The 114,389-nt window shown below is 69.1% G+C and carries 105 protein-coding genes, 1 tRNA gene and 4 pseudogenes; 58 read left to right on the top strand and 52 right to left on the bottom strand.

Features of this window, described 5'->3' with window-relative positions; all coding sequences use genetic code 11:
- The first annotated feature begins 47 nt into the window (after positions 1-47).
- The 4 genes from FN821_RS00540 to FN821_RS00525 all read left to right on the top strand — a co-directional run bounded on the left by FN821_RS00540 (position 48) and on the right by FN821_RS00525 (position 5,097).
- A tRNA-Ala gene (locus tag FN821_RS00540) sits at positions 48-123 on the top strand.
- 138 nt (positions 124-261) lie between these two features.
- Positions 262-879 (top strand): N-6 DNA methylase, encoded by a 618-nt coding sequence (locus tag FN821_RS00535; protein ID WP_241660035.1) that lies wholly within the window; start codon positions 262-264, stop codon positions 877-879.
- A 104-nt stretch (positions 880-983) separates the two neighbouring features.
- Entirely contained in the window at positions 984-2,537 is a 1,554-nt protein-coding gene (locus tag FN821_RS00530) for an Eco57I restriction-modification methylase domain-containing protein (protein ID WP_241660034.1), read from the top strand.
- Complete coding sequence (locus tag FN821_RS00525) at positions 2,530-5,097, top strand: GIY-YIG nuclease family protein (RefSeq protein ID WP_131170605.1); 2,568 nt, start codon at positions 2,530-2,532, stop codon at positions 5,095-5,097. The genes FN821_RS00530 and FN821_RS00525 overlap by 8 nt, the downstream gene beginning before the upstream one ends.
- Positions 5,098-5,128: 31 nt before the next feature.
- Here FN821_RS00525 and FN821_RS00520 read toward each other — a convergent pair whose 3' ends face one another.
- Positions 5,129-5,914, bottom strand: coding sequence for a maleylpyruvate isomerase family mycothiol-dependent enzyme (locus tag FN821_RS00520; protein WP_131170604.1), 786 nt, complete (start codon positions 5,912-5,914; stop codon positions 5,129-5,131).
- A 60-nt stretch (positions 5,915-5,974) separates the two neighbouring features.
- Complete coding sequence (locus FN821_RS00515; RefSeq protein WP_131170603.1) at positions 5,975-6,154, bottom strand: hypothetical protein; 180 nt, start codon at positions 6,152-6,154, stop codon at positions 5,975-5,977.
- Positions 6,155-6,235: 81 nt separating this feature from the next.
- Between FN821_RS00515 and FN821_RS00510 the strand changes: the two genes are divergently transcribed.
- Positions 6,236-6,976 (top strand): DUF2461 domain-containing protein, encoded by a 741-nt coding sequence (locus FN821_RS00510; protein WP_131170602.1) that lies wholly within the window; start codon positions 6,236-6,238, stop codon positions 6,974-6,976.
- 180 nt (positions 6,977-7,156) lie between these two features.
- Here the strand turns inward: FN821_RS00510 and FN821_RS00505 are convergent, their stop codons facing one another.
- Together FN821_RS00505 and FN821_RS00500 are read right to left on the bottom strand one after the other, a co-directional pair.
- On the bottom strand, positions 7,157-7,816 hold the full coding sequence (locus FN821_RS00505; protein ID WP_131170601.1) for a class II aldolase/adducin family protein: 660 nt from the start codon (positions 7,814-7,816) through the stop codon (positions 7,157-7,159).
- A gap of 18 nt (positions 7,817-7,834) precedes the next feature.
- Complete coding sequence (locus FN821_RS00500; protein ID WP_131170600.1) at positions 7,835-8,617, bottom strand: GntR family transcriptional regulator; 783 nt, start codon at positions 8,615-8,617, stop codon at positions 7,835-7,837.
- Between the two features lie 189 nt (positions 8,618-8,806).
- On the opposite strand from FN821_RS00500, the gene mtnA reads away from it, so the two are divergent.
- Positions 8,807-9,841 carry an S-methyl-5-thioribose-1-phosphate isomerase gene (gene mtnA, locus FN821_RS00495; protein WP_131170599.1) on the top strand — a complete coding sequence of 345 codons (1,035 nt, stop codon included), beginning with the start codon at positions 8,807-8,809 and terminating at the stop codon, positions 9,839-9,841.
- Between the two features lie 17 nt (positions 9,842-9,858).
- Here mtnA and FN821_RS00490 read toward each other — a convergent pair whose 3' ends face one another.
- The 8 genes from FN821_RS00490 to FN821_RS00455 all read right to left on the bottom strand — a co-directional run bounded on the left by FN821_RS00490 (position 9,859) and on the right by FN821_RS00455 (position 19,485).
- Positions 9,859-11,130, bottom strand: a complete 1,272-nt coding sequence (locus FN821_RS00490; protein ID WP_241660033.1) for a sialidase family protein — start codon at positions 11,128-11,130, stop codon at positions 9,859-9,861.
- A 1-nt stretch (position 11,131) separates the two neighbouring features.
- Positions 11,132-11,809: an N-acetylmannosamine-6-phosphate 2-epimerase gene (locus tag FN821_RS00485; protein WP_131170850.1), complete on the bottom strand. Its 678-nt coding sequence runs from the start codon at positions 11,807-11,809 to the stop codon at positions 11,132-11,134.
- Positions 11,810-11,884: 75 nt separating this feature from the next.
- The gene (locus FN821_RS00480) at positions 11,885-12,919 is read right to left on the bottom strand and encodes an ROK family protein (RefSeq protein ID WP_131170598.1); all 1,035 of its coding nucleotides are present in this window, start codon (positions 12,917-12,919) and stop codon (positions 11,885-11,887) included.
- Positions 12,916-13,830 carry a dihydrodipicolinate synthase family protein gene (locus FN821_RS00475; protein ID WP_131170597.1) on the bottom strand — a complete coding sequence of 305 codons (915 nt, stop codon included), beginning with the start codon at positions 13,828-13,830 and terminating at the stop codon, positions 12,916-12,918. Before FN821_RS00475 ends, FN821_RS00480 begins: the two co-directional genes overlap by 4 nt.
- Positions 13,831-13,861: 31 nt before the next feature.
- On the bottom strand, positions 13,862-14,686 hold the full coding sequence (locus FN821_RS00470; protein ID WP_131170596.1) for an ATP-binding cassette domain-containing protein: 825 nt from the start codon (positions 14,684-14,686) through the stop codon (positions 13,862-13,864).
- Between the two features lies 1 nt (position 14,687).
- The gene (locus tag FN821_RS00465) at positions 14,688-16,649 is read right to left on the bottom strand and encodes a dipeptide/oligopeptide/nickel ABC transporter permease/ATP-binding protein (protein WP_131170595.1); all 1,962 of its coding nucleotides are present in this window, start codon (positions 16,647-16,649) and stop codon (positions 14,688-14,690) included.
- Position 16,650: 1 nt separating this feature from the next.
- Positions 16,651-17,616 (bottom strand): ABC transporter permease, encoded by a 966-nt coding sequence (locus FN821_RS00460; protein WP_131170594.1) that lies wholly within the window; start codon positions 17,614-17,616, stop codon positions 16,651-16,653.
- Positions 17,617-17,880: 264 nt separating this feature from the next.
- On the bottom strand, positions 17,881-19,485 hold the full coding sequence (locus FN821_RS00455; RefSeq protein WP_131170593.1) for an ABC transporter substrate-binding protein: 1,605 nt from the start codon (positions 19,483-19,485) through the stop codon (positions 17,881-17,883).
- A gap of 109 nt (positions 19,486-19,594) precedes the next feature.
- Between FN821_RS00455 and FN821_RS00450 the strand changes: the two genes are divergently transcribed.
- The 4 genes from FN821_RS00450 to FN821_RS00435 are packed head-to-tail and all read left to right on the top strand — an operon-like array spanning position 19,595 to position 22,477.
- On the top strand, positions 19,595-20,302 hold the full coding sequence (locus tag FN821_RS00450; protein WP_131170592.1) for a FadR/GntR family transcriptional regulator: 708 nt from the start codon (positions 19,595-19,597) through the stop codon (positions 20,300-20,302).
- 36 nt (positions 20,303-20,338) lie between these two features.
- Positions 20,339-21,130, top strand: a complete 792-nt coding sequence (gene nagB / locus FN821_RS00445; RefSeq protein WP_131170591.1) for a glucosamine-6-phosphate deaminase — start codon at positions 20,339-20,341, stop codon at positions 21,128-21,130.
- Positions 21,127-22,239: an N-acetylglucosamine-6-phosphate deacetylase gene (gene nagA, locus FN821_RS00440; protein ID WP_131170590.1), complete on the top strand. Its 1,113-nt coding sequence runs from the start codon at positions 21,127-21,129 to the stop codon at positions 22,237-22,239. Before nagB ends, nagA begins: the two co-directional genes overlap by 4 nt.
- Before the next feature lie 52 nt (positions 22,240-22,291).
- Positions 22,292-22,477, top strand: a complete 186-nt coding sequence (locus FN821_RS00435; RefSeq protein ID WP_131170589.1) for a hypothetical protein — start codon at positions 22,292-22,294, stop codon at positions 22,475-22,477.
- 78 nt (positions 22,478-22,555) lie between these two features.
- On the opposite strand, the gene FN821_RS14830 is transcribed toward FN821_RS00435, so the two are convergent.
- The gene (locus FN821_RS14830; RefSeq protein WP_277751001.1) at positions 22,556-22,678 is read right to left on the bottom strand and encodes a hypothetical protein; all 123 of its coding nucleotides are present in this window, start codon (positions 22,676-22,678) and stop codon (positions 22,556-22,558) included.
- 159 nt (positions 22,679-22,837) lie between these two features.
- On the opposite strand from FN821_RS14830, the gene FN821_RS00430 reads away from it, so the two are divergent.
- The 4 genes from FN821_RS00430 (at position 22,838) to FN821_RS00420 (ending at position 25,934) form a co-directional block, all read left to right on the top strand.
- The gene (locus FN821_RS00430) at positions 22,838-23,515 is read left to right on the top strand and encodes a hypothetical protein (RefSeq protein WP_131170588.1); all 678 of its coding nucleotides are present in this window, start codon (positions 22,838-22,840) and stop codon (positions 23,513-23,515) included.
- 199 nt (positions 23,516-23,714) lie between these two features.
- Positions 23,715-23,876 carry a hypothetical protein gene (locus FN821_RS14080; protein ID WP_165489162.1) on the top strand — a complete coding sequence of 54 codons (162 nt, stop codon included), beginning with the start codon at positions 23,715-23,717 and terminating at the stop codon, positions 23,874-23,876.
- A 169-nt stretch (positions 23,877-24,045) separates the two neighbouring features.
- Positions 24,046-25,281, top strand: a complete 1,236-nt coding sequence (locus tag FN821_RS00425; protein WP_131170587.1) for a sensor histidine kinase — start codon at positions 24,046-24,048, stop codon at positions 25,279-25,281.
- Complete coding sequence (locus FN821_RS00420) at positions 25,278-25,934, top strand: response regulator (protein ID WP_131170586.1); 657 nt, start codon at positions 25,278-25,280, stop codon at positions 25,932-25,934. Before FN821_RS00425 ends, FN821_RS00420 begins: the two co-directional genes overlap by 4 nt.
- A 135-nt stretch (positions 25,935-26,069) precedes the next feature.
- On the opposite strand, the gene FN821_RS00415 is transcribed toward FN821_RS00420, so the two are convergent.
- Positions 26,070-26,474: a hypothetical protein gene (locus FN821_RS00415; RefSeq protein WP_131170585.1), complete on the bottom strand. Its 405-nt coding sequence runs from the start codon at positions 26,472-26,474 to the stop codon at positions 26,070-26,072.
- A gap of 436 nt (positions 26,475-26,910) precedes the next feature.
- Here FN821_RS00415 and FN821_RS00410 point away from each other — a divergent pair, with 436 nt between their 5' ends.
- Positions 26,911-27,903, top strand: a complete 993-nt coding sequence (locus FN821_RS00410; RefSeq protein WP_131170584.1) for an adenosine deaminase — start codon at positions 26,911-26,913, stop codon at positions 27,901-27,903.
- A 7-nt stretch (positions 27,904-27,910) separates the two neighbouring features.
- On the opposite strand, the gene FN821_RS00405 is transcribed toward FN821_RS00410, so the two are convergent.
- On the bottom strand, positions 27,911-28,942 hold the full coding sequence (locus FN821_RS00405) for a polysaccharide deacetylase family protein (protein WP_131170583.1): 1,032 nt from the start codon (positions 28,940-28,942) through the stop codon (positions 27,911-27,913).
- A 202-nt stretch (positions 28,943-29,144) separates the two neighbouring features.
- Positions 29,145-30,818: a phosphoenolpyruvate--protein phosphotransferase gene (gene ptsP, locus FN821_RS00400; protein WP_131170582.1), complete on the bottom strand. Its 1,674-nt coding sequence runs from the start codon at positions 30,816-30,818 to the stop codon at positions 29,145-29,147.
- A gap of 194 nt (positions 30,819-31,012) precedes the next feature.
- Between ptsP and FN821_RS00395 the strand changes: the two genes are divergently transcribed.
- The 3 genes from FN821_RS00395 (at position 31,013) to FN821_RS00385 (ending at position 33,170) form a co-directional block, all read left to right on the top strand.
- The gene (locus FN821_RS00395; protein WP_241660032.1) at positions 31,013-31,792 is read left to right on the top strand and encodes a DeoR/GlpR family DNA-binding transcription regulator; all 780 of its coding nucleotides are present in this window, start codon (positions 31,013-31,015) and stop codon (positions 31,790-31,792) included.
- Positions 31,789-32,793, top strand: coding sequence for a 1-phosphofructokinase family hexose kinase (locus tag FN821_RS00390; RefSeq protein WP_131170580.1), 1,005 nt, complete (start codon positions 31,789-31,791; stop codon positions 32,791-32,793). Before FN821_RS00395 ends, FN821_RS00390 begins: the two co-directional genes overlap by 4 nt.
- Before the next feature lie 119 nt (positions 32,794-32,912).
- Positions 32,913-33,170 carry an HPr family phosphocarrier protein gene (locus tag FN821_RS00385; protein ID WP_131170579.1) on the top strand — a complete coding sequence of 86 codons (258 nt, stop codon included), beginning with the start codon at positions 32,913-32,915 and terminating at the stop codon, positions 33,168-33,170.
- Between the two features lie 4 nt (positions 33,171-33,174).
- Here the strand turns inward: FN821_RS00385 and FN821_RS00380 are convergent, their stop codons facing one another.
- Both FN821_RS00380 and FN821_RS00375 read right to left on the bottom strand, forming a co-directional pair.
- Positions 33,175-33,393 carry a hypothetical protein gene (locus tag FN821_RS00380; RefSeq protein ID WP_131170578.1) on the bottom strand — a complete coding sequence of 73 codons (219 nt, stop codon included), beginning with the start codon at positions 33,391-33,393 and terminating at the stop codon, positions 33,175-33,177.
- A 77-nt stretch (positions 33,394-33,470) separates the two neighbouring features.
- Positions 33,471-33,977: a hypothetical protein gene (locus FN821_RS00375; protein ID WP_131170577.1), complete on the bottom strand. Its 507-nt coding sequence runs from the start codon at positions 33,975-33,977 to the stop codon at positions 33,471-33,473.
- Between the two features lie 342 nt (positions 33,978-34,319).
- Between FN821_RS00375 and FN821_RS00370 the strand changes: the two genes are divergently transcribed.
- Positions 34,320-34,697: an ArsR/SmtB family transcription factor gene (locus FN821_RS00370; protein ID WP_131170576.1), complete on the top strand. Its 378-nt coding sequence runs from the start codon at positions 34,320-34,322 to the stop codon at positions 34,695-34,697.
- Between the two features lie 621 nt (positions 34,698-35,318).
- Here the strand turns inward: FN821_RS00370 and FN821_RS00365 are convergent.
- From FN821_RS00365 to FN821_RS00355, 3 genes are all read right to left on the bottom strand, one after another.
- A complete protein-coding gene (locus FN821_RS00365) occupies positions 35,319-35,942 on the bottom strand; it encodes a DeoR/GlpR family DNA-binding transcription regulator (protein WP_165489169.1) in 624 nt (207 codons plus the stop codon).
- Between the two features lie 141 nt (positions 35,943-36,083).
- A complete protein-coding gene (locus FN821_RS00360) occupies positions 36,084-37,718 on the bottom strand; it encodes an alcohol dehydrogenase catalytic domain-containing protein (protein ID WP_131170574.1) in 1,635 nt (544 codons plus the stop codon).
- Between the two features lie 92 nt (positions 37,719-37,810).
- Positions 37,811-38,110 carry an FGGY-family carbohydrate kinase gene (locus FN821_RS00355; protein ID WP_131170573.1) on the bottom strand — a complete coding sequence of 100 codons (300 nt, stop codon included), beginning with the start codon at positions 38,108-38,110 and terminating at the stop codon, positions 37,811-37,813.
- Positions 38,111-38,304: 194 nt separating this feature from the next.
- Here FN821_RS00355 and FN821_RS00350 point away from each other — a divergent pair, with 194 nt between their 5' ends.
- Positions 38,305-39,645, top strand: coding sequence for a M20 family metallopeptidase (locus FN821_RS00350; protein ID WP_165489168.1), 1,341 nt, complete (start codon positions 38,305-38,307; stop codon positions 39,643-39,645).
- Between the two features lie 266 nt (positions 39,646-39,911).
- Here the strand turns inward: FN821_RS00350 and fdxA are convergent, their stop codons facing one another.
- Entirely contained in the window at positions 39,912-40,229 is a 318-nt protein-coding gene (gene fdxA / locus FN821_RS00345) for a ferredoxin (RefSeq protein ID WP_131170571.1), read from the bottom strand.
- A gap of 114 nt (positions 40,230-40,343) precedes the next feature.
- Entirely contained in the window at positions 40,344-41,276 is a 933-nt protein-coding gene (arcC, locus tag FN821_RS00340; protein ID WP_131170570.1) for a carbamate kinase, read from the bottom strand.
- Between arcC and FN821_RS00335 the strand changes: the two genes are divergently transcribed.
- Positions 41,266-41,460: a hypothetical protein gene (locus tag FN821_RS00335; protein ID WP_131170569.1), complete on the top strand. Its 195-nt coding sequence runs from the start codon at positions 41,266-41,268 to the stop codon at positions 41,458-41,460. The two genes, arcC and FN821_RS00335, sit on opposite strands and share 11 nt — an antisense overlap.
- On the opposite strand, the gene FN821_RS00330 is transcribed toward FN821_RS00335, so the two are convergent.
- Together FN821_RS00330 and ygeW are read right to left on the bottom strand one after the other, a co-directional pair.
- Positions 41,421-42,659, bottom strand: a complete 1,239-nt coding sequence (locus tag FN821_RS00330; RefSeq protein WP_131170568.1) for a YgeY family selenium metabolism-linked hydrolase — start codon at positions 42,657-42,659, stop codon at positions 41,421-41,423. The two genes, FN821_RS00335 and FN821_RS00330, sit on opposite strands and share 40 nt — an antisense overlap.
- A gap of 37 nt (positions 42,660-42,696) precedes the next feature.
- Positions 42,697-43,887: a knotted carbamoyltransferase YgeW gene (ygeW, locus tag FN821_RS00325; protein ID WP_131170567.1), complete on the bottom strand. Its 1,191-nt coding sequence runs from the start codon at positions 43,885-43,887 to the stop codon at positions 42,697-42,699.
- A 172-nt stretch (positions 43,888-44,059) separates the two neighbouring features.
- On the opposite strand from ygeW, the gene FN821_RS00320 reads away from it, so the two are divergent.
- From FN821_RS00320 to FN821_RS00300, 6 genes are all read left to right on the top strand, one after another.
- Positions 44,060-44,800, top strand: coding sequence for a hypothetical protein (locus tag FN821_RS00320; protein WP_131170566.1), 741 nt, complete (start codon positions 44,060-44,062; stop codon positions 44,798-44,800).
- Positions 44,775-45,452 (top strand): nucleotidyltransferase family protein, encoded by a 678-nt coding sequence (locus FN821_RS00315; protein ID WP_131170565.1) that lies wholly within the window; start codon positions 44,775-44,777, stop codon positions 45,450-45,452. The genes FN821_RS00320 and FN821_RS00315 overlap by 26 nt, the downstream gene beginning before the upstream one ends.
- Positions 45,453-45,638: 186 nt before the next feature.
- Positions 45,639-46,190, top strand: a complete 552-nt coding sequence (locus FN821_RS00310; protein WP_131170564.1) for a hypothetical protein — start codon at positions 45,639-45,641, stop codon at positions 46,188-46,190.
- Positions 46,191-46,253: 63 nt separating this feature from the next.
- On the top strand, positions 46,254-46,385 hold the full coding sequence (locus tag FN821_RS14825) for a hypothetical protein (RefSeq protein ID WP_277751000.1): 132 nt from the start codon (positions 46,254-46,256) through the stop codon (positions 46,383-46,385).
- Between the two features lie 143 nt (positions 46,386-46,528).
- Positions 46,529-46,762, top strand: coding sequence for a FitA-like ribbon-helix-helix domain-containing protein (locus FN821_RS14955; RefSeq protein WP_131170563.1), 234 nt, complete (start codon positions 46,529-46,531; stop codon positions 46,760-46,762).
- Positions 46,759-47,157: a type II toxin-antitoxin system VapC family toxin gene (locus FN821_RS00300; protein ID WP_131170562.1), complete on the top strand. Its 399-nt coding sequence runs from the start codon at positions 46,759-46,761 to the stop codon at positions 47,155-47,157. Before FN821_RS14955 ends, FN821_RS00300 begins: the two co-directional genes overlap by 4 nt.
- 245 nt (positions 47,158-47,402) lie before the next feature.
- On the opposite strand, the gene FN821_RS00295 is transcribed toward FN821_RS00300, so the two are convergent.
- Positions 47,403-48,416 (bottom strand): dihydroorotate dehydrogenase-like protein, encoded by a 1,014-nt coding sequence (locus FN821_RS00295; RefSeq protein WP_131170561.1) that lies wholly within the window; start codon positions 48,414-48,416, stop codon positions 47,403-47,405.
- 5 nt (positions 48,417-48,421) lie between these two features.
- On the bottom strand, positions 48,422-51,997 hold the full coding sequence (gene nifJ / locus FN821_RS00290) for a pyruvate:ferredoxin (flavodoxin) oxidoreductase (RefSeq protein WP_131170560.1): 3,576 nt from the start codon (positions 51,995-51,997) through the stop codon (positions 48,422-48,424).
- Between the two features lie 418 nt (positions 51,998-52,415).
- Between nifJ and ygfK the strand changes: the two genes are divergently transcribed.
- The 3 genes from ygfK to hydA all read left to right on the top strand — a co-directional run bounded on the left by ygfK (position 52,416) and on the right by hydA (position 58,448).
- On the top strand, positions 52,416-55,460 hold the full coding sequence (gene ygfK, locus FN821_RS00285; RefSeq protein ID WP_131170559.1) for a putative selenate reductase subunit YgfK: 3,045 nt from the start codon (positions 52,416-52,418) through the stop codon (positions 55,458-55,460).
- Between the two features lie 7 nt (positions 55,461-55,467).
- The gene (gene ssnA / locus FN821_RS00280) at positions 55,468-56,790 is read left to right on the top strand and encodes a putative aminohydrolase SsnA (RefSeq protein ID WP_206661925.1); all 1,323 of its coding nucleotides are present in this window, start codon (positions 55,468-55,470) and stop codon (positions 56,788-56,790) included.
- Positions 56,791-57,026: 236 nt separating this feature from the next.
- Positions 57,027-58,448 (top strand): dihydropyrimidinase, encoded by a 1,422-nt coding sequence (gene hydA / locus FN821_RS00275; RefSeq protein WP_131170558.1) that lies wholly within the window; start codon positions 57,027-57,029, stop codon positions 58,446-58,448.
- 111 nt (positions 58,449-58,559) lie between these two features.
- Here hydA and FN821_RS00270 read toward each other — a convergent pair whose 3' ends face one another.
- Positions 58,560-59,177 carry a hypothetical protein gene (locus FN821_RS00270; protein WP_131170557.1) on the bottom strand — a complete coding sequence of 206 codons (618 nt, stop codon included), beginning with the start codon at positions 59,175-59,177 and terminating at the stop codon, positions 58,560-58,562.
- A 102-nt stretch (positions 59,178-59,279) separates the two neighbouring features.
- On the opposite strand from FN821_RS00270, the gene FN821_RS00265 reads away from it, so the two are divergent.
- The gene (locus FN821_RS00265) at positions 59,280-59,678 is read left to right on the top strand and encodes a globin domain-containing protein (RefSeq protein ID WP_131170556.1); all 399 of its coding nucleotides are present in this window, start codon (positions 59,280-59,282) and stop codon (positions 59,676-59,678) included.
- Between the two features lie 193 nt (positions 59,679-59,871).
- Here the strand turns inward: FN821_RS00265 and FN821_RS00260 are convergent, their stop codons facing one another.
- Positions 59,872-60,627, bottom strand: coding sequence for a hypothetical protein (locus tag FN821_RS00260; RefSeq protein ID WP_131170555.1), 756 nt, complete (start codon positions 60,625-60,627; stop codon positions 59,872-59,874).
- A gap of 44 nt (positions 60,628-60,671) precedes the next feature.
- Complete coding sequence (locus FN821_RS00255; protein ID WP_131170554.1) at positions 60,672-61,046, bottom strand: DnaJ family domain-containing protein; 375 nt, start codon at positions 61,044-61,046, stop codon at positions 60,672-60,674.
- 93 nt (positions 61,047-61,139) lie between these two features.
- Here FN821_RS00255 and FN821_RS00250 point away from each other — a divergent pair, with 93 nt between their 5' ends.
- The 6 genes and pseudogenes from FN821_RS00250 to FN821_RS00225 all read left to right on the top strand — a co-directional run bounded on the left by FN821_RS00250 (position 61,140) and on the right by FN821_RS00225 (position 67,777).
- Positions 61,140-62,150 carry an aldo/keto reductase family protein gene (locus FN821_RS00250; protein WP_131170553.1) on the top strand — a complete coding sequence of 337 codons (1,011 nt, stop codon included), beginning with the start codon at positions 61,140-61,142 and terminating at the stop codon, positions 62,148-62,150.
- 244 nt (positions 62,151-62,394) lie between these two features.
- Complete coding sequence (locus FN821_RS00245) at positions 62,395-64,623, top strand: S8 family serine peptidase (RefSeq protein ID WP_131170552.1); 2,229 nt, start codon at positions 62,395-62,397, stop codon at positions 64,621-64,623.
- Between the two features lie 64 nt (positions 64,624-64,687).
- Positions 64,688-64,969, top strand: a pseudogene (locus tag FN821_RS14980) (sortase domain-containing protein); the annotation flags it as partial.
- Positions 64,970-65,018: 49 nt separating this feature from the next.
- On the top strand, positions 65,019-65,189 hold the full coding sequence (locus FN821_RS14560; protein WP_131170551.1) for a sortase family protein: 171 nt from the start codon (positions 65,019-65,021) through the stop codon (positions 65,187-65,189).
- A gap of 153 nt (positions 65,190-65,342) precedes the next feature.
- Positions 65,343-67,190: a dihydroxy-acid dehydratase gene (gene ilvD, locus FN821_RS00230; RefSeq protein ID WP_131170550.1), complete on the top strand. Its 1,848-nt coding sequence runs from the start codon at positions 65,343-65,345 to the stop codon at positions 67,188-67,190.
- Between the two features lie 2 nt (positions 67,191-67,192).
- Complete coding sequence (locus tag FN821_RS00225; RefSeq protein ID WP_131170549.1) at positions 67,193-67,777, top strand: HAD-IA family hydrolase; 585 nt, start codon at positions 67,193-67,195, stop codon at positions 67,775-67,777.
- A gap of 7 nt (positions 67,778-67,784) precedes the next feature.
- Here FN821_RS00225 and FN821_RS00220 read toward each other — a convergent pair whose 3' ends face one another.
- Both FN821_RS00220 and FN821_RS00215 read right to left on the bottom strand, forming a co-directional pair.
- On the bottom strand, positions 67,785-68,048 hold the full coding sequence (locus FN821_RS00220) for a hypothetical protein (protein WP_131170548.1): 264 nt from the start codon (positions 68,046-68,048) through the stop codon (positions 67,785-67,787).
- A 117-nt stretch (positions 68,049-68,165) separates the two neighbouring features.
- Positions 68,166-69,065, bottom strand: a complete 900-nt coding sequence (locus FN821_RS00215; protein ID WP_131170547.1) for an AEC family transporter — start codon at positions 69,063-69,065, stop codon at positions 68,166-68,168.
- A gap of 507 nt (positions 69,066-69,572) precedes the next feature.
- Between FN821_RS00215 and pyrB the strand changes: the two genes are divergently transcribed.
- Positions 69,573-70,652 (top strand): aspartate carbamoyltransferase, encoded by a 1,080-nt coding sequence (gene pyrB, locus FN821_RS00210; RefSeq protein ID WP_241660031.1) that lies wholly within the window; start codon positions 69,573-69,575, stop codon positions 70,650-70,652.
- An 81-nt stretch (positions 70,653-70,733) separates the two neighbouring features.
- Here the strand turns inward: pyrB and FN821_RS00205 are convergent, their stop codons facing one another.
- Positions 70,734-72,263 (bottom strand): amino acid permease, encoded by a 1,530-nt coding sequence (locus tag FN821_RS00205; RefSeq protein ID WP_131170546.1) that lies wholly within the window; start codon positions 72,261-72,263, stop codon positions 70,734-70,736.
- A gap of 232 nt (positions 72,264-72,495) precedes the next feature.
- On the opposite strand from FN821_RS00205, the gene pknB reads away from it, so the two are divergent.
- Entirely contained in the window at positions 72,496-74,391 is a 1,896-nt protein-coding gene (pknB, locus tag FN821_RS00200) for a Stk1 family PASTA domain-containing Ser/Thr kinase (protein ID WP_131170545.1), read from the top strand.
- 96 nt (positions 74,392-74,487) lie between these two features.
- Here pknB and FN821_RS00195 read toward each other — a convergent pair.
- The 3 genes and pseudogenes from FN821_RS00195 to pdxH form a co-directional block, all read right to left on the bottom strand.
- Positions 74,488-75,243: pseudogene (locus FN821_RS00195) on the bottom strand (transposase); the annotation flags it as partial.
- Positions 75,189-75,692, bottom strand: a complete 504-nt coding sequence (locus tag FN821_RS00190) for a hypothetical protein (protein WP_131170544.1) — start codon at positions 75,690-75,692, stop codon at positions 75,189-75,191. The gene FN821_RS00190 and the pseudogene FN821_RS00195, both read right to left, overlap by 55 nt.
- Before the next feature lie 60 nt (positions 75,693-75,752).
- A complete protein-coding gene (gene pdxH, locus FN821_RS00185) occupies positions 75,753-76,385 on the bottom strand; it encodes a pyridoxamine 5'-phosphate oxidase (RefSeq protein ID WP_131170543.1) in 633 nt (210 codons plus the stop codon).
- Between the two features lie 445 nt (positions 76,386-76,830).
- Between pdxH and FN821_RS00180 the strand changes: the two genes are divergently transcribed.
- Positions 76,831-78,306 (top strand): DUF2252 domain-containing protein, encoded by a 1,476-nt coding sequence (locus FN821_RS00180; protein WP_131170542.1) that lies wholly within the window; start codon positions 76,831-76,833, stop codon positions 78,304-78,306.
- A 247-nt stretch (positions 78,307-78,553) separates the two neighbouring features.
- Here the strand turns inward: FN821_RS00180 and FN821_RS00175 are convergent, their stop codons facing one another.
- Together FN821_RS00175 and FN821_RS00170 are read right to left on the bottom strand one after the other, a co-directional pair.
- Positions 78,554-80,713, bottom strand: coding sequence for a S9 family peptidase (locus tag FN821_RS00175; protein ID WP_241660030.1), 2,160 nt, complete (start codon positions 80,711-80,713; stop codon positions 78,554-78,556).
- Between the two features lie 194 nt (positions 80,714-80,907).
- Positions 80,908-82,431 (bottom strand): pyridoxal-phosphate dependent enzyme, encoded by a 1,524-nt coding sequence (locus FN821_RS00170; protein ID WP_131170541.1) that lies wholly within the window; start codon positions 82,429-82,431, stop codon positions 80,908-80,910.
- A gap of 195 nt (positions 82,432-82,626) precedes the next feature.
- Between FN821_RS00170 and FN821_RS00165 the strand changes: the two genes are divergently transcribed.
- The 10 genes from FN821_RS00165 (at position 82,627) to FN821_RS00115 (ending at position 93,764) form a co-directional block, all read left to right on the top strand.
- Positions 82,627-83,262, top strand: a complete 636-nt coding sequence (locus FN821_RS00165) for an SAF domain-containing protein (protein ID WP_131170540.1) — start codon at positions 82,627-82,629, stop codon at positions 83,260-83,262.
- Positions 83,263-84,042 (top strand): CpaE/TadZ family protein, encoded by a 780-nt coding sequence (locus tag FN821_RS00160; RefSeq protein WP_131170539.1) that lies wholly within the window; start codon positions 83,263-83,265, stop codon positions 84,040-84,042.
- Positions 84,039-85,463, top strand: coding sequence for a TadA family conjugal transfer-associated ATPase (locus FN821_RS00155; RefSeq protein ID WP_131170538.1), 1,425 nt, complete (start codon positions 84,039-84,041; stop codon positions 85,461-85,463). Before FN821_RS00160 ends, FN821_RS00155 begins: the two co-directional genes overlap by 4 nt.
- Positions 85,460-86,326, top strand: a complete 867-nt coding sequence (locus FN821_RS00150; RefSeq protein ID WP_131170537.1) for a type II secretion system F family protein — start codon at positions 85,460-85,462, stop codon at positions 86,324-86,326. The genes FN821_RS00155 and FN821_RS00150 overlap by 4 nt, the downstream gene beginning before the upstream one ends.
- On the top strand, positions 86,323-87,198 hold the full coding sequence (locus FN821_RS00145; protein WP_131170536.1) for a hypothetical protein: 876 nt from the start codon (positions 86,323-86,325) through the stop codon (positions 87,196-87,198). Before FN821_RS00150 ends, FN821_RS00145 begins: the two co-directional genes overlap by 4 nt.
- A gap of 20 nt (positions 87,199-87,218) precedes the next feature.
- On the top strand, positions 87,219-87,404 hold the full coding sequence (locus FN821_RS00140; protein ID WP_131170535.1) for a hypothetical protein: 186 nt from the start codon (positions 87,219-87,221) through the stop codon (positions 87,402-87,404).
- Positions 87,405-87,406: 2 nt separating this feature from the next.
- A complete protein-coding gene (locus FN821_RS00135) occupies positions 87,407-87,772 on the top strand; it encodes a TadE family protein (protein ID WP_131170534.1) in 366 nt (121 codons plus the stop codon).
- Positions 87,769-88,200 carry a TadE/TadG family type IV pilus assembly protein gene (locus FN821_RS00130; protein WP_131170533.1) on the top strand — a complete coding sequence of 144 codons (432 nt, stop codon included), beginning with the start codon at positions 87,769-87,771 and terminating at the stop codon, positions 88,198-88,200. The genes FN821_RS00135 and FN821_RS00130 overlap by 4 nt, the downstream gene beginning before the upstream one ends.
- 1 nt (position 88,201) lies before the next feature.
- A complete protein-coding gene (locus FN821_RS14070; protein ID WP_165489166.1) occupies positions 88,202-91,561 on the top strand; it encodes a LysM peptidoglycan-binding domain-containing protein in 3,360 nt (1,119 codons plus the stop codon).
- A 514-nt stretch (positions 91,562-92,075) separates the two neighbouring features.
- Positions 92,076-93,764 carry a fumarate hydratase gene (locus FN821_RS00115; protein ID WP_131170532.1) on the top strand — a complete coding sequence of 563 codons (1,689 nt, stop codon included), beginning with the start codon at positions 92,076-92,078 and terminating at the stop codon, positions 93,762-93,764.
- Between the two features lie 125 nt (positions 93,765-93,889).
- Here FN821_RS00115 and FN821_RS00110 read toward each other — a convergent pair whose 3' ends face one another.
- Positions 93,890-94,399, bottom strand: a complete 510-nt coding sequence (locus FN821_RS00110; RefSeq protein WP_131170531.1) for a hypothetical protein — start codon at positions 94,397-94,399, stop codon at positions 93,890-93,892.
- A 150-nt stretch (positions 94,400-94,549) separates the two neighbouring features.
- Between FN821_RS00110 and FN821_RS00105 the strand changes: the two genes are divergently transcribed.
- Entirely contained in the window at positions 94,550-95,782 is a 1,233-nt protein-coding gene (locus FN821_RS00105; RefSeq protein ID WP_131170530.1) for a glycosyltransferase, read from the top strand.
- Between the two features lie 256 nt (positions 95,783-96,038).
- Here the strand turns inward: FN821_RS00105 and FN821_RS00100 are convergent, their stop codons facing one another.
- Positions 96,039-96,494 (bottom strand): hypothetical protein, encoded by a 456-nt coding sequence (locus FN821_RS00100; protein WP_131170529.1) that lies wholly within the window; start codon positions 96,492-96,494, stop codon positions 96,039-96,041.
- Positions 96,495-96,609: 115 nt separating this feature from the next.
- Positions 96,610-97,404, bottom strand: coding sequence for a hypothetical protein (locus FN821_RS00095; RefSeq protein WP_165489165.1), 795 nt, complete (start codon positions 97,402-97,404; stop codon positions 96,610-96,612).
- A gap of 105 nt (positions 97,405-97,509) precedes the next feature.
- Here FN821_RS00095 and FN821_RS14065 point away from each other — a divergent pair, with 105 nt between their 5' ends.
- From FN821_RS14065 to FN821_RS00085, 3 genes are read left to right on the top strand one after another with little or no spacing between them, the layout of a single operon-like run.
- Entirely contained in the window at positions 97,510-97,896 is a 387-nt protein-coding gene (locus FN821_RS14065) for a hypothetical protein (protein WP_165489164.1), read from the top strand.
- Entirely contained in the window at positions 97,893-98,708 is an 816-nt protein-coding gene (locus FN821_RS00090) for a nucleotidyltransferase family protein (RefSeq protein WP_165489163.1), read from the top strand. Before FN821_RS14065 ends, FN821_RS00090 begins: the two co-directional genes overlap by 4 nt.
- Positions 98,705-99,493, top strand: coding sequence for a hypothetical protein (locus tag FN821_RS00085; RefSeq protein ID WP_131170526.1), 789 nt, complete (start codon positions 98,705-98,707; stop codon positions 99,491-99,493). The genes FN821_RS00090 and FN821_RS00085 overlap by 4 nt, the downstream gene beginning before the upstream one ends.
- 47 nt (positions 99,494-99,540) lie before the next feature.
- Here the strand turns inward: FN821_RS00085 and FN821_RS00080 are convergent, their stop codons facing one another.
- From FN821_RS00080 to FN821_RS00070, 3 genes are all read right to left on the bottom strand, one after another.
- Positions 99,541-101,787, bottom strand: coding sequence for an MMPL family transporter (locus FN821_RS00080; protein ID WP_206661924.1), 2,247 nt, complete (start codon positions 101,785-101,787; stop codon positions 99,541-99,543).
- 138 nt (positions 101,788-101,925) lie between these two features.
- Positions 101,926-102,120 (bottom strand): hypothetical protein, encoded by a 195-nt coding sequence (locus tag FN821_RS00075; protein ID WP_131170525.1) that lies wholly within the window; start codon positions 102,118-102,120, stop codon positions 101,926-101,928.
- Positions 102,121-102,133: 13 nt separating this feature from the next.
- The gene (locus tag FN821_RS00070; RefSeq protein WP_131170524.1) at positions 102,134-102,337 is read right to left on the bottom strand and encodes a hypothetical protein; all 204 of its coding nucleotides are present in this window, start codon (positions 102,335-102,337) and stop codon (positions 102,134-102,136) included.
- A gap of 264 nt (positions 102,338-102,601) precedes the next feature.
- Here FN821_RS00070 and FN821_RS00065 point away from each other — a divergent pair, with 264 nt between their 5' ends.
- Together FN821_RS00065 and FN821_RS00060 are read left to right on the top strand one after the other, a co-directional pair.
- Positions 102,602-103,237, top strand: a complete 636-nt coding sequence (locus FN821_RS00065; RefSeq protein ID WP_241660029.1) for an NUDIX hydrolase — start codon at positions 102,602-102,604, stop codon at positions 103,235-103,237.
- Entirely contained in the window at positions 103,222-103,935 is a 714-nt protein-coding gene (locus FN821_RS00060) for a hypothetical protein (RefSeq protein ID WP_142640430.1), read from the top strand. Before FN821_RS00065 ends, FN821_RS00060 begins: the two co-directional genes overlap by 16 nt.
- A gap of 147 nt (positions 103,936-104,082) precedes the next feature.
- On the opposite strand, the gene FN821_RS14820 is transcribed toward FN821_RS00060, so the two are convergent.
- The 3 genes from FN821_RS14820 to FN821_RS00045 form a co-directional block, all read right to left on the bottom strand.
- Positions 104,083-105,192 carry a PfkB family carbohydrate kinase gene (locus tag FN821_RS14820; RefSeq protein WP_131170522.1) on the bottom strand — a complete coding sequence of 370 codons (1,110 nt, stop codon included), beginning with the start codon at positions 105,190-105,192 and terminating at the stop codon, positions 104,083-104,085.
- Between the two features lie 69 nt (positions 105,193-105,261).
- On the bottom strand, positions 105,262-105,738 hold the full coding sequence (locus FN821_RS00050; RefSeq protein WP_241660049.1) for a mannitol dehydrogenase family protein: 477 nt from the start codon (positions 105,736-105,738) through the stop codon (positions 105,262-105,264).
- Positions 105,698-106,477 carry a glucuronate isomerase gene (locus FN821_RS00045; RefSeq protein ID WP_131170520.1) on the bottom strand — a complete coding sequence of 260 codons (780 nt, stop codon included), beginning with the start codon at positions 106,475-106,477 and terminating at the stop codon, positions 105,698-105,700. Before FN821_RS00045 ends, FN821_RS00050 begins: the two co-directional genes overlap by 41 nt.
- 622 nt (positions 106,478-107,099) lie before the next feature.
- On the opposite strand from FN821_RS00045, the pseudogene gndA reads away from it, so the two are divergent.
- Positions 107,100-107,939 (top strand): annotated as a pseudogene (gene gndA / locus FN821_RS00040) (NADP-dependent phosphogluconate dehydrogenase); the annotation flags it as partial.
- Positions 107,940-108,385: 446 nt separating this feature from the next.
- Positions 108,386-108,805 carry a hypothetical protein gene (locus FN821_RS00035; protein WP_131170518.1) on the top strand — a complete coding sequence of 140 codons (420 nt, stop codon included), beginning with the start codon at positions 108,386-108,388 and terminating at the stop codon, positions 108,803-108,805.
- 215 nt (positions 108,806-109,020) lie between these two features.
- Here FN821_RS00035 and FN821_RS00025 read toward each other — a convergent pair whose 3' ends face one another.
- The 5 genes and pseudogenes from FN821_RS00025 to FN821_RS00005 all read right to left on the bottom strand — a co-directional run.
- Positions 109,021-109,413 carry a hypothetical protein gene (locus tag FN821_RS00025; RefSeq protein WP_131170517.1) on the bottom strand — a complete coding sequence of 131 codons (393 nt, stop codon included), beginning with the start codon at positions 109,411-109,413 and terminating at the stop codon, positions 109,021-109,023.
- Positions 109,410-110,615, bottom strand: a complete 1,206-nt coding sequence (locus FN821_RS00020; protein ID WP_131170516.1) for an acyltransferase family protein — start codon at positions 110,613-110,615, stop codon at positions 109,410-109,412. Before FN821_RS00020 ends, FN821_RS00025 begins: the two co-directional genes overlap by 4 nt.
- Positions 110,612-111,289 carry a hypothetical protein gene (locus tag FN821_RS00015; RefSeq protein WP_131170515.1) on the bottom strand — a complete coding sequence of 226 codons (678 nt, stop codon included), beginning with the start codon at positions 111,287-111,289 and terminating at the stop codon, positions 110,612-110,614. Before FN821_RS00015 ends, FN821_RS00020 begins: the two co-directional genes overlap by 4 nt.
- A gap of 119 nt (positions 111,290-111,408) precedes the next feature.
- Entirely contained in the window at positions 111,409-114,165 is a 2,757-nt protein-coding gene (locus FN821_RS00010; protein ID WP_131170514.1) for a winged helix-turn-helix domain-containing protein, read from the bottom strand.
- Positions 114,166-114,248: 83 nt separating this feature from the next.
- Positions 114,249-114,389, bottom strand: a pseudogene (locus tag FN821_RS00005) (IS256 family transposase); the annotation flags it as partial.

Here is a 114,389-nt window from a genome sequence, read left to right as displayed (position 1 = left end):
GGCGGTTGGTGGGACCGACGCGGGGTGGCTTACACTCTTCTTCGCTCGGGGCTATGGCGCAATTGGTAGCGCACCTGCTTTGCAAGCAGGGGGTTAGGGGTTCGAGTCCCCTTAGCTCCACCACACTCACCTGGTTCAAACCCCCGCACAGTGACAGCCAGCTCAGCTACAACTCACGCAGAGTGTCAGCGGTCACTCCTACGATCATGACGACGGGCACGGGAAGGGGAGACGATGACGCGAAGCGCAGCTAAGGGCTTGGTGAAGTCCAAGCAGCGCGTCGCGGATCACGGCGAGGTGTTTACGCCGGGGTGGATGGTCGAGGCCATGCTCGATCTCGTCAAACACGAGTCTGAGCGGATCGACTCTCGCGTGCTCGAACCCGCTTGTGGCTCGGGTAACTTCCTTGTCCCGGTCCTGGCCCGCAAGCTGGTGACCGTCCAGCTTCGCCATGGCAAGAGCGACTTCGAGAAGCGTCATTACGCGCTGTTCGCGCTGATGTGCACGTACGGCATCGAGCTCCTCGGTGACAACGCGGGGGAGTGCCGGGACAATCTCGCGGAGGTGTTCAATGCCTTCCTGGGCATCAACAACGATGACCCGTGGGCACGGGCGGCACGCGCGGTCCTAGCCGTGAACATCGTGCAGGGCGATGCCTTGACCATGACCGTGCCAAGCGGCCAGCCCATCACCTTTCCTGAGTGGGGCTACCTCGGCAAGGGGAAGTTCCAGAGGCGCGACTTCCGTTACGACGACCTCACCCAGCGCGCCTCGTACGAGGGAACCCTGTTCGGCGAGCTCGACGACGAGGATCTGTTCGTGCCCGCGCAGACCTATCCGACGATGACCGTCAATCAGATCGCCGAGGGCGCCGCGTGACCCTTGCACCTTTCACCCTCCGAGGGCACAACCCGGATGTCTTGACCTGTATCGCGAACCTCTCGAACGATGAGGTCTTCACTCCGCCAGAGTTCGCGAACCAGATGCTCGACACGCTTGCCGCCGCGTGGGCTGACGCCAACGACGGCGCGGACATCTGGGCCAATCCCGATGTCACGTTCCTCGACCCGTTCACCAAGTCCGGTGTGTTCCTCCGAGAGATCGTCCGTCGGCTCACCGACGGGTTGATCTTGGCGATCCCCGACCTCGCCGAGCGGGTCGATCACATCCTGACCCGTCAGGTGTTCGGCATCGGGATCACCCAGCTCACTGCGCTGCTGGCGCGCCGGAGCGTCTACTGCTCGAAGTTCGCCAACGGCCCGCACTCGATCGCCACGTCATTCACGACCGAGCACGGCAATATCTGGTTCGAGCGCACTGAGCACACCTGGGGTGGCGGTAAGCGCGAGTTCCGCGTCGATCCCCTCACGAGTGAAGAGATCACGGTCTACACCAACCGCAAGTGCCTCTACTGCGGGGCGGGCGAGGACGACTACGCACGAGGCGGAGACCTTGAGACTCACGCCTACGCCTTCATCCACACCGACGACATCAAAGCTCGCATCGCGGAGCTGTTCGGAGACACCATGCAGTTCGACGTCATCATCGGCAACCCGCCCTATCAGCTCAGCGACGGCGGCTACGGCACCTCCGCTGCACCGATCTACCAGATGTTCGTGGAGAAGGCGCTGGGGCTCGACCCACGCTTCGCCGTCTTTGTCACTCCGTCTCGCTGGTTTGCGGGAGGCAAGGGCCTCGATGAGTACCGCAAGAAGATGCTGTCCGATCACCGCATGCACGACATCGTCGACTACCCAAAGCTCTACGAGGCCTTCCCAGGCGTGAAGATCAGAGGCGGCGTCTCATACTTCCTCTGGGACCGCGAGCATGACGGACCTTGCACGATCCAGACGATGTGGGATGGGCAGCCGGTGGGTGAAAGGGCAACGCGCTACCTCGATGCCTACGATGTGCTGGTCCGCCGGAATGAAGCGGTTCCGATCCTCGACAAGGTTCGGGCGCTCGCTGAGCCAACGCTCGACTCACGGGTGTCGAGCCGTAAGCCTTTCGGGCTGCCGACCAACTTTCACGGCAAGCCAAGCCCCACTGCCCTCAAGGCTCCGGTGGAACTCTTCGGCTCGCGGAGGGTGAGCTGGGTGGATCGTGCGGACATTCCGCTCAACGACTCTTGGGTTGATGAGTGGAAGGTGCTCATGACCGCAGTGCAAGGCACGAGCGCTGCGATTGAAACCAAGTTCCTGTCGCGCCCGATTCTCGCGGGTCCAGGCACCGCGTGCAGCGAGACGTATCTTGTCGCTGGCCGGTTCGGGATCGAGGAGGAGGCTCGGCGCTACGCCGGGTACCTGCGGACGCGCTTTGTCCGTTTCCTTGTGTCGTTGCGGAAGTCCACTCAGCACGCCACCAAGGACGTTTACTCATTCGTTCCCGACGTCCCGCTCGACCAGGACTGGACTGATGCTCTCCTCTACGAGCGCTACGGACTAACTGGCGACGAGATTGCCTTCATCGAGTCGCAGGTCGCTGCCCACGACGACACCCTCTTCGACGAGGACGGGGCCGACGACAGCGATGAGTAGGGACGTCGACGAGCTTCTCCCGGAGAGGCCGAAGGCACGTCTACGCATCTACGCGTGGTCGCCGAATGATCCACCCGCGGGATATGCGGGACTACTCAAGGTGGGTCAGACGACGAAGGCGGACGTGAACGCTCGCATCCGCGAGTCGCAGGGGCAGATGCAGCAGGCCTACACGCTGCACGTTGATGAACTCGCCGAACGGAACGACGGGTCGGTGTTCCGTGACTCGGATGTGCGCCAGCGGCTGATCGACAAGGGCTTCGAGAACCCGATCTTCGGCTCGGCGCGCGAGTGGATGCGCTGTACCCCGGATGATGTGCGCACGGCGATCACCGAGCTTCGCACCGGCGTCAAGCTCAGCGGCACGCACCACGAGACGTTCCCGATGCGTCCGGAGCAGGCCACTGCCGTCGATAAGGCCGAGGGCTACTACGAGTCCATCTGGGCCGAGGACTCCCAGGCGGTACCGCGGTTCCTGTGGAACGCCAAGATGCGCTTCGGGAAGACCTTCGCCGCCTACCAGCTCGCCAAGCGGCTCGGCGCCAAACGCATCCTCGTGGTGACCTTCAAGCCGGCGGTGGAGGACGCCTGGCAGAGCGACCTGGGGTCTCATGCCGACTTCGACGGCTGGCAGTACCTCTCCTCGGCTACCGGGGGCAGCCCGGACGAGGCCGACAAGACGAGACCGCTGGTCTACTTCGGCTCGTTCCAGGACCTGCTCGGGCGCGACCGGATGACCGGGCTCATCAAAGCGAAGAACGAGTGGGTTCACACCACCAACTGGGACCTCGTCATCTTCGACGAGTACCACTTCGGCGCCTGGCGAGAGTCCGCCAAGGAGCTGTTCGAGGGTGAGGACGAGAAGGTCAAGCAGAAGGAGCTGGCCGCCGAGTACCACGACGGCCTCGTGGCCTTCGACGAGGAACTCGACGAGCTCGGCAACGATGAGGACGACTTCCTGCCGATCACCACCCGCGCCTACCTGTACCTGTCGGGCACGCCGTTCAAGGCGCTGGCGACTGGTGAGTTCATCGAGGAGCAAATCTTCAACTGGACCTACACCGACGAGCAGCGGGCTAAGTCCGAGTACGAAGTCGCGTACCCGAACGCCTGGAACCCGTACGGGGCACTCCCGGAGATGCGCCTGTTCACCTACCAGATGCCCGACGAGCTCATCGCCGTCGCGAACCAGGGCGAGTTCGACGAGTTCGACCTCAACGAGTTCTTCGAGGCAAAGGGCATCGGCGCGGACGCCGAGTTCACGCACAAGACCGACGTTCAGAAGTGGCTCGACCTCATCCGTGGCGCTCACCTGCCCACGCAGGTCGACGCCATGCGAATGGGCACCCGCCCGCCCTTTCCGTACTCCGATGTGCGGCTCCTGCCGTACCTGCAGCACTCGTTCTGGTTCCTACCGAATGTGGCTGCCTGCCAGGCGATGGCCAACCTGCTCGCGGAGAAGCAGAACGTGTTCTGGCACGACTACCAGGTCCTCGTCGTCGCGGGTGCCGGCGCGGGCATCGGGCTGGATGCCCTCCCGCCGGTGCGAGCGGCGATCGGCGACGGCCACGACACGAAGACGATCACCCTGTCCTGCGGCAAACTCACTACGGGCGTCACCGTGAAGCAGTGGTCCTCGATCCTGATGCTGCGCAACCTGGACTCGCCCGAGACCTATTTCCAGGCAGCGTTCCGCGTGCAGTCACCGTGGTCGATCAAGAATCCCGACGGAGACAACCCGAGCGCTGAGGCCGTCCTCAAGCCGGTGTGCTTCGTGTTCGACTTCGCGCCGACCCGGGCGCTACGTCAGATCGCCGACTACGGTGCCGGTCTGTCACCGGAGACGCCGAACCCGGAGCAGGCCGTCGAGGAACTCGTGAAGTTCCTGCCCGTCTTGGCCTACGACGGGTCGAACATGACCCAGGTCGATGCCGGCGGCATCCTCGACATCGCCATGTCGGGCACCTCCGCAACCCTCCTGGCCCGCAAGTGGGAGTCCGCGATCCTCGTCAACGTCGACAACGACACCTTGCGCAAGATCATGAACAACCCCGACGCCCTCAGCGCCGTCATGAACATCGAAGGCTTCCGCGCACTCGGCAACGACATCTTCGAGACCGTCGTGAACAAGAGCGACGCCGTGAAGAAGGCTAAGAAGGAGAAGGGCGACGACATCACCCCGGCGGAGAAGAAGGAGCTCACAGCGGAGGAGAAGGAGTACAAGTCCAAGCGGAAGCAGATTCAGGAGAAGTTGGTCAAGTTCGCCACCCGTATTCCGGCGTTCATGTACCTCACCGACTTCCGCGAGAACACCCTCCAGGATGTCATCACCAAACTCGAACCCGGACTGTTCCGCACCGTCACCGGCCTGACCGTCGAGGACTTCCATCTGCTCGTGAACCTCGGCGTCTTCAACGCCACCCACATGAACCAGGCCGTCTTCGCCTTCCGACGCTACGAGGACTCCTCCCTGTCCTACACCGGAATCGAGTCCCACCAGGGGCTGCGGCGCTACGGCCTGTACGACACCGTGGTGGCCGTAGACGACGCTCTTGCCTGACATCCTCCTGCCCTGCGCTGAGTCCTGACCGCTACTGCATCCCCGGAGCGACGGCCGCGCGGAGGGCGTCCAGGCTCTCTTGGTCCCCGGACGCCTCGGGCTCGGGTCCGCGCCCCCAGAGCCAGCGGTCCAGAGTGTCGGCCGTCGCCGTGACGGACGCCGCCGGCTCGCCGTCGGCCACCAAGACCACGCCCGGCTCGTCGTAGGTCTTGCCGGACTGACCAGTGCCGATCCAGCGCCCGGGCTGCAGCAGCCACCGTCCACCATCGGACGCCACCAGCGCGACCACCCCCATCACCGGACGCAGCTCGAAGCCGGGGTTCGTCCCCCACCAGCCCAACATCACCTCGACCGCGTGCGAGACGCCGTCGGACGCGACCTCGTGCTCGATCGGACGCGACACCAGCCCCGCCGCCAACTCGGCATCGATGCGGTGCATCGTCGCCTCGTGGACCTGCATCCGACGCGTGAAGCCGACCGTCTGATCGGGCGGGAACCACGACCACGCCGGATCGGCGTCCGGACGCGACCTCAACTCCGCGACCAAAGCCGCCGTCTCCGCCCGCAGCAACTCGACCGTCTGCCCGCGCTCGACCGGGCGCTCCGGCTTGTCCGCCTCCACGGCCTCGGAATCGGCATCAGTGCGCGCCCCGGACGACAGAATCCGCGCCCAGAACGCGTGCACCTCGGTCAGGTGCCAGAGCAGGTCGTCGACTGTCCAGTCGGGGCAGGTCGGGACGGGGCCCTCGCCGGACGCCGCGGCCACGGCCTCGATGAAGCGTTCGGTCTCAGCGTCGATGATCGTCAGGTGATCCATGTCCCCAACCTAGGGCGACCCGAGGACGAGACGACAGTGCTAGCCCCAGGGCCGATCGACCTACACCCCGATCGGACTCGTGCCGTGGATCTCGCTCACGTGCCAGTTCGCCCGCGCCTCACCGCGCACGGTGTCGCCGCACAGGCTGCACACGTACACATCCCCCGCAGAACTGCGTTGCCGCGCCATGGCGATCAGAAGCGCAACCACGACAGCGACGGCTATGCCGATCTCGATCATGTGGCCTCCTCGCCTTCGAGTCGGAAGTCTGCGCCCCACCTGTCCCTCGCCGCAGCCTCGGCGAACGAACCAACCGGCCGGATGGCCAACATCCTCAAGATTGGCGGACGCCGACGCCTCCGTTCCACCGGACGCGTGACGTCCGGACGCCTCCGTGCCAGGCTGGCGTCCGTGATCGGCGGGATTGACCTGGACGGCGTCGACTTCTTCGCCGAGCTGGCCTTCAACAACGACAAGGACTGGTGGACGGCCAACAAGGCCCGGTGGGAGGTGTCCGTACGGCGTCCGATGGAGGCCCTCTGCGCCGCCCTCGCGCCCGAGTTCGGGGACGCCAAGCTCTTCCGCCCCTACCGCGACGTGCGGTTCTCGGCCGACAAGACCCCCTACAAGGACCACCAGGGCGCCGTCGTCGACACCGTCCCCAGCATGGGCTTCTACGTCCAGCTCAGCGCGCACGGCCTGATGACCGGCGGCGGCTGGTACGCACCGTCGCCCGACCAAGTCGAGCGCTTTCGCGCCAGTGTGGACGCCGACGGCGCCGGCTCGTCGCTGGCGGGCATCGTGGCTGACCTGGTCAGCTCCGGATTCGAGATGGGCGGCGACGAGCTCAAGACCGCGCCTCGCGGGTTCGCCAAAGACCACCCGCGCATCGACCTGCTGCGTCGCAAGCATCTGCTGACCAGCGTCCAGCACGGGACGCCCGACTGGCTTGGCACCGGCGAGGTCGTCGAGCGGGTCCGCGCCGACTGGCTGGCCTATCGGCCCCTGCTCGACTGGCTCGAGATCCACGTCGGCCCAAGCGAGCGGGAGCCCAGACGCTGATCCCCGAGCGGGCTGGCTACGGCGTGACCGCCCTCGCTTCAGCCTGCCAACCATCTCCATCCCTGCCACTGAGTGCTCAACGTGGCGGAAATCCGAAACATCGAGCACTCAGACAGCCCCGTAGGCTCGCCCCCGCGCGGCTCTGGCGTCCGCAACGATCGGCGCTCCGAGCCGCAGACGTCAGGCGCCGTAGCCCGTCCGCTTCATCTCGCGGGCGACCTCGTCGACCTGCTCCGTGGACAGGAGCGTGGGGCGTCCGGCTGACATCGTCAGCAACGCCAGCTCGCACGCCCACTCGAGCTGAAGGGCCTTGTCATAGGCCTTTGACAGCGTGTCCGCCCAACAGGTGAGCCCGTGGTTGCGCAGCAGGACGGCAGAACGTCCAGCCATCGCGACCCGCACGTTCTCAGCCAGTTCGTCGGTGCCGAACCGGGCGTACGGAGCCACCCGGACGGGTCCCCCGAAGGACGCCAGCATGTAGTGGACGGCGGGCGTCTCGTCCACGAGCGTCCCGAGGGCCGTCGCGTGCAGCGGATGGGCGTGGACGATCGCGGCGGCGTCCGAGTGTCGATAGATCAGGGTGTGCATCGGCACCTCCGTCGACGGACGCACCGGACGCCCACCGGCGGCGTGGGCGTCCGCCTCGACGACGGACCCGTCCAGGTCGACGATGCACAGCTGCTCGGGGACGAGGGCGTCGTACGGCAGCCCGGACGGCGTGATGACCACGTGATCACCGACGCGGATGGAGATGTTGCCCGACAACCCGGGCGTCATGCCCTCGGCTGACATCCGGCGGCAGACGTCGATGATCTCGCGCCGCTGCTGCTCGTAGAGCATCGTCACCCTCCGCGGTTGTCAGACAAGTCGTGGCGAGACTGCCAGCGCCTCGACCCCGGCGTCAACCGCAACCGGGCCGCTGCTGCGGTGGATCGTGAACGCGTAACGCCCCTCGATGAAGTACGTCCGCGAGTACATCAGCAGCCGTCCGGACGCGTCGTAGTGCAGCTGGTTCAGGAGCACGAAGAGGCTGTGCGCCGCTGACTCTGCACCCCACCCGATGTGCTCGGACGCCACCGCGTGCACCTCGGCGAGGCTGTGGTCCGCGACCACCCCGAGCTGCTCGCGGAAATAGGCGAAGATCGAGCCCTCGATGGCGTCCAGGGCGACCGCGTCGAAGTCGGGGCCAAACACCTCGATGGGCAGCAGATCGTAGGAGTAGGCGACCACTTCACCGTCGGCGAGGATGGTCCGGCGCAGCTCCAGCACCTCGCTGTCGGCGGGGACGGCCATGCGTTCGGCCTCGTCAGGCAGCACCTGACGCCTCTGCCGGCTGGCGTAGACCATCTCGGGCGAGCGCCCCATGGCCCGGATCGACTCTGTCATCGAGTCGAGACGCTCCAGCCCCACGCGGACCGTCCGTGGCTCGTTCACGAACGTGCCCACGCCGTGTTGGGTCCGGACCAGCCCAAGCGCCTCCAGCTCGCGCAGCGCCGTCCGCAACGTCGGACGCGACACGCCGAACCGTGAGCACAGCGCGCTCTCGCTCGGGAGGCGTCCGCCGACGGGGTAAATGCCGGACGCCAGGTCACCGCGCAGTTCGTTGCTGACCCGGGTGACGAGACTGGTCCGCGCGGCCATCCAGGAATCCCCTATCACCTCGGCGGTCGTGCGACGTCGAGGGCTTTGCCCGGACGCCGAGGACCGGACTCGCTGGGCCCCGTCGCCGCGTGTCCATGCTAATGCAGCACGGCGTCCGGCATGTTGACAACTTGTCAGACAACTACCTACCCTCTCAGAGAAATTACCCCACCGACGACGAGGATCCTGATGGTGCGAGCGCTGGACTGGGTCGCCGAGCCACCGACGCTCCGGCTGATCGACCAGACCCGCCTTCCCTTGCACCGCGAATTCCTGGACGTTCGCACTGTCGACGCACTCGTCGACGCCATCGCAACCCTGGCCGTCCGCGGCGCCCCCGCGCTCGGCGCCTGCGGCGCGTTCGGCGTAGCCATCGCCATGATTCAGGCGGACGCCGAAGGCTGGGATGCCGCGCGGCTGGCGTCCGAAGTCGACCGCATCCGGGACGCACGCCCCACCGCCGTCAACCTCGCCTGGGGCGTCGACCAGGTGCGTCCGCTGATGGCCGACGGGGTGGACGCCGTGGTCGCGGCCGCCGCGAAACTCACCGCGGACGACACCGCCGCCAACCGCGAACTGTCGCGCCTCGGCGCCGACTGGCTGCTCACCCGCACCGGCAAGACCCGGCTGCGCGCCCTCACCCACTGCAACACCGGAGCCCTCGCCACGACCGGCTGGGGCACCGCCTACGGCATCCTGCGCGAGCTGCACGAACGTGGCGCGCTGGAGGTCGTCTACGCCGATGAAACAAGACCCCTGTTACAGGGCTCGCGCCTGACCAGCTTCGAGCTCTCCGAGGACGGCATACCGCATGTCGTCCAGGTGGACGGGGCCGCGACCAGCACGATCCTTCGCGGGCTCGTGGACTTCGCCGTCACCGGCGCCGATCGCATTGCCGCCAACGGCGACAGCGCGAACAAAATCGGCACCGTTGGCGTAGCCCTCGCTTGCCAACGCGCCGGCATCCCCTTCCTGATCGCGGCCCCGTTCTCCACCGTCGACCTCGGCACGGCCACCGGCGATGACATCGTCATCGAGGAGCGTCCGGACGCCGAGGTGCTGTCGCTCGGCGGCGTCCAGGTGGCGCCGGACGGCGTGCGCGCGTTCAACCCGGCCTTCGACGTCACCCCGCACGACCTGATCAGCGCGGTCGTCACCGAGTTGGGCATCGTCGAGCCGGACGCCGCCGCCGACGAGCGCCGGATGGCGCGGCTGCTCGGCTGATCCTGGGCGCCGACGGCTCACGGAGACCGAACGGATGCGACTTCGGGAGGCCTTGCCGCGCCGGACCCTGGACGCGCCACCAGGCCGCGGTCAAACGCGGCGCGGGTCACCCGCCTGAACACGATCGCGTCGTAGTCACCGGCCTCGTACAAGACGCCCAGCGAACCGTCCGCCAGCGGCTGGACCACCGAGTAGCCCGCGCCGCCGGCGTCCAGCACGACCGGCGCTGACCACGTGCGTCCGGAGTCGGCCGAGGTGCGCAGGACAAGTTGGCGACGGTCAGCGGGGTCGTCGAGGCTGGAGGCGACCAGCAGGTTGCCCCAGCGACACAGGCCGCCGTTGCAGCCGGGGTCGACGAGGTCGGGGTGTGGCACCGGCGCACTGAACGACACCCCGCCGTCGCGCGACCTGGCCCACCGCCGCCGGGGCTGGGCCCGCGCGTGCAGGAGCACGTCTTGACGTCGAGGTCGCCCGGCCGGACGGGTCGTCCAGTCAGGGCGTCGGGCTTCGACCAGTGTGGCGACGTCACCGTCACCCTGGGCGTCGGACGGCACCTCGACGATCTTGTTCTCGTCGCAGTCGGGGCCGATCCACTCGCCTAGCGCCCACGTGGCGCCGTCGTCGTCGGAGCGCGCGATGGCCGCGAAGTGCTGGCCGGCGTCCAGAAGGTGCTCGGTGACCGGCGAGCCGACCGGGCGCCGCAGCACGAACGGCTGCAGGAGGCGTCCGGACGAGAGACGGACCCCATTGCCGGACGCCGCGAACATGCCCCCGACACCGTCGGGCCGCAGGTCGAGAAGACGGTGCGTCCACGTGAGGCCGTCGTCGTCGGACGCCCCGAGCCAGCACTCCAGCTCCGGGCCATCAATGCCGGCCGAGAAGAAGCTCGCCCCGGTGCTGCCGGCGTAGAAGCAGAGCACCCGCCCGGTAGCGGTCACCAGCAGGCTCGCGTCCCCGAAGCCGCGCTCCAGGCCGTCGGACGCCTCGTGCAGTCGCAACGGACGCGGCGGCGTCCAGGAGCGGCCGTGGTCGTCGGAATGACGCATGACAAGGTCGAACGGTCCGGGCAGGTCGCGCCAGTCGGCGCGGACGTCCCAGGCTGCGAGGACGCGTCCCGTGGCCGTGACCGTCAGAGCCGGGATGCGGTAGCAGGGCGAGTCGAACTGCGATCCGGGCACGATGATCGGTGCGAAGGTTGGATCTCTCCTCGCAGTCGCATCCATCGTCGGGAGCGGCTCGCCCGAGCGGGCCAGCGCGACCCCGAGGCCGCTGGAACCTTCGGCGCTCATCTCAGTCGCGCGCGACGGCGTCCGCGAACCAGCGCGTGATGGACGCGGGGTGGGTGATGGCCGTGCCCACCACAACGGCGGTCGCACCCCGGCGCATCGCCTCGGCGGCCTGCTCCGGGGTATGGATCCGACCCTCGGCGAACACCGGACCCCTGCCCAGCGCCACGACCCCCTCCACGCACTCCCAGTCCGGATCCTCGGTCTTCGGGCGCTCCCCCGTGTAGCCGGCCAGCGTGGTGCCGAGGATGTCGGCCCCGGCATCCGCCGCAGCCGCCGCGTCCGCGGGCGAGCCGCAGTCGGCCATCACGAGCACGTCCGGGTAGGCCTGGCGCAACCCGTCGATCGTCTGGGCGAGGGTCAGCCCGTCCGGACGCCTCCGTCGCGTGCCGTCCAGCGCCACGATCTCCACGCCCGTGTCAGCGACCGCGAGGCAGTCGTCGAGCGTCGGGGTGATGAAGACTCCGTCCGAGCCGACCTTGACGAGGCCGATGATCGGCACGCTGACCGCCTCGCGGATCGCGCGCAGATCGTCCAGGCCCTTGGCCCGGATGCCCACCGCCCCGCCCCGAACCACGGACGCCGCGACCTGGGCCATCGTCCGCGGATCGAGCATCGGCTCGCCCGGATACGCCTGGCACGACACGATCAGCCCACCATGCAGCTGCTCCAGCACCTTCATGTCATCCTCCTCGTTGCGGTGTGCCCTGCCGATCGGTCCTTCGCTCACAGGGAACTCCTGGTTGGTGGTCGCCGTTCACGTTCCCGGTGCCCGCGGACGGGGGTGAAGTGCGACGTCGAGCACGGACTTCGCTGCCCCGATCAGCGCCGCCTCGGCGCCGAGCGCCGCGGGCCGAAGGCGGACGCCGGCGAGCGCGTCGACCAGTTCACTGCGGCAGGACGTCTCGAATGGCTTCCACCACGCCGGACCGATCCCGACGACCCCACCGCCGATCACCACGAGGTCCGGGTCGATGACGGTAACCAGCCCGGCGACGACGCGCCCCAGGCAGGACGCCGCGTCCGCGATCGCCTGCCGGGCCAGCTCGTCGCCCACGGACGCTCGCCGCGCGACCTCGCGCGCGTCCACGGCTTCGCCGACGTCGAGGACGCCTCGCGGAGTCTCGGGCGCCCCAGGCCCGGTCGCCGGTGCAGCGACGTCCCGCTGCGGGCCGTGGGTCGTCGAACCGCGCTGCGACAAGGCCACATAGTGACGAGCCAGGCCCGGCCCGGAAGCCAAGGCCTCGAGATGGCCGAGTCGTCCGCAGGTGCACCGCAGCCCCTCTGCCCCGACCGCAGGCACGTGAGCAATCTCGCCGGCCAGGTGGTGAGCGCCCGTGCGCAGGCGTCCGTCGAGCACCAGCGCGCCCCCGACGCCGGTGCCGACCGCCACCATCATGAGCGAGCCGACCCCCGACCCCGATCCGAGCCACGCTTCGCCCACGGCATGGGCATCCACGTCGTTGCGGACCTCGACCAGCACGACCCCCAGCCGCTCCCGCAGCCGGGCGGCCACCTCCGTGCCCACCCAGTCGGTGAAGGTATCGGTGGACGACACGATCGTTCCGGTCGAAGCGTTCACGGCGCCGGCCGTCCCGACCCCGACCCCGACGATCGGACGCCCGTCCGCCACCTGACGAACCGCATCGGCGATGGCGTCCAAGACCGCAGCTGGCCCGGACGAAGCGGGCGTCCGGACGGTCACGATCGGACCGACTTCCCCGGCGTCCGACACCAGAGCCGCGGCGATCTTGGTGCCACCAACATCGACCCCGACCGCGTGGGACGTCACAGCAGGCCCACCTCGCGAAGGATCGCGCCGATGGCGTCCACGTCGGACGCCGACAGTCCCTCCAACGGCGCCGGCATGGACGCCGAGTCGATCACCCCGAGCAGGGCCAAGGCAGCCTTGAAGGCGCCGATGCCGCCGGCGTCCCCGGACCTGCCCTGCGGCACGAAGACGATGTCGAACAGCCGGGCGAGGCGATCCTGTTCGGCGCGGGCGGCGACCCAGTCGCCGGCCTGAGCGGCCCGCCACAAGCGCACATAACCGGCCGGATCGACGTTCGCCAGCCCCGGGACGCCCCCGTCGCCGCCCAGCAGGAACATGCCGTCAAGCATCAGTTCGTGCCCCGAGAGCAGCGTCATCGGACGCCCCGCGTCCGCGTTGGCCGCGACGAGGCGCCGGAAAGCGACGTCGTCGCCGGAGGAGTCCTTGACGCTGACGATGACGCCGTCCCGCGCCAGCTCGAGAAGCATGCCGACGCCCAGCTTCGTGTGCACGCGCACGGGCACGTCATAGGCCAGGACCGGCGCACCTACGCCGGCGGCGATCATCCGGAAGTGGCGTCCGATCTCTGCGGCGTCGTTGATCGCGTACAAGGGCGCTGTCACGACGATCCCGGACGCCCCCGCAGCCACGGCCGCCCGCCCCTGCTCGATGACGCGCGGCGCGGTGAGGTCGGCGGTGCCCACGACGACCGGCACACGCCCGGCCGTCCGAGCCACGATCCGCCGGACGACAGTCCCGCGCTGGGCGTCCGTCAAGTAGGCCACCTGGCCTGAAGAGCCCAGGGCGAACAGACCGTCGACGCCGGCGTCCACCAGGTGGTCGACGAGGCGGTCGAGGCTGGGCAGATCCAGCTCGCCGGACGGGGTGAAGGGGGTCAGCACCGGCGGGATGATCCCGCGGAACTCGGTCATATCGCTCCTTGTCAGGGCAGATTCAATGGGGTCAGAGCAGGGTGGGGACGGCGCTGAGCAGCGTCCGCGTGTAGTCGTGCTGGGGGCTGGCAAAAATGGCGTCCGAGGGGCCGGTCTCGACGATCTTCCCGGCGTTCATCACGGCCATCCGGTCGGCGACGAAGCGCACCGTCGAGATGTCGTGGCTGATGAAGATCATGCCGAGGCCGAGGCCCTCCTTGAGGTCAGTGAGCAGGTTCAGCACCTGCGCGCGCACCGACACGTCGAGGGCCGAGGTCGGCTCGTCCGCGACGATCACGTCGGGCTCCAACGCCAGCGCCCGGGCGATCGCCACCCGCTGCCGTTGCCCGCCCGAGATCTGCCGCGGCAACACCTCGAGGGCCGAGGGCGGCAGGCCGACCAGCCCGATCAACTCCCGGACGCGAGCGTCCCGCGACTCCGGCGTCCCGATGCCGTGGACGATCAGCGGATCGAGCAGCTGCTCGCGCACGATCATGCGTGGGTTCAGCGCCGTCGCCGGGTCCTGGAAGACCACCGACACCGCGCGCCCCAGCTCGCGCCGCTCGGGGGCGGTGTAGCGCAGGGGGCGTCCGCGGAACAGCACCTCCCCGGACGTCGGTCGCTGCAGCCCGACGAGCACCCGCGCGAGGGTCGTCTTGCCGCAGCCGGACTCCCCCACGATGCCCACGGTCTCGCCACGGCTGATGGTGAAATCGACGCCGTCGACGGCCTTGACGAGCCCCGGACGGAACAGTCCCCCGGTCCGCGTCTTGTGCACGACGCGCACCTCGCGCAGTTCAATCACAGGGGACGCCGACGCCGCGGCCTGGTCCTGGGGCTGGGTCTGGACGCTCACGTCAGGCCTCCTTCACGCGTTCGAGGTGACGGGCCCAGGCGTGCTCGGTTCCCGGCACGGTGACCATCTCAGGACGCACATCGAGCCCGACCGTCGGGTTCGACGAGCGCGGGGCGAACCGGTCACCGGCAACGAACTCCCGCGGCGACGGGACGACACCGGGCACCTGGTGGAGGCGTCCGTTGTTGGACTCGATCGACAGCACCGCGCCCAGCAGCCCGCGGGTGTACTCATGTCGGGGATCGGTCAGGATCTCGGCCGTGGGGCCGGTCTCGACGACCTGGCCGGCGTACATGACGGTGATCCGGTGGGCGACCTGGGCGACCAACGCCAGGTCGTGCGACACGAACACCATCGCGAAGCCGAGTTTCTCGCGCAGGCCGTTGAGCAGGTCGATGACCTGGGCCTGCACGGTGACGTCCAGCGCCGTCGTCGGCTCGTCAGCGATGACCAGCTTCGGGTTACGGGTCAGCGCCATGGCGATCAGCACCCGCTGCCGCTGCCCGCCGGACAGCTCGTGCGGGTAGGACGCCAACGTCCGGACGGGGTCGAGCCCCACCAACTCGAGCAGGTCCTCGGCCGTCCGCTGACCGCCGCGCGAGGTCAGCTGCTTCAGCTGCGCCTTGATCAACATCGACGGGTTCAGCGAGCTCAAGGCATCCTGGTAGATCATCGCGATCTCGTGGCCGCGCAGCTCGTTGTGCTCCTTCGGCGAGAGCTTCAACAGGTCGGTGCCCTCGAACAGGATCTCCCCCGACAGCACCGCCGTCTTCGGCAGCAGCCCCATGATCGCCATCGACGTGATCGACTTGCCGCAGCCCGACTCACCGACCAGTCCCATCGTCTCGCCCGGACGAACCGAGAACGACACGTGGTCAACCACATCGACGTCGCCGTGGGCGTCCGGGAAGCGGATCGACAGGTTCTTGACCTCGAGCAGCGGCGCGGCGTCGCCGGAGTAGACGAGGCGTCCGCCCCGCGCTGATTCGGCGCGAGCGAGGGCGTCCAGACGATCCGCCAGCGGAACCTCAGCGATGTCGAGCTTGGCCGCCAAGGCGGGCGCGACGGCGATCACGGACGCCTCGACAGGGTCGTCCAGCTTGACCTTGCGGCGCAGTTTCGGCGACACGAGGGCGTCCGTCATGCCCTCGGACAAGATGTTCAGCGACAGCACCGTGATCAGGATCGCCAGGCCCGGGAAGAACGTCGCCCACCAGCCGCCGATCAGCAGCAGCTGCTTGCCGTCTGCCAGCACGTTGCCCCAGGACGGCTCGGGCGGCTTCACGCCGGCGTTGATGAACGACAGGGACGCCTCGAAGACGATCGCGTCCGCGACGAGCACGGTCGCGAAGACCAGGATCGGCGCCAGGCAGTTGCGGGCGACGTGCTTGATCAGGATGCGGGCCGTCCCGGCGCCTATGACGCGGGTCGCGGAGACGTAGTCCTCACCGAACTGGGCCAGCACGTTCGCCCGGACGACCCGGGTCAGCTGCGGGGTGTACAGGAACGCGATCGCGAAGATCAGCACCGGAATCGACGACCCGGCCACCGCGACGAACACCGCCGCCAGCGCGATACCCGGGAAGCTCATGACGATGTCGAGGACGCGCATCAGCACCTCGGAGACCGCCTTGCCGGCGGTCGCGGCGATCGAGCCGAGCACCGCGGCCGCCGCCAACGCGACCAACGTCGCGCACAGGCCGATCACCAGCGAGGACCGGGTGCCGAAGGCGACGCGGGCGAAGATGTCGCGTCCGATGATGTCGGTTCCGAACCAGTGGACGCCGTCCGGCGGCAGCGCCGGCGTCCCGGATGCCAGCGGATCGAACCGAGCGATGAGCGGCGCGAAGATGGCCAGCAGCACCACGAGCGCCAGGACGCCGAGGGCGATCTTGGACGACAGCGGCAGGGCGCGGAGGCGCAGTCCCGGCTCGGAGAGGCGTTCTGTCAGGGTGCGACGCATGTCAGACCGTCCTGATCCGCGGGTTCACGAGGACGTACAGCAGGTCCACGATGATGTTGATGATGATGAAGGCGATGGCGACCGTCAGCGTCACGCCCTGGACGAGGTACACGTCGTTGCGGGTCACGCCGTCGAGGATCAGCTGGCCCATGGCCTGGATGTTGAAGATGATCTCGATGATCACCGCGCCACCCATCAGGTAGCCGACCCGCAGTCCAAGCACGGTGATCGGGGTGATCAGCGCGTTCCGCAGCACGTTGCGGGCGATGACGATGTGCTTCGGGATGCCCGCGCCGATCGCCGTCCGCACGTAGTCGCGGTCGAGCTCTTCGACCATCGACGTCCGGACGACTCGGGTGAGCGAGCCCGAGACCGGGATCGCCAAGGCCAGCGCCGGCAGGGTGATGTTGTTGATGTAGATGCCCGGGTCCTCGGCGAACGGCACCCATTGGGAGACGACAGCCGGGTAGAGACCGGCGCCGCCCGGCACGGTCGACAGCCACTGGATCAACAGGATCGCCAGCCAGAACGACGGCGTCGCCAGCGATGCGATCGACAGCACCCGGATCAGCTGATCGGGCCAACGGTCCCGGAACAGGGCGGCGATGACGCCGAGGGTGACCGACAACACCACCGCGATCAGCAGGCCGACGAACGTCAACTGCAGCGTGATCGGGAACGCCTTCGCGACGAACTCGGTGACAGGCACGTTGCCGGCACTCGTGCCCAGATCGCCCCTTACCAACCCTGCGAGGAACAGCCCGTAACGGATGAGCAGCGGCTGATCGAGCCCGTAGTCGATGCGGTACTGCTGCAAGGCTTCGGTGGACGCCGACTCACCGAGCGCGAGCCGCGCCGGGTCGGCGGGCGAGAACGACATCACGAAGAAGACGAGAAACGTCACCCCGAGCACCATGATCGGAAAGGCCACGAGTCGGCGTCCGATGAGACGCAGCAAGGTAGTCACGGGTTCCTCCGGGTGGACGATTCAACAAGAACAGGGGACCAGAAGGCTCAGCCAAGGTCCGGACTCGGCGCTGGTTCCCTGAGCCTGTCGGGCCTACAGGCTCAGCCACCTGCCGATCCCAGAGTCGACGTCCGAACCCAGAGTCGAGTTCCGATCCCTGAGCCTGTCGAAGGGACCGAGTCCTCGACAGGCCCAGGGGGTTCGGCGGGGGCCGCAGGCGTGGCGGGTGCAGGGCGGACGCCGTCGGCGTCCGCCCTGCTGCGCCTACTTGGTGCTACCGACGTCGACGAACGACAGGCCGGTCAGCGCGATCGGCTTGAAGTCGACCAGGGTGGTCTTGTCGTAGCCCGTCGTGGACTTGCGGTGGAACAGCGGGTACAGCGGGACCTCGGCGGACAGCAGGTCGAAGACCTCGCCCCACGTGGTCTTCTGGGCGTCGGCGGGCTGCTTCGCGGCGGCGTCCAACTTGGTGGCGACCTCGGTGCAGGCGGGCTGGCCCTTCCAGTGCATGCGCTTGTCGGTCCAGACGTCGTTGGTGTACCACCAGCGCATCAGCAGGTCGGCGTCCGAACCGAAGACCGACGGGTCGCCGGGAGCGATGACGGCGTCGTAGGCCTCGGGCTTGCCGTCGATCGTGTTGTAGACGTCGGCCGACTTCTTCTCGGCGAACTCGACGGACAGGCCGGCGGCCTCGAGCGACTCCTTGATGATCGGCGTGGCCTTCTTGACCCAAGCGTGGTCGGTGCACAGCAGCCGGATTTTGGTCAGCCCGGTCTCGGCGAACAGCGCCTTGGCCTTGGCCTGATCGAAGGCGTAGACCGTCTTGGCCTTCTTGTAGGCCGGGTGCGTGTCCTGGACGAAGCACGTGGCCGGGGTCGCGTTGCCCAGGTAGGCGGTCTTGACGACCTTCTCCATGTCGATGGCGTAGAGGAACGCCTGTCGGTTCTTGACGTTGTTGAACGGCGCGGAGCCGCAGTTGAACATCGCGAACAGCAGCGCGAAGCCCTGGGCCTGTTCGACGGCAGCGGACGCCTTGAGGGTCTCGATGGACAGGTCCGGTACGAGATCCATGGCCTGGACGGCCTTGGACGTCAACGCGTTCATGCGCGTGGCGTCGTCGGGCATGACCTTCCAGGTCATCTTCGCGGCCTTGGCCGGACGCGGCCCCGTGTAGGCCGTGTTCTTCTCGAAGACGATCTGCTTGGACGTGGCCGAGTTGTCGGTCATCTTCCAGGGGCCGGTGCCGACGGGGTTGGCGTCGAAGGCCTTGGCGTCCGCGGTCGCGGCCGCCTTCGGGACGATCTTGACGACCGAGATGCGCTCGGCGACGAGCGAGAAGGGGTACTTCAGCTTGATGGTGACGGTCTTGTCGTCCTTCTTCTCCACGGCCGAGATGAAGGTGATGAACTGCGCGTACAGCGACTTGCTGGCCGGGTCCATCACGCGGGTGAAGCTGTAGACGACGTCGTCCGTGGTCACGGGCGAGCCGTTGTGGAAGACGGCGCCGTCGCGCAAGGTGACCTCGTAGGTGGTGTCGTCGATCTTCTTGGGCAGGTCCTTGCCGAGCGCGGCGTACACGTCTCGGTTGCCGCTGGGCAGGATCTCGGTGAGACCCTCCATGGTGTGCCAGTTGGCGGCCAGCGTCAGGGCGGCCGACGTCGTCATGGGATCGAACCCGTTGGTCCCCAGCTCGTACGAGATGGCGGCCGTGATGGTGCCCGCCGCATTGGCCGCTCCACCGCCAGTCGTGGTTCGGTCGCCGGGCTTGGTGCCGCAAGCGGAGAGGGTGCCCGCGAACGCGGACGCCACCCCCATGACGCCGACCAGCTTCAGGAAGCCACGGCGTGAGGTGGTGAGTGAATCGGTCATGTGGACTTCCTCCTGAGATCGGACGTCTGATGTCTGATGTTGTGCCAGTATAGGCACAGCCCCCACGCTTAGGGCAACACCTGCAGCACCAAAACAGGAGGATGGGCCGATGGCGAGCTCCGACCGCGACCGCACCACGGTCGCCGCGATCAAGAAGCTGATCCTGGACCGTCGCCTCACCCCCGGCGATCCGATGCCGACCGAGTCGGAACTGATGGACACCCTGGACGTCTCGCGGTCGTCGGTCCGCGAGGCCGTCCGGACGCTCGTCGCGCTCGACATTCTTCAAGTCCGCCACGGCACCGGCACCTTCGTCGGCGGCATGTCGCTGCGTCCGCTGGTCGAGGCGATGGTGTTCCGCGGCATCCTGAGCCCTGGCGACAGCTTCGACTCGCTCCGCGAGGTCGTCGAGGTGCGGATGGGCCTCGACTTCGCCCTCGCCCCCCGGGTCGTCGAGAGCCTGTCCGGCACGGACGGCGGCCAACTGCACGCCTACGTGGCCGGCATGGAGGCGTCCGCGGCCCGCAACGAACGCTTCCTCGCCGACGACCGGGCGTTCCACCTCGATCTCGCCGGACGCCTCGACAACCGCCTCTACGCCGAACTCGTCGCCGCGTTCTGGGACATCCACAAGTCCACGGCGCCGAGCCTCGGCATGGTCAACCGTCGCGATCTCGCCGAAACCGCCGCGGCCCACGGCGCGATGCTGCGCACCGCGCAGGCCGGCGACCTGGACGGCTACCGTGCTGCTATCACCGACCACTACGCGCCGCTGCTGCGCGTGCTGGCCGATCAGGCTCAGCAGCAGGCGTCTTAGCGCCGGCCGCGTCCGGGACCGAACGGAGGAGAACCCATGGAGGTCGTGATCTGCGCGACGCCCGACGAGGTCGCCCGCGTGGCCGCCGCGAAGGTCGCCCGAGTGCTGAGGGACGCCGGTCCGCGCGCCGTCTTGGGCGTCGCCACCGGCTCGTCGCCGCTGGCTCTGTACGCCGAACTCGCAGCGCTGGCGGCGTCCGGACGGCTCGCGCTGGGCGAGGTGTCGGCCTTCGCGCTGGACGAGTATGTGGGCCTGCCGTACGAGCATCCCGAGTCGTACCACTCGGTGATCGACCGCACCGTGACGCGTCCGCTGGGCCTCGACCCGGCGCGCGTCCACGTGCCCAACGGGATGGCGGCCGACATCGCGGCCGCGGCGTCCGACTACGAGGCGGCGATCAAGACCGCCGGTGGCGTGGACGTCCAGATCCTCGGCGTCGGTTCCAACGGGCACATCGGCTTCAACGAGCCGACCAGCTCGCTGGCGTCCCGGACGCGCATCAAGACCCTCACCGCTCGCACCCGCGAGGACAACGCCCGCTTCTTCCCGACCCTCGACGACGTGCCGCGGCACTGCCTCACCCAGGGACTCGGAACGATCATGGACGCCCGCGCGTGCGTACTCGTGGCGCAGGGCGAGGCCAAGGCAGACGCGGTAGCGGCTCTGATCGAGGGACCGATCACGGCGATGGTCCCCGGTTCGGTGCTGCAATGGCACCCGCACGCGACCATCGTCATCGACGAGGCCGCCGCAGCCGGACTCACGCTTGCGGGCTACTACCGCGAGACCTTCGACAACAAGCCCCACTGGCAGGCATACGCCCGATGAGCCTGGCGATCCGAGCCAGGCGCGTCTTCACCGGCACCTCGGTGGTCGAGGGCGGCGTGTTGGTCACCGACGGCCCAAGGATCGCCGAGGTGCTGCCCGACGCCCCCTTCGACGTCGCCCTGGACGACTGCACGATCGTCCCAGGATTCGTGGACGCGCACTGCCACGGCGGCGGCGGTGCGTCGTTTTCGGGCGATGCCGAGGCGGTGCTGGCGCTCCACCGCAGGCACGGTACGACCAGCACGGTCGCGTCACTGGTGAGCCAGTCGCTGGACGTTTTGCAGGGGCAAATCCGTGAGCTGTCCCCCCTGGTAAAGGCCGGAGAACTCATCGGTATCCACCTCGAAGGCCCCTGGCTATCCCCCGCCCGCAAGGGTGCTCACCCCGCGGCGGCGCTGCGCGCGCCGATGGCGTCCGACATTGCCACACTCTTGGACGCCGCAGACGGCACCGTCGTGATGGTCACGATCGCGCCCGAGCTGGATGGTGGCCTGGACGCCGTCGCGCTGGTCGCCGGGCGCGGGATCGTGGCCGCCGTCGGACACACGGATGCGTCGTACGAGGTCGTCCGCGAGGCGATCGCCCGAGGAGCTCGGGGCGCGACGCACCTGTTCAACGCGATGCCGCCGCTGCTGCACCGGGCGCCGGGACCGATCCTGGCGCTGCTCGACGACGACCGCGTCTGGCTTGAGCTCATCTGCGACGGCGTCCACGTGGATCTGGATCTGGTTCGGTACGTCGTGGCCGGGCAGCCCGGGCGGGCCGTCCTGATCACGGACGCCATGGCAGCCGCGGGCTGCGCCGACGGCGACTACCAACTCGGCGACCTGCCGGTCGAGGTCTGCTGCGGCGTGGCCCGGATCGCCGGGCAGGACACCATCGCCGGCTCGACCCTCACCCTGGACGCCGCCCTGCGGCACGCGATCGCGTCCGGGGTCGACTGGACGACGGCCGTCCGGGCCCTGACGGTCAATCCGGCGGCGTATCTAGGCTTGTCGGACGTCGGTTCGCTGGCCGCCGGTCACTGGGCCGACGCGGTCGCGTTGGACGCCGACTGGAACGTCCGGGCGGTGCTGCGCCGCGGCGATTGGCTGGTCGAGCCCACGTGAGCGACCCGCGCTGGTCTGCCCTCGTCTGCCTTCGGCCGACCGCGATCGCCGCATGGGCCGACCGGGTGTGACGCGGGTCGAGTTCGTCGCGTCGCTGCCGCGTCCGGACGTGTGGGTCTGGCTGGGCACCACGACGGACGCCGAACGCGACCGGCCGCAGGCGCGGGTGGCGCACGATGACGGGGTGGGCGTCCGGCTGCAAGCTCTCCTCGGAGACGCACTCACCGTGGCCGGCTGACTGTCCAGTCAGAGGAGACGGTCGCACGCGATCACGAGGGCAGCTGGTTCTACGCGCTGCGTTGAGCGTCAGGGTCGATCAGAGATGATCGGTCACGGACGCCCAGACGTCAGTGTGCTGGCGTCGCTCGCGCCGCAGCACCTCGGCGGCCACGAAGAGCAGCCCGACCAGGGCGATCTGGACGGTCGTCACGGCACGCATGGCCGCAGACTAGCGGCCCCGGTGTCCAGGCTTCTCCCCAGCGGGTGCCCGACGCACCGGTACGGGCCTGCGGCCGACATCGAGGAGCCGGGGGCGCGTCCTAGATCTGGCGACCCAGGCGGACGCAACGTTTCGGCGTCCGACTGCGTTGTTCATCGCATGATCGGACGCCGCCCCCACCGTCGCATCGGACCCGCGCGACGCGCACTCGTTCTGCTGATCGCGGCCCTGGCGCTGCTGGTGACGTCGGCGCTGCCCGCGTCCGCCTGTAGCTGCGCGATGGGGACGGTCAAGGATCACGTCGGGCGAGCCGACCTGATCGCGCGCGCCACGGTGACAGCGATCGACCGCGCGGCGGTCGGCTCGTCCTCGGGCGATCCGGTGGTCTATGTGCTGTCGACGTTCAAGGTCTGGAAGGGCCCGACGGACGCCGTGCTGCACGTCCAAGCGGCAGCCTCGGGGGCGTCCTGCGGCCTGGAGGGCATCGCCGTCGGCGACGAACTGATCGTGTTCGCGACGGTATCCAGCGCGGAGATGGGGAAGGTCGTCGCGCCCTGGTCCGCGAACCTCTGCGGAGGCACGGCCGCAGCAACGCCGGCGCTGGCCGACGAGGTCGCGGTCGCCCTCGGTGTCGCTGGCAGCACCGTCGGCCTCACGCCGTCAGCCGCGCCCGTGGTAACAAGTACGCCGGTCGGGACGCCCACACCTGTCGCCACCACGGACCCGCCGGCGCCGGCGGCGTCCGGCTTCGGCGCCTACGCCGTCCCGATCGCGGTCGGCGGAGCGCTGATCGCCAGCGGCCTCGCCGCTTGGCTGATCGGACGCCGTCGCCCGTGATCCGCGTCCCGCCGGGCCCGACCCGGTCTCTCTGCTCGTCCATGAGCGCGGCAACCCGTCGTGCCCACCCGGACGCCTCGAACGCGCGCGGCGGCTGGAGCCACGGTTCTTCCTTCAAACAGCCCTCACGCCGCAGCCTCGTCGGACGTGACAATCTCTTGGGTTCAGCTCAACTGAAGCTCAAACTTGCCGTGTTTTCATGCACTTGCGTTCAATCATGTTCCCTCGCAACGAAGCGAGCCCCAACCTGCCCGCCTCGGCGACCTGGAAGATCATCCCGGTCGGCCTGGTCGCCATCACGGCGGCCTTCCTGCTGGCGACCGTCATCGCCGAGTTCATGCTGGGCTTCTGGGGCCGCTGATCGGACGCCCTTCGCCGTAACAGCGCGTTCGCGTACCCCTCGGGGTGTGCCAACGTGCTATTGACGCCACCCCCAGGCCGAGATCACCCGCTGACCGGACCGCGGCCTGCCCCCGCAGCGACCGCGCTCCGATGCCCCGGACGCCCCAGCCGCCTAGTCTGGACGCGCCATGCAGTTCAAAGAGGTCCTCTACCCACCCGGCGCGACGCGGCGCGACTGGGTGGTCGACGTGACACTGGCCGCCACCGGCATCATCGGACAGTTGGCGTCCAATCTGGTGCTCGGCTACCCCTACTACCCGCGGACGCCGTGGGAGCTGTTCGTCTGCCTGGCCATGCTCGGCTCGCTGGTGCTGCGCCGCCACTCGCCGCTGCTGACGCTGGGACTGGTGACGGTGTTCTCGATCGCGCACCTGTCCACGATGAACCGTCCGACGTTCTCCCTGGTCGCCGTGCCGATCGTCGCGTACGCCGTGGCCCGCTGGGTGCCCGGACTCATCACGCGTTCGGTGCTGATCATCGGCGCCATCGGGTCGTTCGTCGGCCCCTACCGCTGGTTCCTGGACCGCGGCGGCTACCTCGACCAGCCCGCCCGCGGCGACATGCTGTTCTTCACGTTCGCGTGCCTCTGCTTCGGCGCGGTCGCGACACCGTACGTCATCGGACGCCGCGGCGCCGAAGGCGAGGACGCGCGCGAACGCGAGCGGGAGGGCGAGCGGGAACGCTTCGCCCGGGCGGCGCGTGAACGCGAGCAGCAGGCGCGGCTCGCGGAGGCGTCCACGCGTGCCCAGATCGCCCGCGAACTGCACGACGTCGTGGCCCACAGCCTGGCGATCATGATCGTCCAGGCCGAGGGCGGCCGGGCGTCTGCCCGGAAGAATCCGGACGCCGCCGCCCAGGCCCTCGACACGATCGCCGGGGTCGGACGCGAGTCGCTCACCGAGATGCGCCGGATCGTCGGCGTCCTGCGAGGGGCGACGGACGGCGCCGATCTGGCGCCCGCGCCGACGCTGGCGGGGCTCGCCGAACTCGTCCAGCGGACGTCCGATCGGGTCACGCTGGTGACGAGCGGGACGCCGTCCGGCCTGTCCCCGGCGCTCGAGTTGACCGTGTACCGGGTCGTGCAGGAAGCCCTCACCAACGTGCTCAAGCACACCGGTCCCGACGCCCACGCCCGCGTCGACCTGGCCTACGAGTCCACCCGGGTGGTCGTCGAGATCACCGACGATGGACGCCCCGGCGCGACGGCGTCCGAGCCCGGCGGCAACGGACTCCGCGGCATGCGCGAGCGGGTCGCCGCGATGGGCGGCGTCCTGACGGCGGGTCCGAGGTTGGACGCCGACGGCTTCCGCGTCCGGGCCGAAATTCCGGTCAACGCCACCCTGCGAGAAGAGGAGAGACCATGACCATCAGCGTGTTCCTGGCCGACGATCAGGCGCTCGTGCGCAGCGGCTTCCGGATGCTGATCGAGGCCGAGGACGACCTGGTCGTCGTCGGCGAGGCCGCCGATGGGGCGGCCGCGGTGGCGGCGCTGAAGGCGCGTCCGTGCGACGTGGTGCTCATGGACATCCGCATGCCGGTCATGGACGGCGTCGAGGCCACCCGGCAGATCGTCAACTTGGGGCTCGGCACGCGGGTGCTCGTGCTCACCACCTTCGACCTGGACGAGTACGCGTTCGCGGCGCTCAAGGCGGGGGCGTCCGGGTTCTTGTTGAAGGACGCGCGTCCGGGGGACCTGCTCAACGCGATCCGCACCGTGGCCGCCGGGGACGCCGTGATGGCGCCGTCGACGACGAGGCGCCTACTCGACCACGTGCGTCCGACGCTGCGGGCCACCACCGGCGAGCAGGACGCCCGCCTGGCGCTGCTGACCGACCGCGAGCGCGAGGTGCTGGAGCGCATCGCCGCCGGCGACACGAACGCCGAGATCGCCAAGGGCCTCTACATGGCCGAGGGCACGGTCAAGACCCACATCGGACGCCTCCTGTCCAAGCTGCAGTGCCGCGATCGGGTCGGGCTGGTCCTGGTCGCGTTCGACGCGGGGATCGTCGCCCACTGAAAGCAACACGAATCGTCAGAAGTCGTGCTCCGAAACGGGCGACAAACAGGGGTCGCCTGCGTTACCGTAGGCCTTGCCTGGGGGACTGCCGGCATCGACCGCAGTCCTCCGGTGCCGTTTAAGGCCCGAGCAGGCTCACCCGTCCTGGTGCCCGGCGAGAACACGCTCGATGAACCACGTCAGCGCGCCGCCCTCGCCGTCCTTACCGTTGGCGGCCACCATCAGGGGAGGCAGCTCCGGGGTGATCTTGACGCCCGTGAAGCGGGCAAAGGTGCCCACATCGGGGATGACCAGCCGCAGGTAGGCACCGTCGTCGCCGATCGCGAGGCTGCGGCGACGGTTGAGGTACCAGCCGCGCCGGTCAGTCTTCACGGTCTGGCCCGAGTACGTCGTGGCCTTGAGGGGCTCGGACGCCAACTGGCGGCGTCCGGCTTCGGCAACAAACGCATCGATGATCGCCTGGGCCTCGTCGGCCTCCAGCCGCCGCGCGGCGGCGGCCATCTCTTCACGGCGACGGGCGTCCTCGCGGCGATCGGTCATGGACAGAAACCTAGCCGGGCGGCGTCCGCGACAGAAGGCGTCCGGCTTCGTGACTGAGGTGTCGACGAACCGGCGGCGATGCGGAGAGACGCGCGACGGCGTCCGAGGTGGAGCCGGGCCGACAGGAGACCGTGAGGGACGGAGCTGGAGTAGTTGCTCCTCGACGCGGACGCAGAACGGGGGCCGGCGCCGATGCCCGACTTCGCCTTGGCTTCGAACGTCAGCAGCGGGCTGCGTCCGGGGCGGACGACCACGTACTCGCTGGGGAAGCGTGAGCAACTGGCCGGCTTCGATCGTTGCGGGCACCTTTGTCAGGTTCAGAGTCGGGACGTCAGAGCCAGCGGCGCGTCCGGTTTTGGCGAATGGGGACGATCCGGTCCGCTCACCTCGGGAGCCGGTGGGTCCTATGCTGGCGAGAACTGCATAAGGAGCATTGATGGCGATCGACCTGTTCCGGCTGCCGAAGGCCGAACTTCACCTGCACATCGAGGGCACATTGGAGCCCGAGACCGTCATGGAGTTGGCGGACGCCAACGGCGTCCGGCTGCCGTACCCCGACGAGGACGCCCTGCGCGCGGCGTACAGCTTCCGCGACCTGCAGGAGTTCCTCGACCTCTACTACTCGGCCATGGCGACGCTGCTGACGGCCGACGACTTCCACCTGATGGCGTCGCGCTACTACGCGACCGCCGCCGCGCAGGGCGTCAAGCACGCCGAGATCTTCTGCGACCCGCAGGCGCACGTCGGACGCGGCGTCCGGTTCGAGGAGATGCTGGCCGGCCTCACCCAGGCCGTCGCGGACGCCGAACGCGACCACGGCATCACCGGCGGCATCATCGCGTGCATCCTGCGCGACCAGCCGGTCGAGAGCGCCCACGCGATCTACGACCAGGTGCTCGCCCACCGCGACTCGTTCATCGGCATTGGGCTCGACTCGGCCGAGCGCCCGTTCCCGCCGGAGCTCTTCACGGACGTCTTCACCCGCGCCGGACGCGACGGCTTCAAGCGTGTCGCGCACGCCGGTGAGGAGGGTCCGGCGTCCTTCATCTGGACGGCCCTCGACACCCTCGGCGTCGATCGCATCGACCACGGCGTCCGTGCGGCCGAGGACGAAGAGCTGATCGGACGCCTCGCCGCGTCCGACATCGCCCTCACGGTCTGCCCGCTGTCGAACGTGGCGCTGAAGGGCGTCCCGGATCTGGAGCACCACCCGTTGCTCGGCCTCCTCGAGCGCGGCGTGAAGGTCATGATCAACTCCGACGATCCGGCCTACTTCGGCGGTTACGTGGGCGACAACTTCCTCGCCATGCGCGTCGCCGGCATGACGGACGCCCAGGCGATCCGGCTGGCGCACAACTCGATCGCAGGCTCGTTCGCCTCGGCCGAGCGCAAGGCCGCGCTGCACGCCGAGATCGACGCGGCGTCCTGAGGCTGAATCAGCAGTTGATCGCGCGGGACCCGGCCTCGGTCGGGCCCTGATTGCGGCACACCTCGAGGCCCTTGGCGGCGAGGCCAGCCTTGATCTGGGCGATCGCGTCCGGGTTGAACGCGTTGTGCTGCATGTGCATGAGGATCGTGCCGGACGGTCCGGCGCCGGCCACCGCCCGCTGCACCACGACGGCTTGGGCCGGGTTGTGTGACCAGTCGAGCGTGTCGACCGACCACAGCCAGATCCGCATCCCCGCCCGCGCGTAGGCCGCCCGGATCTCGGGGCTGAGCTGCCCGTAGGGCGACCGCCCCCACGCGGTCTGGACGCCCTTCGGACCCAACTCCTCGTCCAGCTGGGACGGCGACAGCGTGCCGAACTTGCGGTGGAACGCCGAGTGGTTGAAGACGTAGTGACCGTGCGCCCGCGCGAAGTCGACGTCGAACTGGCCGGCCTTCACGCACGTCCCGATCGGGAACAGCACCAGCGCGATCCCTTGCTGTTCGGCGCTCAGCAGCGTCGCCTTGAAGGACGCCAGCGACTTCGGGCAGTCGTCGTACGACAGCACCACCCGCTTGGTCGTATTCGGCCCGGACGTGATCGAATACGGCGCGGACGCCCACGCCTGCGCGTCCCCCGCCTGTGCGGGAGCCGGGGCTGGGGGTGCCGGTGCGGCCGGCGCGGCAGGTGCGGCCGGTGCCGCGGGGGCCACCGGGTCCACGACCGCGGGGGTCGTCGTCTCGGACGCCGCCGGCGCGTCAGGGCTGGCCGAGGCGGACGAGCTGGCCGCGAGATTGGTGGCCGGGATCGTGATGGTCGAGGGCGAGCCGACGGCATCCGGAAGCGGCGACAGCAGCGACGTGGGACGCGCCGCGGTGGGCCCGACGGACGCGGCGCCGCCGCTCGTTCCCGGCCCCGGGGCGCTGGTCGAAGCCACCGCGCCGCTCACCGAACCCTGGGCTCCGAGGGCGCCCAGCACCGTGACCATCAGGCAGGACGCGACGAGGATGCCCGTCGTTCTGCTCGGGTGGCGGGGTGGCATGGGTGACTCTCCGGGGGCTGTGAAACGGTCCGCGCTACGGCGTTCCCAACCATCCTAAACCGACCCGCGGACGCCCCGGACCCAACCCGCCGGACGCCGGCCGCCCGAGACGCCCGCCACCGCCAAACGCTCACCCTGGCGGGATTCGCTCACGCTCAGAGGTGAGAAAACGCCGCGACGGTGAGCGTTTGCGCTCCTGGGGCTAACTCAGCAGCTCCTGGGCGAGGGCCTTGGTCTCGGCTGCCGTCGACATGGCCAGCACCTCGGCGGACGCCTCCTGGCACTGCTCGAGCGTCACCGACTCCAACTGGACGCCGACCGCGGCGACCGCGCTGGCCGCCATCGACAGCGACGTGACTCCCATGCCGAGCAGGATGCACGCGAGGAACGGATCCGCCGCCGCCTCGCCGCAGACCCCGACGGGCTTGCCCGCGCGGCGTCCGGCATCGGCCGTCATCTTGATCAGCCGCAGGACCGCCGGCTGCCACGGATCGGTCAGCGTCGCCAAGGGCGAGGACATCCGGTCGGCGGCCATCGCGTACTGCGTGAGGTCGTTGGTGCCGATCGAGAAGAACTCGACCTCGGCCAGGAACTCGTCGGCCAGCAGCGCCACGGACGGCACCTCGACCATGATCCCCGGCTTGAGGTCACGCTCCGCACACAGGGCGGCGAAGCGCCGCGCCTCGTCGACCGTGGCGATCATCGGCGCCATGACCCAGGGGCGCTCGACGCCGTTGTCCTCGCCGGCCGCCGCGATGGCGTCCAGCTGGCGCTCGATGAGGCCCTCGTTGGTGAGCCACAGGCGAATACCGCGGACGCCGAGCGCCGGGTTCTCCTCGTGCTCGTGCTTGGCGAACGGGACGGGCTTGTCGGAGCCGGCGTCCAGCGTGCGGACGACGACCTTCTTGCCCGGGAACGCCGAGAACACCTCGCCGTAGATGCGCGCCTGCTCGGCCACGGACGGCTCGGTCTGCGCCGAGAGGAAGCAGAGCTCGGTGCGGAAGAGCCCGACGCCGCCGGCCTCGGAGGTGGCGGCGGCGCGCGCGGCGCCGGCGCCGTCCTGGACGTTGGCCAGCACGTCGACGAGGACGCCGTCCTTCGTCTGCGCCGGACCCCGCCAGGTGCGGATGGCCTCGCGACGGGCGGCGTCCGCGGTGACCTTCGCCTCGGCCTCGGCCACGGGGACGCCGGCCTCGAGCGTGCCCCTCGTGCCGTCGATCAGGATCGGGGTGGCGTCCGGGATGTCGCGCAGCGCCGCGGCGGCGACGACGCAGGGGATGCCCAACTGTCGGGCGATGATCGAGGTGTGGCTGGTGGGGCCGCCGAGGCGCGTCGCGATGCCGCGGATCAGCGCGGGATCGAGCCCGGCGGTGTCGGCGGGCGCGAGGTCGTCGGCCAGCAGGATCACGGGGGCGTCCGGCGTGGGGACGCCCGGCTCGGGCAGGCCCATCATCTCGGCGATGACGCGGTCGCGGACGTCGCGCAGGTCGGTGACGCGCTCGGCCATCAGCCCGCCGACCTTGAGGAACATCTCGCAGAACTGCTCGGTGGACGCCGTCGTCGCGGCCTCGGCGGACGAGCCGGCGTTGATCAACTTGATCGTCGCGCGCTGCCAGCCGCGGTCGGTGGCCAGGTTGGCGGTCGCGGCGAGCACCTCGGCGGCGACGCCGCTGGCGTGCGACGCTCGCTCGGACAGCCGGGCGCCGACCGCGAGCGAGGCGTTCTTGAAGCGCTCACCCTCGGCGGGACGGTCGTCCTCGGCGATCGAGCGGTTGTCTGCGGGGGGCACAGGGCGGGCGCGCGTCCAGGCGGCGGGAGCGTAGGCGAAGCCCGGGACGACCCCGGTTCCGGTCACGGTCAGCGTGGGATCGGCCATCATGCCCCTCTTCGTTGTGGGATTTTCTGCGCTTGTGCGTCTCAGTGTGGCCTCAATTTCGCAGGGCTTGTTGCGGACGGTCAATAGCCTGGTGTAAACCAAGAGATATCCACATCCGTTTGTGTCAAATCAGACAAGATCGGGCGTGGGATTCCACCACGGATCCGGGTCTGGGCCCCAACCTGAAGGACTCAATGAGCGGCATGTACGCCGAAGAACGACATCAGGCGATCGCGAGCCTGGCGCGCAAACACGGACGCGTGTCCGTGGCGGAGCTGGCCGAGCGCTTCGATGTCACCTCGGAGACGATCCGCCGCGACCTCGATTCCCTCGCCCGCCGCGGGCTGCTGACCCGCGTCCACGGCGGCGCCGTTCCCGTCGAGAAGGTCCGGCTGGTCGAGTTGGGCGTCTCGGTGCGCGAGTCCGAGAAGGCGTCCGAGAAGCAGCGCATCGCCGAGGCGGCCGTCGCCCTGCTGCCCGACAGCGGCGACCTCACGGTCCTGCTGGACGCCGGCACCACCGTCGGACGCGTCGCCGATCTGCTGCCCCCCGGACGCATCACGACCGCCGTCACCAACTGCCTGCACACCGCGGCGGCCGTCTCGGCCCGCAACCGGACGAATGTGCAGATCATCGGCGGACGCGTCCGCGGCGTCACGCAGGCCGCCGTGGGGTCGTCGACCGTGGACGCCCTGCGCAGCCTGCGCGTCGACGTCGCGTTCGTGGGCACCAACGGCTTCACCCCTAGCCACGGGTTCTCCACGCCCGATCCGGCGGAGGGCGACGTGAAGCGCGCGATGGTGGCCTCGGCCCGCCAGGTCTTCATGCTCGCTGACTCGTCCAAGTTCGGCTCGGACTACCTCGTCAGCTTCGCCAAGCCGGGCGACGTCGACGTCCTCGTCACCGACCGCGGGCTCGACCCGGAAACCCACCAATCCCTCGTCGATCACGGAATCGAGGTTGTTCTCGCATGATCGTCACCTTCACCGCGAACCCGAGCATTGACCGGACGGTCGTCCTCGAGGGCCCCCTGGAGCGCGGCGAGGTGCAGCGCGCGGCGTCCGTCATCGAACAGGCGGCCGGCAAGGGCGTGAACGTCGCGATCGTCACGTCGGCGTCCGGGATCTTGACGGTCGCGGCCCTGCCGTTCGAGAACGAGGGCTACAGCGCCATGCTGGACGAGCGCATGAACGAGAACATGCTCGTGGGCTCCGGGAAGGCGGCGCATCGGCCGCGCACCAACACCACGATCACCGAGCCCGACGGCACCACCACCAAGATCAACGAACCCGGCCCGGTTCTGTCAGCGGACGACCTCGCCGCTGCCTCGGACAAGCTCGTGCAGCTGTGCGCGAACGTCCCCCGATGGCCCGACAGCGGCTACACCCGCGATGAGGCTGCCTGGGTGGTGTTGTCCGGCTCGCTGCCGCCCGGCGCTCCGGACGATTGGTACGCGACGCTGATCCGCCGGATCAAGCCCTTCGGCTGCAAGATCGCGATCGACACCTCGGACGCCGCCCTGGACGCCGTCCTGGACGCGCTACCGGAGGCGTCCTTCGATCTCATCAAGCCCAACAGCGACGAGCTGGCGCAGCTGACCGGAGGGGACGCGGCCGCCTTCGAGGCGTCCGCCAAGGCCGGCGACCTGGACGCCATCGTCGCGGCCGCCCGCACGCTGCAGCGCCGCGGTATCGCGAACGTCATGGTGACGCTCGGCGGCGCGGGGGCGGTGCTCGTCAACGCGTCCGGGGCTTGGTACTCGACGGCGCCGAAGGTCGACGTGAAGAGCACGGTCGGCGCTGGTGACTCGTCGGTGGCCGGGTTCATCCTGGCCGAGGTCCGCGGGGCGGCGCCGGACGCCTGCCTGGCGTCCGCGGTCGCCTATGGCTCGGCGGCGGCGGGGCTGCCCGGCAGCACGCTCCCCCGCCGCGAGGACGCCCACCCGGAGCAGGCGCGGGTCCGGGCCCTGAGCTGAGCGGGCGTCGGCGTCCAGCGATCGGACGCCGTCGGTTCCCTTGACTCGCGCGAGAGACTTGGCGACAGGAATTGGTCGTCGAACAATGCAGCATCCATCCCACTGAAGGAGAACAGCCCATGGCCAGCAAGACCGTCATCGTCGGATCCTCCGTCGGACTGCACGCGCGTCCGGCATCGCTCATCGCCGAGGCCGCTCAGGAGTTCGACGACGAGATCCTGTTGTCGATCGCTGGCGAGGATCCGGTGGACGCCGGCTCGTCGCTGCTCATCATGACCCTCGGCGCCGAGAAGGGCGCCGCGGTCACCGTGGAGTCCGACAACGAAGAGGCCGTCGAGAAGATCGCCGCCCTCATCGAGGCCGATCTCGACGCCTGATCCCCTAGTGGCGGCGACGTAGGGCCACGACCGCGCCGATCACGGCGATCGCGGCCAGGCCCCCGAGCCACCACCACGACAGTCCCGCACCGCCCCCGCTGGCAGCCGCCGGCGGGGGCGGTGTCGCGTCCGCGCTGGGGGTGCCGGACGCCGCGGCGCTCGGCTGTGTGGCCGGCGCGGGCGACGCGGGCGGCACGAAGTCGAGCGCGCGCAGGTAGACCACGCCCGCCTTCTGATCGAGGCCGGGCCCCAGGTGTAGGGCGATCCCGGCCGGGCCGGTGACGTTGGCCAGGGTGTAGGTCAGCGACTGAACCGCGCGAACGTGATGCGACGCAGCGGGATCGAGTACGCGGCGAAGTCGCCGATGTCGTTGATGTCGCAGACCTTCTTGCCCTCGGTCGGCGCCATCGGCTCGGCCACCTGGCAGACCTCGGTCTTGGCGGTGGTCGAGGGGGCGAGCGCGGACGCCTCCACGGGCGTCCCGGCGAGGAGCTGGACGCGTCCAGGCCCTGCATTGGACAGCGCCAGGGTCCGGACCGGGACGCCGTAGGCGGACGTCGGCAGGGCGTCCAGGGGCTTGAGCGGCAGCGTCATGGGCTTGCCGAGGATCGTGGCGCCGAGCCAGTCGACGGCGGCGTCCGTCAGCAGCTTCTCGTGGGCGGCGGCGTCCGGGCAGCCCTTGTCGCAGACGTGCGCTCGTCGCGCTTGGCCGCCGACAGCGTGCGGTTGGCGTAGCTGTGCCCGAAGCCCGGTACCAGCAGCAGGATCTCCGGGGACGTGCGGACGGCGTCCAGGTTGTGGGTCCACGAGCTGACCGCGCAGTGGCACGCTGAAGCCACCGGGGATCGCGAGGTTGCCGACGTCGAACGCGCTGACGCGGGCCGTCTCGGTCTCGGTGACGGTGGTCTTCGCCCTGGTCCGGCCGTCGGCCTTGGGACCAGGGTCATCCGCACGCGCGGATGCCGGGACGAGCGTGCGAGCAAGGCAACGAGGGCAGCGAGAACCAGAAATCGCCGGGTGGCTGGCATGGCGCAGAGCTTGTCCAAGCCCTCGTTGGCTGAGCTTGTCGAAGCCCTCGCACGCGGCTCCGACGGGCTCAGCGCGATTGTAGATAGACCATCATCGATATGGCGGGTAGTGTCAGGCGGCATGACGAGCTTGGGCGCCCTCCCCGTGGCCACTTCGGCCGACGTCTGCTGCCCGGGCGCGGACTGCGACCTGCTGCCGGTGCAGGAGGCGTCCGACCTGGCCGACGTCTTCCGCGCGCTCGGCGATCCGAACCGGGTGCGGCTCCTGCGCTACCTGGCCCAGTCGGACGGCGGCACCGCCTGTGCATGCCACCTTCCCGAAGCCCTGGGCATCACCCAGCCGACGTTGTCGTTCCACCTGCGCAAGCTGCACGACGCAGGGCTGGTTTCCCGCGAGCAGCGCGGACGCTGGGTGCACTGGACGGTTCGTCCAGAGGCCCTCGCCGGCGTCAAGGCTTTCCTCGACCTGCCCGAGCCCGGGTCTGCCGGCTGCTGCTGAGACCTAGGCGTCCGCCAACCGCCCGCGGCAACGCCCCACGACGTCGACACGCCGCCCAGCCCCCAGGTCAGACCCCCAGCCGCGACCTCCGGGCCAGGTCGCCTTCGGTCTGGTTGGACGTCGGCACGTGGCCCGGCAGCGGCAGCACGCGCTCGTGGATCGCGTCCACGATCCAGGCCGGCGCCGACGGCGCGTCCAGGTTGATTCCCTTGCTGGCGGCGAGGCCGCGCGCGCGGGGGGACGCCGCGGATGGCGCTTCGCTGGATCCACTGGGTGCCGAACCTCCCGGATTTCCGGGAGCCTGAGCACCCAGTCCGAGCGCCTCGAGACCCTGAGCACTCAGTCCGGACGCGGCATCCCCAGTGGCGCCTTCGGATGCCGAACCCCCTGCGTGACTGGGTGCCGCTCTCGAATCACCTTCGTATTGATTTCGCAATCGGCCTAGCGGGTCGGGAGGTCCGCGTCATCAGTCTCAGCGAGCAAACTCAGGGAGCTTTCGAATGGTTGAGCGCCCGAAGCGCCGCGTCAGGCTCAGCGAGCTTCGAGATGCCGCACCTTGACCTTGGGCAGAGGCCTTGACGATGGCTGTGCTTGTCGAAGAACTACAACAGACCCGGGGACCTACACGATGGCTGAGGTCGTCGAAGCCCCGTCGAGAGTCGCCGAGCGCACCCTCGCGGCTAGACGAGCCGCAGCTCGGCCCGGGACTCGCTCCGCAGGGACTCGGCGGCGGCGTCCGGAAGCGTGGTGTCGGTGATGATGCCGGCGAGGTCGCCCAGATCGAGCACGCGCACGAACCCCGGACCGCCCGAACTTGGACGCGTCCGTGACGAGCCAGGCCTCATCGGCCTGTCCGCTCATGGCGGCGATCACCTCGGCGCCCTCGGCGAATTGTGTGGTCAGGCCGCGCTGCGGGGTGAACCCGTCGGTGCCGACGAAGGCGAGCCGAACGTTGAAATCCCTGATCGCGCGCAGAGCGACCGGCCCGACCAGCGACTCGCTCGGCCGGTGGAATGTTCCCCCGGTCATGATCACGGTGATCCCCGCGTTGTGGCGGGCGTGGGCGAACACCAGCGTCGAGTTCGTGACGATCTGGACGCCGCGGCGGCGTCCGAGGTGCCGGACGATTCCCGCGGTCGTCGTGCCCGCCTCGATCATGATGCGGTCGCCGTCGCGGACGAGTTCGGCGGCGGCTTGGGCGATCACGTCCTTCTCGGCCGCCCGGGACGCCTGCCGCGTCAGCAACGTCTTGCACCGAGGTCGAGACCGCCCCGCCGTGGGTTCGGGTGAGCAGCCCGCGCGCTCGACGCACACCAGGGCGATTCGCACCCAAACCGGCAGAGCGCGGCCGGACCAGTGGCCCGGCCGCGCCTGCGGCGTCCACCATCAGGCCAGCGCCAACAGCGCCTTCTCGGCCTCCGACGTCCACACGCCATTGTCGAGGTGCGCCGCCACGGACGGCAGCTTCTCGGGCATGTCGACCAGGCGCACCAGGCCCAGATCGTGCAGCGCGGGGTAGACGATGATCTTGCCGCCGGACGTGCGGTCCATGACGGCCTGGATGGCGTCGGCGAAGCCGGCCATGCCGCACACGGCGTCCAGGGAGATCGAGTTGTCGTAGTCGCCGCGCTCGACCTTGCGGAGCACGGTCTCCATGTCGGCGATGTCCGAGCCGGACGTGCCCGCCAGGAAGATGCGCCGATCGATCATGCCTTGGTAGTCGACCTCGCCGTATGACCCGATGGGCAGGCCGGCGAACAGGTTCACGGTGGCGTCGGAACCGCACAGGTCGATGCCGCCCGACAGCAGCGCCGCGGACGGCACCATGCAGGTCACGTAGGTGTAGCCGCCCTCGAGCGCCTGGGACGCGCTGTTGACGAACTTGACCGCGACGCCCTTGGTGTCGGCCACGGGCTGGACGACCTCGGCGAGGTGCGCGAGGCGGTCGTCGGAGACGTCCGAGCAGTCGACCGACAGCGCGTCGAGGCCGAGGACGACCGCGCGCATCGTGTGCATGAGGCCCATGGGTCCGGCGGCGCCGATCACGAGCATCTTGTCGCCGGAGCGCACCTCGGTGCTCGGCGGGATCATCGCGTAGGACGCCTCCGCGTCGTTGCCCGCGGTGCCGATGTACCGCGTGTAGTCGTAGTGGACACGGCCCACATCGACCGTCACCTTGCGTCCGATCGTGCCGCCGCCGAGCACCACGTTGAGGATGCCCTGGGTGCCCAGCAGGTTGGCGAGCGCCTCGATCGTCTCGGCGTCCGAGCCGAAGTAGACGATGTCGTCGAAGTGTCCGGTCACGTCGGCCAGGGACGACTCAACGCCCTGGACGCCGACGGCCGCGGCGTCCGTCCCGACCAGCACCACGGACCCGGCCGCGGGTCCGTCGGCCAGCGACGACACGGACGCGCCGGCGTCCGCGACGACGAGCAGCGAGCCGCCAGCCAAGCGGTGCTGGCGCTCCTTCCACGCGTACGCGTTCTCGACGGTCGCCCACGGCTCGATCAGGCCGACCTGCGCGGCGGTCGGGCCCTCGGAGACGCGGATCAGGAAGTCCTCGCCGTCGCGCCACACGATGCGCTCGTCGACCACCACGTACTCCTGCAGCGCGCCCTCGAAGGCGTAGCCGAACGAGCCGTTCGAGGTGGGGGTCTTCATGTGCTTCCAGTCGGCCTGGACCAGCACGCGGTCGCCGACCTTGTAGTGCGTGACCTTGTCGCCCACGGCCACGACGCGCAGCACGGGCTCGTGGCCCGGGACGGTCGGCTCGGCGTTGGGCTTGTAGCTCGGGATCTCGGCCAGTTCGGCCGGCGTCAGGCCGGCGATGACGTCGACCTTGCGGGGGTGCACGTCGAACTGGTGCAGGAGCTTGGTGTCGGAGAAGCAGATGCCGCACGCCTCCGTCTTCAGCAGGATCTGCGTGGGGCCAACCGGGTCGACCGGCTTGGTCTTGTTGTGGACGATTTGGTCCTTGCCCACGTACTGGATCGCATGCTGGGTGGCGGGAATCTGGTTCATGTCCGGCTCCTCGTCGGTTTGCTTTGTTTTATGTTGTTATCGTGCCCGATTTCGTCCGTTTAGGCTAGAGCCAATTTCGTGACGGGACGCCGTCACGCCAGTCGCGCTTCGGCCGCTGCCCACACCGTACGGCTTCCCGTCGGATTGTATCGTTTCAGTTCGCTCCCCCTCGCGATGAGCCTCCGCAGCGCGGTCAGGTCACCCGAGACGGCGCCCATCGCCCGTGCCTGCACGACCACGTTGCCCTGCGCGGACGCTTCCACGGGTCCGGCAACGACCGGCAGCCCGCAGGCGTCCGCTGTCAACTGGCAGAGCAGCTCGTTCCGCGAGCCGCCGCCGACCAGGTGGACGACCCGCACCTCGGGTCCGCCCAGCGCCTCGATCAGGCGCACCCTACGCGTTCATCTCGTGCGGCCCTGGTCGATCGTGGGCGCCGAACTGCGGGCGCCGATCACGACGCCGGACGCCTTCGCCGCCGGGTCCAGTACCCGGCGCGTCAGCGGCCACAGGGACCGTGAACGCCGACGACCCAACGCGAATTGGGCCTAGAGGCAGGCCGCAACCGGTGGAGGGCCATCATGGACGCGTGATCAACGTCGCCAGCCTCGCCGCCCAGCTCGTCCAACTGCCGACCGTGAACCCACCCGGACGCGAGCGGTTGGCGTCCGACCTGCTCGCTCCCCTACTCGCGGACGCCGGACTGCAGGTCACCCGCGTCGGGGTCGACGGCGACCGCGAGACGCTCATCGCCGTCCTGCCGGGCGCCGACCCGGCCGCTCGGGCGCGCATCTTCACCGGCCACCTCGACGTCGTCCCCGTCCCGGACGCCGAGCGCCTGCGGTGGGCGTCCGAACCGTTCTCAGGAGAGGTCCGGGATGGACGCCTCCACGGGCGCGGGTCCGCCGACATGAAGGGCGGGGTCTCGGCGTTCGTCTGCGCGGCGCTCGATCTCGCGCGCTCGGGCCGGACGCCGCCGGCGGACGTCATCCTCGTCCTGACCGCCGACGAGGAGGACCTCATGCTCGGCTCCAAGGCCGTCGCCGGCCACCCCCTGCTCGACCGGGACGCCGACGTGGTCGTCTGCGAGCCCACGAGCCTGCGCCTCTGCACCGCCGGACGCGGGCGTACCTGGGCGCGCATCACCTTGTCAGGGACCACGGCCCACGGCTCGGACGCCTCCGCGCCAAACCCCATCCAGACCGCCGCCCGCCTGATCGACGCCCTCGCCGCCGAAGACCTCACGGCGTCCCCACTGGGGTGGACGGGCTCTCCCGAGCGGGGCGATCAGAAGGCGGGCACACCCCACCCAACCGATCGGGGGACGGTGACCGCAGACCCGAACGATCTGAGTGCTGAACCTTCCGGAAATCCGGAAGGTCAAGCACTCAGACCACCCTCGGGGACTCGGCCCGAGTCGGCTACCGGTACTGCGGTGTCCACGGGCGAGCCTGGCGCCCACCGTCCAACGGGCGGCCCCAGCTTCTGGCGTCCACTGGCGATCGCGGCGGGCGCCGAGCCGTGCGTCGTCCCGGACTCCTGCACCCTCACCGTCGACGCCCGCCTCACCCCCGACCACGACCCCGACGACGTCTGGCGCCGCCTCTCGGCCATCCTCGATCGGCTGGCCCTCGCCGCCGACGTCGACATCGTCGACCGACGCGAAGGCTGGCGGACGCCGCCGACGTCCCGTCTCATCTCGGATGCCCTGTCGGCCCTGGACGCCGAGGGTCTCGATCCCCGCACGGGCGTCTTCGCGGGAACCACCGACGGCACCGTCCTGCGGCGAGCGGGCCGCGGCCACGGCGTCCGGGACGTGATCATCCTGGGACCGGGCGACCTGGCCGCCGCCCACGCGGCGAACGAGTCGGTCGCCCTCGCCGACCTCGCTGCCGCGCAGCGCCTCTATGCGCGCCTCATGGTGGGCTAGCTGCCCGAGCCCGCGAGATGAATGCGACTTGGTTATTCGTCCGACCGAACCGCATCCGGACCCCACCGCTCGGCACTCTGATCCACGGAGCCGACCTTCGTACAGTTAGCCGACGTCCGGACATCGGCGAAGCGGACGAACCTCGGCTCCGTGGCCGGCGACGGCCCCCAAAAGCAGGACACGGACCAGCGGCGTCCGGACACGAAGAAGGCCCGCCTCCCAGGGGGAGGCGGGCCCAGTACTTCAGCGGACGGATCCGCGTGAGGTCACTCCTTCGGCGGAAGAGCGGCGACGCGAGGCTCGTCGACCCCGGTCGCGCCCAGCCGGGCAGCGCCGCCCGGAGAGCCGAGGTCGTCGAAGAACACCGCGTTGATGTCCTTCCAGTCGAGGTCACTCTCGGGCAGATCGTCTTCGTAGAAGATCGCCTGGACGGGGCACGCCGGCTCGCAGGCGCCACAGTCGACGCACTCCTCCGGGTGGATGTAGAGGTTGCGGTCGCCTTCGTAGATGCAGTCGACCGGGCACTCTTCGACGCACGCCTTGTCCTTGGTGTCCACGCAAGGAAGCGTGATGACGTAAGTCATGTTTTCTCCTGTCGGAATTGGTGCTGTTGTGACAGTGCTCAGGACTCTACAGGCTCGCCGTCACCACGGAAGGAGACTGCCAAACCTGTTCGGTCCCTCGCGCAAAACCTCTGATCAGGCGACGACCCAGGTGCCGGTCTTGCCCTGCAGTCCCTCGACCATCTTATCGAGCGACGTGATGAGCGTGCGGCGGTTGGTTCCGGACTTCACGAAGTCCATCGCGGCCTCGATCTTGGGCAGCATCGACCCGGCCGGGAACTGGCCCTCGCCGATGTACTGCTCGCATTCGGCGAGGGTGATCTGGTCCAGGTCGCGCTGGTTCGGCTTGTTGAAGTTGATCGCGACCTTCTCGACGCCGGTCAGGATCGCCAAGGCGTCGCAGCCGGTGTCGGCCGCGAGCAGGATCGACGTGCGGTCCTTGTCGATGACCGCGTCGATGGCCTTCGTCCAGCCGTTCTTGGTGACGACCGGGATGCCCCCGCCGCCACCGGCGATCACGACGTGACCAGCGGAAACGAGCTCGCGGACGGCGTCCTTCTCGAGGATCTCGATCGGGTGCGGGGACGCGACGACCTCGCGGTAGCCGCGCCCGGAGTCCTCGATCATCGTCTTGCCCTCGGCCGTCATCGCGTCCGCGGTGGCCTTGTCGAAGAAGGCGCCGATGGGCTTCGTCGGGTTGGCGAAGCCGGGATCGTCGGCGTCCACCAGGCAGCGCGAGACGACCGTCGCGACGACCTTGCCCTCGACGCCCTGCTTGTGCAGTTGGTTCTCGATCGCGTTCTGCAGGTGGTAGCCGATGTAGCTCTGGCTCATGGCCACGCACTCGGACAGCGGCATGACGCGTCCCTCATGCAGCCCGGCCTTGCCGAGGTCGATGTCGGTCTTGATCATGCCGACCTGCGGGCCGTTGCCATGGCAGACGACGACCTCGTGACCGTCACGCAGCAAGCCGACGATCGGCTCGGCGATGACGCCCACGGTCTCGACGAGTTCGTCGAAGTCAACGCCCAGGGCGTTGCCGCCGAGGGAAACCAGAATGCGAGCCACGTTGCTCTTCCTTTTCGGTGAGTTCTTGAGTTCGGACGCCGACGCGTCCAGTTGGTACGGGATGACGCCGACGGCGTCCGGTGGTGTTGAGACGGACGCCGGGGCGGGCGGAACCCCGCCCGCCCCGGTTGAGTCACGCTCGGATCAGAGCTGCGTCACCACGGTCTTGGTGTCGCCGACCTGATCGCAGTAGACCTTGCCGAGGGCCGCGTAGAGGGCGGCGCAGCGGACGAGGTCGTCCTTCCACTGGAGCTCGTTCGGGGCGTGGGCCTGAGCCTCCTTGCCGGGACCGAAGCCGATCATCGGGATCTTGTGGCGACCGGCGGTGGCGACACCGTTGGTCGAGAAGGTCCACTTGTCGATGCGGGGCTCGCCGAACAGACCGCGGTGCACCTCGGCGGCCGACTGAACCTCGGGGCTGCTCTCCGGGATGACCCACGTCGGGAAGTAGCACTGCTGGCCGTACTCCTTGCCCGTCCACGCCACGCTCTTGTAGTCGTAGCAGAACACGCGCGCGTTGTACTTCTTGGCGGCGGGCAGGTTCTTGACCTCCTCGATCGCACCCTGCCACGTCTCGCCGTCCGTCAGGCGACGGTCGAGGGAGACCGCGCAGCTGTCGGCGACGGCGCAGCGCGAGGGCGAGGTGAAGAAGATCTCGGACGTGGTGACGGTGCCCTTGCCGAGGAACGGATCGACGTGCAGGCGATCGTTCAGGTCCCGGATCTCGAGCAGGATCTCGGCCATCTTGTAGATGGCGTTGTCGCCGCGCTCGGGAGCGGAGCCGTGGCAGGAGACGCCGTCAACCTCGACGCGGATCTCCATGCGGCCGCGGTGGCCACGGTAGATGCCGTGGTCGGTGGGCTCGGTGGAGATGACGAAGTCCGGCTTCTCGCCCTCTTCCTCGATGAGGTAGAGCCAGCACATGCCGTCGCAGTCCTCTTCCTGGACGGTGCCGGCCACCATGTAGGTGAAGCGGTCGTCCAACAGGCCGCAGTCCATGGCGACCTTGCCGCCGTAAACGGCCGACACGACGCCACCGAGCTGGTCGGAGCCGCCACGGCCACCGATGAGCTCGTCGTCCTCGAAGCCCTCGAAGGGGTCGAACTTCCAGTTGTCGATGTTGCCGACGCCGACGGTGTCGATGTGGCCGTCGAAGCAGATCAGCTTGGGGCCGTTGCCGATGTAGCCGATGGCGGAGCCGAGGCCGTCGATGCGGGTGCGGTCGTAGCCCAGCTTGTCCATCTCGGCGACGATGAGGCGGCTCTTCGCCTCTTCCTCACAGGACGTGCCCTTGTTGAGGATCAGCGCGCGCAGGAACGCGGTCATGTCAGCGCGGTAGCTCTGCGCCACCTCGTTGATCTTGGCGTAGTCGATCTCAGTCATGAATATGCCTTCTTGGTAGGTGCGAGTTGGTGGTTGATCAGTGGGCCCAGCGCGCGGGAGCGGACTCCCAGAGCTGCTGCAGCTTGCCTTGAGGATCGGCCTGCTTCATCAGGAAGATCATCGCGGCGATGGCGTACGGCTTGTTGGAGGCTTCCTTGTACATCGGGACGCGGTAGCGATCGAACACCGACTCGGCAACCTCACCCTCCTTGCAGGACACGCCCGTGATGTCGGCCGGCAGCGGGTGCATGTACAGGCCCTTGCCGTCCTTCGTCTTCTTCATGAGCTCTTCGGTGGTCGTCCAGTCCTTGTGCTGGGCGTTCTGCGCGAGCAGGCGCTGCTCCAGCTCCTTGATGCCGGCGGTGTCGCCGTTGCCGTAGAGCTCGGTGCGCTCCTCCATGGCCGCGAACGGCGCCCAGGACTTGGGGCACACGATGTCGGCGCCGTCGAAGGCGTCCTCCATCGAGTTGGTGACGCGGAAGCTACCGCCGGACTCGGCAGCGAACTTGGCGGCGACGTCGCGCGGCTCCTGCATCGTGTCGTAGCCCTCGGGGTGCGCGAGGACGATGTCCATGCCGAAGCGGGACATGAGGCCGATCATGCCCTGGGGCACGCTCAAAGGCTTGCCGTAGGAGGGCGAGTAGGCCCACGTCATGGCCAGCTTCTTGCCCTTGAGGTTCTCGAGGCCGCCGAACTCGTGGACGAGGTGCAGCAGGTCGGCCGTCGACTGCGTCGGGTGGTCGATGTCGCACTGCAGGGAGACGACGGTCGGACGCTGCTCGAGGACGCCCTCCTTGTAGCCCATCTGGACGTACTCGGAGAAGGCCTTCATGTAGGTGTGGCCCTTGCCGATGTACATGTCGTCGCGGATGCCGATGACGTCGGCCATGAACGAGATCATGTTGGCGGTCTCCATGACGGTCTCGCCGTGCGCGACCTGGGACTTGCCCTCGTCGAACACCTGCTCCTCGAGGCCGAGGAAGTTGCAGGCGGACGCGTAGCTGAAGCGCGTGCGGGTGGAGTTGTCGCGGAAGAGGGAGATGCCGAGACCGGAGTCGAAGATGCGGCAGCTCTTGTTGTTCTCGCGCAGGGCGCGCAGAGCGTCAGCGACGGCCAGAACTGCCCTGATCTCGTCCTCGCTCTTGTCCCACGTCAAGAAGAAGTCGTCCTGGTACAGGCCCTTGAAGTCCAAGCCTTCGAGCTTGGCGAGGCTGCTCTGGAAATCCATGTTGCTCGCTCCTCTGCGAATGTTCCCAACCGCGGACGGCCATCGTCCGCCGTTGCCTTGCCGTAGATACTTCCCATGTAACAGGGTCTACTGTGCCTAAAGTCTAACAGTGACTTCGGGCGCTGGAGAAGAAACGACCCAGATTGTTTCGAACGCCAATAGACTGCGGCTCATGACGCTTCACTCCCGGCACTCCGAGCAGGACGCTGCCGCGATCTTGGTGAGCTCCCCCTCCGTCTTGTCGAAGATCGCCGGGTACGTCCACACCGATGCCAGCGCTGAGAACGTGGATTGGGCGCGGGTCGCCGAGCTGGCCGATCGCAACATCCTCTCCAGCGTCGACCGCGCCTTCCTCGGCATCTGCGCCGACATCGCCGGCGGGGCCAACGAGGACGAGGCCCGCAGCTTTGGCGCACGTTGGGATGCCCTCGACTGGCAACACCAGGCCATCATCGCCGGTGTTCTCACCTCCTCTGCCCAAAGCAAGCGCACCAACGAGCGGCGTCTGCTCGGCAAGACCGGGTTCGTGGACACCTACCACGAGTCCGATCGCGAGGAACTGAACGTCGTCCGCGTGCGGCTGGGGGCCGATCATCCTGCGGTCGTCAACGACGCCCTGGGGCGAGAGCGGGTCGGCTACCGCGAGGGGGCGTCCGCCAACGAACTCTGGCAGCGGGGACGCGGCGTCTGGCGCATGCAGCCCGACCGCGTCATCGCCTCGCAGCTGCTGCTGATCGCGCACGCCGGCGTGATTCGGCTTGTCGGCACCATCGACGGCGTCACCATTCACGGCGACCGGCTGGCGATCATCGGCAGCCCGCTCGCGGACCACCCGCTCATCGGGCAGTCCGATCCGCTCGACAACGGCAGCCAGAACCCCGTCGCGTATGGCAGCCTCGACGCCGACGACTGAGTCGTCCGCGGGGGTCGTCGGCATCGTCCTGGCCGCAGGCGCCGGACGCCGCATGGGCGGCCCCAAGGCCCTGATCGGGCCGTTGGCCGAAGAAGGTCGGACGCCGTTGGCGCGGGTCTGTTCGTGGGTGCACGAGGCCGGCTGCGCGCGGGTGATCGCCGTGATCGGTGCCGAGGCGGATCGCGTCCGGGAGGCTCTCCAGCTCGATCCGTGCGTTAGTGGCGGAGTTGTGGTTCCCAGCCAACAACAAGTCCGCCAGCAATCCCCCGCCGACTCCTGGCTGGAGATCGTCGAGGCGTCCGACTGGAACTCCGGCATGGGGGCCTCCCTGCGCACCGGATTGAGTGCGGCCAGGCGCACCCTTGAGCCCGCCGCTCTCGTCACGCTAGTCGACCTGCCGGACGTCCGCAGCCAGATCTACAGACACGTCCTGGACGCCGCCGGCTCGGCGTCCGACGTGTTGGCGCGGGCCTGCTACGGCGGACGCCCCGGGCATCCGGTGGTCATCGGGCGCGACTGGTGGGACGCCGTGGCGGCGTCCGCGGTCGGCGACCAGGGGGCGCGCGAGCTGTTCAGTCGGACACCGCACCGCCTGATCGAGTGCGGGCATTTCGGCACCGGCGAGGACGTGGATCGTCCTGCGGACCGATGATCGATCGCGGCGAGCTTTGATGCAATGGCACCAGCGGGGCGGCTGGCCGGCTTCAGGCACCGGTGGTGGATGTACGGGCCAACGGAGGCGGACCGGTCGACAAGGGTGACGGGCGCTCAGGTTCACCACCCATCTGGACAGTGTCTTCGGACGCTCTCGAAGAGAGTGGGCGGCTAGGTGTCAGAGGTGTCGAGTTGGCACGCGGGGCTGGTGTCGGCCGCCATGGCGACCCCCGTGTGGGTGACGGTACTGCTGGCTTTGATGGCCGCGACCACCTCGGGGCGCTTGAAGCGCGCCCTTCGCATCCTGTTCTTGGTGAGTCCGCCGCTGACCTGGGTGCTGGCGGGGTTCGTGCTGGCGGTCGCGGACGCGGACTGGGTGCGAGGGAGGACGGCTTCCTCCGTCGGTGACATGGGCTGGTTTGTCGTCCTCGTGTATGGGGGTGGCGCAGGACTCATCACCTGGGCGGTCTGCCTGGTCTGGATCGCGGCGAGTAGCTACGCCGGTCGGCTAGGTCGCTTCCTTCTTGGGTGGCCTTTCTGGTCGATCCCGCCCTTGCTCCTGGCGCTGGCCTGGTGGTTCGCGAACCGGCGGCTGGGGATGACGTCAACGTATGCGTTCTGGATCGCGTTCGGGGGAACGGGGGCTTGGGTGTTGAGCGCCCTCTGGGTCGGGGTCACGGCAGCGACCGGTGGAAGCAGCTCAGGCAAGGGCTGCGCGGCGCTCCGTCGGGGATGAGATTGTGGCTGGGGACGTCGCACCACGTTGGGGACAGCACTCATATCCTGCACAGGAGCGGACATGACCGATCGGAGTCGCACCCTGCTACCGGTGCTGGGACTCGTCGCCGCCCTCGCTCTCGGCGTGGTGCTGGCCCGTCACGTCGCCGTCAATCCCGCCGAGAACTGGGCCAGGCGATCGGGGTCGTGGTGATGATCGTGATCATCGTCAGGACCCTGATGGGCTTGGGCCGCAGTGATCAGGGCTGAGGCAGAGCACCGTCTGACGTCAAGTTCGACGGGCAACTCGAGAACTTCGCCCTGGCATGCATCATGCATGGCATCTATGCTCGGAGCATGCCCACGCTTCAAATCCGCGATGTCCCCGACGAGCTCTCGCGCGAGCTCAAGGCTCGGGCGGCGGCGGCCGGGCAGTCGCTGTCCCAGTTCGCGCTCGCCGAACTGACCCGGGCGATGAAGCGGCCCCGGGTGGACCTGCTCTGGGCCCAGATCGACGCGCGGGTCGTCGATCGGCTCGATGACGTCGGTGCGGCAGCGACGGTGCGGGCCGATCGGGACGCGCGTCCGTGATCGTAATCCTGGACGCCTCGGCGTGCGTCGAGTTCCTCCTCGGGACGCGGCTGGGCGCGGCCGTCGCGACTGAGGTCATCGCCGCCGACTCCCTCCACGCCCCGGAGCTGCTGGTCAGCGAGGTGGTGTCCGCGCTGCGCGGGCTGACGCGCGCCGGCACCATCTCACCGACCGACGCCACGTTGGCATTGCGCGATCTTGCGCGGCTCGACGTGCAGCTCGTCGGGGCACTCCCTCTGGCCGAGCAGATCTACCGACTGGGGGCGGCGCACTCGACCTACGACGCGCACTACGTCGCGTTGGTCCGGGCGATCGGTGGCGTCGTCATCACCACGGACGCGAAGCTGGCTTCGGCGCTCGATCCGGACGAGGTGCGGCTGGTCCGACGGGACTAGGGCCCCTCGCCTCCGAGTCACCTGCCACGGAGGCCGGACCCCCTGCGTCGCCGCGCGGGCCGGCCCCGCACGCCCAGCGGCCCCCGGAGATCAGCGGGCCGCGGAACAGAACAGACCTGCACCCAGGCGCACGTCGGCCACGGTCGCCGCGGCTCCGAGGCAACGGCGGGGACGCATCCCGGCCCCGCACGCGCAGCGGCCCCCGGGAAACCCGGGGGCCGCGAGACTGACGCGTCGGCGTCCGATCAGAGAATGACCGGGGTGGACGTGACGGTCTTGATGTAGACGTCGCGCTCGTACGCGCCGGGATCGCCGACCGCGGACAGGTTCATCGAACCCCGCAGCTGGATCACGGACTCGTACTCGTGCTCGGTCATCCAGGTGCGCAGGCCGTCGAGCATCGCGGTGATCGCCTGCGGACCCGACCGCAGGACGGCCGACGTCGTGCACGCCACGTCCGCACCCACGAGCAGCAGCTTCAGGACGTCCTGCCACGTGTGCACGCCACTGGACGCCGCCAGGCCGACCTTGGGCAGCTGGGCGTCCAGGATGCCGATCCACCGCATGGGCAGCCGGATGCGCGTCGAGTCCGTCAGCGGCACGGCCGGCGTGAGCTTCAGGGTGTCGAGGTTGATGTCGGTCCCGTAGACGCCCGAGAACAGGACGAACCCGTCCGCGCCCGCAGCCCGCGCCCGGGCGGCGAAGTTGCCGAACGAGCTGAAGTGCTGCGAGACCTTGATGGCCAGCGGAATCGTGATCGCCTTGCGAACGGCCTCGATGACGGCCAGGTAGCGCTCTTCGATCTGCGCGGACGTCTCCGTCGGCGAGGCGTTGACCGAATAGAGGTTGAGCTCCATGGCGTCCGCGCCGGCGTCCTGGTACTCGGCCGCGTAGCGCGACCAGCCGCCCAGGTTGGTGCCGTTGAGGCTCGCGAAGACTGGGATCTTCAGGGCGTCCTTGGCGTCCTTCATCAGCTTGATGTGGCGTCCGGGACCGATCTTGGCGAGATCGATCTCGGGCAGCGGCGCTGAGGCGAACTCGGCGAAGCCGTCCGCGAGCTCGCTGAGCTCGTACGCCTGCATCTCCTCGGCCTCGGCCTCTTCTTGGAAGAGGCTCGGCAGGACGACGGCGGCAGCGCCCGCGGCCTCGAGCTGCAGCATCGACTCGACCTCACGGGTCAAAGGACCCGAGGAGGCGATGACCGGGCTGTCCAACTTGATCCCCAAGTAGGTCGTGGACAGGTCGGGTGCGTTGACCATTTCTCTCACTTCTCCGTGTTCTCAGCAGGGACGTTGGACGCGCCGTCGGTGAGCGCGCGCTCGACCGTGGCCATCTGGCTGTAGTAGCGCCAGCGCTCTTCCACGTCGGCGTGGGCACGCTTCCACAGCGCTTCTGCCCGCTCGGGGTCGGACCGGCGCAGCATGGCGAACCGGGGCTCGCTGGCCAGGAACGCCTCGACCTTGCCGTTGGGCGCCTTCGAGTCGAGCTGCAGCGGCTTGGCGTGCTCGTCCTGGCTCGGACGGAAGCGGAACAGCGGCCAGTAGCCGGACGCCACCGCTTCGCCCTGGTGCGTCATGGAGGTCTCCATGTCGATGCCGTGGGAGATGCAGGTCGAGTAGGCGATGATGATCGACGGTCCGTCCCAGGCCTCGGCCTCAAGGGCCGCCCGGACGAACTGCTGCTGGTTGGCACCCATGGCGACCTGGGCGACGTACACGTTGCCGTAGGTCTGGGCGATCAGGCCGAGGTCCTTCTTGCCGGTCGACTTGCCGGCCGTCGCGAACTTCGCCACCGCGCCGCGCGGGGTCGCCTTGGACGACTGGCCACCGGTGTTGGAGTACACCTCGGTGTCGAGCACCAGGATGTTCACGTTCACCCCGGACGCCAGCACATGGTCCAGACCGCCGTAGCCGATGTCGTAGGCCCAGCCGTCGCCGCCGATGATCCAGGTCGACTTCTTGACCAGCTCGTCGGCGAGCGATTCGAGCGCGCGGGCCTTCATGCCATCGACACTCTTCAGGGCCTCCTTCAACGTCACGACCCGCTCGCGCTGGGCGAAGATGCCCGGCTCCTCGGACTGGTCGGCGTCCAAGATGGCGTCGACCAACTCGGCGTCCAGCTGGGGCTTCAGCTCGGCGAGGTACCGCAGCGCCTCGGCGTTCTGCTGCTGCCAGGCGAGTCGCATGCCCAGGCCGAACTCGGCGTTGTCCTCGAACAGCGAGTTGGACCAGGCCGGGCCGCGTCCGTCCGCGTTGACCGCGTAGGGCGTCGTCGGCAGGTTGCCCGAGTAGATGGACGAGCAGCCGGTCGCGTTGGCGACGAGCATCCGGTCACCGAAGAGCTGGGTCAGGGTCTTGATGTACGGGGTCTCGCCACAGCCTGAGCAGGCGCCCGAGAACTCGAACAGGGGCTGCAACTGAGCCGTGCCCTTGACCTGATCGTGCCGGACCAGGGAGCGGTCCACCTCGGGGATGCCGAGGAAGAAGTCCCAGTTGGCGCGCTCGGCGTCCAGGTGCTCGAGCCGGTTCTCCATGTCGATGGCCTTGTGCTTGACCTGGGTCTTGCTCATGGCCGGGCAGGTGTCGACGCAGACGCCGCAGCCGGTGCAGTCGTCGGGTGCGGTCTGGACGACCAGCTTGTGACCCGACAGCGTGCGGTCGCGGTAGTCCTTCGACTTGAACGACTCGGGCGCGCCGGCCAGGTCGCCCTCCGGCATGACCTTGATCCGGATCGCCGAGTGCGGGCAGACCATGGCGCACTTGCCGCAGTCGATGCACAGGCTCGGATCCCAGATCGGGATGATGTCGGCGATGCCGCGCTTCTCGTACTGCGCCGTGGCCGTCGGCCAGGTACCGTCGATCGGCATGCCCGAGACCGGGATCTCCTCGCCCAGGCCGAACAGCATCTTCTGCGTCACGTTCTTGACGAAGTCCGGTGCGGACGCCGGCACCGCCGGCATGCGGTGTTCGGTTCCGGACGCCGACGCCGGGATCTCCAGCTTGCTCAGCGCCTCGATGGCCGAGTCGATGGCCGCCCAGTTGCGCTCGACGATGACGCGGCCCTTGCGACCGTAGGTGTCCTCGATCGACTTCTTGATCTTCGCGATCGCCTGCTCCTGGGCGACGATGCCCGAGAGGTAGAACAGGCAGGGCTGCATGACCGTGTTGATGCGCTTGCCCATGCCGACCTTGTAGGCCACGGCCTGGGCGTCGATGACGTAGACCTCGAGGCCCTTGTCAATGATGATCTGCTGCACCTCGACGGGAAGCTGCGCCCAGGTCTCGTCCGCCGGGAACGGCGAGTTGATCAGGACCTTCGCGCCCTTCTTGGCGATGTCGAGGGTCTGCATCTGGGCCAGCAGGCCGAACTGATGGACGGCCACGAAGTCGGCCTCGTCGATCAGGTAGGCCGAGTTGATCGGCTTATCGCCGAAGCGCAGGTGCGACACGGTCGACGAGCCCGACTTGCGGGAGTCGTAGACGAAGTAGCCCTGTGCGTAGCGTCCGGGGTCGGAGCCGATGATCTTGACCGTGTTCTTGGACGAGCCGACGGTGCCGTCCGAGCCGAGGCCGTAGAGCACCGCGGTGACGACGCCGAGATCGGGCTTGAAGTTGGGATCCCACGGCAGCGACAGGTGCGTGACGTCGTCGTTGATGCCGACGGTGAAGCGCTTCTTGGGGGCGTCCTTGGCGAGCTCGGTGTAGACGGCCGCGGCCATGGCCGGGGTGTAGTCCTTCGAGCCGAGGCCGTAGATGCCGGCGATGACGCGGGGCATCGAGCCGCCGCGCTCGAAGAGCGACAGGACGACGTCCTCGTGCAGCGGCTGCGCCGAGCCCGGCTCCTTCACGCGGTCGAGGACGGCGATCGACTTCACGGACGCCGGCAGGGCGGCCAGGAAGGCGTCCGACGGGAACGGCCGGTACAGGCGGACGTGCAGCGCGCCGACCTTCTCGCCACGGGCGTTCAGCTCGTCGATGGCTTCCTTCGTCGTGCCCCAGCCGGAGCCCATGATCACGATGACGCGCTCGGCGTCGTCGGCGCCGTAGTACTCGACGAGGTCGTAGCGGCGTCCGGTGCGCTCGTAGAACTCGTCCATGACCTCGGAGACAATGCCCGGGACAGCGTCATAGAAGAGGTTGGACGCCTCGCGGCCCTGGAAGAACGCGTCCGGGTTCTGCGCGGTGCCGCGCAGCGTCGGACGGTCGGGCGAGAGGCCGCGCAGGCGGTGGGCGATCACGTCGTCCTCGCGCACGAGGGCGCGCAGGTCGTCGTTCGTCAGCAGCGCGATCTTGTTCTCTTCGTGGCTCGTGCGGAAGCCGTCGAAGTAGTGCAGGAAGGGGATGCGCGCGCGCAGCGTGGCGGCGTGCGAGATCAGGGCGCAGTCGTGCGCCTCCTGGACGCTGGTCGCGCCGAGGATCGCCCAGCCGGTGCCGCGGCACAGCATCACGTCGGAGTGGTCACCGAAGATGCTCAGCGCGTGGGTCGCGATGGCGCGGGCGGCGACGTGGATGACGGCCGGGGTCAGCTCGCCGGCGATCTTGAACATGTTCGGGACCATCAGTAGCAGGCCCTGGGACGCCGTGAACGTCGTTCCGAGGACGCCCTTCGTCACCGCTCCGTGGAGCGTTCCGGCAGCGCCACCCTCGGACTGCATTTCCACGACGTCGGGGATGCCTCCCCAGATGTTGGTGCGCCCCGCGGCGCTCCAGGCGTCGCAGTACTCGGCCATCGGCGAGCTCGGGGTGATGGGGTAGATGGCGACGACTTCGCTCAGCGCGTGGGCCACGCGAGCCGCGGCCTCGTTCCCGTCCATCGTCGACCAGTTCTGATCGGCCTGCATATAAATGCCCTCCTGGCTAGCTGCTGCACCCGTCGCACGGGGTCTGTCCGGGCCTCGCGCCAGCACTGTGGTCGGCCGCACGGCCGCAGGACACACCGCGCATCGACGCGCGCGTCCCTGAGTGGATCTTCATCGTATTCCTCATCCGGCGGTCGGTAGACGCTTTTGAGAGAAGAGGCGAAAGTTGCCCGATTTCCACCGAGGGAGCCAAGACTTTGGCCGAAGTAGCCCGCGGAGGCGTCCATCGTTCTACAGTGATCTCAATCCCTAGGCTGAAGTGCGAACTACAGTCGAAGGCGTCCCGCGACGGAGCGGAGCACCACCGAGTCGACCGGTTCTTGCCACTGGCGAGGCCGACCTTCACGGTCGCCGAGCGTCCGTCCCATGACCTTAGAAACTGGCACGGAAGAGGTTCTCAATGAGCGACATCATGCGTCCCCTGTCTTTCGATCACCTCATGTCCTGGGCGCGCACCGAGCTCGCTCACGATCATGCGATCTTCGGCGTCCACGTCGAGAAGATGTGGCGTCCCACGTCGGACGTGATGATCAAGGACAGCTTCGGAGACTCCGTCGCCAACCCGGTCGGCCCCGCCGCTGGGCCCTCGACGCAGCTGTCGAACAACATCCTTGTCTGCTACCTCTCCGGCGCCCGCTTCATGGAGCTCAAGACCGTTCAGAAGATGGACGGCGCCGAGCTGATGGCGTGCGTGCCCAAGCCCTGCATCCAGATGGAGGACGAGGGCTACAACTGCGAGTGGTCCACCGAGCTGACGGTTCAGCAGGCCTTCGACGAGTACGTCCGCGCCTGGTTCGCCTGCGCGTTCTTCGGTGTCGAGCTGGGCCTGGGCCAGGTCGGCGACGTCGCCTTCAACATGAGCGTCGGCTACGACCTCGAGGGCATCAAGCTGCCGAAGATCGACAACTACATCGAGGGCCTGAAGGACGCCTCCCAGACCCCCGTGTGGGCCGAGTGCTACGGCTGGCTCGAGGCGCACCTGGGCGAGTTCGAGCACTTCACCGCCGAGCACCTGGCCGCGATCCCGACGCAGATCTCCAACTCGATCACCCTGTCGACCCTGCACGGCTGCCCCGCTGGCGAAATCGAGTCGATCGCCTCGCACCTGATCAACAACAAGGGCGTTAACACCTTCGTGAAGTGCAACCCGACGCTGCTCGGCTACGAGTTCGCCCGCGGCACCCTGGACGCCCTCGGCTACGACTACATGGTCTTCGACGACCACCACTTCAAGGCCGACCTGCAGTTCGCGGACGCCGTCCCGATGTTCAAGCGCCTCAAGGCCGAGGCCGCCGCGAAGGGCCTGCGCTTCGGCGTCAAGCTGACCAACACCTTCCCGATCAAGGTGGCCGCCGGCGAACTGCCGTCCGAAGAGATGTACATGTCCGGACGCTCCCTGCTCCCGCTGACGATCTCGCTGGCACTCAAGCTCGCGGACGCCTTCGACGGCGACCTGGCCATCTCGTTCTCGGGCGGCGTGGACGCGCTGACCGTGGCCGACATCCTCAAGACGGGCATCCAGCCGATCACGGTGGCGACGACCGTTCTCAAGCCGGGCGGACCGCAGCGGTTCCAGCAGCTCGCCGACGAGGCCGTCAAGGTCATGTCGGACGCCGGCCCCATCGACCTCGCCGCCTTGCGCGAGCTCGTGGGCCGGTTCATGGCCGACCCGATCTTCCACAAGCGCTACCGCGAGAAGTTCCCGAGCCGGAAGACCACGTCGGCCCTGCCGCTGACCGACTGCTTCAAGGCGCCCTGTGAGCATGGCGGCTGCCCGATCGAGCAGCAGATCCCCGAGTACCTGACGCTGACCGCGCAGGGCCGCTACGCCGAGGCGTTCAACGTCATCGCGCTCGACAACACGGCGCCAACGATCAACGGGGTGCTGTGCGCCCAGGACTGCCGTCCGAAGTGCACGCGCCTCGACTACGACCAGTCGATCCACATCCGGTCGGTGAAGCTGGTGGCGTCCGATCACGCCCAGGACGAGTTCAGCCAGGCTCAGGTGGCCCCGGCCCTGGTGACCGACAAGAAGGTCGCGATCATCGGCGCCGGCCCGGCCGGCATCGGCGCGGCGATCTTCCTGCGCCGCAACGGCGTCGACGTCGAGGTCTTCGAGAAGCTGGACGGCCCCTACGGCGTCGTCAACTACATCATCCCGAAGTTCCGCATCTCGACCGAGCAGATCATGCGCGACTTCCGCCTCGCCGAGGACCTGGGCATCACGTTCCACTTCAACTGCGATCCGAACTTCGACGTTGCTGAACTGCAGAAGACTTACTCGCACGTGATCGTCGCGACCGGCGCTTGGGGCAAGTGCCCGACGCCAGTTCGCGAGGGCGGCGAACTGCTGGTGGACGCCTTCGACTTCCTCTGGCAGTCGATCAACGAGGGCGGCTTCCCGTGCGGCAAGACCGTCGCCGTCATCGGCGCCGGCGACGTCGCGATGGACTGCGTCCGGACGGCCGCTCGTACCCCGGGCGTCGAGCGGGCCTTCATCGTCTACCGCCGCAACGAGGCCAACATGCCGGCGCTGCAGGAAGAGGTGAACACGGTCCGCGAGGAGGGCCTGGAGATGATCCAGCTCGTCGCGCCGCTCACCTACGACGGCAAGGTGCTGCACTGCGAGGTCATGCGCCTCGAGGGTCGGGACGCCTCCGGCCGCCGCGCCATGGTCGGCACCGGCGAGTTCGTCGACTTCGAGGCCGAGACCGTCGTGGCCGCCACCGGCGCCACGGTGATCCGCGAGCCCTACGAGCGCAACGGCATCGCCCTCGACGACCGCGGACGCATCGTGTTGGACGCCGACTTCCAGTCGTCGCGTCCGGGCGTCTTCGTCATCGGCGACGGCCGCAAGGGCCCGTCCACGATCGTCCAGGCCGTGGCGGACGCCAAGGTCGCGGCCCGCGCGATCATGCGCGAGGTCGGGGTCAAGGCCGACTACGACCGTCCGCACCCGACCGTGCACCAGCCGGTGGCGCCGATCCGCGCGAACCGTGCGCTGATCATCAACCCGCTGCACGGCAAGGACGAGGGCGGCCGCTGCCTCACCTGCCAGGACATCTGCGAGATCTGCACCGAGGTCTGCCCCAACCGGGCGAACATCTCGGTCAAGGTGCCCGGCTTCGGCAGCGATCCCTTCCAGATCGTCCACATCGACGGGCTGTGCAACGAGTGCGGCAACTGCGGCACGTTCTGCCCGCACGCCGGCCTGCCCTACAAGGACAAGATCACGACCTTCTGGACGCACGAGGACTTCGAGGAGTCCACGAACGTCGGCTTCTTGCCGAACCACGACGGCGGCTACCTGGTCCGCCTGCCCGGCGGCGAGGAGACGACGATCTCGGGGGCGTCCGACCCGAAGCTCCCGGCCGAGATGGCCGCGGTGCTGACCGCGCTCGAAGCCAACTACGCCTACCTGCTGGCCGCCCCGGCCGGAAAGTGAGTCTGAGATGCTGCTGATCGCTGGCGGACCCGTCCTGACCAACGACCCCGACAACCCGTTCATCGTCGGTGACGGCGGCGTCCTGATCGACGACGACGTGATCGTCGCGGTCGGGCCCACGGCGGAACTCAAGCCGCAGGCGTCCGAGGTGCACGACGTCGAGGGCAAGTTGATCATGCCCGGCCTGATCAACGCCCACACGCACGCCTACTCGGCGTATGCGCGTGGTGGCCCCGTCTCGCTGCCGACGCGGAACTTCCAAGAGACCCTGGAGAACCTGTGGTGGCGGCTCGATCGGCTGCTGACGCTCGAGGACGTCAAGCTGAACGCGGAGTTCACCTTCAAGGAGGGCATCCGCAACGGCGTGACGACGTTCTTCGATCACCATTCGTCGCCGAACGCGGTGACCGGCTCGCTCGAGGCGGAGGCCAAGGTCGTCCGCGACATGGGCGTGCGGGCGTCGCTGTGCTTCGAGACGTCCGACCGGGACGGCACCGAGATCTTTGCCGAGCAGGTCGCCGAGAACGTCGACTTCATGAAGTCGGTCAACACCGATCCGGACGCCTATCTGCGCGGCATGTTCGGCCTGCACGCGGCGTTCACCCTGTCGCAAGCGTCGCTCGAGAAGTGCATCGAGGCCAAGGGCTCGGTGCCGGGTGGATGGCACGTCCACACCGCTGAAGGCCCCGGCGACGAGGTCGACTCGTACCGCAAGTACGGGCGTCCGATCGTGCAGCGCTTCGAGGAGCTGGGCATGCTCGGCGACGACTCGCTGTTCATCCACCTGGTCCACGTCAACAACCGCGAGATGGAGCTGCTGCAGACGTCCGGCTCGTGGGCCGTCCACAACCCGTACAGCAACATGGGCAACGCGGTCGGCACGGCGCGCGTCGCCGAGTTGCTGAAGCGCGGGGTCAAGATGGGCCTCGGCACGGACGCCTACACCTCCGACATGCTGGCCTCGCTGGGGCTGGCGAAGGTGCTCATGTCGTCGTCGCTGGAGGATCCGACGGTCGGCTTCATGGAGTCGGTCAAGCTGCTGTTCGGCACGAACCCGGACCTCGCGTCCCACTTCTTCGGCGGTGGCCTCGGACGCCTCAAGGCCGGCAACTTCGCCGATGTGATCACGCTCGACTACCACCCGCACACGCCGTTCAACGCGAACTCGATGTGGGGCCACGTCATCTTCGGCCTCAATGGCTCCCTCGTCAACGACACCATGTGCGGCGGCACGTGGCTGATGCGCGACCGCGAGCTGCTGACCCTGGACGAGGCTCGGTCGGACGCCCGGTCCGCCGAGCGTGCGGTGGAGATCTGGAAGCACATGTAGGTCGCGCCGGATTGGGCGTCGGGCTGCCGGCGCCCAGTCCGGCGTCCCTGGCACCGAACTGGGGTCGGAAGCGACGGCCCGGTGGCCCGGAGTCGTCGAACCGCGACGGAACACCCCGCCAGCTTCGCCCTACAGTTAGGCCCATCTCCCTACAACGGCTGAGCCAGAATCTCGCGCGACCTGTAGGGCGAACGACGTGGACGCGCCCGCGTGCGGCGTCCGAAGGAGGACCTTGGATGACAACGACCCTCATCATCGGCGGAACCGTCGTCACCCCGGACGGCTCGGCGCGCGCCGACGTGCGGATCTCGGGCGAGGTCATCGATGAGGTCGGCGAGCTGGCGCCGCGTCCGGGCGAGAAGGTCGTGGACGCCTCCGGCTTGCTCGTCCTACCGGGCGGCATCGACACCCATACGCACCTGGAGCTGGACTGTGGTCCGGGGCTGCGGACGATCGACGACTGGGCGTCCGGGTCGCGGGCGGCGCTGGCCGGCGGCACCACGATGATGATCGACTTCGCCACCCAGTTCCACGGGCAGACGCCGCTGGAAGGGCTGGCCGCCTGGCACGCCATGGCCGACGGCCACGCGGTCTCCGACTACGCCTTCCACCTCGCCTTCACCGAGTGGAAGCCCGAGTTCGCCGACCAGTTCGGGGCCCTGGTCGAGGCCGGGGTGACCAGCGCCAAGATGTACATGGGCTACTTCGGGTCGATGATGGTCGAGGACGACCAGATCTTGGCGGCGCTGCGCGCGGCCCGCGAGGCCGGCATCGTGGTCGGCTTCCACTGCGAGAACGGACGCATCATCGCCGCGCGGGTCGGCGAGGAGCTCGCCAAGGGGCACACGGCGTCCTACTACCACCAGCACACGCGCCCGGAGGCGTCCGAGTGGGAAGCCGCGAACCGGCTCGGCTTCCTCGCCGAGACCGCGGACGCCGGTGTGTACGTCGTCCACGTCTCGTCCGCGGGGACGCTGGATGTCGTCGAGCAGTTCCGGGCGCGCGGCGTCCGGTACGGGGCGGAAACCTGCCCGCAGTACCTCGTGGCGGACGCCTCCGAGTACGGCCCCGAGCCAGCCGGTGGGGTGGCGGACGCGGCGTCCGAGCGGCACGCGCGCCAGTTCATGATGAGCCCGCCGCTGCGGGAGGCGTCCAACAACGACCGGCTCTTCAGGCTGCTGGCCGACGGCACGCTGAACTTCGTCGGCACCGACCACTGCTCGTTCACCCTGGACGACCAGAAGGCGCGGGCGACTGCGTTCAACCAGGTGGCCAACGGCGCACCGGGCATCGAGCTGCGGCTGCCGCTGCTGTGGTCGTACGGGGTCGTCCCGGGCAGGCTCACGCCCGAGCGCTTCGTCGCCGTGACCAGCGAGAACGCGGCCCGCTACTTCGGGATGTTCCCGCGTAAGGGCGTCATCGCCGCCGGCTCGGACGCCGACCTGGTGCTTTTCGATCCGGCGCGCGTCTGGACCGTCCGGCACGACGACTTGCACGACGCCGGCGACTACAGCCAGTACGAGGGACGCGAGCTGACCGGCAAGGTGCGCGACGTGTTCCTGCGCGGGCGTCAGGTCGTGGTCGACGGGGAGCCGCTCGCCGAGTTGGCCCCGGGGCAGTACATCAAGCGGGGGCGTCCGGACCTGACGGTGCGCTGACCCGCAGGTGACGACGGCGGCGTCCCCCGACCACGCCGTTATCGGCCCTAAGACGCCAGACGAGGACAGGTCCGGCGACGTCACCGTCACACCGACTGGGCGTACGCCTCATCAGCTCCCGGCCGCGCGGCGCCGCAGCGCGGCGATCCGGGCGCGACGGCGTCCACGAAGGAACGCCCGCCACGGAGACTGCTTGCCGAACAACACCAACAGCCCCGCGACCAGGGCGAAGACGGCCGGCAGCCCGAGCCGCGCGTAGTACGCGACGTAGGCCGGGATGCCCCAGCGGGTCGACTGCCCGGCGGCCGGACCCACTTGCTTGCCCACCACGACCGGCGGCGCCCAGTAGTAGGCGCCGTAGGCGACGCCGAGCGCCAGCCCGCACCAGGCCAGCACCGAGGCGCCGTACGCCGGGGCGCCACGGGTGTAGCGACGCATCGCAAGGGCGAAGAACCGGTGCGCGACAACGATCGCGACGACCCCGACGGCGATCATCCAGGGCTGCGGGAGGCGTCCGAAGTCGAGGGCCCATTCGCTGTTCATCAGCATCCGGCGCGGGATCGCGAGCGACCCCATGATGGACGCCGCCGTGATCCCCCAGGCCGCCACCACCAGGACGTTCGCGAGAGCCGCCAGCAGCCAGTCGAGCGCCTTTCCGGCCGAGCGCGGACGCCCCTCGGGCGCGGTCTCGGAGGCCGCCGCAGGGCTCGTCGTCATCGCTGGAGTCACGGCGCCCATGCTAGCCGCCACGCTCATAGGCGCCCGGCAGGGGCGTCCGCTGAGTCTTCCGAATCGCCAGCAGGCCAAGCGTCGCGGGGAGAGAATGAGGACGTGCTTGGAACTGCTGACGCCTACGACGCGCAGTCGTACTTCGACAAGGTTGGCGGACACGACACGTTCGCCAAGCTGATCGGCGTCTTCTTCGACGGGGTCAAGGACGACCCCGAACTCCTGGCGATGTACTCCCACGACATGGTCGGCGCCGAGGAGCGGCTGCTGCAGTTCTTCGAGCAGTACTGGGGCGGCCCGATGACCTACTCGCGCACCCGCGGCGCCCCGCGGCTGAAGATGCGCCACATGCCCTACAAGGTGACCCCGCGCATGCGCGATCACTGGCTCGGCTGCATGCACCGGGCCGTGACGAGCGTCGAGCTGCCCGCCGAGGAAGAGTTCTGGATGCGCGACTACATCGAGCGCGCCGCCGACTTCCTCGTCAACGCCGACGAGTAGGTCCCGTTAAGGGCTTCGACAAGCTCAGCCCACCGATTGGCCACGCGACTACAGAGGGATCGATCCTCGATATCGGACGCCGCGCGCGCGGCACCGCCAATCCCTGACAGCGCTGGCTGAGCTTGTCGAAGCCGCAACCGCAGGGTCTTCCCACCGGCCCGGAGCCAACGGGATGACCCGTTCTCAGCGTCTTCTACGGGCTCGCCGGCTGGGGGGCGGCCGACGGCGCGGCCACCGTGGTCGACGCAGCCGCGGGATCGGGGGTCGCTTGCGGGGCGGTGGTGACAGTGGGCGTCGCCGACGGGGCCGGGGCAGGGGAATCGGGCGACACCGGCGAGGGCGAGGCGTCCGTGACGGGTGAGACGGTGACGGGCGCCGGCGTCGGGGACGCCGTGGCCGTGGGGATGACGAGAGGTGCGGCGTCAGGCTGCTCCACGACCGCCTTGCCTGCCACCCCACCGACGGTGGTCGAGTAGCCCCCGTCGACGCTGCGTCCTGCGGCGCTCTCGGCGACGGTCAAGACACCCATGGTGAGAGCGAAGGTGACGACGGCGCTCAGGGCGACGCCGCCCAGGGCGAGTCCCCAGTGGACACTTCGGCCACGCTTCGCCTGGGGAGCGGCGGCCCGGACCACGCTCGCCCCAGACGCGACCACGGCCTGCTCGGCGGCGACGGCGTCCGAGTCGCTCGGCCCGCGGCGCGAGATGACGAGCTGCAGACCGGCGTGCGTGCGCTGGAAGCCGAAGGTGGCGAACTGCGAGACCATGCCCGCGACGACGGCCGTGACGGCCGCGCCGATGAGGGTGCCCTGGACGCCGAGGCGCGATCCGATCAGCGCGGCAGCGACGGCCGCCGTCACGCCAGCAAGCAGCTGGGCGATCTGGAACTTGAACTCGACCTTCTCGACCGCGGTGGACTCGACCTCTGTGGCCTCAGTTTTAGCACTCATGACTAATCAACGGTACGTCGGCGTCCGAGCGAAGGGAAATCGAGCTACGAGTTCTGGCGGCTTTCTCGCCAAACTCTCAGTTCGCGCTCAACATCGACCAGTCGCACCACGATCTGCGGCCGCGTGGTCGCAGCGGCGTAGAAACTGCGGATGCGCTCGTTCAGCCCCTCCAGCACCGCGCGGGCCGCGGACTCGGTCCGGACGCCTCGCAGCTGATCCTGGACGGCCGCCACCTCCTTGCGCAGCGACAGCGCATCGGGCAGCACGGGCTCGAGGTTCTCGCGCTTGATCTTCGACTTGATCCACCACTCGGGGTCGTCGTCCAGCTCGAGGGGGCGTCCGGCGCCGGGCAGGTTGTCGAACTCCCCGCGCTCCATGGCCTCGCGGATTTGCCGGTCGATCCAGGACTCGAACTGCATGGGTTCAGCGTAATTCGGCCCACCCGGGGACGCGACGGTTGGCGTCCGGACGACACACAGGCGAGGATGGACGGACCGGCGAAAGGAACCACCATGAAGCATCGTTACCTCGGCAACTCGGGCCTGAAGATCTCGGAGATCACGTACGGCAACTGGCTGACGCACGGCTCTCAGGTGGAGAACAAGGTCGCGGACGCCTGCGTGCGCGAGGCCCTGGAGCTGGGCATCACGACCTTCGACACCGCGGACGTCTACGCCAACACCGCCGCCGAGAAGGTGCTCGGTAAGGCGCTCAAGGGCCAGCGGCGGGAGGGCCTCGAGATCCTGACGAAGGTGTACTGGCCGACGGGTCCGCGCGGGCACAACGACTGCGGTCTGTCGCGCAAGCACATCATGGAGTCGATCAACGGCTCGCTGAAGCGCCTGCGCACCGACTACGTCGACGTCTACCAGGCGCACCGCTACGACGTCGAGACGCCGCTGTGGGAGACCATGACCGCCCTCGCCGACGTCGTGAAGCAGGGCAAGGCCCTCTACATCGGCGTCTCGGAGTGGACGGCCGACCAGATCCGCGAGGGTCATCGCCTGGCCACCGAGATGGGTGTTCAGCTGATCAGCAGCCAGCCCCAGTACTCGATGCTGTGGCGCGTCATCGAGGGCGAGGTCATCCCGACCTGCGAGCAGTTGGGCGTCAGCCAGATCGTCTGGTCGCCGATCGCCCAGGGCGTCCTGTCGGGCAAGTACGCCCCTGGCGCGCCGCTGCCCGAGGGCTCCCGCGCGACCGACAAGCACGGCGGCGCCGGCATGATCGCGCGCTGGATGAACGACGACATCCTCGGACGCGTCCAGGACCTCAAGCCCATCGCGTCCGACCTGGGGCTGACCATGGCGCAGCTGGCCGTCGCCTGGGTCCTGCACCACCCGAACGTCGCCGCGGCGATCGTCGGGGCGTCCCGGCCGGGACAGATGACCGAGAACGTCAAGGCGTCAGGAGTGACGTTGACCGACGACGTGCTCGCCCGTATCGACGAGGCGCTCGGCGACGTCGTCGTTCGGGATCCCGGCAAGACCTACGAGGGCATGCCGAAGGGGCGTCCCTGCTAGGTCTTCCTGGTCGGACGCCGTCCGTCGCGTCTCCACTGGGTGCTCGCCGTGCCGGAACCATCTCCGACGGCGGGCACCCGGTTTGCCGCTCTGACAAGCCCACTCGCTCGTTCACAATCGACCGAACGTAACTGTTATCGCCCCCACGTCCCCGCCCGGGTGACAGACGATGCGCCGTCGCGCGCTTAGCGTCGTCCCACCTGCGGGCTGTTCGCCGCCCGCACCTCGTTGAGGAGTTTCCCGCATGAGCACTCTTCGCCTCACCCGGCGACTGGCGACGATCGTCGCCTCCGGCGCACTACTGGTCAGCGGCCTCACGGCCCTGCCCGCCCAAGCCTTCAACCCCAACACGGACGCCCCAGCCGGACCCGGTCAGGACGCGACCCGCGCCACGATCCTCCTGGCGTCCGACCCGGTCGCGACGTCGGCGTCCGTCACCAAGAAGAACGGCAAGGTCGACCTGAACGCCGCGGCGACCAAGGCCGTCCGGGCGCAGCTCAACGAGCAGCGCAACGCCCTGAAGAAGTGGCTCCAGTCCAACGCGCCCAAGGCGAAGGTCACGGGCGAGTTCGACGTCGCCCTCAACGCCGTCACGGTGACCTTGAACGGCACCGGGATCGGCGTCCTGCGCACGGCACCCGGCGTGGCCGCGGTCGAGTACGAGGCGATCTACACGCCGCAGGCCGTCGACCCCGATCTCGCGCTCGTCAAGGGCGTTCAGGCGTGGCAGCAGTCGAACTTCGCGACGTCCGGAACGAACCCGTCCGGGTGGGCCGGCTTCGGCATCAAGGTCGGCGTCGTCGACACCGGCATCGACTTCACCCATCCCTGCTTCAACGACGCCGGCTTCCCGGCGACGACCCAGCTCGGCGACACCCGCTTCACCAACAACAAGGTCATCGCGGCGCGGGTCTTCAACAACAAGATCCAGCAGAACAAGGTGACCGCCCAGGCCATCCAGTCGCACGGCACCCACGTCGCCGGCACCATCGGCTGCAACCTGCTCACCCCGGCCGCCGTCAGCGGCGTCGCTATCCCGTACGCGCCGAGCGGCGTCGCCCCCGGCGTCCAACTGGGCAGCTACAACGTCTTCCCGGCCAACATCGAGGACGCGCGCTCCGAGGACATCTTCAAGGCCCTGCAGGCCGCGGCCGAGGACGGCATGGACGTCATCAACATGTCGCTCGGCGGTGGCGCCAAGGGCACCAACGACCTCGACAGCCAGGCCGTGAACAACCTCGACAAGGCGGGCATCGTGGTCGCCGTGGCCAACGGCAACGAAGGCCCCGGCTACTTCACCGCCGGCTCCCCCGGCACCGCGGAGCGCGCGCTCACCGCGGGCGCGTCCGCCGTCGGACACTTCGTCGGCCTCCGGGTCACCGGCACCAACGTGGACGCCTCCGCGGCGACCGGCGAGTTCGGCGTCCCGACGGCACCCGTCACGGCCCCCGTGGCCGCCCTGGCCCCGTCCCAGGAGAGCAACGGACTGACCTATGATCCGGGCGCAGGCTGTGCGGCGCTGCCGGCCGGCTCGCTGACCGGCAAGATCGCCCTCATCTCGCGCGGCGTGTGTACGTTCAGCAACAAGGTGTTCAACGCCGAGAAGGCGGGGGCCGTCGCGGCGATCGTCATCAACAACGTGGCCGGCGACCCGACCGCGATGGCGTCCGACCCGCTGTTCCCGACCACGATCCCCGCGGTCATGGTGGGCCAGGACGACAAGGCTCAGCTGGTGGCGGCCGCTGGCTCCGCCATCACGATCCAGTCCGATCTGTCGTACTTCCGGCACCCGCAGTACGACAACATCCTGGCCGGGTTCTCGTCCTGGGGTCCGACGACCGTCGACCTGCAGATCAAGCCCGACGTCGTCGCCCCCGGCGTGAACGTGCTGTCGTCCGTGCCCATGCACACCTGCACCGACAAGGTCGTGGGCTGCTGGGCGTTCTTCAGCGGCACCTCGATGGCCACGCCGCACCTCGCCGGCATGGCAGCGGTGGTGCGCGACGTGCACCCGGATTGGGCTCCCTGGCAGGTCCGCTCGGCGATCATCAACACGTCCATCCAGGACGGCGTTCTCGACACCAAGACCGGAAAGGTCGTCGAGCGGGACGTCATGAAGGTCGGCTCCGGACGCGCTGACCTGGTCGCCTCGCTGAACGCGACGGTGGCGCTGAGCCGTCCGAGCGTGTCGTTCGGCGGCGTCCCCAAGGGCAGCACCGCCCCGCGGACCCAGCAGGTCACTGTGACGAACCTGACGGCATCCACCATGACGTTGCCGGTCACGGTGGGCGAGAAGCAGGGCTCCGGGTCGTTCGGGGTCGACAAGAGCTCGATCACGCTCGCCCCCGGCGGTTCGGCGACGTTGACGATCTCGTACGCCAACGCGGCGGGCTCCCATGCCAACTCGATGAGCCAGGCGCAACTGCACCTGGGCGACGCGGCTCACGCGGCGCTGTGGGGCATGTCCAAGTAGCCCACCCTCACGCCAGGCCCGCCCCGGATCCGTCCGGGGCGGGCTTCGTGTTTTCTCACAGTCGATGTCGGACGCCGACGCGACGCGTCGCCGAAGGGTTGCTGCCGGACTGGGCTTGCGGTCTCACGCCGCATCGGACTGGGTGATGCCCGTCGTCAAGGGCGTGACCCCCGAGGCGCTGCACGTCGGCGTTGGCTGGTTCGAGGACACGGCCTCCCCCGGTCAGATCGGCAACGTCGCCGTCGCCGGTCACCACGGCACTCAGGGCATCGTCCGCGAGTTGCTCGACCCGAAGCCCGGCGCCGTCGTGCTGGTCGAGACCCGGGACGCCGTCTACGAGTACCACCTGACCAACACCCCCCGCGCAGAGCTGGGTCGACCACACCGAGACCTGGGTGACGGACCCCGTGCCCGGCAAGACCGGCGTGACCCCCACCCAGGCGTTGATCACCCTGATCACCTGCAAGAACCTGTTCCGGTCAGACGAGCGCACCGTCGCCTTCGGCGTCCTGGCGAAGACCACGCCGAAGACGCACGAGCGGCCTCCGGACCACGGGCGACGCTAGCTGAGCCTGTCGAACCCCAGGAGTAGCCTCGCCAACTCAGCTGGCGACTCATCACCCTTCCCTCGAATGTCCCCGTCCCGTTCGACGCTCGGGCGGCCGCAGCCGCACGCGGGACGCCGAACTAAGGTGGCCCGCGAGACCAAAGGAGTTTCCATGCCCGCACTTCGCTCCCGGACCACGACCCACGGCCGCAACATGGCCGGCGCCCGCGCGCTCTGGCGCGCGACCGGCCTGGTCGAGTCCGATTTCGGCAAGCCGATCGTGGCGGTGGCCAACAGCTTCACCCAGTTTGTGCCCGGTCACGTCCACCTGCAGGATCTCGGCCAGTTGGTCTGCAAGGCCATCGGGGACGCCGGCGGCGTCGGTCGCGAGTTCGACACGATCGCTGTCGACGACGGCATCGCGATGGGCCACGCGGGCATGCTCTACTCGCTGCCGAGTAGGGAGATCATCGCCGACTCCGTGGAGTACATGGTCAACGCGCACGCCGCGGACGCCCTCGTCTGCATCTCCAACTGCGACAAGATCACGCCCGGCATGATGCTGGCGGCGCTCCGGCTGAACATCCCGACGGTGTTCGTCTCGGGTGGTCCGATGGAGGCCGGCATGGCCGTCGTGGACCCGGCCAAGGGCACCGTCCAGACTCGCCTCGATCTCATCGATGCCATGGTCCAGGCGGTCGACCGCAACGTCTCCGACGAGTCCATCCAGACCATCGAGCGGTCGGCCTGCCCGACGTGCGGCTCGTGCTCCGGCATGTTCACCGCTAATTCCATGAACTGCCTCGTGGAGGTGCTCGGCCTCGGGCTCCCCGGCAACGGGTCGACGCTCGCGACGGCGTCCGCCCGAAAGGGGCTCTTCGACGAGGCCGGACGCCTCATCGTCGACCTCTGCAAGCGCTATTACGAGGGCGACGACTCCTCGGTGCTGCCGCGGGCGATCGCGACGAAGTCCGCGTTCATGAACGCGATGACCGTCGACATCGCGATGGGCGGCTCGACGAACACCGTGCTGCACCTGCTCGCCGCCGCGCAGGAGGCGGGCGTCGACTTCGACAGCGACGACATCGACGCGCTGAGCCGGCAGGTGCCGTGCATCTGCAAGGTGGCGCCGAACACGCACGACTACTACATGGAGGATGTCCACCGCGCTGGCGGCATCCCGGCGATCATGGGCGAGCTCGACCGCGGCGGGCTGCTCGACCGGGGCGTCCACGCGGTGCACTCGCCGTCGCTCGAGGCCTGGCTGGGCGCCTGGGATCTGCGATCGGGGTCCACGTCGGACGCCGCCCGCGACCTCTGGTACGCCGCGCCGGGAGGCGTCCGCACGACGCAGGCGTTCTCGTCCACGAACCGGTGGGAGACGCTCGACACGGACGCCGCGGGCGGCTGCATCCGGTCGGTGGAGCACGCGTACACGCGCGACGGGGGGCTGGGCATCTTGAAGGGCAACCTGGCCCCGGACGGCTGCATCGTGAAGACGGCGGGCGTCCCGGAGGCGCAGTGGACGTTCCGCGGGCCCGCGAAGGTCGCGGAAAGCCAAGACGAGGCCGTCGAGATGATCCTCGGCGGTGCGATCGCCGAGGGCGATTGCGTGGTCGTCCGGTATGAGGGCCCGAAGGGTGGTCCGGGCATGCAGGAGATGCTCTACCCCACCTCGTACCTCAAGGGCGTCGGCCTCGGACCCAAGTGCGCGCTCATCACCGACGGGCGGTTCTCCGGTGGGTCGTCCGGGCTGTCACTAGGGCACATCTCGCCCGAGGCGGCGTCCGGCGGCACCATCGGACTGGTCGAGGACGGCGACATCATCGAGATCTCGATCCCCGAGCGGCGCATTCACCTGGACGTCCCCGAGGACGTCCTGGCCGAGCGCCGGGCACGGCAGGACGCCGCGGGCTGGCGTCCGAAGAACCGGGTCCGCGTCGTGTCGAACTCGCTGAAGATCTACGCCTCGCTCGCCCAGTCGGCCGACAAGGGCGCCGCGCGGCGCGTCCTGGACTGACCGTGACGATCCGGGCGCTGCTGCTCGACGGTGACGGCGTCTGCCAGCATGCGCCGTTCGGCTGGACGGCGGGCGTCCTGCGGCGCACCGGCGCCCGGGACTGGGCGGAGATCGCCACGATCGAGGGTCCGTTGATGGTGGGCGGCGATGTCGCGTCCCGCTACGAGACGGGGTTCCCGAACCGCACGGTTGAGGTGTCAGAGATCCTCGACTACTGGAACCTGACGGTGGTGGACGCCGCGGCGCTGGAGCTGATCGACCGGGTCCGGGAGCGGGGCGTCTCGGTGCATCTGGCGTCGAACCAGCAGCCCGTCCGGGCGGCCGCGATGCGCGACCTGCCCTACCGCGCGCATCTGGACGGGTTCTTCTTCAGCTGCGATCTGGGGCTGGCCAAGCCTGATCCGGAGTTCTTCCGGACCATCGTCGCCCGGCTGGGCTGCGCGCCGGCAGAGACGCTGTTCGTGGACGATATCGCCGCCAACGTCGAGGGCGCCCGCGCCGCCGGCCTGGTCGCTGAGCAGTTGCAGCAGGACCACGCCGCCCCAGGCTTGGCCAAGATTCTTCGGACGCACGGGCTGATCGCCTGAGCGAGGTTCACGCCGGACGCCCCGGCTTGCGGTAGGCGTCCGCGACGTCGCGCTGGGACAGCACGACGAAGGCCACTAGGACCAGGCACGAGAACACGATCTGCTCGGCGATCATCCAGGATGGGTACAGGCCCGGGATCAGGCACGTGCCGATCGCCACGCACGGGAAGACGATGCTGAACAGGCGCAGGCGCGAGTAGGCCCACCACAGGCCCGCCTGGGCGCGGAACCAGAAGAAGAACAGCGTCGCTGCGATCGCGAAGATCACCACGAGCCGCCACCAGACGACCCCCGGTGAACGGTCCGCCGGACGAAGGGGGAACGCGGTGCGTTGCTCGAGGCGTCCGAGGCGATCAGCGGGGAGCGGCGGGGTGCAAGACAGAAGGGACTAGGCGAAGACCGGCAGGTTCGTGACGACGATCGCCAGCGTCCCGATGGACAACAGGGTCGAGAGCGCGACCTCGGATGCGACCGTGTCGGCGTCCTCGGAATACTCCAAGGCGATCATCGCGATGTTCACCGCGGTCGGCATCGCGCACGCCAGGACCAGCGACTGCAGCGGCAGTCCGGACAGGCCGACGAGGCGTCCGACGCCCCAGGCGAGCAGAGGCAACACCACGACGCGCAGTGCCGTCGCCAGCAGCACCGGACGCGTCACGTGGATCTTCTTGGACGACCCCAACTGGACGCCGAGGCTCAGCAGCACCATCGGGATGCACGCCTGGGCCACCAGCTCGACGGCCGCGTTGACCCCGACGGGCAGGGTCAGGTTGGTCGCCTTCAGAACGAGCGCCGCCGCCATCGCCCACAGCGCGGGCAGCCGGACGATCGCCAGCAGGGCCGCGCGCGGCCCGCCGTGAGAGCCGAGCAGGACGGGTCCCACGGTCCACATCAGCACGATCGAGAACAGGAAGATCACTACGGCCTGATCGAGGCCGGCCTGGCCGAGGGCCAGCAGCGCGATCGGCAGCCCGAAGTTTCCGTTGTTGCCGACGACGGCGCAGGCGATGACGGGTCCGCGGGACTTGGCCGGGACGCCCCGCGCCGCGACCCAGGCGATCAGCCCGATCGCCAGCGAGGTCGCCAGGTAGGCCACACCGAGGCCGACGACCTGGCCCATGGGCAGCTGTGTCTTCATGATCGAGCTGAACGCCAGCGCGGGCACGAGTCCGAACAGCTGGATCTTGTTCGTCGAGGTCTGGTCGATCGTGAACTTCCGCGCCAAGAACGCCCCAAGCCCCGCCACCAGAATGACGGGGAGGATGACCTCGGTCAGCGCGCGAACCACGACTCGCAGGCTATGCCGCGACGGCGTCCGATCGTCGCCGATATCGGACGCCGGACCGAGCCTGCTTGCTGGAGCGGCTCGGACGCCAGGTCAGCGCACTACCCGGTGCCGTCGTTACTCGGACGCCGGTCAGCGCAATGTCTGGTGCGCCCTGGTGTGTCCTTCATTGCGCTGACCGGACGCGAGCGTGCAGATCATTGCACTGACCGGTGACGAAGCACCCGCCGCTCATCCCCCCCGGCCAATGGGCGCGGTCCGAGTCAGTGCGTGCCGTCCCGCTCTCAGCCGCGCGGTCAGCGCAATGTCTCGTGCGCCCTGGCGTGCGATTCATTGCGCTGACTCAGGCACGACGTGCAGCTTATTGCGCTGACCGCTCCGGACGCCCCTCGAGCCCCCAACGACAGCCCACCAACGGGCCGATGCGAACGGGAGGCGTCCGAGGAAGTAGAGTGGCGCCCGGCCCGGCCCCGGGACGATGACGCCGGGCGCAGAAGGAGCCATTTTCTCATGATGAACCAGGCCATCGCGGCGCCGTTCGGTGAGGGTGCAGACCTCATCTCCACCACCCAGTTCGACCGTGATTCGGTCGAGCGTCTCTTCTCTCTTGCCGACAGCCTCCGCCCGCTGGGCCGCAGCGAATACGCCTGCGACGTGCTGGGCGGCGCGGTCTTGTCGAGCCTGTTCTTCGAGCCGTCGACCCGAACCCGCCTCAGCTTCGAGGCCGCGTTCTCCTACCTCGGCGGCAAGGTGCTCACGACGACGGGCTTCACGTTCTCGTCCATGGCGAAGGGCGAGTCGATCCACGACACGGCCCGAGTCATCTCGGGCTACTGCGACGTCATGGTCATGCGCCACCCCGACAAGGGCTCGGTCAAGGAGCTGGCGGACGCCTCGCTCGTCCCGGTGGTCAACGCCGGAGACGGCGCCGGCGAGCACCCGACGCAGGCCCTGCTGGACGTCTACACGCTGCGCCGCGAGCTGGCCAACCGCAACAAGGCGGTCGAGGGCTCGGTCGTTGCGATCATCGGCGACCTCCGCTACGGACGCACCGTCCACTCGCTGATCGACCTCATGCGCCTCTACAAGGGCGTCCGGTTCCGCCTCTACTCGCCGGCATCGCTGGAGCTGCCCGCCGAGTTCTTCGAGCGTTCGGACGCCCACCGCCTGACCGTCTGCAACTCGGTGGGCGAGGCCCTCAAGGGTGCCGACGTCGTCTACTGCACCCGCGTCCAGCGCGAGCGGATCACCGACGAGCAGGTGGCGGCGTCCATCGAGAAGTCGGTCCTGCTCAACCGCGACATGGTGCTGGAGCACAACTCCAAGGACCTGATCATCATGCACCCGCTGCCGCGCGACTCGCGTCCGGGCAGCTTCGACCTGAGCGACGACGTCGACGACCTGCCCGGCCTGTCGATCTTCCACCAGACCGACAACGGCCTCATGGTCCGCATGGCGATCTTCTGCACGATCTTCGGCTTGGACGCCAAGGCGCTCAAGGCGTCCTACACGGTGCCGAAGTGGCACAGCGCCAAGCCGATCTCGCGTCCGAAGCTGCACGGCGCGGTCCGCCAGGCGCAGGACTGGTAAGCCGCCTCAACATAAGAGGTGGATTCGCCCCCGATGTCGGGGGCGAATCCACCTTTGTCTTTGTTCGGCGCCGTCCTGAGGTCAGTCGTCGGCGAGGATCTCCTCGGCCTCCTTGGTGTTGTGACCGGTGCGGTCCTTCATGAAGTGGTTCTTGCCACCGAGGAACCACGTGACCGCCGAGAAGATGATCACGATCAGCACCGTCACCGGCGCGTAGTTGAACGTGTCAACCGTGATCGGGTTGGCCGGCGGCAGCATGAAGAGGATCACGATGAAGACGACCCAGGCGACCGCGATCCAACCCACGATGGTGCTGTACTTGCCCAGGTTCCAGCGACCGGGCACGAAGTGCGTGTTCGTGCGACGCAGGAAGACCGGGGTCACGTAGGCGATGTAGAGGCCGATGACCGCGATCGAGGTGACGGCCAGGTAGGCGGTCGTCGACACGAGCGACGGGGCGGCGAGGATCGCCGAGCAGGCCACGACCAGCCAGATGGAGTTGGTCGGGGTGCCGGTCCGCGGGTTGACCTGCGACCACAGGCGCGAGCCGGGCAGCGCGTTGTCCCGGCTGAACGCGTACGACATGCGCGAGGACGACGTCACGCACGCCATGCCGCAGAAGAACTGGGCGACGGCGCAGATGAACAGCAGGAACAGGCCCAGCGTCGGGCCGACCGCGTCGATGAAGATCTGCGCGGGCGGCAGACCCAGCTCGGTGCCGAGGGCGCCGTCGTAGTCCTTGATGGCGGACGTTACGGCGATCAGCAGCAGCCAGCCGGCGAACAGCGAGACCAGCACCGAGTTCACGATGCCCTTGGGAGCGTTGATGGCCGCGTTGCGCGTCTCCTCAGCGACGTGCGCGGACGCGTCGAAGCCGGTGAACGTGTACTGGGCCATGAGCAGGCCGATGAGGACGGCGTAGATCGGGCTCGCCCAGCCGGTGTTGTTGACGAAGGCGGTGAAGGTCCAGTCGAGCGGTTGGTGGTGCTTCGGGACGAAGAAGAGGACGCCGATAATGATCGCCGCCCCCGCCAGGTGCCACCACGCCGAGACCGTCGTCAGCAGCTTCACGACGTTGACGTTGAAGGCGTTGAGCAGCCCGTGCAGGCCGAGGATGATCAGGAAGCAGACGAACTGCGTCACGTGATCGACCGGGATCCCGGCCACCTGGTTCAAGAAGGCCATCCACGTGACCGCAGCGCCGAAGTCGACGGCCGCGGTGACCGCGACCTCGCCCATGAAGTTGAACCAGCCCACCACCCAGGCCCAGCCGCGCTTGTTCTTGGTGGCGAGGCGTCCGGCCCAGTAGTACAGGCCACCGGCCGTCGGGTAGACGGAGCAGATCTCGGCCATCGCCAGGGCCACCAGCACGACGAAGACTCCGACGACGGGCCAGCCGATCGTGATCGCCATCGGACCGCCTGCGTTCATCGCGATCGAGTACGACGTGATGCAGCCGGCCAGGATCGAGATGATCGAGAACGAGACGGCGAAGTTGGTGAAGCCGGACATCGTCCGGCGGAGTTCCTGCTTGTAGCCAAGTTCGGCGAGCTGGGCAATATCGGCTTCGTGAATCTGATCAATTTCGGCCTGGCGCTTTTCCGCGCTCATACGGGCCCCCATTCGGTCGTGTCAGGTCGGGGCGACCTCGCCCCCGGGTTGGCTTAGTAGACCCGGCGGCGGCGTCGCGGGTCAATGGTTGTCAGACAACGCTTTCGTAGCGCGGTACAACTCGGACGCCGCCCGTGCGGTCCGCGGTGGGTCCTGGAGGGTCTGACCGGACGCCGTGGCTATCATCGGCGTGACTTCCCCTGCAGTTTTCTCGCGTGAAAGTGCGACGCTCATGACCACGACGGACGCCTCCGACCCCATGGTGGGACGGCTCGTCGACGACCGTTACCGGATCGTCCGTCGACTGGCGCGCGGCGGCATGGCCGTGGTCTACGTCGCCCAGGACCTCCGGCTGGCCCGCACCGTGGCGCTCAAGATGATGTACGAGAGCCTGGGCCACGACCCCGACTTCGTGCGCCGCTTCGACGTGGAGGCCCGTTCGGCTGCGCGGCTCGTTCATCCGCACGTGGTGGGCGTGTTCGACCAGGGCGTCGACGGGGACCGTCCGTACCTCGTCATGGAGTACGTCGACGGGCCGACGCTGCGCAGCGTGGTCACCGACCAGGCGCCGCTCGACCCGTCCCGCGCGGTGGGACTGATGATCCAAGTCGCCGAGGGGGTGGCGGCGGCCCACGAGGCCGGGATCATCCACCGCGACCTCAAGCCCGAGAACATCCTGGTCGCGGCGCGTGAGCAGCTGAAGGTGGCCGACTTCGGACTCGCTCGCGCGGTGACCGCGACGACGGCGTCAGGCTTCAGCACGCTGCTCGGCACCGTGTCGTACGCGGCGCCCGAGGTCGTCACCGAGGGCCAGGCCGACACCCGCTCGGACGTGTATGCGCTCGGCGTGGTCCTCTACGAGCTGCTCACCGGCAAGCAGCCACACACCGGCGAGACCCCCCTGCAGGTGGCCTACAGCCACGTCCACACCAACGTCGCGCCGCCGTCGTCGGTCGGGGTGCCGGGCATCCCCGACTACCTGGACGCCCTGGTGCTGGCCGCGACCGCGCGCGAGCCCGCGCAGCGGCTGGCGGACGCCGGCGTCCTGCTGGCGCGGCTACGACAGGTCCGGGACGCGCTCGCGGCCGGCGTCCGGAACAGCCCGTTACTCGCCGCCCAGCAAGCGGCGGTCGGGCTTGGGCCGGACGAGACGGCGACGCAACACCTGGCGTCCCCTCGGCCGGGCGCGACGGTCGCGGTGCCGAACACGACGGCGAAGCTCGCGCCGGTGGTGGTCGCCCGGAAGCGGCGTCGCCGGCGCCTGCTGCCGCTGCTGGCCGTGCTGCTGATCCTCGGGCTGCTGGGCGGGGCGGGCAGCTGGTACCTCTTGGAGGGACGCTTCACGACGATGCCCGCGCTCGCCGGGCTCACCGAAGCCGAGGCGGTCGGGCTCGCCAAGGACCACCACCTCACCGTGCATTTCAACAGCGACTTCAGCGAGACGGTGCCGGCCGGGAAGGTGATCTCGTCCGATCCGGACGCCGGCGTCCGGGTGATCTCGGGCGGCGAGGTCAGCGCCTACCTCTCGAAGGGGCCCGAGCGCTACACGGTCCCCAAGCTCGCCGGCACGCCTGCCGCGGACGCCGCCGCGGCGCTGAGCAACGCCCATCTGGCGCTGGGCACCCCCACCGAGGTCTGGAGCGACACCGTCGCCGCCGGGGTCGTCATCAGCAGCGATCCGGACGCCGGCGCGTCGGTGAAGTCCGGGACGGGCGTCAACCTCACCGTGTCGAAGGGTCCGCAGCCCGTCACGCTCGTCAGCTACGTCGGCAAGCCCCTGGCCGAGGCGAAGGCGTTCTACGAGGGCGCCGGACTCAAGGTCGCCGTCTCGGCGGAGCAGAACGACGATCGGGTTCCGTCGGGGAGCGTGATCTCGCAGGATCCCGCGTCCGGCACGGTGGCCAAGGGCGGCACGGTCTCGTTCGTGGTGTCGAAGGGGCCGGTCATGGTGGCCGTTCCGAAGATCACCGGGCTTGCCGAGGCGGCGGCGGTGAAGGCGATCACCAATGCGGGGCTCAAGGCGAACGTCAGCTACCGGTCGAAGTACCTGATGCGCGCGACCAACACGAACCCCGCCGAGGGGACGCTGGTGCCCAAGGGGTCCGCGGTGACGATCTTCATCGTTTGAGGTGTCGGGTGGCCACGCAGCCGTGGCGCGCGAGCCGTAGCCCCGTTGGCTGAGCTTGTCGAAGCCCTTGATAGAGGGGTGTCCCTATGTTCTGTGTCAAGCGGCGGGGACTGATTCGACGGGTGGTGTCTGGTAGTGGCTGCCGGTCCTGAGCATGGCGTGGAGCACGTCGCAGCGGCGGCGCGCCAGGCAGATGAGTGCAGCGTTGTGCTTCTTGCCCTGGGCTCGTTTGCGGTCGTAGTAGGCGCGGCTGACGGGGTCGGCTCGCAGGGCGGCGAACGCGGACAGGAACAGTGCCCGTTTGAGGTGCTTGTTGCCGCTGCGGGCGGGGAACTCGCCGCGGATCGAGGTGCCCGAGCGGCGAGTCACCGGCGCGAGTCCGGCGTAGGCAGCGAGGTGGCCGGCGGTGCGGAACGCGCTGCCGTCGCCGACGTCGAGGAGGATGCGGGCTGCGGTCCTGACCCCGACGCCGGGCATGGAGGTCAGGACCTCGGCAAGAGGGTGTGCATCGAGGACCTGTTCGACCTGGGTGGCGATCTCGGCCCGCTGATCCAGCGCGGTGGCCAGGCTGGCCGCGAGTTTCGGCAGGACAGTGTCGGCCGCAGCGGTCCCGGGAACGGTCACTGTTTGTTCACCAAGGGCCTTCACGATGGCGTCGACGAGTTCGGTTGCCCGCCGCGGGTTGGCCTTGGTCGCGGTTCGCAGCAGCCGGGTCTTCCCGGCGGTGGCCATGCCTTGGGGGCCGCCGTGGGTCTTGAGCAGGGCGAGGACCTGTTTGGTGGCCAATCTTGGTCCGATTACGCGTTCCAGGGCAGGGTGAACTTGGGTGAGCAGCCCGCGGATTCGGTTCGACAGGCGCTGCGAGGCGTCCCGTCGACGTTCGTGACGATGATCGGCTGCCGGCGGGCGATGACGTACAGGAACACCGCGCCGCCGAGGATCAGCAGGCCGAGCACCATGTGGACGTACATCATGGCGCCGAGCGGGGCGCCGTCCTCGGGCGCGAAGAACAGGCCGAGCAGCAACTGGACGACTCCCGCGACGGCGAGGCCCACGGCGTGGCCGATGAGCCCGGTGCCGCGGCTGAGGCGTCCCCAGATGACGGCCGGGACGGCCGTGGCGATGGCGGCCGCGGCGAACAGGTACCCCAGGCCTTCGTGCGCGTGCAAAAGCATCTCGTTGTCGACGGCGATCATGATCACGGCCACGATCGTCTGCAGCACTGCGATCACGGCCGTGATGGCCGCGAACATCCGAAGGCGCTTGTGGGAGGTCGTGGGCTCGAGCGTGGTGATTGGCACACGCTCAGGGTAAGCCACACGGGGCACACGGGCGAATGTGCCTCCCCTGGCTGGTGCGGATCAGGGGGCGAGGCGTTCGCGCACCCAGTCGTCGGCGACGAGGCGATACCGGACGCGGTCGTGCAGCCGCGAGGGGCGTCCCTGCCAAAACTCCCACGTGTCTGGGACGAGCCGGTAGCCGCCCCAGTGCTCGGGCCGCGGTGGCCGGACGCCGAACCGCGCGCCCGCCTTGGCGGCGTTCGCGACGAGCGTTGCCCGGGACCCGATGACCTGCGACTGCGGGGACGCCCACGCCCCGATCCGGCTGTCGAGAGGCCGGACCGCGAAGTAGGCGTCCGAATCGGCGTCCGAGACCTTCTCGACGCGTCCCTCGATGCGGACGACACGCTCGAGCTCGACCCAGTGGAACTGCAGCGCGGCTAGCGGATGCGCCGCCAACTCGACACCCTTGCGGGAGGCGTAGTTGGTGTAGAACACGATGCCGGCTTCGTCGAAGGTCTTGACCAGGACGATGCGGGTCGAGGGGCGTCCGTCGGCGCCCACGGTCGCCAGGGTCATCGCGTTCGGCTCCGGCACCTTCGCCGCGACGGCGTCCGAGAACCAGCGTTCGAACTGCTTCAGTGGCTCGGACGCCGCCGTCGCCTCGTCCAGTTCGGACGCCTCGTAGCTCTTCCGCATGCTGCGCAGATCCATGGGGTCAGCGTAGGGGCAGGTGGACGCGGGTGGGGTTTGACTGGGCGCTCCCCGTCTCGGTGATCCGAAGCACTCAGCACCCAGTCACCTCCCGGACGCCGCGGTCCGACCCACCAGCGGTTGACTGAGTGCTCAGTGTGTCGGTTTTCCGGGAGGTTCAGCACTCAGTGACGTCGCCGGAGTAGAGGTGGACGCGCCGGCGGTTGACTGAGTGCTCAAGGTGTCGGCTTTCCGGGAGGTTCAGCACTCCGTCACGTCGCCGGAGTAGAGGTGGACGCGCCGGCGGTTGACTGAGTGCTCAGGGTGTCGGTTTTCCGAGATGTTCAGCACTCAGACGGCCACAGTGAGGTGGCCGAGCCATGCGCCGACGCTGTAGTCGGAGGTGTTCATCGGCGCTACGCAGCCAAGGGTGGCCTTGGACGCCGATCGGGCGGAGGATCGACCCATGCCCGGACAGCACGCGATCATCGACGCCCAGGACGCCAGCGGTTTCCAGTCGCTGCGGGCCGCTCCCCCGACCCGGGCCGAGCGCCTCGCGCTGGGCAAACGGCTGCGCCAAACGGTGCCCATCGCCGACCTCGCCCGCTGGTCGGCGTCCGATCGCCGTGACGACCCGGTCGAGCTGGTCATCGCGAACCACATCGGACGCGTCAGCGAGCTGGTCGGCGTCCGGGTGGCGCGGATGGCGGCGTCCCCGTACGGGTTCCTGCGCGGATCGGCGGTGGTGATGGCGTCCGACTCTGCGCAGCTGCCCAGCACGGGGATCCGTCCGGTGATTTGCGGCGACAGCCACCTGGGCAACTTCGGCTTCTACCGCAGCCCCGAGGGCGAGCAGGTCATGGACCTCAACGACTTCGACGAGGCGCATCCGGGCTCGTGGGAGTGGGATCTGCGGCGACTGACGGCGTCCATTCACGTCGCCGGACGCGAGAACGGGCACTCCGAGGACGCCTGCAGCGACGCCGTCCGCGCGTGCGTCCTGGCCTACCGCGATGAAATGCACGACCTGGCCGAGCAGCCACTGTTCGGACGCTCCTTCAACCGCCTGGACGTGTCGCGGCTGAAGCGGACCGTCCGCAACGAGACCCTGCGCAGCGAGATCGGCCGCGCGGTCGCGGTGGCGCGCAAGAAGACCTCCGACCGAGCGCTGCCGCGGTTCACCACCGAGACCGGCCAGGGACGCCGCATCGTCGCCGAGCCGCCGCTCATCACGCGGCTGCCCCAAGGCGAGTTCGAGGCGGTGGCCGAGGCGCTCGACCACTACCTCGCGTCGCTGCAGCCGCACTGGCAGCGGGTCGTCGGCGGCTACACGCTCGTCGACATCGCGCACAAGGTCGTCGGCGTCGGGTCGGTGGGCCTGCGCGCCTACGTGGTCCTGCTGGAGGGGTCGTCCCCGGACGATGTGCTCTTCCTGCAGCTCAAGCAGGCACGGCGGTCGGTGCTGGCGAAGTACGTGCACGGCGGACGCGCCCTGCACCAGCATCAGGGCCAGCGCGTGGTCGAGTACCAGCAGGCGTTGCAGACCGTGTCGGACCCGCTGCTCGGCTGGACCACCGTCCACACCCCCGTGGACGCCGAGGTCGTCAACTGGGACGCCGACGTCATCGCCCGCGACTTCTACGTGCGGCAGTTCCGCAACATGAAGGGCACGGTCCCGCTGGACGCCATGACCGCCGAAGCCCTGTCTGACTACGCCGGACTCGTCGGCCACCTGCTCGCTAAAGGCCACGCCCGCACCTCGGGGGCGTCCATGGTCTCGGGGTACCTGGGCAATGGGGCGGCGGCGTCCGAAGCATTTGCGGCGTACGCGACGGCGTACGCGGACCAGACCGAGGCCGACCACGCCGCCTTTGCGGCGGCAGCGAAAGCCGGACGCCTCCCGCTCGACGAAACGGTGGTCGGGACGGCCTTTCGTCCCTAGTCCGGACGCCGTCAGCGTCAGTCCAGGGCCAGGACGAGTTGAGGGCCTTTCCGATCGCGACGAGCTCGGAGTGAGCTGCGCGACCCCCAGCCTGGCTCGGGCCTCTTGCTGGCGGAGTTGCTGTTCTCTGACGACAACAACTCCGCCACTATGCAGCCGATCGCTCGCGTGGGCCGTGGCCTTGCGCCCCGCTGGGTGGCGCCACGATGCGCTTGGCCGGCAGTCACGTCCGCCGACGGCGTCCGGACTACACCAACTCGGACCCGGCGATCTCGCGCCCGTCGACGTGCCGCGCCAGGAAGGCCAGCACGGTCTCGTACCAGACCCGCGCGTGGTTGGGCGTGAGGATCCAGTGGTTCTCGTCGGGGAAGTAGAGGAAGCGGTGCGGCAGGTCGTCGGGCTCGCCATCCCAGCCGGACGCCAGCGCCCACCACAGGGCCAGTCCCTCGCCGATGGGCACGCGATAGTCCTTGTCACCGTGGACGACGAGCATCGGCGTGACGATCTTGTCGGCCTGGTGATGAGGCGAGTTCGCGGCCCGCATCTCGGGCGTCATCTCGTTAGCCCAGAACCACGGCGCGTCCGTCGTGTTGCCGAACGTCTCGAGGTTCCACAGGGACGCGTGCGTCACGATCGCCTTGAAACGATCGGTCTGGCCAGCGACCCAGTTGGCCATGTAGCCGCCGAACGAGCCGCCCATGGCGACCGTCCGGGACTCGTCGATGTCGTCGCGGGCCACGACGGCGTCCGTCACGGCCATCAGATCGGTGAACGGCTCGAAGCCCCAACGTCCCCAACCGCGCTGGATGTAATCCCAGCCGTAGCCGGTCGACAGCGCCGGGTCGGGCAGCACCACCGCGTAGCCGCGCGACACCAGCAGCCACGGGCACCAGCGCCACGACCAGGCGTTCCAGCTGCCGAGGGGTCCGCCGTGGATCCAGAGTGCGAGCGGCGCCGGCTTCTCGGACGAGGAGTCCGGGGGCAGCAGCAGGTACGCCGGCACGCGAGCGCCGTCGGACGCTTCTGTTTCGATGCGCTCGAGGCGTCCGGGGAGATCGGGATAGGTCACGGGCGACTTGAGCTCGGTCGTCTCACCGGACGACTGGTCGATCCGGACGATGCTTCCCGGGTCGGTGTAGGACGAGCGCAGGGCGTACAGGGTGCCGTCCGGGGCGACGGAGATGCTCGAAAACGCCCCTTGGCCAGTCAACCGACGCGGATCGGCCGTTTCCTGGCGGGAAAGGTCTCGCTGAGCGATACCTAATCCGCCAGCATTGGCGCCCTGGCCCACCTGCACGGCGAAGACCGGGCTGTCGCCGTCGTCGTCGGCGGTGACGTAGAGCGTCTTCGAGTCGGGCGACCAGGCGGCCGGGGCTCCCCAGCGATCCCAGGAGCGGGCAAGGGGGGTGGACACGCCGGTCGTCGCGTCAATCAGGACCAGCCACGACTCGGACACGCGCTGCGGCGTCGGGCGGGTCGAACAGATCGCGGCGACGAGGGATCCATCGGGGGAAACCAGCGGAATCTCGTAGTCGCACTCGGTCGCGTCGATGACCCGACGCTCGCCGGACGCGACGTCCCAGATGGCCACCGAGTAGTGCTGATCGCCCTTGCGCTGCGGCGTCCGCCAGGAGCTGACGGCCACCTGGCCGTCGGCGCTCAGCGAGAACGGCCCGTCCAGCGAGCCGCCGACATCGCCCGACAGCGGACGCGGGGCGGTCAGGGTCGCGTCGTCGGCGTCCGAGATGGACGACGCGAACAACCGGGTGGTCTCGGCGCCGAGGTCGTGGTCCCAGAAGCGCACCGGGACGCCCTTGTGCAGGATCGCGCTCACCTTCGCCTTGGAGCGTGCCTCGCGCCGTTCGGCGTCCGCCTTCTCGTCGGCCGTGCCCGGGTGGGCCGGCGCGGCGAGGACGACCGTGTCGGCGTCCGTGCTGGTCAGGATGGCTTCCCAGCCACCGTCGCGGCGTCCGGCGACGTACGCCTCCCCGCCCCCAGCGGGCAGGCACCAGAGGGCCTTGGTGGAGTCCTTGGCGGGCTCGTCCCCGGCCGGGACGGTCCGCTTCGAGGTGAACAGCAGATCGCCGCCACGCGTGAACGCGGACGCCGCGTCGCCGTCGACGCCGCGGGTGAGACGCCGGGCCGGCTGGGCGCCGGACGGGTCGACCTGCCACAGCGACGTGACGTACGCGTTCTTGTCCTTGTTCAGGGTCGACACGGACGCCACCAGGCGCGTCCCGTCGGGCGACAGGCGTAGCCCCGTCAGGCGCGGGGTCGCTACGTAGGCCCGGAGGTCCTCCCACGGAGAGCCGAGCGGCGGGTCCGTGATGTCCTTCGGGTTGGACGCCGCAGGCTCGGCCGCGTCGTCGCGGGGCTCGTCGGGGGTGCTGATGTCGTGTTCGCTCACGCGTCCAGACCATCACGTCCCATCGGCCGGATCAATCACCAGTTCTTCACCGATAACAGCCCCGTGCGAGCCGCTGGAGACAGCGGTCCCCGGACCGCAGCCCTCCCAACCCCCGGCAGGACGCCGACCCGCGCGTCGGCGTCCGAACAGAAGAACGGCCCGCAGCCGAAGCTGCGGGCCGCTCGACACTGAACTCAGGCCTCCGACGCCACCTTGGCGTTGAAATCCTTGATCATCTCGTCCCAGATCGGGACGAACTTCTGCAGGCCCTCCCAGAAGTTCTGGTCCTTGCGCTCCATGAACAGCTCGAACGGGGTGCCCTGCTGCTCGCACCAGGTGTAGTAGCCGAGGTTGAAGATGCGCTCCTTGTCGGCGCGGGTCAGCTCGATCGTGTACGTGGTCGGCACATCGTTGAGGTGACGGGCGTACACCGTGGCGGCGTCGACGGCATCGAACTTGCCGTCGAAGTCGCGCGGCAGGATCTTGCCCTCGAGCTCGGAGGCGTACATCGCGCCGCCGTCGGTGGCGATGGTGACGATGGCGTCGTCCGCGCCGAGGCCGAGCTTCTTGGCGGTCGAGATGGCACCGAGCACGTTGCAGATGGACGAGAAGCCCATGTGCGTGAGGTGCTCGAGCAGCTCGTCGGAGAGCCCACGAGCCTTGAGGAAGTCGCGTCCGGCGGGGGTGTTGAACAGCACGAACAGCTGATCGGTGGCCTTGTCGCTGATCGCGGCCACCAGGTCGTGGTTCATGATGTTGTGGATCAGCGGCAGGTGCTTGTCGCCGATGCCCTGGATGTTGTGCTCGCCGAAGCCGTTGTTGTACAGCGTCGGGCATTCGAGCGCTTCGAGCGCGGCCACCTTGGTGCCGTGCTTCTTCTTGAGGTACTCGCCGGCGGCGATGGTGCCGGCGGAGCCGGTCGCCGAAGTGAAGGCGGCCAGCTTGAGCGGACGCCCCAGCTCCTCCTGCGCGGCCTCCCAGGCGTGCTCGAGGGCGCGTCCGGTGACGTTGTAGTGCATGAGGTGGTTGGCGAACTCGGCGAACTGGTTGAGGACGAAGTTCGTCGGATCCTTGGCCAGCTCGTTGCAGGCGTCGTAGATCTCCTTGACGTTCGACTCCGTGCCGTACGTCTTGATGACGTCCTCTTCCGGGTTCTCGCACCAGCGGTTCAGCCAGTCGAAGCGCTCCTGGCTCATGCCTTCGGGCAGGATCGCCACGCCACGGGACGCCATCAGGCGCGAGATCGCGATGCCGCCGCGGGCGTAGTTGCCGGTGGACGGCCAGATGGCGCGGTGCTCGGTCGGGTCGAACTGGCCGCAGACCACGCGCGGGGCGAGGCAGGCGTAGGCCGGCATGACCTTGTGGGCCGTGATCATCGGGAAGCGGTCGCCGAAGATGACGATGATCGGGGTGTCGATCCCGGTCAGTTCCTTCGGGAGGATCGCGTGGTCAGGCACCGACACGCGGTTGCCCTGCAGGTCGTTGTACCAGTGCAGGCGCCACAGGTTGCGGGAGTCGGGGCCCTGGGGATCCGCGTCGCCGACACGGTCGGCCGGCACCGTTGACGGGTCGGCCATCTCGGCGAACGTGGGGAGCGTGATGCCGCGCTCGCGGAAGCGCCTCACGCTGTTGTCTAGGCGGTTCTGGTCGACCACGCGAGCGGCGAGGCCGAACTGGCCCTCTAGGGCCTCTTGGAGGTTGGTGCTGGTTTCGCTCACCCGCCTAAGTATTCCGTACTTTGGCCATAGTTGGAGGAGAAACCGAAGAAGTTCGGACGCCGTTGGCAGCGGTTTCCTGACGGGCTGGCGTTCGGTCAGGCCCCGTAGTTATCCACAGATCGCGTGAAACTGCTGCTCCGTTTCAACGATCTGACCTACCTTGATGTCCCACCCCAGGAACAAGGACATCGACTCATGGCAGAGCAGGCGATCCCGGCGACCGTTCGGACGAGTCGCGTCCGAGTGCGACGCAACGTGCGCTGGCTCGCGGCGGGCATCCTGGCCGTGGTGCTGGGCGGCCTCGGCACCTGGGCGCTGTTCGCCACGGCCACGGACACTCGGTCGGCGATCAAGGTCACGACGACGGTTCATCGCGGCCAGGTCATCGACGCCAGCAAGCTGGCTGTCATCCCGATCGGACGCAACGCCGACGTCGCCGCCATTCCGGGCGAGCAGTTGAACTCCATCGTCGGCCAGACCGCACGCACCGACCTGCCGGGCGGTGGACTGTTGGTCGCCGGCAGCTTCGGCCCGCCCGAGTTGGCGGCCGGGTTGGCCCGGGTCGGGGTCAAGGTCGAGTCCGGACGCCTCCCGGCGTCGCCCCTGGCGCCCGGCACGCTCGTGTTGGTGGTCGCGCTGCCCGGGGGTGCGGCGGCCGGCGCCGACTCCACGTTGGCCCCGAGCGTGGAGGCGACCCTGGCGACCGCACCCGCGGCGTCCCCTGATGGCGGCTTCGTCGTGGACCTGAACGTCCCGCTCGCGAACGCCGAACAGGTGGCCCGACTAGGGGCGATGAAGCAGATCGCGATCATCCAGAAGTCGGAGTCGTAGATGGCCACCCTGCTGCTGTGCTCGGCCAGCGGGGCCCCGGGGGTCACGCTGACGGCGCTCGGGCTGGCGCTGACGTGGCCTCGCGACGTCCTCTTGGTCGATGCCGATCGGACGCCGTCGCAGGCGGTCCTAGCGGGGTACTTGCGGGGCGTCTCCGCGCGGGATCGCGGGCTGCCCGGGGTACTGCAGGCGCACCGGGAGAGGCGTCCGCTGAGCGAGGCGCTCGTCGATCAGGCGGTGGATCTTCCGGAGCCGATCGCCTCGGGGTCGTCGGTGTCGCGCAGGTTCCTGCCCGGATTCGTCCACCTGGGCTCGGTCGACCTGTTCGGCGGCGTGTGGCGCGAACTCGGGCTGGCGCTGCAGGCGGCCCCGTTCGACGCGGTCGTGGACGCCGGACGCATCGGCCATCGCGGTCTGCCGGGCGACCTCGTCGAGGCGTCCGACAAGGTCTGGCTGGTCTGCCGCTCGTCGCTGGTCTCGCTGGCCGCGGTGCGGCTGTATCTATCGGCGCTGGTCGAGCAGGCGGGCGAGGGCAAGGTCGGCCTCGTGCTGGTCGGCCCGGGGCGTCCATACGGGGCGAAGGAAGTGTCCGAGCAGTTCGGCGTGGGCGTCCAAGCGACGATCGCCTGGGACGCCGCGGGTGCCGCCGACCTGCACGAGGGACAGCCGCTGTCGAAGCGCTGGGGTCGGCAGGCGCTGGCAGCGTCCTACGCGCGGACCGCGGCCGAGTTCGTGGCGCAGGACGTGACCGAGCGGGCACGGATCGGGGCTCCGGCATGAGCGGCGACGGCGTCCGGCTGGCCGACGTTCCGCTCTTCGAGCCGCTCGGCGACTTCGTCCTGACCAAGGCGGACCTGGTCGAGGCGAACCAGTCGTTCGTGAAGTCCGACGAGGTGGACTGGGGCCTGGTCGTGCTCCTGCGGCGGCGCGCCAGCGAGCGCATCAGCCGCGAGATTGAGGCGCACAACGAACGCACCGACAGCCCGATGCCCGAGACGGATCGGCGTCTGTTGGGGCGGTCGATGGTGCGCCGGATCGTGCGCGAGTACGCCGACGAGCAGGGCGCGCGCGGCGAGGCGCTCTGGCCGTTGGAGACGGAGCGGGCGTACGCCCAGGCGCTCGAAAACGCGATCTACGGGTACGGACGCCTGCAGCCGCTGTTCGAGATCCCGGACGCCGAGAACATCGAGATCGCGGGCTGCGACTCGGTGATGGTGCAGTTCGGGGACGGGCATCGCGAGGCTCATCCGCCGGTCGCCGACTCGGACGAGGAACTCGTCGAGGCGGTGCGGTTCCTGGGTGAGAGCGTGACGCCGACGCGTCCGTTCGACGACGCCCACCCCACGATGACGCTCGCCCTGGGCGATCGCTTCCGGCTCCACGCCATCGGCTTTGGGCTGTCGTACCGCCCTTCGGTGACGATTCGACAGCACATCCTCACCTCGGTCGATCTGCCGGAACTCGTCGATCGCGGCATGATGCCCGAGGAGGTCGGACGCCTCCTGCACGCGGCTGTGTTGGGCCGGCGGTCGGTTGTCATTTCAGGAGACCAGGGCGCCGGAAAGACGACGCTATTACGCGCGATGATCGCGTCGATTCCCGCGAACGAGCGGTTCGGCACCCTGGAAACCGACTACGAGTTGCTCACCCACCTGCAGCCGACCAGGCGCAACATGCTGGCCCTCCAAGCCCGCATCGGTCTGGGTGAGCGGCAGGACGGGCGTCCGGTCGGGGAGTTCACGGTCGCCGACCTGATCCCAGAAGCCCTCCGGCAGAACCTCTCGCGCCTCGTGGTCGGCGAGGTGCGCGGCAGCGAGGCGGGCGCGATGTTCGAGGCGATGCAGGCGGGCGCGGGGACGCTCAGCACGACGCACAGCCACGACTCGGCCTCGACGATGGACCGCCTGGCAGCCCGCGTGGCGCAGGGCGGCGTCCTGAGCATCGACGAGGCGTTCCGCCAGATCGCCCATCACATTGCGTTGATCGTGCACGTCAGCCTGATCGACGACACCTGGCGCGGTGGCGTCCGGACGCGCCGGGTCTCGGAGGTGCGTCGGCTCACGGGCGGCATGGAGGGCAACCGGCCCGTCTCACACCTCGTCTACCGAGCCGCTACCGACACCGATCAGGCCCTCTTCCACCCGGAACAGGACTTCCTCGAGTCGTTGGCTCCGTTCCTGCCGACGTGGAGGCAGCGATGATCCTCGTCTCGGCTGTGCTGTGCTCCATGCTCGCGCTCGCGGGCCTGGTGGTCGCTCTCGCGGCCGCGTTCGGTGTGATCCCGCGGGCGCCCCGGCATGCCCGGCGGCCGCTGCGTCGGTTCAGCTCGGTCCTTGAGCGAATCGCGCGGATTCCGAGGCGGACGCTGCTGTCGGTGCTGCTCGGCGTGGCTCTGGGGCTCGTGCTGATGTACGCCACGGGCTGGCCGTTGTTGGTGCTGCTGGTCCCGGCCGCGCTGGTCGGCGTCCCGCGGCTGCTGAGCGATCCGCCCCAGGACAACATCCGACTGCTGGAGGCGCTGGATCGCTGGGTCCGCGGGATGCTCGCCCAGATGTCGACCGGACGCTCCATCACCGACGCCCTCCGCGCGTCGGCACGCCAGCCACCGACCGGTCTCGGCGATCCGCTGGCGCTTCTGGTGCGACGCCTCGACGATCGCTGGACCACTCCTCAGGCCCTGCAGGCGATGGCCGATGAACTGGCCAGCGCCGACGCGGACGCCGTCCTGGCAGCCCTGGTCTTGTCGGCGCAACGAGGCGGCACGGGAGCGTCCGTCACGCTGTATGCGCTTGCCGAGGCGATCCAGGAGCGGCTGCGAGCGCTGCGCGAGATCGAGGCCGAGCGCGCCAAGCCTCGCGTCGTGGTGCGCCAGGTGTCGTTCATCTCGGGGATCACGTTGGCGGCCTTCGTGCTCCTCTCCCCTGGCTTCTTCGCGCCGTACGGGACGCCGCTGGGGCAGGTCATCTTGGCGATCCTGCTCGCCTTGTACGTCCTCGCGGTCTGGACCATGCGGCGGATGACCCTGGCGCGGAGTCGTGAGCGAATCCTGAGGTCCGTGACATGACGTCGGCCCTCGTCGTGCTGCCCGGCATGGTGCTCGTCGCCGGAGTCCTCCTGATCGTGGCGGCGTTCAGGCCTGAGCACGTCCGCCTGGACGATGCGCTCGCGGCGTTGGGCGGCGAGGCCCGGCACGAATCGGGGCCGACGCCCGAGCCGGGCGAGCGTCTGGGTGCGTGGTGGCTGCGCCGGCGTCCGGTCGCGGTCACGAAGACCACGAGACGCGCCCTCGAACTGAAGGGCCGCAGCCTGCCCCGGCACTACAGCTTGAAGGTCACGGGCGCGCTGGCTGGCTTCGTCACACCGCTGGCGCTGGGCGCCCTGGCCACCTTCGGGCTCGGCCTGGACGCGTCCGTCCCGTTGGTCGTGAGCGTGGTGGGGGCGGTGGTCGGCTTCCTCCTCCCTGACTTGTTGCTGCGCGGCCAGGCCGAGCACCTCTCCTCGGACGCCACCGAGTCACTGCTGACCTACTTCGACCTGGTGACGGTCGAGCGGATGGCGAACCAGTCCGCCACGCAGTCGCTGCACGCCGCAGCGGCCATCTCCGACAACGCCGTCTTCGCGCAGCTCCGGGGCGCGCTCGACCGAGCACGACTCGAACAACGGATGCCGTTCGCCGAGCTCAAGGCACTGGGGCAGCGGCTGGAGCTTCCGGCGCTCGTCGACCTCGCCGACGTGATGCGGCTGGACGAGTCGGGCGCCGCCCTGTCCAACACGCTGCGCGCACGCGTCAAAGAGCTGCGTGACGCCCACCTCACCGACCTCAAGATGACCGCCACCCGCATCTCGGAGCGGATGACCGTCTTCATGGTGATCCCCAGCCTGCTGTTCGGGCTGCTGTTCCTCGCTCCACCCATCCTCAGGCTCATCCAGAGCTGATCCAACCGAAGGAGACAACCATGACCGTCGAACGCCTGATCCACCTCGCGGTCGGCACCGCGTCCTCGCTGCGGCGTCGTGACGAGCGCGGCCTGTCGCAGTCCACCGAGAACGTGATCCTGCTCGTGGGCGCCGTGGCGATCGCGATCACCGTGATCGGACTCGTCACCCGCTTCGTCACCCAGAACCTGGTTCTGACGCCCTGATCATGCGCAATCAGCGGGGGCTGTCGGAGTCCGTCCAGTGGGTCATGATCACGCCGGTGCTCATGCTCGTCGTGCTGGGCATCATCCAACTGGGGCTGTGGGGCTACGGCCGCACGGTCGTGGCAAACGCGGCGGGGGCTGCGGCCGAAGAGGCCGCCCCGCTCGGCGCCACCCTCGCCCAGGGCACCGCCGTCGGACGCTCCCTGGCGACCCGAGGCGGGCTCAGTGACATCGCGGTCAGCGTGACCTATTCCGGCGATGATGTCGTGGCCCGCGTGTCCGGACGCATGCCCGGACTCGTCGACCTCGCCGCTCCCAGCCTCGTCGCTCAGGTCACGCGGACGCGCGAGTCGGTGACCCAACCATGACGACCAGGGGCGAGCGCGGCGCCGTCACCGTCGAGTTCGTGCTGCTGCTTCCGGTGTTGCTGCTGCTGGCGGGCATCGTCATCGCCGGCGCGCGGCTGGAGTGGGCGCGATCCGGCGTCGAGCAACTCGCCGCTTCTGCTGCCCGTCAGGCGTCGCTGGCGCGGACGTCCTCCTTGGCTCAGTCGAGCGCCCAGGACCTCGTCAGATCGGACGCCGCGGCCAGCGGCCTGACCTGCCTCGCCGGAGCGCCGGCCCTCGCCCTCGACACGTCCGGCTTCGCCGTTCCCGTGGGCCAGCCAGCACGGGTCACGGCGCGCGTGACGTGCGGCGTCCGGTTGGCGGACGTTCTGGTCCCGGGCATCCCCGGGTCCATCTCCGTGGAGGCGACCGCGACCTCCACCCTCGATCGCTACAGGGGACGTGGTTGACATGCGCAGGGTCGCTTCCATCGTGGTGCTCCTCGGGCTGCTGGTGGGTCCGCCGGTGTTGTTGGCGCGGCTCGGTTTCTACGCGTGGCAGCAGCTCAACGTGTGGGCGCCGGCTGACTTCAGGGTCCTGCTGGGGCTGCTGACGGTCGTCGGTTGGTGCGCCTGGCTGGTGTTCGCGGTGTCGGTGGTTCTGGAGGTGCTGCGAGTTGCGACCTCGGGACGCCTCGCCATTCAACTGCCCGGGCTGCGGTTGCCCCAGGCGCTGGCCGCGCTGCTCATCGCCACGATCCTGTCCGCTGGCGCCGCTCCTGCGCTCGCTGCCCCGGAGGCCTCGCCGGGACCGTCAGCTGCGGCGTCCGTGCCTGTCGTTGTTGATCGGACGCCGTCCCTCGTGACCACGTCCCAGACGGCGTCCCATCAGACCGCCGGTCACACGCTCACCCACGTGGTCGCGCCGGGTGACGAGCTCTGGAGCCTGGCCCAGCGGTACTACGGCTCCGGGACGCAGTGGCGGCGGATCGTTCAGGCAAACCCCGCTCTGGCCGCGGACCCTACGGCCGACCTCATCGAGGGCAGCGAGCTGGTCATCGCCGTGCCGTCTGGTCCGACGGAGGCCTATGTGGTGCGTCCCGGCGACACGCTCTGGGCGCTGGCCGAGCGGACGCTCGGGTCCGGCGAGCGTTACCCCGAACTGCAACGCCTGAACGCGGGACTCGTGGCCGATCCGGACCACATCGAGGTCGGCTGGACGCTCCAGCTGCCCGTGCGAGTCACCCCAGAGTCAGCCGCGATGCAGAGCGGCGCGAAGGTGAGCCAGTCCGACAGCGGAGGCCACGTCGAGGTCGCGCCCCTGTCCCTCCCGGACGCCGCCGCGCCGGCCGCCGCGCCGGCCGCCGCGCCCTCGGTGCCGTCCGGCGCCGGCCTCGACCTGGTCCCGGGTCAAGGGGCTGCTGGAGCGACGAGTTCGGCCGCGTCCCCCTCGGCGACCTCCTCCTCGGCGGTGACTTCCACGGCATCGACCCAGACGATGCCGGGCCCCGCTACGAAGTCCCCCACCGCGTCGACCCCGGCCGCGCTCCCGACGCCAACAGCCGCCGCCGGCGGCGCCCCGGACGCGACAGCGTCCACATCAGCGCCCGCGACCGCCCATGCGACGGACGCGGCCCCCACCTCCACAGCCGCGCCGAGCCCCGAGACGGCTGAGAGCTCAACGTCCCCCTCAGCATCGGCATCTCCGACCGTCGCTGTTCCAGACGCCCCCGCTGCCGATCCAACGGGGCCCTCGCTGCTGGTAGACGACTCGCTCGGCGTCCGCCTCGCCCTAGGTGGACTGGCCGCCGTGGCGGCGTCCGGGGTGCTCTTGGGCGCCCGCCTGCTCCGTCGGGAGCGGGAGTCCTCGCGGCCGGTGGGTCGACGGTTCATCGAGCCGAGCGACGAGGTGCGGCGCCTCGAGACTGCGCTTGGACTTGCCGGGCAGTTGGTGCCCGGAGACGCCCAACCGCCCGCCGGACGTCCCGAGCTGGTGGGAGCCGCGATGCGGCTACTCGCCGACCATTGGTGGGCGGCGCGGCTGCGTCCGCCGAGGTTGCGCCGCGCGGTCCTTACTGAGCAGGTCCTGGTGCTCCAGTTCGCGGACCCGCCGCCCAGCCTTCCGCCCGGCTTCCGGACCGCCCCGGACAACTCGTGCCAGGTCACCTGGTCCGGGCTGGGAGCGGCCACGCCTCCCGACCGGAGCGTCGTGTACCCGGGACTGGTCACGCTCGGACAGGACGCGGATGGGCACCTGGTGATGGTCGATGTCGTGACGTGGGGCGTCCTCGCCGTCGACGGTGAAGACGCTGAGCTACCGACCCAGTCGCTCTCGGCGATGACGATCGAACTGGCCTGCGCGCCGTGGGCTGACGAGCTGAACCTGCGGGTGGCCACCGCCGACCGCCGCTTCGTGGAGGTGGCCTCCGTCGCAATGCCCAGGACGTTCGCCGAACCCGAGGCGGCCGTCCTGGAGCTTGAGCGACAGTCGCGCGAACGCCGCGCACTCCTGCTGCTGACCTCCAGCAGCTACGACTCCCTGCGCCTCGACCCCGATCTCAGCGACGCGTGGGCGCCTACCGTGTACCTCTTCGAACGGCAGCCGGACGCCGCCCAGGTGCGTCGCATCCGGACGGCCGTGGATGGCGAACGTCTCGGCCTCTCGGCGGTGGTGCCGGTCTCGGCCGTCGCGCCAGCGGTGGCCGCGGATGAACCCCGCCTCCACCTCGTCCCCGGTGAGCCCGGCGAGCAGCCGGTCGCCGTCCTCGAGCCGGCGAGCGTGCGCGTGGCCGCTCAGACGCTGCGACCCGAGGTGCGGCGGGCGATCTCGGATCTCTACGAGTCCGCCCGCAGTGACATGACGTTCCCGGCGTCCTGGTGGCGCGAAGACCTCGAAGCAGTCGAAGGACTCGATGACCTCGAAGGAGTCGACATGGGCGAAGAACCTGCGAGCACGCCGCTGCCCGTCCCGCGCCTGGAACCGTCGGCTCGCAGCGGGCCTTCGTTGCGGCTGATCGAAGCGGACGCAGCACCTCCGAACGCCGAACGGCCGGTGCCCGTGGATGAGTCGACGACGGTGCGCCCGTTCCGAGCGGTCCGCGCACCCCGGCTGCGGCTCTTCGGCGCGGTGGGACTCGATCACGCCCAGGGCGAGGAGCCGGCGAAGTCCCGCCGCAGCTGCGTCGAGTACTGCGCCTGGCTGCTGGAGAATCCGGGCGCGACGGCGTCCGAGATGAACGCCGACCTCTTCGTCACGGACGGGACGCGCCGGGCGAACCTGAGCCGACTGCGGTCGTGGCTCGGAGCCGGCCCGGACGGAGAGCTCTACCTGCCCGAGGCGTACAGCGGACGCATCCGGCTGGCGTCCACCGTCTCGTCGGACTGGATCGAGCTGAAGCACTTGATCGACGCCGGCATCAACCAGACGCCGACCGACGTGCTGCGGTCGGCCTTGGCGCTCGTCGGGGGCGCTCCCATGGCGGACGCTTCGCCAGGCGAGTGGGCCTGGGCGTCGGCCCTGCGGAGCGACATGGTCGAGCTGGTCCGCGACCTGGCCGTGGTCCTCGCCCGACGAGAGCGAATCGCCGGCGACCTGGACGCGGCCCGCTGGGCCTGCCAGCGCGGGCGGCTGGTGGCCCCCGACGACGAGTTGCTGGTGTGCGAGCTGATGCGCATCGCGGACGCCGCCGGCCAGCCGGACGACGTGGCCACCCTGCTGAGGCAGCTGCAGCGCGCGGCGTCCCGCAGGGGTGTCGACCTGCGAGGCGAGACCGTGGCCCTGGCTCAAGAGCTCATCGAGGGCGGAAGGAGGGAGGTTCTCCGAATCAGCTAGGTGGTCCGGGCGGCGCCGACCGGAGCTGAGAAGCTCCACCAGGGACGTCGCCGCGTCGGCACGCCCCATCGCGATGGAAAGAGGGCCCCTCTGGGGGTCCAAAGCCCACCATGATCATGGGCAGTGTCACCGCCATTCGGAGAGTCCTGAAGAGCCGTCGCGACGCTGGTCCCGACGAGACCCCTCGTCGTGGGCACCCAAACCGAGGACGCCCTGCCCGCCCTCGCTGACCAGAACCGGAACTCCTCCGGTGCTGCGCCATCACTGTGGGGAGAGAGCCCCTCTATGGGCCCAAAGGCCACCGTGATCGCCAGCCAAGTCCAACGGCTGCAGCTCGAGCCGAGCCGCCCCGGCCGGCGTGCACCGTCGCCGGACGAGGGCCGGCCCGCAGCGTCAGCGTCCGAGGTGAGTGGAGGGCCGGCCCGCAGCGTCGGCGTCCGGAACAGGCGAACGCCGCTGCGGACGCAACGTGACGATGGAAAGATGGGGCCGAGCCGCGACGAAGGAGTTTGAGATGGCCGAGTTCCTCTACGAGAGCATGCTGCCGCACGGGCACGACGACACCCCGTACCGCCTGGTCACCACCGAGGGCGTGGAAACGGTTGAGGGTCCGGACGGCATCACGTTCCTCAAGGTCGCCCCCTCCACGCTCGAACTCCTGAGCGCCACGGCGATGCACGACATCGCGTTCTACCTCCGCTCCGCGCACCTCGCCCAGGTGGCCAAGATCATCGACGACCCCGAGGCGTCCGGTAACGACAAGTTCGTCGCCCTCGACCTGCTGAAGAACGCCAACATCGCCGCCGCGGGCGTCCTGCCGATGTGCCAAGACACCGGCACCGCCATCATCAAGGGCGAACGCGGCCAGCACGTGCTCACCGAGGGCACGGACGAGCGTCCGCTCAGCAAGGGCGTCTACGACGCCTACACCAAGCTCAACCTGCGCTACAGCCAGAACGCCCCGCTGACGATGTGGGACGAGAAGAACACCGGCACCAACCTGCCCGCCCAGATCGAGCTCTACGCCAACACCGAACCCGGCCACGAGGCCGAGTACAGCTTCCTGTTCATGGCCAAGGGCGGCGGCAGCGCCAACAAGAGCTATCTGTTCCAGGAGACCAAGGCCGTCCTCAACCCGGACGCCATGATGAAGTTCCTCGACGAGAAGATCCGCTCGCTCGGCACCGCGGCCTGCCCGCCGTACCACCTGGCCATCGTCATCGGCGGCACCAGCGCCGAGTTCGCACTCAAGACCGCCAAGTACGCCTCGGCGAAGTACCTCGACACGCTGCCCACGCAGGGCTCCCCGGCCGGGCACGGCTTCCGCGACCTCGAGCTCGAGGCCAAGGTGCTCAAGCTCACCCAGGACATGGGCATCGGCGCCCAGTTCGGCGGCAAGTACTTCTGCCACGACGTGCGGGTCGTCCGGCTGCCGCGCCATGGGGCGTCCCTGCCGATCGCCATCGCCGTGAGCTGCAGCGCCGACCGCCAGTGCCGCGCCAAGATCACCGCCGAGGGCGCGTTCATCGAGCAGCTCGAGTTCGATCCCGGACGCTTCCTGCCCGACATCACCCACCACGACCTCGCCGGACCCGAGGGGGCGTCCGAGGACCACCAGGCCGGATCAGTCGTCCACATCGACCTCACCCAGCCGATGGACGCGATCCTCGCCGAGCTCTCCAAGCACCCCGTCAAGACCCGGCTGTCGCTGACCGGTCCGCTGATCGTCGGCCGCGACATCGCGCACGCCAAGATCAAAGAGCGCCTGGACGCCGGCGAGGACATGCCCGAGTACCTCAAGAACCATCCGGTCTACTACGCCGGCCCGGCGAAGACTCCCGACGGGATGGCGTCCGGCTCGTTCGGCCCCACCACCGCCGGACGCATGGACTCCTACGTCGACCTGTTCCAGTCCAAGGGCGGCTCGATGGTGATGCTGGCCAAGGGCAACCGCAGCCAGCAGGTCACCGACGCCTGCAAGGCGCACGGCGGCTTCTACCTCGGCTCGATCGGTGGCCCGGCCGCGCGCCTCGCCCAGGACTGCATCAAGTCCGTCGAGGTCGTCGAGTACCCCGAGCTGGGCATGGAGGCGATCTGGAAGATCGAGGTCGAGAACTTCCCGGCCTTCATCGTGGTCGACGACAAGGGCAACGACTTCTTCAACGAGTTCAAGCCGGTCGTCCTGCAGTTGACGAAGAAGTAGGGACGCCGCGGGCCGCCGCGTCCTGGACGTGCGATTCGGCGTCCGAGGCCTTCAGCCAACAAGACAGTGAGCCGCCCGCGACCGATGGTCGCGGGCGGCTCGGGCGATGAGGCTCCGGGGCGCGATCAGAGGAACTCGCACATGCCGATGAACTCGTTCCAGTAGCCGCCGGCGGCTGCGCAGCCAGCGGGAGTGTTCGTGCTCGGCGCCGCCGTGGTGGACGGCGCCGTGGTGCCGGGACCAGTCGTGGCGGGCGTGGCGGTCGTGGTGGCCGTGGCGCCGCTGGCCGCGGCGGCGGGCAGCGGGGCGGCGATGGACCAGATGCCGACGCTGGTGACGGCGGCGGAGATGGCGGCGGCCTTCAGGAAGGTGCGCCGCTCGAGGGCGGCGGCGTCGGTGGTGATGAGCTGACGTTCGGCCAGGGCGGAGAGGTGGGCGGCGACCTCGGAGCGGCCGACTCCGGTGGTGCGCGCGATCTGGTCGGCGTCGGCTCCGGTGCAGGCGGCCCAGACGTTGGCGGCGACGTTGTCGAGGCAGTGGACCTGGTTGGTGCGCAGGTCGTAGTCGACGAGCTGGCCGTCGACGGTGTCGGTGGTGAGGTCGTCGTGGCGTTGCGACCAGGTGGGATTGATCACGGTTGCTCCCCGTTGAAGGCGGTCCTAGGTGGTGGCCCCCGATGGGCCAGCTTGCATTCCAACGTGGTCGCGGGTGGGGGCGCATGTCCTCCAAACAGGGGACGAGGGGGCCGCGCATCGCACTCGCCGTCCCACCTAGCCTTGGTCCTTATGCACGGCCCCACCGCCATCGCGGCCGGCTTGGCGGCCGGCAAGGAACAGCTGCGTGCCTGGCGGGAGCTGACCGGACCGATCCCGTCCCCGACCGCACCGCTCGCGACGAGCACGCGGCTCTGCATCGGTATGGCCACCTTCGACGACTTCGACGGGGTCTGGTTCACGATCGCCTCGATCCTGCTGCATCACCCCGAGGTGGCCGACGACCTGTCGTTCGTGATCATCGACAACCACCCGACCGGGCCGGTCTCCCAGGCGCTGAAGGGCCTGGAGGCGATGTGGCCGCGGCTGCGCTACGTGCCGTTCCGCGCCTTCCAGGGCACCTCAGTCCGAGACCTGGTGTTCCGGGAGGCCCAGGCCGACATCGTGTGCTGCGTCGACTCCCACGTCCTGATCAGGCCGGGCGGGCTAGCGGCCCTGCTGCGCTACTTCGACGCCCGTCCCGAGTGTCGCGACCTCGTCCAGGGTCCGTTGCTCGACGACCGACTCACCGCCGTGGCCGCGACACACCTCCACCCCACTTGGAGCAGCGGCATGTTCGGCTCCTGGGGCAACAACGGACTCGCCGACGACTTCAGCGAAGAGCCGTACGAGCTGGCGTCCCAGGGGCTCGGACTGTTCGCCTGCCGCAAGGACGCCTGGCCAGGCTTCCACTCGCTGTTTCGGCGCTTCGGCGCCGAGGAGGGCTACCTGCACGAGAAGATGCGCCGCGCCGGCGGACGCACGGTCGGCTTGCCCGCGCTTGCCTGGGGGCACCGCTTCGTCCGCCCCCGGGGTGTGCCCTACGAGCACACGTGGGAGAGCTTCCTCCGCAACTACGAGCTGGGCTGGGCCGAGCTTGGCTGGGACCTCACCGAGGGCCGCGAGCACTTCCGCACCTTCGTCACCGACGACGCGCTCTTCGAGCGTGCCGCGGCCGCGCCCACCCATCCGCTAGCGGGCTTCGACGCCGTCATGGCGATCAACCTGGACGCCGACCCGCAGCGGTGGGCGAGGCTGGTCCCGCGCGTGGAGGCCCTGGGTGTCGGGTGGCGACTCGAGCGGGTGGCGGCCGTCCCCACCCCCGACAACCACCACGTCGGCTGCGCCCTGTCGTGGCGGGCGGCGATCGCCGAAGCGAAGCGGCGGGGGCTGTCCAGAGTCCTGGTGCTCGAGGACGACGTCCTGTTCGCCTCGGACACCCTCGACGTCCTGCGGCCGGCGATGGCCGAGTTGTACCAAGGATAACGTCGCCATCATAGCCCTCAACGACATTAATTCATTTTGCCAGGCGATGATGGCAGGCCACCACCAGAAGTACCATTGGTTACCGCCGCCTCAACTACTTTACCGTCCGACGTGATAAACCCTTTTAGTTTTGGATATCCAGCGTAAGCTGGGTCGGTTGCCTTGGAGGGATCAAGTTGTACTCCGCATCCTGCCGTAAAGGCGGTGTAATAGCGTGTATACGATACCTCAGCAGATTTGTAGAGGTCTGGTGGGGCTAGGCCTGTTTTGTTTTTATAATCTGGTCAAATGCCCCAGCAAGTGCCGCCCTTTCAGGGGCGCCGTCTGGGTTAAGGGTATATGAGCCTCCAGGGGGGTTACCTTGTTTAAACCCCAGGTCGATGAGGAGTTGGCCATTTTTGCCCTCGTAGCCAGTATCTGCTAACAGTGAAGAGCGTAGCAACCCAGAGCACTTCAATGTTCCCTTGTCAGCAGTGCTGGTCTGCCAACCAACACCAACGGCATGATCGTCATTAAACAGCCACCAACCAGGGTCTCGAACATTAACACTTCGGTCGGCGGCTACAAATATCTCTTTATTAACGTTGTATGTCAAGCAGGCTCGCTCAGCCATTACTCTGTTAGCGTACGCCTCTTTTTGGTAAAATGACATCCCCGACCAAAAGCTGGTTTCTGCGGCATGTGCAGACGGAGCAAAGGAGAATAATGCCAAGACTGTGCTTAGCAAGTATAAAGATAGTAATGATGTTGCCCTAACTCTCATAATAAAATAGCGCACATGCTTACATGCGTTATTTTATCAGTAATGCGCAAAAATCTCTAGGGCTTTATTTATCTGGTAGGTCTGGTAATTGGCCTGCGCTTAATATATCTAACACATATGCTTTGTGCCCGTCGCTCGCCTCAATTAGCACAAGCCTTGCGGTTGTATCAGTACCTTTATCTGGGCCGGCAAAATCAATGCGTGCAGGTATGTCGCGATACGAGACTGACCGCTGTTTGTCGCCAACCGTTGCTACGCCGTGCTTATTTACACCAGGGCCCGTAGCTGTCACAAACTCCTTAAACCATGTTAATGATGAACGGTTAGCTGTTACTTCTTGAAGAGTGTTGTAAAGTCGTGAGCTGTTGTTGCCCTCACTTCGGTCTGTCATTGTAGATAATGAAGCGAGTATCTTTTGTCCAAGCTCGTTGTTTGGTGACATATCATCATTTGCGGCTGTCTGGGCGGCATTTAAGGCATCCCAGAGAGAGTCTAAAACTTTTTGGTCTGAAGTAGATTCATCAGATGTTGCAAATAGGTCATACTCTGGCAACTGACTGAACCCTCTACCGAGCGTCTTTGTTGGAGGTACCGCAAATGTGCCCGTGCGGGTTGCTTCATATGTAAAGGTCAGTTGTTCACTCCTTGGAAGCTTTTCAAACTCGGCTAAGCTCAGGGCTTTATACTTATCATAGGCCGCATGGCTTTGAGGTGTATCGACGGGCTTGTCAGGTGTTGCGGTAGCGGTAATGGGTGCCTTTGGGGTCTCGGCGGCATGAGTGGCGCATCCACCTAAGGATAGTGCCATAGCGGCCGTTAGACCAGTGGCTATAGCTTCAAATCTATTTGGTTTTCTCATAATATACAAACACTCCTTTGCCCCACAGGGCTATTACCATTACGTATTACACACCATATGCTCAAAAAGAAGTCAATAGCACTGCCGCTGTAACGCTTGCAAAGGGTGTCATTATGGTCAACGCCATGCGCATGGCGTTACGCGAGCGAGTGGGACCTGTGCTACCTCGGGGTCCCGCTCGATCGCGGCGTCCGGACGCCCCTGCCGGACGCCGACCACCTCGTCCGGCTGACCGGCGCCACCACCACGCACGCGCTCGCCGTCCACGCGCGGGCGTTCGACGCCATCCTGGACGCCGTACCCGCCGACCCGACCGACGCCGCGGCTTGGATTGCAGACCACCTCGCCATCGATCAGTGGCTGGCGAACGAGACGGCGGCGGGCCGGCTGACGGCACTCCTGGTCACCCCGGACGTGGCCGTCCAGGAGGCGCACCTGCACTATCCGTCGGCGGTCGCCGAGCCCGAGCGCTTCCGAGACGGGACGCCGTGACCGTCCCGCCCGACGCCCTCCGCGTCGCCCTGGACCGCCACCTGGTGGCCCGCAACGACCGGGCGGCGGCGTCCCTGGTGGCAGACCTGCGAGCCGTGGGCGTCCGTGCCCTGCTCCTCAAGGGAGCCGCCACGCGGGCGCTGCTCCGGCTGCCCGAGCGGTCGTCGGCCGACATCGACGTGCTGGTCGCCCCGTCCGGACGCCGCCCCGCCGGCGCGCTTCTGCGTCGACTCGGCTACACGCGCGCCCGCGGCATCCACTCGGAGAACTGGACGCACCCCACCCGCGCCTCCGTCGACCTGCACCGGACGCTGCCCCGCGTCGGCCTCAGCCCGCGCCAGGCGTGCCGGGTGCTGTTCGCGCACGCCGACGAGCTGAAGCTCGGGGACGCCACCGTCGAGGTGCTCGACGTGCCGGCCAGGCTGGTCCACCTGGCGATCCACGCCACCCAGGACGCCACCCAGCGCCCCAAGGACGACCTCGCCCCTGCGATCGAGGTGGTCGACACGACGCAGTGGCGGGCGGCGGCGTCCGTGGCACGCGAACTCGAGGTGGCGCCCACGGTCGCGTGGGCGCTGACCCAGGCGGGGGCGTCCGAGCTGGCCGCCCTTTTCGGACGCCCGAAACTGGCGCCGAACGACATCGCCGAGCGCGGCTTGCGCGGCTATCTCACCTCGTCGGCACACTGGTCGGAGCGCGGGCGCCGGCAACTCCGCCTGGGTGAGAACTGGGCGCGCTGGCAGGCCGGACGCGTCCGCCGGCTGATGGACGGCTCCAGCGCCTGGTATCGACGACGCGGCGGCGCTCGATGAGCGGCGGACGCCTCCGGGTGCGCAGCTTCGGGGTCGTGGTCGAGCTCGCCTGGGACGACGGCGTCCACCCGGACGCGGCGGCCAACCTGGCGGCGACCCTGCCGCCCGGCGCCACGCCGACCGATGATGAGCCAGGACGCCGCGTCACAGTGCGCGCCGATGGCCCGGTCGACGCCGATGGCCGGTTCGTCCTCGACGGCCCCGACGGACGCGCACGCCACGCCCACTGGGACGGTCTGCTGCACGCCGTCGAGCGGGACCTCGCCTCGTACGTGGCGCTGCACTCCCCAGACGCCGTCTTCTTCCATGCGGGCGCCGTCGGGACGCCGCGCGGCGCGATCTTGCTGCCCGGCCGCAGCTTCGCCGGCAAGACGACGCTGGTCAGCGCGCTGCTGCGCGCCGGCTGCAGCTACCTGTCCGACGAGTACGCCGTCGTGGACGCCGGCGGCCTGATCCACCCGTACCCGCGGCGGCTGTCGATCCGGGGCGAGGGCGGACGCTGGAACGTGCCGGCGTCCGAGCTGGGGGCCCGCGTCCAGGACGCCCCGCTGCTCTGCGCGCTGGTCGCGAGCGTCACCTACGACCCGGACGCCGACGGCGTCCTGACCCCCCTCGATCCGGGACGCGCCGCCTTGGCGCTGGTCGACAACGCCGTCGCGGCGCTGACGCGTCCACGGGAGGTGCTGCTGGCGTCCGGCGCGCTGGCTCGGGGCGCAGTCTGCCTAGCCGGCAGGCGATCGGACGCCGACGCCGCGGCCCGGCAGCTGCTGGACGCCCTGGCCTGACGAGCAGACCACTCAGCCAGCTTCGCCAGGCTCAGCCGGCTGGCGCATCAACGGGCGGCCCGCCTGGGGGCGGCGGACTGGCCGAAGCGACTCGGCCACCAGGACCAGCGTCCGAGGTCGTAGATGAGCCCGCTGACCAGCAACGCCCGGACGATGAACGTGTCGATCAGCACCCCGAACGCCACCATGAACGCGATCTGCGCCATGAACACCAAGGGAATGACGAACAGCGCCGCGAACGTCGCCGCCAGCACCACCCCGGCCGACGTGATCACCCCGCCCGTCACGCTGAGGCCACGCAACACGGCGACGCGTCCGCCGGCGCGCGGCCACTCCTCCCGGACGCGCGTCATCAGGAAGATCGAGTAGTCGATGCCCAACGCGATCAGGAAAACGAACGCATAGATCGGCGTCGACGGATCTGAGTTCTTGAACCCGAGCACGTGCTCGAACACCAGCGCCGACACCCCCAAGGTCGCCAGGAACGACAGCAGGTTGGCCACGACGAGCGCCAGCGGTGCGACCAGCGCGCGCAGCAGCAGCACCAGCACCACGAACACGACGCCGATGATCGCGGGCAGCACCGTCCGGACGTCTCGTTCGTTCGCGAGCCGGGTGTCCAGGGCCTGCGCGGCGATGCCGCCCACCTTGAGCCCGGGATCGGCCTCGTGTACCGCCGTCCTCACCGCTGCCACCCCGTCCTGCGCCGCCCGCGTCTGCCCTTCGGCGTCCAGGGTCACGTTCACCAGGACCTTGCCGTCCACCACCTTGGTCTTCGGTGCCGCGGGTGGTCCGGGCGGCCCCGTCTGCGGGGCCGGCTTCTCCGTCGCGATGGACGCCGACGCGACGCCCGGCAGGGCGGCGAGTTTGTCGACGAGCGCCTGCGAGGACGCCTCGGGCACCACCACTGTCAGCGGCGACGCCGCCCCGGCCGGGAAGTGCTGGGCCAGCACCTTCTCGCCCTCGACGCTGGCCACCTTGACCCTGAACACCTCGGTGTTCCCAAGGCCGTCGGTCTTCAACTGCGGCACAAACGCGGCGCAGGCGAGCAGCAACAGCGTCGCCCCGATCCAGACCGGACGCGCCCGGCGTCCGACGAACCGAGCGATGGACGCCCACAGCCCGGTCCCGTCGACGCCGTCGTCGCCCACGGCGTCCGAGGTGCCGACGAACCGCGGGATGCGCGGCCAGAAGATGCGGCGTCCGATCAGCAACAACACCGCCGGCAGGAAGGTGAGCGCGCCCAGCAGGGCGGCCACGATGCCGGCCGCCGAGATGGGACCGAGCGAACGCGTTGAGCCCAGGTCCGACAGCAGCAGGCACAGCAGCCCGGCGATGACGGTGGCGGCGCTCGCGCTGATCGGCTCGACGGTGCCTCGCCAGGTGCGCTTCATGGCGTCGAAGGTGGACGCCGTCCGCGTCAGCTCCTCGCGGAACCGGGACACGATCAGCAGCGCGTAGTCGGTCGCGGCGCCGACGACGAGGATCGACAAGATGCCCTGGGACTGTCCCGACACCGACAACAGGCCGCGCTTCGCCAGTTCGTACACGACGATGCCCGCAGCAGATAGCCCGAACACCGCAGACAGCAGCACCACGATCGGCAGGAAGGGGCTGCGGTAGACCAGCACCAAGATCACGAAGACGACGACCAGCGCCACGATGAGCAGGATCCCGTCGATGCCCGCGAACGCCTTCGCGAAGTCGGCCACATAGGCGGCGGGTCCGGTGGTGGCGACGCTGAAGCCGGACGCCGACAGCTGGGTCGTCGCGTCGGCCTGCACGGCGTCGATCACGAGCCGGGTCACGGAGGCCTCGCCGAGCTTCTTGGTCGCCTTGTCAGAGTCGAGGGCGATGGGCACCAAGATGGCGCGCTTGTCCTCGGACGGGATCAGCGCGGCGGGCGCCTCCGTGACGACCTCAGACAGGGTGGTGCCGTCGTGGATCTTGAGCTCGCCGAGCTTGCCGAGGTAGGTGCCGACGGCTTTCAGGTCGTCGGCGCTGATGTCGGCGTCCTTGGTCAACACGACGAACAGGGGCAGGGTCAAGCTGTCGGAGAAGGCGGACGCCTGCTCGCGCGCCACGCTCGACTCGGCGCTCGCGGCGAGAAGGGCGGTGGAGTCGTTCTCTTGCAGCCCCGACAGCTGGCCGAGCTTCGGCCCGCCGATGCCGGCCGCGGCGAGCCACAGCAACACCAGGATCAGGTTCCCGAGCAGCACCAGGCGTGGCGTCCGGTTGGCGCGCGTTGCTGGTGCGTCCGAGTGTGGGCGGTCCAGGCGACGCAGCGGTGACACGGTGATCCTCCAGAACAGTTCATCGAATGAAGTATCCGGAGGCTATGGCCCGGACCCACGAGCTAACAAGCGGCGTCCACTGGGGTTGAGGCTCGCGCTGCCGTTCGTGGGTGCTGGCCACCACGCGAACCAGCCGCCCTACTTGCCGGTCAAGATCAGCGACTTGAACTGATCGACGGTCGTCGCCGGAATCTTGTTCTTGGTGTCGTCCACGGGCTGAATCGGCAATTGCGCGCCGTTGCGGACGAACGTGGGTGTCCCTCGAACCCCCGAGTTGTAGTACGCCTTCGACACCGCGTCGAGGAACGGCTTGGGGCCTTCGTGTCGTAGCACTGCTGGTAGGTGGTCAGGTCGGCTCCGGCAATTCCGAGTTCTTCAGGTAGGACGCCGACGCCGTCGACCCGCCGTTGACCAGCGCCACGATCAGCAAGACGGCAAGGAGCACTGCGGCCACGGCCGCTCCCAGGCCGATCATCCGCATTCGCCGCGCGGCCTTGGCTTGGGCGAGCTGTTGCGCTTTCAGCGCCTCGCGGCGGCTGGTCTGGCTCATGGTCACTCCTGTTCGGGGCTGCGGAGGCGTCCGCCAGCAGCAAGCCACGCCGTCGGACGCCGCGCCGGGTCCGAGGCCAACGGGTCCCGTCGGCCGGACGCGACCCACCCCGGATCGAGGGAGGCTCCCGTTCGGCGGGCCACAACGGGCCCCAGGCTTGTTCCAGCGCCTCAACCGCAGAACATTGGTGCCTGGCACCAAATTGGGCGGCTAGAGTCGCAGTACGTCAGAACCAATCGCGTAGGTCAACCGAAGGAGGGACGCGTGGAGCGGCCGAACAGCTCGATGGTCTCGGTCGATGTGCTGACCCTTCGCTACAGCACCGCCGAGCGGCAGGTTGAGATTGCCGTCTCGCCGCGCCGGACCGAGCCCTACCTGGGTCGACTCTCGCTGCCCGGTGTCGTCCTGCGCGAGGGTGAGCGGCTGGCGGACGCCGCCGAGCGCGCCGCGCTCGGCAAGCTCGGCCTGCACCTGCGCGCCCAGGGCCAGCTCACCGTCTTCGACGAGCCCAGCCGCGACCCCCGCGGGGCCACGCTGTCGATCGCCATGTGGGCCGTCGCGGACTCCCCCGCCGACCGATCCGCGTTCGACAAGGTGCAATGGTTCCCCCTCGACGAGCTGCCGGAGCTCGGCTTCGACCACAACTTCATCATCAGCCAGTGCCGTCCGCTGCTGGTCGAGCGGCTGTGGCGCAACACGGACTTCACACGCGCGCTGACGGGTCCGAGCTTCCCGGTGTCGTCCGCGGTGGCGATCACGAAGTCACTGACCGGCTCGTCACCCGACCGCGGCAACCTCAATCGACGCCTGGCGTCCGTCAAGGGACTCGGCGTGAGCCCCCGGAAAGTCGTCCTCGGACGCGGGCGTCCCGGCACCCTCTGGGAGTGGGAAGGCGCCTGACGGCGTCCTATCTTCGGACGCCTGCCCCGGAAGCCGGCCCTGATCGGACGCCAACCCCTGACCCAGTGCGGCGATCGATCGTGGCGGTTCTGGCGTGCGCCATCGCCGTGACCGGCTGCGTCGCCGAGCGGCGCGACCGACCGCACGCCACCCCGCCCGCCTACAACGCACCAGCCGCGGCCGCGGCAGGCGAACCGGCCGCGGTGGACGGCTCAGCGGCCGACCCGGCGGCGTCGGCCCCGTCGCCGGGAGCGTCCACCCTTCGGCTGACCGAGACCCAGGTGGGATCCTTCACCCTCGGTTCGGCGAAGCTCGCCCAGGTGCTGCCCGCCCTGGAGTCGACCCTCGGGAAGCCGACGGAGACGGCCACCATCCCCTGCACCGGACGCCCCGCGAAGCTGCACATGGTGCGCTGGCAAGGGCTGACGCTGACGTTCGACACCGGCGTGGCCGGGACTCCGTTGATGTGGTGGCGGGTCAAGACCGCCACACGTCCCGCCACCCTGACCCTGGACGCCGGGAAGAGTTGGACGACCACCTTCCAGGCCCTCCAGGCCGCCGGCGGGGACCTGCCCGACCTCACCGGGGACGCCTTGGTCGGCCAGCACTGGGGCTACACGTTCCCGAGCATCGATCCCAAGCCCACAGACCAAAGCATCGGCGTCATCGGGGGAACCTTCACGCCCTGTGGCGAATAGGGCCCACTGACGAGGGCTCGCTCACAGTGACGGCCGAGGAACAGGAGCCCAACTGGGTGCTGAAGCTCCCGGAAGACCGCAACAACGAGCACCCAGTGAACCCGGTGGCGACTCCGTATCGGGCCCGAGTTCACCGCTGGACTGAGTTCACCGCTGGACGCGGGCGTTGCCCTCCCAGATCGACCACACCTGAGCCTCGTCGGCGGGTGCCGCATAGTCGTGCAGCGACGTCGCCGCGAGCGCCCCGCAGGCCCAGCCGAACTGGGCGCACAGCTCGACGGGCCACTCCTGCAGGACGCCGTACAGCACCCCGCCGACCGAGCCGTCCCCACCGCCGATGCGGTCCAGGACCTCGATCTCGCGCAGCGGCAGCACGACCGTCGTGCCGCCCAGCTCACCGGCGCCGGCGGCGTCCGAATCGTTACGCTCCCACAGGATCAGGCCCCAGCGATGGCGTCCGGCGGAGACCACCTCGCGCAGCGACGTGCCGATCATGGACGCCCACGGGTACGCCGCGGAAATGCGCCCGATCATGGCCTTGAAGCCCTCGATCTCGGCGTCGATGCCCTCGCCGCCCGCCTCGGGTCCGGGGATGCCGAGGCAGAGCTGAAAGTCCTCCTCGTTGCCGTAGAGGATGTCGCACAGCGACGCCAGCTCGGCGAAAGCCGTAGCCAGCTCGGACTCGCGTCCCTTCCAGAAGGACGCCCGATAGTTCATGTCCATGCTCACGACAGTGCCGTGGCGCTTCGCGGCCCGGGCCAGCTCGACGCAGAAGGCCGACGTCTTGGGCGACAACGAGGCGATCAGCCCGGACAGGTGCAGCACCTTGACGCCCTCGCGTCCGAACAGCCGGTCCAGGTCGAACTGGTCGACGGACAGCTCCCGACCGACCTCGCCCGCACGGTCGTTCCAGACGCGCGGGGCGCGTCCGCCGTAGCCGGAGTCGGCGATGTTGAACTGGTGCCGGAGCCCCCACGCGTCGCCCTGCGGCAGCTCCGGACCCTCGAAGTCCATCCCCCGCGCCCGCAGGTTCGCCTTGATGATCGTCGCCATCGGGGAGCCCGCCACGAACGCCGTCAGCACCTTCGTGGGCTCGCCGAGGTGAGACACCACGGACGCCACGTTCGTCTCGGCGCTCGTCGCCTGCAGCAGGTACCGGTCGGCCGTGTGGACGCTTTGGCGGTGCTCCGGCGTGATCCGGATCCCCATCGACGTCGGCACCACCAGCGACCAGCGGGCGTCCTCGCGTAGCTTCATCGTCTTCCTCGCTTCCGTCCCTTCGACAAGCTCAGGGACCTTCAGTAGTACCTCATCGGCCCTTGGTCGTTAGGACGCCGACGCCGCGAGTTCCTGCGCGGCGGCCAACACGGCCTCCCGGACGCCGGGCAGGTCGGCGTCCAAGAAGGTCAGGACCTTCCCGACCGACTCGTCCAGGGTGCCCTCGGCGAGCGGCGTGAGCCTCTCGGCGTTGACGTCTTTGACCGGCGCTCCGAGGCCGCGCAGGTGCAGCACCCAGGCGGCGATGACGCGGGCGGCACCGGTCGGCGTCCGGCCTGCGGCGACCTCGGCGCGCAGGGTCGGCACGATCCGGACCGGCAGCTTGAGCGACCCGTCGCCCGCGATCTGGGCCAGCGCGTGGCGGATGTTCGGGTTGGCGAACCGGTCCAGGAGGGCCGCGCGATACGCGTCCAATTCATCACCTGGCAAGGGCAGCTGCCGACAGGCCTCGTCCCACCAGGCCTCGACCCAGGACCGGCAGCGCTCATCGCCGATGGCATCCGCGACGGTTTCGTGTCCGACGATGGTGCCCGCGTAGGCGAGCAGCGAGTGCGAGCCGTTGAGCAGCGCCAGCTTGCGGGCCGCCGGCGTAGGTGTCGGTGGCGATGCCGGAGACGGCGGCGAGGTTGTCGACGAGTTCGGTCCAGTCGGGGCGGGCCGGCTCGAGGTACTTGTCGGGGCGGAACGTCGGGACGACCGTGCCGTGCCAGGACGCGTCCGCGGCGAGCTTGGCGTGGTGTTCGAGGTTGTCGCAGGGGTCGTCCGTGGTCGCCAGGAACGAGATCTTGAACCGCTCGAACAGCGCGCGCGGCTTGAACGCCGGGGTGACCAGGGCGGCGGCGATGGAGTCGTAGATCTGATCCGCGGTGTCGGCGGACGGGGCTAGGTCGATGCCGAAGATGTCGGCCAGCTCGGACTCCAGCCAAAACCTCACCGGCGTCCCGCGGTAGTCGGACCAGTGTGAGCACAAGATACGGAACGCGTTGCGGGACTGCTCGGGGGTGAAGTCGGCCTGCGCGACGCCCAGGTCGGCGAGCGAGACGCCGTGGCTGTGGAGCATGCGATTCACGTAGTGATCAGGGGTGATGAGCAGCGAGGTGGGGTCGGCGAAGGGCACATCGTCGGCCAGCCACACCGGGGGCACGTGGCCGTGGGGCGAGATGATCGGCAGGTCGCGGACGCTGGCGTAGAGCTCACGCGCGATCGGACGCAGCGTCGCGTCCGCGGGGAGCATCCGCTCGGGATGGAGAGCAAGTCCTGGCATGGTCCGATCGTGCTGCACTCCAGATTCCTCGGCCAACCGTTGCCGCGAGTTGCCACACCGGCGGAACAGAACCCGAGCGGGGGCTCAGCGATGGGCCCGTCCGGTGGCTGGAGCACCCACGCTGGGCGTTCGGCGCACTGCTGGCGGAGTTACTGTTCCCTGACAACAACAACTCCGCCACCAATCGGCTGATCGTTCACGTGGCCGTGCTTTCCCGATCCGTGAGGTGCCACGCACACCAGCCAGGCGAATCTGCCGGTTGCGCTCAGTTGCCCGCCGCCCTTGAGCGCGCGGTACGACTGGACGACAGTGGAGCCATGTCCGATGCTCGATCGTCGCCGAGTTGGCCGCCTTCCCGGAAACCGGAGCCCACGTTTGAACTGTCACTGCCAGCCAATCAACGAAGCGACCTTGCGGCAACGGGTTGCCACGCGTTGCTGCGGCGCTCCTGTGAGCGCGTGTCCGAGCAATCCCGTAATCCGGTCACGATCTACCACGTGGCCAAGGCCGCCGGCGTGGCGCCCTCGACGGTGAGCCGGGCGTGCGGTTTTGGTTGGTCGTCCAACCAGCACCGCACGCATCCCGCCGGACGCCTCCCGCGCACCATCGAAAGGGTTCCCAGATGACCACCACCCCCGCCGATCGGATCGGCACCGCCCAGATCGGCGTCGTCGGTCTCGCCGTCATGGGCAGCAACCTGGCCCGCAACTTCGCCAGCCGCGGCCACCGCGTCGCCTTGATCAACCGGACCCCGTCGCGCACGCACGAGCTGATGGCCGCGCACGGCACCGAAGGCGACTTTGTGGCGTCCGACACGGTTGAAGACTTCGTCGCCAGCCTGGAGCGTCCGCGCCGGATCATCATGATGGTCAAGGCCGGGCAGGGCACGGACGCCGCCATCGAGTCGCTGCTGCCCCACCTGGAGTCCGGCGACATCCTCGTGGACGGCGGCAACGCCCACTTCCCCGACACGATCCGGCGCGAGGCTGCGCTGAAGGAGGTCGGCATCCACTTCGTCGGCGCCGGCATCTCCGGCGGCGAGGAGGGCGCACTGAAGGGTCCGGCGATCATGCCCGGCGGCCCCGCGGCGTCCTACGAGGCCCTCGGACCGCTGCTGGAGAGCATCTCGGCGGTCGTCGACGGCGTCCCGTGCTGCACCCACGTCGGCCCGGACGGCGCCGGCCACTTCGTCAAGATGGTCCACAACGGCATCGAGTACGCCGACATGCAGCTGATCGGCGAGGCCTACCAGCTGCTGCGCACCGGCCTCGGCGCGACCCCGGCCGAGATCGGCGACATCTTCGCCGAGTGGAACTCCGGCGACCTGGAGTCGTTCCTCATCGAGATCACCGCCGAGGTGCTTCATCACGTGGACGCCGAGACGGGGCGTCCGTTCGTCGACATCATCGTCGACCAGGCCGGACAGAAGGGCACCGGACGCTGGACCGTCCAGAACGCGCTAGGACGCCCCCGCGTCCAGCAACGCCCCCAAGAGCATGTCGCCGGCGACGCCGGCGCGGGCGTCCACCCAGGCAGACGGCCCAGCCGCAGGGCGGCGTCCGGATTCAGTCACGAGCCGATCGTAAGCGGCGGCGTCCCGACGGCGCCTCCCGCGAGGAGACTGGTGGCAATGCATGTCGCCAAAAATGCGGCCGTTTCTACTGTCTTGCCATGCCTCAAATGAGGCGATGACTTCGCAGCCCTTGAACTACGCACAATGTCCGTGCTCCAGGGGACATTATGGATTCACCTGGACGCCGTCGCGCGTCTGCACGATGAGAGCCGTCGAGCTCCGCGTCGGACACCTGGCTGGACAGGCCAGCGGCGGCCTCAAGCGAAGAGGTCGGTGATGGCCGAGGTCTCGGGGCAGCAGTCGACGGTGATTGACCGCTCGTCTAGCCTGTCCGCGTGACGGAGTCGACGAAGCCCCCGGTGATTCAGACCCTGCTGCGCCAGACGGCGTTCAGCACCGCCGCGATCGGCGCGGCGCAGCCCCTGCTGGCGGTCGCCAGCGTCGTGACGAACTCCACCCCGCTCACCAAGATGCACGGCGGCCTCGGCTACGTGTTCGCGGCCGGGGCCGTCGTGACGCTCGTCCTCGCGATCCTCTGGACGCGGCGCGGAGCGCCCACGATGGCGCTCAAGCTGGCTCTCCTCGTCGCGGTCGGTGCCGGCCTGCAGACGTACTGGGGGCTGCTGAGCACTCCGGCTCCTGGGCGGATCAGCGGTGGCGTCGTCGGGCTGCACATGGGGCTCGGGCTGCTCCTGGCCTTCGGCGCAGCCGTGCTGTACTCGCTCGCGCGAGACACACACCGGGCCAGCGCCTGACCACTCGGCTGCCCGCCGGCCGCGCCCGGCGCACCATCAGCCCCCAAGGGAGGCGATCAGCGCCGGTGCGGGCTGGAGCCACGTGCTGGCGTTGGCGGCCGCGCTCGTCGCTGCGGGCTACAACCCGGCCGACGAGTTCGACGTCGGGCTCGATCTCATCCTGGACGCCCTCGAACCGTTGCGTTCATCCGCGTAGCTGCGTTGGTGGCGCCGGATCACGGCGAACCGTCCTGATGACCGCGCGAGTCGACGCGGGCACGTGGGCCGAACAGCAGCCAGCCTTCGACGAGCTGGCCCACGGCGTACAGGACGAACGCAGGCGCCACCACCACCAGTGCTACCACGATCGGGAGGGTCAGCCAGAACCCCGCCTGTCGGACGCGTTTCGGCACCGCCCAGGCGGCGAGGGCCACGCGATAGGTCGTCAGGAGTCCGCCGAGGACCAGGACGATGAGCACCTCGCGCTGGCCGAGCCGTCCGTCCTGGACGCCGACCGTCAAGCCCACGCCGAGCGCGAGCAGCACGAGCGGGAAGATCCGCAGGGCGCGATCGAGCCCCGGTTGGGGTCCGGGACGCGCGTCACTCGACTTGGCGGTTGGCTTTGTCATCGGGACGCCTCCGCCAGTTCGGCAGGCTGGTCCGAGCCGGCGGACGGCCTCCGGAACGAGTAGGTGCGCCCGTTGAGCCAGCGTCCGATCAGCGTGGAGCGGACCAGCAGGTGGTAGGTCGACAGGGTGGCGACCATCGTCCCGGCGATGACGAGCAGGACCTTCAATGGCCACGGCCACGCCAGGTCGGCGACCGCGAACTGCAGCAGGCACACCCAGCCGAGATGGGTGAGGTAGACCCAGTAGGACGCCTCCGCGAGATACCGCACGCCCGTCCGCGGCGCCCGCAGCCAGGTGGCGGCGAACCCGACCAGGCCGTAGACCCACAGCCAGGTCGCCAACGGGTAGGCGACGAGCGTGGTGAGCAGCCCCAGGAGCGAAGACTGCCCGGGCGCCGGCGCCCCCACAATCAGGCACAGGGCAGTGAGCACGACTCCCCCGGCCAGACGCAGCTGCCAGCCCCGCCGGAGCCGGTCGAGCGCGTCCGCCGTCCCGGCCCAGCACCACCCCACACCGAACGCGCCGCCGAAGGCGAGCGTGGCGGGGAGTTCAGGCCGGAGGGTGGCCGGCCCGACGATGCCGCTCGGCTGCAACCACAGTGCCGCGACCAGGGGAATCGCCGCCCACAGCGGGGCCGCCGGCCCGGTGAGGACTCGCGCGAGGGCGTCCGAAACTCGCTCGCGCCGCTCGGCCGAGGTGACCTTGGGCAGGAGCCAGCTGGCCAGCAACAACAGGACGTAGAGCTGCGTGAGCGACCACAAGAACCACAGGTGCGCCGGCGTGGCGATGGCCAGCGGGTCGTCGGACGGCGGGGTGGTCGGCACGTCGGGGTGGGTGATCGCGAACGCGATCGCCACGACGATGACCGGCAGTACGGCCACCGGCCAGAGCGCGACCATCGGGGCCAGGATGCGCTTGGCGCGATCCGCCGCGAACCGACGGGGGCCCCGGCGCGCCAGCGAGCCGCGCGCAAAGTAGCCGGCCAGGGCGAAGAACAGTGGCATCCGGAACACATGGATCCCGTTGATGATCGCGTCGGCCACCGGCACGCGGGAGTCGTCCGTCACGACCCACCCGATCGTGCCGACGCTCATCAGGGAGTGCAGAACGACGCCCAGAAACAGAGCCCCGGCGCGTAAGGCGTCCAGACTCGCGATCCGTTCGGACGCCGCGGCAGTCGCCGACCGTCGAACCTCCGTCATCGGACGCCTTCAGCCACCCGGACGCCGTCGGTCACGTCGGCCGGGGGTCGGGTCGCGGCGCGCCACGCCGACCAGCCGATGCCGAGGAACGCGATCCCGGTCGGGATCGCCAGGACGCGGGCGAAGAACTCGGGCAGCACCGCCAGGGCCACCGTGCTCGTGGTCGCGACCGCCAGCAGCGCACCGGCCCAGCGGGCCACCACGCCTGCCCGGAACAGCGCGATGCCGAACAGCAGGCCACCCACCAGGTAGCCGATGCCCGACAGCGTGAGCAGCACCTGGATCCCGCCGATGTCAGTCGCGGCTTGCCCGCCCTTGGCAGCCGCCAGGACGCTCCGCACGTAGTCAGGTGAGGTTGCGGCGATGGCGGGCAGCACGAGCGCCGCGATCGTCTGGACGCACAGCATGGCCAGATAGCCGGCCCCGAACAGGGCCGCGCTGAGGCGTCCGAAGAGGCCGAACCGGCGTCCGTGCCAGACCGTCAGGGTCGTGATGCCGGTCAGGGCGAGGCCGGCCATGACGATCTTGGCGGACTCGCGCAGGACGAACTCGCGGGTGCCGACGAGCTCGAGTGTCAAGGGCGGATGGTTGATCTGGACGGCGATGAACACGGCACCGGCGGCCGCCAGGGTGGCGCCGGCGAGGCGTCCGAGTCGGAACGGGTGAGAACTCATGAGGATGACTCCCGGGTCAGGAAAGCCCCAGACGTTCCGGGGCACCTGATCGACGCTAGGCGTCGCCCTCGTGAGCTGACATCACATGATGATGTGAACCGCGCTGTGACCGGACGCCTCTACAGCAGTCCGCCCTCGCGCGCCCGGGTGACGGCGGCCCGGCGGGTGCGGACGTCCAGCTTGGTGAAGATGCTCTTGGAATGGCTGCGCAGGGTGTTGATGGAGACGAACAGGCGCGCCGCGATCTCGGGGCCGCTCAGGTCGGACGCCAGCAGGCGTAGCACCTCCAGTTCGCGCTCGCTGAGTGCCCCGCCGGGGCCCGCGATGGGGAGAGGTTGGTGCCGTGGATCGGTCTGGAGCAACGTCCGTGCCGCGAGGGCGGTGGGCATTGGGGCCGTGGAAGCGAGTTGTCCGAGCAGGGGCTGCAGCGGCGTCCCTTCGTCGAGGAAGAGGCGGGCGTAGCCCGCCGGGACGCCGAGTTCGACGGCGTCCGCAAGGGCATCAGTGGCCTCCGTGGACTTGCCAAGCGCCTGGAGCACGAGCGCCTGGACCATCCGCGCCTCGATCAGACTGCCCTGGCGTCCGGCTCGGATGGCCGCCTCGATGATGCCGGCGATCTGAGCCAGGACCTTCGCCACGGCGGCGTCGTCGGCCAGCCCAACCCGACGCTCGGCCGCCACGAGACGTGCATGGGTCAGCACCTCGTCCTCGCGGAGGAAGGCCGCCGGATCGGCGTCCGGGACGCCGTGCCGACGGGCCCAAGCGCGGGCGTCCGAGAGGTTGCCGGACCAGACCATGACGCGCGCTCGCGCCGCGTGCAGCGGGCGGGTGTCGGGGAAGAAGCCGGGTCGGTAGCGGCGCTCGGCCTCGTCCAGGTCGCGCAAGGCGGCGTCGTGTTGGCCGAGAGCGACCTGGACGCCGGCGCGCACGGCGAACCAGCGGAAGCGGTTCTCCGGCAGCGACGCGGCCTCGCCCAGCTGGGCGGCCTGCTCGAGGTGGGACGCCGCCGCGTCCAGAGCGTTCCGCTGCCGCAGCACGTCGGCGAGCCCGACGTGCAGGTCGGCGAGGACGGCCGTGGCGGTCGAGGGGGTGCTGGTCGCGCGCTCGAGGGCCGCCCGGTAGAGGCGCTCGGCGTCGGCGGGGCGGCCGTCCGCGAGGGCCATCGCGCCCAGCACGACGGTCGCGCCGGCGGCGTCCGTGTGGTTGCCCGCCGCGGCCAGGTGGTCGAGGGCTCCGGTGAAGACGTCGATGCCCTCGGTCAAGGCGCCGGCGGCCCAGTGCGCGAGCCCCAGGAAGCCCGCGGCCGCGCCGCGGACGAAGTGGTCCGCGGGGGCGGCGGTGGCCAGGGCGCGCTTGGCGTGGGCGACGGTTGCGGGCAGGTCGCCGGACGCCTGGGCGAGGGAGGCGCGGAAGAGTTGAACGTTGGCGGGCACGGCGCGGAGGGCATCGTCCCTGGTGGCGGCCAGGTTCGCCGGGATCTGCTGGCTGAGGGCTGGGGCGTCCGCGGGGGCCTCGGCCAGGTCGAGCCAGGCCTGGGCAGCGGCCAGGTCGCCCTCGGAAATCTTCGCCGCCGCGGCCGTCATGGCGAGCAGCGGACGCCGTCGCACCTCGGCGTCCGGAAGCTCGGCGAGCCAGGCGATGAGCCGCCGATCACGACGCTCGCGGCGGAGGATCGGCGCGGCGCACTCCATCAGGTCCGCGAACCAGGGGCCGTCTTCGGCGGACGCCGCGTGCTGCAGGGCATCGTCCAGCTGGCCGTGGGCGGCGAACCAGGCGCTCGCGACGCGGTGGAGCTGCGGGGCGGCGTCCGGGAGTTCGAGGGCGAGGCGTCCGCGGAGGGCGTCGGCGAACAGGGGGTGGTAGCGGTACCAGCCTTCGTCATCGCTGGCGCTGAGGAACACGTTGGCCCGCTCCAGGCGGTCGAGGCGGCGCTGGCCGTGGGGCAGGCCGGTCACTGCGTCGGCGAGGGCGCCGGTGAGGCGATCCAGCACGGACGTGGCGAGCAGGAAGGCGCGGTCGTCCGGGGGTTGGGCGTCCAGGACCTCCTCGACGAGGTAGTCCAGGACGAAGCGGTGCGTGCCGCTGAAGGCGCGCACGAAGGCGTCCAGGCTCTCGGGGCCGTCGTGCGCGCGGGCCAAGGCGGACACCCCGGCCAGTTGCAGGCCGACCGCCCACCCCTCGGTCTTGGCGACGAGCGCCTCGACGTGGGCGGGCGGCAGGTCGAGGCCGAGGACGGTCCGGAGGAACTCGTCGGCCTCCGCGGCGGTGAACCGCAGCGCGGGGCCCCTGACCTCGACCAACTCGCCCCGCGCCCGGAGACGCGCGAGGGGGAGATCCGGGTCGGCGCGGCTGGTTGCTGCGACGACGACGCCGGGCGGCAGGTTGTCGAGCAGCAACTCGAGGACGCCGATGGCTGCGGGATTGTCTGCGGTGCGGTGCAGGTCATCGAGGGCCAGGACCGTGAGGCCGTCCGCGTTGTCGAGATCGTCGAGGAGGGAGACCACGACATCGTCCGGGTTGGCGCGTCCGGTGGCCAGCAGGGCTTGGGCCCCGATGCCGATCTCGGGCTCGACGGCGCGGAGCGAGTCGACGATGTCGGCGACGAACTGGACGCCGTCGGCGTCCGACTGATCGAGTCCGACCCAGGCGAGACGGAGGCGCTGGCGTCCGGAGGGTGGGGACGGCTCGGAGGGATTGGTGAACGCGGCGAGCTCGGCGAGCCACTGCCGCAGCAGCGTGGTCTTACCCGACCCCGGCGCGGCGGACAGCAGGACGAGCCGCGGACGATTGCTGGCCCGGAGCGGGTTGGCAAGCCGGGGGCGTGGCAGCAGCGTCCGGCGCGGATCCGGGACACGCAATCTGGCGCGAACTGACACGGGCTCACCGTAGCGGCGGTGCGGCAGATGCCCTCAAGCGCGTCGAGAGGGAGGAATAGTCAAATCCTGTGGATCGGCGTGTCTTAGGCGGCGTTCGGTTGGGTGTCCGATTGGTCGGGCCGTTCGACCTGTTTGCCGTTGGTGAAGGGGACGCCGGCACGGACGAGGGCGACCAGGTGGGGGGCGTTGACCATGCGCCACCGGGCCTGGGCAGCTTCGATCAG

The sequence above is a fragment of the Propioniciclava tarda genome, assembly GCF_900182665.1.
In the GTDB taxonomy this organism is placed as follows: Bacteria; Actinomycetota; Actinomycetes; order Propionibacteriales; family Propionibacteriaceae; genus Propioniciclava; species Propioniciclava tarda.
This window is presented reverse-complemented; position numbering and strand designations above follow the sequence as displayed.

Coding starts and splice junctions, on each gene's coding strand:
- FN821_RS00530 (WP_241660034.1), top strand. CDS start 984: ATGCTCGACACGCTTGCCGCCGCGTGGGCTGACGCCAACGACGGCGCG.
- FN821_RS00525 (WP_131170605.1), top strand. CDS start 2,530: ATGAGTAGGGACGTCGACGAGCTTCTCCCGGAGAGGCCGAAGGCACGT.
- FN821_RS00520 (WP_131170604.1), bottom strand. CDS start 5,914: ATGGATCACCTGACGATCATCGACGCTGAGACCGAACGCTTCATCGAG.
- FN821_RS00515 (WP_131170603.1), bottom strand. CDS start 6,154: ATGATCGAGATCGGCATAGCCGTCGCTGTCGTGGTTGCGCTTCTGATC.
- FN821_RS00510 (WP_131170602.1), top strand. CDS start 6,236: ATGGCCAACATCCTCAAGATTGGCGGACGCCGACGCCTCCGTTCCACC.
- FN821_RS00505 (WP_131170601.1), bottom strand. CDS start 7,816: ATGCTCTACGAGCAGCAGCGGCGCGAGATCATCGACGTCTGCCGCCGG.
- FN821_RS00500 (WP_131170600.1), bottom strand. CDS start 8,617: ATGGCCGCGCGGACCAGTCTCGTCACCCGGGTCAGCAACGAACTGCGC.
- mtnA (WP_131170599.1), top strand. CDS start 8,807: ATGGTGCGAGCGCTGGACTGGGTCGCCGAGCCACCGACGCTCCGGCTG.
- FN821_RS00490 (WP_241660033.1), bottom strand. CDS start 11,130: ATGAGCGCCGAAGGTTCCAGCGGCCTCGGGGTCGCGCTGGCCCGCTCG.
- FN821_RS00485 (WP_131170850.1), bottom strand. CDS start 11,809: ATGAAGGTGCTGGAGCAGCTGCATGGTGGGCTGATCGTGTCGTGCCAG.
- FN821_RS00475 (WP_131170597.1), bottom strand. CDS start 13,830: ATGACCGAGTTCCGCGGGATCATCCCGCCGGTGCTGACCCCCTTCACC.
- FN821_RS00465 (WP_131170595.1), bottom strand. CDS start 16,649: ATGCGTCGCACCCTGACAGAACGCCTCTCCGAGCCGGGACTGCGCCTC.
- FN821_RS00455 (WP_131170593.1), bottom strand. CDS start 19,485: ATGACCGATTCACTCACCACCTCACGCCGTGGCTTCCTGAAGCTGGTC.
- FN821_RS00450 (WP_131170592.1), top strand. CDS start 19,595: ATGGCGAGCTCCGACCGCGACCGCACCACGGTCGCCGCGATCAAGAAG.
- nagB (WP_131170591.1), top strand. CDS start 20,339: ATGGAGGTCGTGATCTGCGCGACGCCCGACGAGGTCGCCCGCGTGGCC.
- nagA (WP_131170590.1), top strand. CDS start 21,127: ATGAGCCTGGCGATCCGAGCCAGGCGCGTCTTCACCGGCACCTCGGTG.
- FN821_RS00435 (WP_131170589.1), top strand. CDS start 22,292: ATGGGCCGACCGGGTGTGACGCGGGTCGAGTTCGTCGCGTCGCTGCCG.
- FN821_RS14830 (WP_277751001.1), bottom strand. CDS start 22,678: ATGCGTGCCGTGACGACCGTCCAGATCGCCCTGGTCGGGCTGCTCTTC.
- FN821_RS00430 (WP_131170588.1), top strand. CDS start 22,838: ATGATCGGACGCCGCCCCCACCGTCGCATCGGACCCGCGCGACGCGCA.
- FN821_RS14080 (WP_165489162.1), top strand. CDS start 23,715: ATGCACTTGCGTTCAATCATGTTCCCTCGCAACGAAGCGAGCCCCAAC.
- FN821_RS00425 (WP_131170587.1), top strand. CDS start 24,046: ATGCAGTTCAAAGAGGTCCTCTACCCACCCGGCGCGACGCGGCGCGAC.
- FN821_RS00420 (WP_131170586.1), top strand. CDS start 25,278: ATGACCATCAGCGTGTTCCTGGCCGACGATCAGGCGCTCGTGCGCAGC.
- FN821_RS00415 (WP_131170585.1), bottom strand. CDS start 26,474: ATGACCGATCGCCGCGAGGACGCCCGTCGCCGTGAAGAGATGGCCGCC.
- FN821_RS00410 (WP_131170584.1), top strand. CDS start 26,911: ATGGCGATCGACCTGTTCCGGCTGCCGAAGGCCGAACTTCACCTGCAC.
- FN821_RS00405 (WP_131170583.1), bottom strand. CDS start 28,942: ATGCCACCCCGCCACCCGAGCAGAACGACGGGCATCCTCGTCGCGTCC.
- ptsP (WP_131170582.1), bottom strand. CDS start 30,818: ATGGCCGATCCCACGCTGACCGTGACCGGAACCGGGGTCGTCCCGGGC.
- FN821_RS00395 (WP_241660032.1), top strand. CDS start 31,013: ATGAGCGGCATGTACGCCGAAGAACGACATCAGGCGATCGCGAGCCTG.
- FN821_RS00390 (WP_131170580.1), top strand. CDS start 31,789: ATGATCGTCACCTTCACCGCGAACCCGAGCATTGACCGGACGGTCGTC.
- FN821_RS00385 (WP_131170579.1), top strand. CDS start 32,913: ATGGCCAGCAAGACCGTCATCGTCGGATCCTCCGTCGGACTGCACGCG.
- FN821_RS00370 (WP_131170576.1), top strand. CDS start 34,320: ATGACGAGCTTGGGCGCCCTCCCCGTGGCCACTTCGGCCGACGTCTGC.
- FN821_RS00360 (WP_131170574.1), bottom strand. CDS start 37,718: ATGAACCAGATTCCCGCCACCCAGCATGCGATCCAGTACGTGGGCAAG.
- fdxA (WP_131170571.1), bottom strand. CDS start 40,229: ATGACTTACGTCATCACGCTTCCTTGCGTGGACACCAAGGACAAGGCG.
- FN821_RS00335 (WP_131170569.1), top strand. CDS start 41,266: ATGCGAGCCACGTTGCTCTTCCTTTTCGGTGAGTTCTTGAGTTCGGAC.
- FN821_RS00330 (WP_131170568.1), bottom strand. CDS start 42,659: ATGACTGAGATCGACTACGCCAAGATCAACGAGGTGGCGCAGAGCTAC.
- ygeW (WP_131170567.1), bottom strand. CDS start 43,887: ATGGATTTCCAGAGCAGCCTCGCCAAGCTCGAAGGCTTGGACTTCAAG.
- FN821_RS00320 (WP_131170566.1), top strand. CDS start 44,060: ATGACGCTTCACTCCCGGCACTCCGAGCAGGACGCTGCCGCGATCTTG.
- FN821_RS00315 (WP_131170565.1), top strand. CDS start 44,775: ATGGCAGCCTCGACGCCGACGACTGAGTCGTCCGCGGGGGTCGTCGGC.
- FN821_RS14825 (WP_277751000.1), top strand. CDS start 46,254: ATGACCGATCGGAGTCGCACCCTGCTACCGGTGCTGGGACTCGTCGCC.
- FN821_RS14955 (WP_131170563.1), top strand. CDS start 46,529: ATGCCCACGCTTCAAATCCGCGATGTCCCCGACGAGCTCTCGCGCGAG.
- FN821_RS00295 (WP_131170561.1), bottom strand. CDS start 48,416: ATGGTCAACGCACCCGACCTGTCCACGACCTACTTGGGGATCAAGTTG.
- nifJ (WP_131170560.1), bottom strand. CDS start 51,997: ATGCAGGCCGATCAGAACTGGTCGACGATGGACGGGAACGAGGCCGCG.
- ygfK (WP_131170559.1), top strand. CDS start 52,416: ATGAGCGACATCATGCGTCCCCTGTCTTTCGATCACCTCATGTCCTGG.
- ssnA (WP_206661925.1), top strand. CDS start 55,468: ATGCTGCTGATCGCTGGCGGACCCGTCCTGACCAACGACCCCGACAAC.
- hydA (WP_131170558.1), top strand. CDS start 57,027: ATGACAACGACCCTCATCATCGGCGGAACCGTCGTCACCCCGGACGGC.
- FN821_RS00260 (WP_131170555.1), bottom strand. CDS start 60,627: ATGAGTGCTAAAACTGAGGCCACAGAGGTCGAGTCCACCGCGGTCGAG.
- FN821_RS00255 (WP_131170554.1), bottom strand. CDS start 61,046: ATGCAGTTCGAGTCCTGGATCGACCGGCAAATCCGCGAGGCCATGGAG.
- FN821_RS00250 (WP_131170553.1), top strand. CDS start 61,140: ATGAAGCATCGTTACCTCGGCAACTCGGGCCTGAAGATCTCGGAGATC.
- FN821_RS00245 (WP_131170552.1), top strand. CDS start 62,395: ATGAGCACTCTTCGCCTCACCCGGCGACTGGCGACGATCGTCGCCTCC.
- ilvD (WP_131170550.1), top strand. CDS start 65,343: ATGCCCGCACTTCGCTCCCGGACCACGACCCACGGCCGCAACATGGCC.
- pyrB (WP_241660031.1), top strand. CDS start 69,573: ATGATGAACCAGGCCATCGCGGCGCCGTTCGGTGAGGGTGCAGACCTC.
- FN821_RS00205 (WP_131170546.1), bottom strand. CDS start 72,263: ATGAGCGCGGAAAAGCGCCAGGCCGAAATTGATCAGATTCACGAAGCC.
- pknB (WP_131170545.1), top strand. CDS start 72,496: ATGACCACGACGGACGCCTCCGACCCCATGGTGGGACGGCTCGTCGAC.
- pdxH (WP_131170543.1), bottom strand. CDS start 76,385: ATGGATCTGCGCAGCATGCGGAAGAGCTACGAGGCGTCCGAACTGGAC.
- FN821_RS00180 (WP_131170542.1), top strand. CDS start 76,831: ATGCCCGGACAGCACGCGATCATCGACGCCCAGGACGCCAGCGGTTTC.
- FN821_RS00165 (WP_131170540.1), top strand. CDS start 82,627: ATGGCAGAGCAGGCGATCCCGGCGACCGTTCGGACGAGTCGCGTCCGA.
- FN821_RS00160 (WP_131170539.1), top strand. CDS start 83,263: ATGGCCACCCTGCTGCTGTGCTCGGCCAGCGGGGCCCCGGGGGTCACG.
- FN821_RS00155 (WP_131170538.1), top strand. CDS start 84,039: ATGAGCGGCGACGGCGTCCGGCTGGCCGACGTTCCGCTCTTCGAGCCG.
- FN821_RS00150 (WP_131170537.1), top strand. CDS start 85,460: ATGATCCTCGTCTCGGCTGTGCTGTGCTCCATGCTCGCGCTCGCGGGC.
- FN821_RS00145 (WP_131170536.1), top strand. CDS start 86,323: ATGACGTCGGCCCTCGTCGTGCTGCCCGGCATGGTGCTCGTCGCCGGA.
- FN821_RS00140 (WP_131170535.1), top strand. CDS start 87,219: ATGACCGTCGAACGCCTGATCCACCTCGCGGTCGGCACCGCGTCCTCG.
- FN821_RS00135 (WP_131170534.1), top strand. CDS start 87,407: ATGCGCAATCAGCGGGGGCTGTCGGAGTCCGTCCAGTGGGTCATGATC.
- FN821_RS00130 (WP_131170533.1), top strand. CDS start 87,769: ATGACGACCAGGGGCGAGCGCGGCGCCGTCACCGTCGAGTTCGTGCTG.
- FN821_RS14070 (WP_165489166.1), top strand. CDS start 88,202: ATGCGCAGGGTCGCTTCCATCGTGGTGCTCCTCGGGCTGCTGGTGGGT.
- FN821_RS00115 (WP_131170532.1), top strand. CDS start 92,076: ATGGCCGAGTTCCTCTACGAGAGCATGCTGCCGCACGGGCACGACGAC.
- FN821_RS00105 (WP_131170530.1), top strand. CDS start 94,550: ATGCACGGCCCCACCGCCATCGCGGCCGGCTTGGCGGCCGGCAAGGAA.
- FN821_RS00095 (WP_165489165.1), bottom strand. CDS start 97,404: ATGAGAAAACCAAATAGATTTGAAGCTATAGCCACTGGTCTAACGGCC.
- FN821_RS00085 (WP_131170526.1), top strand. CDS start 98,705: ATGAGCGGCGGACGCCTCCGGGTGCGCAGCTTCGGGGTCGTGGTCGAG.
- FN821_RS00070 (WP_131170524.1), bottom strand. CDS start 102,337: ATGAGCCAGACCAGCCGCCGCGAGGCGCTGAAAGCGCAACAGCTCGCC.
- FN821_RS14820 (WP_131170522.1), bottom strand. CDS start 105,192: ATGAAGCTACGCGAGGACGCCCGCTGGTCGCTGGTGGTGCCGACGTCG.
- FN821_RS00045 (WP_131170520.1), bottom strand. CDS start 106,477: ATGCCAGGACTTGCTCTCCATCCCGAGCGGATGCTCCCCGCGGACGCG.
- FN821_RS00025 (WP_131170517.1), bottom strand. CDS start 109,413: ATGACAAAGCCAACCGCCAAGTCGAGTGACGCGCGTCCCGGACCCCAA.
- FN821_RS00020 (WP_131170516.1), bottom strand. CDS start 110,615: ATGACGGAGGTTCGACGGTCGGCGACTGCCGCGGCGTCCGAACGGATC.
- FN821_RS00015 (WP_131170515.1), bottom strand. CDS start 111,289: ATGAGTTCTCACCCGTTCCGACTCGGACGCCTCGCCGGCGCCACCCTG.